General features: G+C 60.7%; 110 protein-coding genes, 1 tRNA gene and 1 pseudogene (2 of these 112 running past the window's edge). 65 read left to right on the top strand and 47 right to left on the bottom strand.

What is annotated here, in order from left to right:
• Positions 1–465, bottom strand: partial view of a methyl-accepting chemotaxis protein gene (locus CXQ82_RS32065; protein WP_371917373.1) — the 5' portion only. Its footprint begins 300 nt before the window's first position; 465 of the gene's 765 nt are visible here — the first part of the coding sequence; the start codon lies at positions 463–465; the stop codon falls past the left edge of the window.
• Positions 466–558: 93 nt separating this feature from the next.
• Positions 559–1,590: pseudogene (locus CXQ82_RS32060) on the bottom strand (cache domain-containing protein); the annotation flags it as partial.
• Between the two features lie 204 nt (positions 1,591–1,794).
• On the opposite strand from CXQ82_RS32060, the gene CXQ82_RS24910 reads away from it, so the two are divergent.
• A complete protein-coding gene (locus tag CXQ82_RS24910) occupies positions 1,795–3,273 on the top strand; it encodes a helicase HerA-like domain-containing protein (protein WP_101273865.1) in 1,479 nt (492 codons plus the stop codon).
• Positions 3,274–3,277: 4 nt separating this feature from the next.
• Here CXQ82_RS24910 and CXQ82_RS24905 read toward each other — a convergent pair whose 3' ends face one another.
• Entirely contained in the window at positions 3,278–3,733 is a 456-nt protein-coding gene (locus tag CXQ82_RS24905) for a DUF721 domain-containing protein (RefSeq protein WP_101272748.1), read from the bottom strand.
• A 305-nt stretch (positions 3,734–4,038) separates the two neighbouring features.
• Here CXQ82_RS24905 and secA point away from each other — a divergent pair, with 305 nt between their 5' ends.
• The 3 genes from secA to CXQ82_RS24890 all read left to right on the top strand — a co-directional run bounded on the left by secA (position 4,039) and on the right by CXQ82_RS24890 (position 9,080).
• Positions 4,039–6,774, top strand: a complete 2,736-nt coding sequence (gene secA, locus CXQ82_RS24900) for a preprotein translocase subunit SecA (RefSeq protein ID WP_101272747.1) — start codon at positions 4,039–4,041, stop codon at positions 6,772–6,774.
• A 124-nt stretch (positions 6,775–6,898) separates the two neighbouring features.
• Positions 6,899–8,116: a bifunctional glutamate N-acetyltransferase/amino-acid acetyltransferase ArgJ gene (gene argJ / locus CXQ82_RS24895; RefSeq protein WP_101272746.1), complete on the top strand. Its 1,218-nt coding sequence runs from the start codon at positions 6,899–6,901 to the stop codon at positions 8,114–8,116.
• 19 nt (positions 8,117–8,135) lie between these two features.
• A complete protein-coding gene (locus CXQ82_RS24890) occupies positions 8,136–9,080 on the top strand; it encodes a Nudix family hydrolase (RefSeq protein ID WP_101273864.1) in 945 nt (314 codons plus the stop codon).
• 143 nt (positions 9,081–9,223) lie between these two features.
• On the opposite strand, the gene CXQ82_RS24885 is transcribed toward CXQ82_RS24890, so the two are convergent.
• From CXQ82_RS24885 to CXQ82_RS24875, 3 genes are read right to left on the bottom strand one after another with little or no spacing between them, the layout of a single operon-like run.
• Positions 9,224–9,802, bottom strand: coding sequence for a cob(I)yrinic acid a,c-diamide adenosyltransferase (locus tag CXQ82_RS24885; protein WP_101272745.1), 579 nt, complete (start codon positions 9,800–9,802; stop codon positions 9,224–9,226).
• A gap of 2 nt (positions 9,803–9,804) precedes the next feature.
• Positions 9,805–11,841, bottom strand: a complete 2,037-nt coding sequence (locus CXQ82_RS24880) for an ATP-binding protein (protein WP_101272744.1) — start codon at positions 11,839–11,841, stop codon at positions 9,805–9,807.
• Between the two features lie 46 nt (positions 11,842–11,887).
• Positions 11,888–12,805 carry a putative 2-dehydropantoate 2-reductase gene (locus CXQ82_RS24875; RefSeq protein ID WP_101272743.1) on the bottom strand — a complete coding sequence of 306 codons (918 nt, stop codon included), beginning with the start codon at positions 12,803–12,805 and terminating at the stop codon, positions 11,888–11,890.
• A 123-nt stretch (positions 12,806–12,928) separates the two neighbouring features.
• Here CXQ82_RS24875 and CXQ82_RS24870 point away from each other — a divergent pair, with 123 nt between their 5' ends.
• Positions 12,929–13,414 carry a YajQ family cyclic di-GMP-binding protein gene (locus CXQ82_RS24870; protein WP_003209785.1) on the top strand — a complete coding sequence of 162 codons (486 nt, stop codon included), beginning with the start codon at positions 12,929–12,931 and terminating at the stop codon, positions 13,412–13,414.
• Positions 13,415–13,549: 135 nt separating this feature from the next.
• Positions 13,550–14,392, top strand: a complete 843-nt coding sequence (locus CXQ82_RS24865) for a mechanosensitive ion channel family protein (RefSeq protein ID WP_101272742.1) — start codon at positions 13,550–13,552, stop codon at positions 14,390–14,392.
• Between the two features lie 186 nt (positions 14,393–14,578).
• Here the strand turns inward: CXQ82_RS24865 and CXQ82_RS24860 are convergent, their stop codons facing one another.
• A complete protein-coding gene (locus CXQ82_RS24860; protein WP_101272741.1) occupies positions 14,579–15,871 on the bottom strand; it encodes an OprD family porin in 1,293 nt (430 codons plus the stop codon).
• Between the two features lie 744 nt (positions 15,872–16,615).
• Here CXQ82_RS24860 and CXQ82_RS24855 point away from each other — a divergent pair.
• Entirely contained in the window at positions 16,616–17,041 is a 426-nt protein-coding gene (locus tag CXQ82_RS24855) for an HIT domain-containing protein (RefSeq protein WP_101272740.1), read from the top strand.
• Positions 17,042–17,044: 3 nt separating this feature from the next.
• Positions 17,045–17,251, top strand: coding sequence for a SlyX family protein (locus CXQ82_RS24850; protein WP_027605535.1), 207 nt, complete (start codon positions 17,045–17,047; stop codon positions 17,249–17,251).
• An 84-nt stretch (positions 17,252–17,335) separates the two neighbouring features.
• On the opposite strand, the gene CXQ82_RS31785 is transcribed toward CXQ82_RS24850, so the two are convergent.
• Positions 17,336–17,938 carry a cold-shock protein gene (locus CXQ82_RS31785; RefSeq protein WP_101272739.1) on the bottom strand — a complete coding sequence of 201 codons (603 nt, stop codon included), beginning with the start codon at positions 17,936–17,938 and terminating at the stop codon, positions 17,336–17,338.
• A 420-nt stretch (positions 17,939–18,358) separates the two neighbouring features.
• Between CXQ82_RS31785 and CXQ82_RS24840 the strand changes: the two genes are divergently transcribed.
• The 20 genes from CXQ82_RS24840 to nadA all read left to right on the top strand — a co-directional run bounded on the left by CXQ82_RS24840 (position 18,359) and on the right by nadA (position 35,240).
• Positions 18,359–18,832, top strand: a complete 474-nt coding sequence (locus tag CXQ82_RS24840) for a Dps family protein (protein ID WP_101272738.1) — start codon at positions 18,359–18,361, stop codon at positions 18,830–18,832.
• A 180-nt stretch (positions 18,833–19,012) separates the two neighbouring features.
• Positions 19,013–19,354: a ribbon-helix-helix domain-containing protein gene (locus CXQ82_RS24835; RefSeq protein WP_101272737.1), complete on the top strand. Its 342-nt coding sequence runs from the start codon at positions 19,013–19,015 to the stop codon at positions 19,352–19,354.
• 145 nt (positions 19,355–19,499) lie between these two features.
• Positions 19,500–19,721 (top strand): FmdB family zinc ribbon protein, encoded by a 222-nt coding sequence (locus tag CXQ82_RS24830; RefSeq protein WP_010208103.1) that lies wholly within the window; start codon positions 19,500–19,502, stop codon positions 19,719–19,721.
• Positions 19,722–19,828: 107 nt separating this feature from the next.
• Complete coding sequence (aspS, locus tag CXQ82_RS24825; RefSeq protein ID WP_101272736.1) at positions 19,829–21,604, top strand: aspartate--tRNA ligase; 1,776 nt, start codon at positions 19,829–19,831, stop codon at positions 21,602–21,604.
• Positions 21,605–21,739: 135 nt separating this feature from the next.
• Entirely contained in the window at positions 21,740–22,486 is a 747-nt protein-coding gene (locus CXQ82_RS24820; RefSeq protein ID WP_101272735.1) for a YebC/PmpR family DNA-binding transcriptional regulator, read from the top strand.
• 142 nt (positions 22,487–22,628) lie between these two features.
• Entirely contained in the window at positions 22,629–23,153 is a 525-nt protein-coding gene (ruvC, locus tag CXQ82_RS24815) for a crossover junction endodeoxyribonuclease RuvC (RefSeq protein ID WP_065908840.1), read from the top strand.
• A gap of 68 nt (positions 23,154–23,221) precedes the next feature.
• Positions 23,222–23,833: a Holliday junction branch migration protein RuvA gene (gene ruvA / locus CXQ82_RS24810; RefSeq protein WP_003175802.1), complete on the top strand. Its 612-nt coding sequence runs from the start codon at positions 23,222–23,224 to the stop codon at positions 23,831–23,833.
• A complete protein-coding gene (ruvB, locus tag CXQ82_RS24805) occupies positions 23,834–24,892 on the top strand; it encodes a Holliday junction branch migration DNA helicase RuvB (protein WP_053257756.1) in 1,059 nt (352 codons plus the stop codon).
• 139 nt (positions 24,893–25,031) lie between these two features.
• Positions 25,032–25,487, top strand: a complete 456-nt coding sequence (ybgC, locus tag CXQ82_RS24800; RefSeq protein ID WP_101272734.1) for a tol-pal system-associated acyl-CoA thioesterase — start codon at positions 25,032–25,034, stop codon at positions 25,485–25,487.
• Position 25,488: 1 nt separating this feature from the next.
• Positions 25,489–26,184 (top strand): protein TolQ, encoded by a 696-nt coding sequence (gene tolQ / locus CXQ82_RS24795; RefSeq protein WP_015885609.1) that lies wholly within the window; start codon positions 25,489–25,491, stop codon positions 26,182–26,184.
• A 23-nt stretch (positions 26,185–26,207) separates the two neighbouring features.
• On the top strand, positions 26,208–26,660 hold the full coding sequence (tolR, locus tag CXQ82_RS24790) for a protein TolR (protein ID WP_162276129.1): 453 nt from the start codon (positions 26,208–26,210) through the stop codon (positions 26,658–26,660).
• On the top strand, positions 26,660–27,733 hold the full coding sequence (gene tolA, locus CXQ82_RS24785; protein WP_101272733.1) for a cell envelope integrity protein TolA: 1,074 nt from the start codon (positions 26,660–26,662) through the stop codon (positions 27,731–27,733). Before tolR ends, tolA begins: the two co-directional genes overlap by 1 nt.
• Positions 27,734–27,750: 17 nt before the next feature.
• Positions 27,751–29,031, top strand: a complete 1,281-nt coding sequence (gene tolB, locus CXQ82_RS24780) for a Tol-Pal system beta propeller repeat protein TolB (RefSeq protein ID WP_043293513.1) — start codon at positions 27,751–27,753, stop codon at positions 29,029–29,031.
• A 55-nt stretch (positions 29,032–29,086) separates the two neighbouring features.
• Positions 29,087–29,587 (top strand): peptidoglycan-associated lipoprotein Pal, encoded by a 501-nt coding sequence (pal, locus tag CXQ82_RS24775; protein WP_101272732.1) that lies wholly within the window; start codon positions 29,087–29,089, stop codon positions 29,585–29,587.
• A 6-nt stretch (positions 29,588–29,593) separates the two neighbouring features.
• A complete protein-coding gene (ybgF, locus tag CXQ82_RS24770; RefSeq protein ID WP_101272731.1) occupies positions 29,594–30,421 on the top strand; it encodes a tol-pal system protein YbgF in 828 nt (275 codons plus the stop codon).
• A 164-nt stretch (positions 30,422–30,585) separates the two neighbouring features.
• Positions 30,586–31,233, top strand: a complete 648-nt coding sequence (gene queE / locus CXQ82_RS24765) for a 7-carboxy-7-deazaguanine synthase QueE (protein WP_101272730.1) — start codon at positions 30,586–30,588, stop codon at positions 31,231–31,233.
• Positions 31,234–31,249: 16 nt separating this feature from the next.
• Positions 31,250–31,924, top strand: coding sequence for a 7-cyano-7-deazaguanine synthase QueC (queC, locus tag CXQ82_RS24760; RefSeq protein ID WP_163034557.1), 675 nt, complete (start codon positions 31,250–31,252; stop codon positions 31,922–31,924).
• Positions 31,925–31,987: 63 nt separating this feature from the next.
• Positions 31,988–32,063, top strand: a tRNA-Lys gene (locus CXQ82_RS24755).
• A gap of 321 nt (positions 32,064–32,384) precedes the next feature.
• The gene (locus tag CXQ82_RS24750) at positions 32,385–33,959 is read left to right on the top strand and encodes a lactate dehydrogenase (protein ID WP_241150919.1); all 1,575 of its coding nucleotides are present in this window, start codon (positions 32,385–32,387) and stop codon (positions 33,957–33,959) included.
• A gap of 222 nt (positions 33,960–34,181) precedes the next feature.
• Complete coding sequence (nadA, locus tag CXQ82_RS24745; RefSeq protein WP_101272728.1) at positions 34,182–35,240, top strand: quinolinate synthase NadA; 1,059 nt, start codon at positions 34,182–34,184, stop codon at positions 35,238–35,240.
• A 135-nt stretch (positions 35,241–35,375) separates the two neighbouring features.
• Here nadA and CXQ82_RS24740 read toward each other — a convergent pair whose 3' ends face one another.
• The 12 genes from CXQ82_RS24740 to arcD (CXQ82_RS24685) form a co-directional block, all read right to left on the bottom strand.
• Positions 35,376–35,864 carry an RDD family protein gene (locus tag CXQ82_RS24740; protein WP_101272727.1) on the bottom strand — a complete coding sequence of 163 codons (489 nt, stop codon included), beginning with the start codon at positions 35,862–35,864 and terminating at the stop codon, positions 35,376–35,378.
• 94 nt (positions 35,865–35,958) lie between these two features.
• Entirely contained in the window at positions 35,959–36,171 is a 213-nt protein-coding gene (locus CXQ82_RS24735) for a cold-shock protein (protein ID WP_014339904.1), read from the bottom strand.
• A gap of 393 nt (positions 36,172–36,564) precedes the next feature.
• Positions 36,565–37,689 (bottom strand): glycine cleavage system aminomethyltransferase GcvT, encoded by a 1,125-nt coding sequence (gene gcvT, locus CXQ82_RS24730; protein WP_101272726.1) that lies wholly within the window; start codon positions 37,687–37,689, stop codon positions 36,565–36,567.
• Between the two features lie 39 nt (positions 37,690–37,728).
• Positions 37,729–39,105: an L-serine ammonia-lyase gene (locus CXQ82_RS24725; RefSeq protein WP_101272725.1), complete on the bottom strand. Its 1,377-nt coding sequence runs from the start codon at positions 39,103–39,105 to the stop codon at positions 37,729–37,731.
• 176 nt (positions 39,106–39,281) lie between these two features.
• Positions 39,282–42,131, bottom strand: coding sequence for an aminomethyl-transferring glycine dehydrogenase (gene gcvP / locus CXQ82_RS24720; protein ID WP_101272724.1), 2,850 nt, complete (start codon positions 42,129–42,131; stop codon positions 39,282–39,284).
• Between the two features lie 10 nt (positions 42,132–42,141).
• Complete coding sequence (gcvH, locus tag CXQ82_RS24715) at positions 42,142–42,525, bottom strand: glycine cleavage system protein GcvH (RefSeq protein WP_010208126.1); 384 nt, start codon at positions 42,523–42,525, stop codon at positions 42,142–42,144.
• Positions 42,526–42,830: 305 nt separating this feature from the next.
• The gene (locus CXQ82_RS24710) at positions 42,831–44,339 is read right to left on the bottom strand and encodes a sigma-54-dependent transcriptional regulator (RefSeq protein WP_101272723.1); all 1,509 of its coding nucleotides are present in this window, start codon (positions 44,337–44,339) and stop codon (positions 42,831–42,833) included.
• Between the two features lie 170 nt (positions 44,340–44,509).
• The gene (locus CXQ82_RS24705) at positions 44,510–44,872 is read right to left on the bottom strand and encodes a DUF5064 family protein (RefSeq protein ID WP_101272722.1); all 363 of its coding nucleotides are present in this window, start codon (positions 44,870–44,872) and stop codon (positions 44,510–44,512) included.
• Positions 44,873–44,890: 18 nt separating this feature from the next.
• Positions 44,891–45,820, bottom strand: a complete 930-nt coding sequence (arcC, locus tag CXQ82_RS24700) for a carbamate kinase (RefSeq protein WP_101272721.1) — start codon at positions 45,818–45,820, stop codon at positions 44,891–44,893.
• A 168-nt stretch (positions 45,821–45,988) separates the two neighbouring features.
• Positions 45,989–46,999 (bottom strand): ornithine carbamoyltransferase, encoded by a 1,011-nt coding sequence (locus CXQ82_RS24695; RefSeq protein ID WP_003220053.1) that lies wholly within the window; start codon positions 46,997–46,999, stop codon positions 45,989–45,991.
• Between the two features lie 11 nt (positions 47,000–47,010).
• Positions 47,011–48,267, bottom strand: coding sequence for an arginine deiminase (gene arcA / locus CXQ82_RS24690; protein ID WP_101272720.1), 1,257 nt, complete (start codon positions 48,265–48,267; stop codon positions 47,011–47,013).
• Positions 48,268–48,291: 24 nt separating this feature from the next.
• Positions 48,292–49,719 carry an arginine-ornithine antiporter gene (arcD, locus tag CXQ82_RS24685; protein WP_101272719.1) on the bottom strand — a complete coding sequence of 476 codons (1,428 nt, stop codon included), beginning with the start codon at positions 49,717–49,719 and terminating at the stop codon, positions 48,292–48,294.
• A 447-nt stretch (positions 49,720–50,166) separates the two neighbouring features.
• On the opposite strand from arcD (CXQ82_RS24685), the gene arcD (CXQ82_RS24680) reads away from it, so the two are divergent.
• Positions 50,167–51,594: an arginine-ornithine antiporter gene (gene arcD, locus CXQ82_RS24680; RefSeq protein WP_101272718.1), complete on the top strand. Its 1,428-nt coding sequence runs from the start codon at positions 50,167–50,169 to the stop codon at positions 51,592–51,594.
• Positions 51,591–52,454 carry a DNA-3-methyladenine glycosylase gene (locus tag CXQ82_RS24675; protein WP_101272717.1) on the top strand — a complete coding sequence of 288 codons (864 nt, stop codon included), beginning with the start codon at positions 51,591–51,593 and terminating at the stop codon, positions 52,452–52,454. The genes arcD (CXQ82_RS24680) and CXQ82_RS24675 overlap by 4 nt, the downstream gene beginning before the upstream one ends.
• A 117-nt stretch (positions 52,455–52,571) precedes the next feature.
• Here the strand turns inward: CXQ82_RS24675 and CXQ82_RS24670 are convergent, their stop codons facing one another.
• The 7 genes from CXQ82_RS24670 to CXQ82_RS24640 form a co-directional block, all read right to left on the bottom strand.
• On the bottom strand, positions 52,572–53,921 hold the full coding sequence (locus CXQ82_RS24670) for a CoA transferase (protein WP_101272716.1): 1,350 nt from the start codon (positions 53,919–53,921) through the stop codon (positions 52,572–52,574).
• Between the two features lie 40 nt (positions 53,922–53,961).
• A complete protein-coding gene (locus tag CXQ82_RS24665; protein ID WP_101272715.1) occupies positions 53,962–55,305 on the bottom strand; it encodes a HAMP domain-containing sensor histidine kinase in 1,344 nt (447 codons plus the stop codon).
• A 68-nt stretch (positions 55,306–55,373) separates the two neighbouring features.
• The gene (locus CXQ82_RS24660) at positions 55,374–55,838 is read right to left on the bottom strand and encodes an LTXXQ domain protein (protein WP_101272714.1); all 465 of its coding nucleotides are present in this window, start codon (positions 55,836–55,838) and stop codon (positions 55,374–55,376) included.
• A gap of 284 nt (positions 55,839–56,122) precedes the next feature.
• A complete protein-coding gene (locus tag CXQ82_RS24655; protein ID WP_101272713.1) occupies positions 56,123–56,800 on the bottom strand; it encodes a response regulator transcription factor in 678 nt (225 codons plus the stop codon).
• Between the two features lie 7 nt (positions 56,801–56,807).
• Positions 56,808–57,215, bottom strand: a complete 408-nt coding sequence (locus CXQ82_RS24650) for a translation initiation factor 2 (RefSeq protein ID WP_101272712.1) — start codon at positions 57,213–57,215, stop codon at positions 56,808–56,810.
• A 107-nt stretch (positions 57,216–57,322) separates the two neighbouring features.
• Complete coding sequence (locus CXQ82_RS24645; RefSeq protein WP_101272711.1) at positions 57,323–57,622, bottom strand: YciI family protein; 300 nt, start codon at positions 57,620–57,622, stop codon at positions 57,323–57,325.
• 1 nt (position 57,623) lies between these two features.
• On the bottom strand, positions 57,624–58,220 hold the full coding sequence (locus CXQ82_RS24640; protein ID WP_101272710.1) for a septation protein A: 597 nt from the start codon (positions 58,218–58,220) through the stop codon (positions 57,624–57,626).
• A gap of 87 nt (positions 58,221–58,307) precedes the next feature.
• Here CXQ82_RS24640 and CXQ82_RS24635 point away from each other — a divergent pair, with 87 nt between their 5' ends.
• From CXQ82_RS24635 to rluB, 6 genes are all read left to right on the top strand, one after another.
• Positions 58,308–59,171, top strand: coding sequence for a PHP domain-containing protein (locus CXQ82_RS24635; protein ID WP_101272709.1), 864 nt, complete (start codon positions 58,308–58,310; stop codon positions 59,169–59,171).
• A gap of 13 nt (positions 59,172–59,184) precedes the next feature.
• Positions 59,185–59,814, top strand: a complete 630-nt coding sequence (locus CXQ82_RS24630) for an L-threonylcarbamoyladenylate synthase (protein WP_101272708.1) — start codon at positions 59,185–59,187, stop codon at positions 59,812–59,814.
• Between the two features lie 120 nt (positions 59,815–59,934).
• On the top strand, positions 59,935–60,633 hold the full coding sequence (locus CXQ82_RS24625; protein WP_177409967.1) for a ScpA family protein: 699 nt from the start codon (positions 59,935–59,937) through the stop codon (positions 60,631–60,633).
• 12 nt (positions 60,634–60,645) lie between these two features.
• Positions 60,646–61,560 (top strand): SMC-Scp complex subunit ScpB, encoded by a 915-nt coding sequence (gene scpB, locus CXQ82_RS24620; RefSeq protein ID WP_101272706.1) that lies wholly within the window; start codon positions 60,646–60,648, stop codon positions 61,558–61,560.
• A 150-nt stretch (positions 61,561–61,710) separates the two neighbouring features.
• On the top strand, positions 61,711–61,902 hold the full coding sequence (locus CXQ82_RS24610) for a DUF1289 domain-containing protein (RefSeq protein ID WP_005790815.1): 192 nt from the start codon (positions 61,711–61,713) through the stop codon (positions 61,900–61,902).
• A 144-nt stretch (positions 61,903–62,046) separates the two neighbouring features.
• Positions 62,047–63,288, top strand: coding sequence for a 23S rRNA pseudouridine(2605) synthase RluB (rluB, locus tag CXQ82_RS24605; RefSeq protein ID WP_101272705.1), 1,242 nt, complete (start codon positions 62,047–62,049; stop codon positions 63,286–63,288).
• Between the two features lie 213 nt (positions 63,289–63,501).
• Here the strand turns inward: rluB and CXQ82_RS24600 are convergent, their stop codons facing one another.
• Positions 63,502–64,461: a leucyl aminopeptidase gene (locus CXQ82_RS24600; protein ID WP_101272704.1), complete on the bottom strand. Its 960-nt coding sequence runs from the start codon at positions 64,459–64,461 to the stop codon at positions 63,502–63,504.
• Positions 64,462–64,533: 72 nt separating this feature from the next.
• Entirely contained in the window at positions 64,534–64,671 is a 138-nt protein-coding gene (locus tag CXQ82_RS31505; protein ID WP_163034543.1) for a hypothetical protein, read from the bottom strand.
• Positions 64,672–65,304: 633 nt separating this feature from the next.
• Between CXQ82_RS31505 and CXQ82_RS24595 the strand changes: the two genes are divergently transcribed.
• Positions 65,305–66,723: an amino acid permease gene (locus tag CXQ82_RS24595; RefSeq protein WP_101272703.1), complete on the top strand. Its 1,419-nt coding sequence runs from the start codon at positions 65,305–65,307 to the stop codon at positions 66,721–66,723.
• Positions 66,724–66,828: 105 nt separating this feature from the next.
• Positions 66,829–67,242, top strand: a complete 414-nt coding sequence (arfB, locus tag CXQ82_RS24590; RefSeq protein ID WP_065908949.1) for an alternative ribosome rescue aminoacyl-tRNA hydrolase ArfB — start codon at positions 66,829–66,831, stop codon at positions 67,240–67,242.
• Here arfB and CXQ82_RS24585 read toward each other — a convergent pair.
• From CXQ82_RS24585 to CXQ82_RS24575, 3 genes are all read right to left on the bottom strand, one after another.
• Positions 67,239–68,435 carry an MFS transporter gene (locus CXQ82_RS24585; protein WP_101272702.1) on the bottom strand — a complete coding sequence of 399 codons (1,197 nt, stop codon included), beginning with the start codon at positions 68,433–68,435 and terminating at the stop codon, positions 67,239–67,241. The two genes, arfB and CXQ82_RS24585, sit on opposite strands and share 4 nt — an antisense overlap.
• 119 nt (positions 68,436–68,554) lie before the next feature.
• Positions 68,555–68,737: a hypothetical protein gene (locus tag CXQ82_RS24580; RefSeq protein ID WP_101272701.1), complete on the bottom strand. Its 183-nt coding sequence runs from the start codon at positions 68,735–68,737 to the stop codon at positions 68,555–68,557.
• A gap of 362 nt (positions 68,738–69,099) precedes the next feature.
• Positions 69,100–69,411, bottom strand: coding sequence for a DUF962 domain-containing protein (locus tag CXQ82_RS24575; protein ID WP_101272700.1), 312 nt, complete (start codon positions 69,409–69,411; stop codon positions 69,100–69,102).
• Positions 69,412–69,571: 160 nt separating this feature from the next.
• On the opposite strand from CXQ82_RS24575, the gene CXQ82_RS24570 reads away from it, so the two are divergent.
• Positions 69,572–70,630, top strand: a complete 1,059-nt coding sequence (locus CXQ82_RS24570; RefSeq protein WP_101272699.1) for an AraC family transcriptional regulator — start codon at positions 69,572–69,574, stop codon at positions 70,628–70,630.
• Here CXQ82_RS24570 and CXQ82_RS24565 read toward each other — a convergent pair.
• The 7 genes from CXQ82_RS24565 to CXQ82_RS24535 all read right to left on the bottom strand — a co-directional run bounded on the left by CXQ82_RS24565 (position 70,587) and on the right by CXQ82_RS24535 (position 78,344).
• Positions 70,587–72,041, bottom strand: a complete 1,455-nt coding sequence (locus tag CXQ82_RS24565) for a TrkH family potassium uptake protein (RefSeq protein ID WP_101272698.1) — start codon at positions 72,039–72,041, stop codon at positions 70,587–70,589. The genes CXQ82_RS24570 and CXQ82_RS24565 overlap by 44 nt on opposite strands.
• A gap of 248 nt (positions 72,042–72,289) precedes the next feature.
• A complete protein-coding gene (locus CXQ82_RS24560) occupies positions 72,290–73,633 on the bottom strand; it encodes an imelysin family protein (RefSeq protein WP_101272697.1) in 1,344 nt (447 codons plus the stop codon).
• A 305-nt stretch (positions 73,634–73,938) separates the two neighbouring features.
• Entirely contained in the window at positions 73,939–75,990 is a 2,052-nt protein-coding gene (locus CXQ82_RS24555) for a bifunctional diguanylate cyclase/phosphodiesterase (RefSeq protein WP_101272696.1), read from the bottom strand.
• Positions 75,991–76,209: 219 nt separating this feature from the next.
• Positions 76,210–76,410 (bottom strand): hypothetical protein, encoded by a 201-nt coding sequence (locus tag CXQ82_RS24550; protein WP_101272695.1) that lies wholly within the window; start codon positions 76,408–76,410, stop codon positions 76,210–76,212.
• A 150-nt stretch (positions 76,411–76,560) separates the two neighbouring features.
• On the bottom strand, positions 76,561–77,157 hold the full coding sequence (locus CXQ82_RS24545; protein WP_016975406.1) for a superoxide dismutase: 597 nt from the start codon (positions 77,155–77,157) through the stop codon (positions 76,561–76,563).
• Between the two features lie 177 nt (positions 77,158–77,334).
• Positions 77,335–77,937 carry a LysE/ArgO family amino acid transporter gene (locus CXQ82_RS24540; RefSeq protein WP_101272694.1) on the bottom strand — a complete coding sequence of 201 codons (603 nt, stop codon included), beginning with the start codon at positions 77,935–77,937 and terminating at the stop codon, positions 77,335–77,337.
• A gap of 5 nt (positions 77,938–77,942) precedes the next feature.
• Positions 77,943–78,344 (bottom strand): ACT domain-containing protein, encoded by a 402-nt coding sequence (locus CXQ82_RS24535; protein WP_101272693.1) that lies wholly within the window; start codon positions 78,342–78,344, stop codon positions 77,943–77,945.
• Between the two features lie 98 nt (positions 78,345–78,442).
• On the opposite strand from CXQ82_RS24535, the gene CXQ82_RS24530 reads away from it, so the two are divergent.
• The 10 genes from CXQ82_RS24530 to CXQ82_RS24485 all read left to right on the top strand — a co-directional run bounded on the left by CXQ82_RS24530 (position 78,443) and on the right by CXQ82_RS24485 (position 89,724).
• A complete protein-coding gene (locus CXQ82_RS24530; protein WP_101272692.1) occupies positions 78,443–79,336 on the top strand; it encodes a LysR family transcriptional regulator ArgP in 894 nt (297 codons plus the stop codon).
• Between the two features lie 52 nt (positions 79,337–79,388).
• On the top strand, positions 79,389–80,387 hold the full coding sequence (locus CXQ82_RS24525; protein WP_101272691.1) for an NAD(P)-dependent oxidoreductase: 999 nt from the start codon (positions 79,389–79,391) through the stop codon (positions 80,385–80,387).
• 128 nt (positions 80,388–80,515) lie between these two features.
• Positions 80,516–81,361 (top strand): ATPase, encoded by an 846-nt coding sequence (locus CXQ82_RS24520; protein ID WP_101272690.1) that lies wholly within the window; start codon positions 80,516–80,518, stop codon positions 81,359–81,361.
• A 267-nt stretch (positions 81,362–81,628) separates the two neighbouring features.
• Positions 81,629–82,888: an AGE family epimerase/isomerase gene (locus CXQ82_RS24515; RefSeq protein WP_101272689.1), complete on the top strand. Its 1,260-nt coding sequence runs from the start codon at positions 81,629–81,631 to the stop codon at positions 82,886–82,888.
• A 104-nt stretch (positions 82,889–82,992) separates the two neighbouring features.
• Positions 82,993–84,279 carry an ABC transporter substrate-binding protein gene (locus CXQ82_RS24510; RefSeq protein ID WP_101272688.1) on the top strand — a complete coding sequence of 429 codons (1,287 nt, stop codon included), beginning with the start codon at positions 82,993–82,995 and terminating at the stop codon, positions 84,277–84,279.
• A gap of 79 nt (positions 84,280–84,358) precedes the next feature.
• Positions 84,359–85,267, top strand: a complete 909-nt coding sequence (locus CXQ82_RS24505; protein WP_017139183.1) for a carbohydrate ABC transporter permease — start codon at positions 84,359–84,361, stop codon at positions 85,265–85,267.
• The gene (locus CXQ82_RS24500; RefSeq protein WP_101272687.1) at positions 85,260–86,105 is read left to right on the top strand and encodes a carbohydrate ABC transporter permease; all 846 of its coding nucleotides are present in this window, start codon (positions 85,260–85,262) and stop codon (positions 86,103–86,105) included. Before CXQ82_RS24505 ends, CXQ82_RS24500 begins: the two co-directional genes overlap by 8 nt.
• Before the next feature lie 2 nt (positions 86,106–86,107).
• Positions 86,108–87,268, top strand: a complete 1,161-nt coding sequence (locus CXQ82_RS24495; RefSeq protein ID WP_101272686.1) for an ABC transporter ATP-binding protein — start codon at positions 86,108–86,110, stop codon at positions 87,266–87,268.
• Between the two features lie 85 nt (positions 87,269–87,353).
• Complete coding sequence (locus CXQ82_RS24490; RefSeq protein WP_101272685.1) at positions 87,354–88,700, top strand: carbohydrate porin; 1,347 nt, start codon at positions 87,354–87,356, stop codon at positions 88,698–88,700.
• Between the two features lie 178 nt (positions 88,701–88,878).
• Positions 88,879–89,724: a D-hexose-6-phosphate mutarotase gene (locus CXQ82_RS24485; protein WP_101272684.1), complete on the top strand. Its 846-nt coding sequence runs from the start codon at positions 88,879–88,881 to the stop codon at positions 89,722–89,724.
• Positions 89,725–89,853: 129 nt separating this feature from the next.
• On the opposite strand, the gene CXQ82_RS24480 is transcribed toward CXQ82_RS24485, so the two are convergent.
• The gene (locus CXQ82_RS24480; RefSeq protein ID WP_169856377.1) at positions 89,854–90,714 is read right to left on the bottom strand and encodes a MurR/RpiR family transcriptional regulator; all 861 of its coding nucleotides are present in this window, start codon (positions 90,712–90,714) and stop codon (positions 89,854–89,856) included.
• A 219-nt stretch (positions 90,715–90,933) separates the two neighbouring features.
• Between CXQ82_RS24480 and zwf the strand changes: the two genes are divergently transcribed.
• The 3 genes from zwf to CXQ82_RS24465 are packed head-to-tail and all read left to right on the top strand — an operon-like array spanning position 90,934 to position 93,783.
• On the top strand, positions 90,934–92,400 hold the full coding sequence (gene zwf / locus CXQ82_RS24475; RefSeq protein WP_101272683.1) for a glucose-6-phosphate dehydrogenase: 1,467 nt from the start codon (positions 90,934–90,936) through the stop codon (positions 92,398–92,400).
• Entirely contained in the window at positions 92,387–93,100 is a 714-nt protein-coding gene (gene pgl, locus CXQ82_RS24470; protein WP_101272682.1) for a 6-phosphogluconolactonase, read from the top strand. The genes zwf and pgl overlap by 14 nt, the downstream gene beginning before the upstream one ends.
• Positions 93,101–93,117: 17 nt before the next feature.
• Entirely contained in the window at positions 93,118–93,783 is a 666-nt protein-coding gene (locus tag CXQ82_RS24465; RefSeq protein ID WP_026067364.1) for a bifunctional 4-hydroxy-2-oxoglutarate aldolase/2-dehydro-3-deoxy-phosphogluconate aldolase, read from the top strand.
• A gap of 201 nt (positions 93,784–93,984) precedes the next feature.
• On the opposite strand, the gene CXQ82_RS24460 is transcribed toward CXQ82_RS24465, so the two are convergent.
• Positions 93,985–95,160, bottom strand: coding sequence for an aminotransferase class V-fold PLP-dependent enzyme (locus CXQ82_RS24460; protein WP_101272681.1), 1,176 nt, complete (start codon positions 95,158–95,160; stop codon positions 93,985–93,987).
• 11 nt (positions 95,161–95,171) lie between these two features.
• Complete coding sequence (locus CXQ82_RS24455) at positions 95,172–95,408, bottom strand: DUF3820 family protein (RefSeq protein ID WP_010208204.1); 237 nt, start codon at positions 95,406–95,408, stop codon at positions 95,172–95,174.
• Positions 95,409–95,615: 207 nt separating this feature from the next.
• On the opposite strand from CXQ82_RS24455, the gene CXQ82_RS24450 reads away from it, so the two are divergent.
• Positions 95,616–96,083, top strand: coding sequence for a PA2169 family four-helix-bundle protein (locus CXQ82_RS24450; RefSeq protein ID WP_101272680.1), 468 nt, complete (start codon positions 95,616–95,618; stop codon positions 96,081–96,083).
• Between the two features lie 136 nt (positions 96,084–96,219).
• On the opposite strand, the gene CXQ82_RS24445 is transcribed toward CXQ82_RS24450, so the two are convergent.
• Positions 96,220–96,690 carry a MaoC family dehydratase gene (locus CXQ82_RS24445; RefSeq protein ID WP_010208208.1) on the bottom strand — a complete coding sequence of 157 codons (471 nt, stop codon included), beginning with the start codon at positions 96,688–96,690 and terminating at the stop codon, positions 96,220–96,222.
• Positions 96,691–96,748: 58 nt separating this feature from the next.
• Positions 96,749–97,693, bottom strand: a complete 945-nt coding sequence (locus CXQ82_RS24440; RefSeq protein ID WP_101272679.1) for an alpha/beta hydrolase — start codon at positions 97,691–97,693, stop codon at positions 96,749–96,751.
• A 210-nt stretch (positions 97,694–97,903) separates the two neighbouring features.
• Between CXQ82_RS24440 and fadD2 the strand changes: the two genes are divergently transcribed.
• Positions 97,904–99,592, top strand: a complete 1,689-nt coding sequence (fadD2, locus tag CXQ82_RS24435; RefSeq protein WP_101272678.1) for a long-chain-fatty-acid--CoA ligase FadD2 — start codon at positions 97,904–97,906, stop codon at positions 99,590–99,592.
• A 389-nt stretch (positions 99,593–99,981) separates the two neighbouring features.
• The gene (gene fadD1, locus CXQ82_RS24430; protein ID WP_101272677.1) at positions 99,982–101,673 is read left to right on the top strand and encodes a long-chain-fatty-acid--CoA ligase FadD1; all 1,692 of its coding nucleotides are present in this window, start codon (positions 99,982–99,984) and stop codon (positions 101,671–101,673) included.
• Between the two features lie 184 nt (positions 101,674–101,857).
• Here the strand turns inward: fadD1 and CXQ82_RS24425 are convergent, their stop codons facing one another.
• Complete coding sequence (locus CXQ82_RS24425) at positions 101,858–102,235, bottom strand: hypothetical protein (protein WP_101272676.1); 378 nt, start codon at positions 102,233–102,235, stop codon at positions 101,858–101,860.
• 200 nt (positions 102,236–102,435) lie between these two features.
• On the opposite strand from CXQ82_RS24425, the gene CXQ82_RS24420 reads away from it, so the two are divergent.
• The 3 genes from CXQ82_RS24420 (at position 102,436) to def (ending at position 104,284) form a co-directional block, all read left to right on the top strand.
• Positions 102,436–102,621, top strand: coding sequence for a CsbD family protein (locus tag CXQ82_RS24420; protein WP_024077074.1), 186 nt, complete (start codon positions 102,436–102,438; stop codon positions 102,619–102,621).
• A 169-nt stretch (positions 102,622–102,790) separates the two neighbouring features.
• Positions 102,791–103,741 carry a YihY/virulence factor BrkB family protein gene (locus CXQ82_RS24415; protein ID WP_101272675.1) on the top strand — a complete coding sequence of 317 codons (951 nt, stop codon included), beginning with the start codon at positions 102,791–102,793 and terminating at the stop codon, positions 103,739–103,741.
• 3 nt (positions 103,742–103,744) lie between these two features.
• The gene (gene def / locus CXQ82_RS24410; protein WP_101272674.1) at positions 103,745–104,284 is read left to right on the top strand and encodes a peptide deformylase; all 540 of its coding nucleotides are present in this window, start codon (positions 103,745–103,747) and stop codon (positions 104,282–104,284) included.
• Between the two features lie 136 nt (positions 104,285–104,420).
• On the opposite strand, the gene CXQ82_RS24405 is transcribed toward def, so the two are convergent.
• Together CXQ82_RS24405 and CXQ82_RS24400 are read right to left on the bottom strand one after the other, a co-directional pair.
• Entirely contained in the window at positions 104,421–105,239 is an 819-nt protein-coding gene (locus CXQ82_RS24405; RefSeq protein ID WP_101272673.1) for a class I SAM-dependent methyltransferase, read from the bottom strand.
• Positions 105,240–105,298: 59 nt separating this feature from the next.
• Entirely contained in the window at positions 105,299–105,736 is a 438-nt protein-coding gene (locus tag CXQ82_RS24400) for a GNAT family N-acetyltransferase (RefSeq protein ID WP_101272672.1), read from the bottom strand.
• A gap of 302 nt (positions 105,737–106,038) precedes the next feature.
• Here CXQ82_RS24400 and CXQ82_RS24395 point away from each other — a divergent pair, with 302 nt between their 5' ends.
• The 7 genes from CXQ82_RS24395 to CXQ82_RS24365 all read left to right on the top strand — a co-directional run.
• Positions 106,039–106,968, top strand: coding sequence for a fatty acid desaturase (locus CXQ82_RS24395; RefSeq protein ID WP_101272671.1), 930 nt, complete (start codon positions 106,039–106,041; stop codon positions 106,966–106,968).
• A gap of 9 nt (positions 106,969–106,977) precedes the next feature.
• Positions 106,978–107,769, top strand: a complete 792-nt coding sequence (locus CXQ82_RS24390) for a phosphate/phosphite/phosphonate ABC transporter substrate-binding protein (protein ID WP_101272670.1) — start codon at positions 106,978–106,980, stop codon at positions 107,767–107,769.
• Between the two features lie 108 nt (positions 107,770–107,877).
• Positions 107,878–108,387: a sigma-70 family RNA polymerase sigma factor gene (locus tag CXQ82_RS24385; RefSeq protein ID WP_101272669.1), complete on the top strand. Its 510-nt coding sequence runs from the start codon at positions 107,878–107,880 to the stop codon at positions 108,385–108,387.
• The gene (locus tag CXQ82_RS24380) at positions 108,384–109,322 is read left to right on the top strand and encodes a FecR domain-containing protein (RefSeq protein WP_101272668.1); all 939 of its coding nucleotides are present in this window, start codon (positions 108,384–108,386) and stop codon (positions 109,320–109,322) included. Before CXQ82_RS24385 ends, CXQ82_RS24380 begins: the two co-directional genes overlap by 4 nt.
• Positions 109,323–109,563: 241 nt before the next feature.
• Positions 109,564–112,206: a TonB-dependent receptor gene (locus CXQ82_RS24375; protein WP_101272667.1), complete on the top strand. Its 2,643-nt coding sequence runs from the start codon at positions 109,564–109,566 to the stop codon at positions 112,204–112,206.
• A 161-nt stretch (positions 112,207–112,367) separates the two neighbouring features.
• The gene (locus tag CXQ82_RS24370) at positions 112,368–113,381 is read left to right on the top strand and encodes an ABC transporter substrate-binding protein (RefSeq protein ID WP_101272666.1); all 1,014 of its coding nucleotides are present in this window, start codon (positions 112,368–112,370) and stop codon (positions 113,379–113,381) included.
• Positions 113,381–113,762, top strand: partial view of an aliphatic sulfonate ABC transporter substrate-binding protein gene (locus CXQ82_RS24365; protein ID WP_101272665.1) — the 5' portion only. It continues 545 nt past the right edge of the window; the window shows 382 of its 927 coding nt (coding positions 1–382); the start codon lies at positions 113,381–113,383; its stop codon lies off the right edge, out of view. The genes CXQ82_RS24370 and CXQ82_RS24365 overlap by 1 nt, the downstream gene beginning before the upstream one ends.

The following is a 113,762-nucleotide window of genomic DNA, read 5'->3' as shown; positions in this document are numbered from 1 at the left end:
GACCGAGTCCCGGGCGCCGACTTGTAGCTCCTCAATCATTGTTTGCACTTGTTGCGCCGATTCCTGGGTGCGGTGGGCAAGGTTGCGCACCTCATCGGCGACTACCGCAAACCCGCGCCCGGCTTCGCCTGCGCGGGCCGCCTCGATGGCCGCGTTCAGTGCCAGCAGGTTGGTCTGCTGGGAAATGCTGGTGATCACTTCAAGAATCTGGCCGATATTCACGGTTTTGCTGTTGAGCGCTTCGATATTGCTGCTGGACGCGCTGATCATCGCGGACAGTTGGGTCATCGCCTTGATATTGCGTTCAACCACCTGTTGACCGTCTTCGGCCAACTGTCTTGCATCGGTGGCCTGGTTGGAAGCTTGCGCCGCGTTACGGGCGATTTCCTGCGCGGCCGCGCCCAGTTCGTTAATGGCGGCAGCGACACTGTTGGTGCGGTTGGCTTGCTCGTCGGAGTTGACCATCGATGAGTTGGACGCGCTGACCACCCGCAATGCCACTTCATTGACCTGCTCGGTGGCCGAGGACACTTCGCGGATCGAGGTGTGAATCCGCTCCACGAACCGGTTGAAAGCGTTACCCAGCGTGCCGAACTCATCGTGGTTCTGGATGGCCAGGCGGCGGGTCAGGTCGCCCTCGCCATCGGCGATGTCCTGCATGGCGCGGGTCATCACATGCAGCGGTTGCAACAGCACGCGGATCAGCATGCCAAGCAGGGCGATGATGATCGCCACGGCAATGAGTGTGGCGATGATGGCCGAGGTGCGGAATTCGCTGAGCATGGCGAAGGATTTGTCTTTGTCCACGGAAATACCGAGGTACCAATTCACTGAAGGCAGGCCCTTGATCGGCGTAAAGGTCACGATAGTATCCTTGCCGTTGGCCTCGACTTCGCTGGAGCCACCACTGATCTTCGGTGTGTTTTTCGGGTACACGTCGGCCAGGGTCTTCATCACCAGGTTTTTGTCCGGATGCACCAGCACCTTACCGTCGGCACTGACCAAAAAGGCATAGCCGCGGCCGCCGAAGTTCAGCGCGCCAATGTTATCCACCAGGGTTTGCAGGCTGAGGTCGCCCCCGACCACGCCGATGCTTTGGCTGCCGTTGCTGCTTGGGGTGGCAATGGAAATGATCAGCTTGCCGGTGGCGGCATCGATATAGGGTTCGGTCAGCGTTGAACCGTTGCTGCTCTGCGCGCCCTTGTACCAGGGCCGCACACGCGGGTCGAAACCGTCCGGCATCTTGGTGTCGGGGCGGATGGTGAACGCGCCTTTACTGTCGCCGACGTAGGTGGCCATGAACGAGGAGGTCAGGGTTTTCTGGTCCAGCAGGCTGGCTACTGCGGACGACTCAGGGTTGACCGCGATGTTTTGCGCAGCGTTTTCCACCAGGGCAATGCGCCCGGTGAGCCAGGTCTGAATGCTGCCGGCGGTGACATCGCCCATTTCCTGCAGGTAATTGTCGAGGTCGCTGCGAATGGCGTTGCGTTGCAGGTAGTCGTTGTAGAGGGTAAAGAGCGCGAAAGCGGCGATGACGATAAGCGAGGCTGCAAGCAGGATTTTGTGGCTGAAACGCAGATTTTTATTCATGGCTTGTAGGGTCCGCTAAGGTCTTAATATCCGAAGCGCGTCCTCGTGGGATGCGCAAAATGGCAGCGTCAAAAAAGGTGTGATATTTCTTGTGGTAGTTCTAAGGGGCCCTGTAGGAATTACCCGACCTATTTTTAGACTTTGTGGGTCTCACACTGGCCTGTATCGACCTGGCGACACTAAAGATTAACCATGGGTGACGAAATGCCTGACTCCACGCAACTCCTTATCGGCGCAGACCTTTCCGGCCAGCCCATCGCCCAGGCTATGCGCCTGGCCAACCGTCACGGGCTGATTGCCGGCGCGACCGGCACGGGCAAGACCGTCACATTGCAGCGCCTGGCCGAAGCCTTCAGTGATGCCGGCGTGGCGGTGTTCGCCGCCGACATCAAGGGAGACCTGTGCGGCCTGGGCGCGGCCGCCAACCCGCAGGGCAAGGTCGCCGAGCGTATCGCCGGCATGCCATTCCTTAATTACACGGCCAAGGCTTATCCGGTCACGCTGTGGGATATCCACGGGCAGTCCGGTCATCCGTTGCGCACCACGATCAGTGAAATGGGCCCGTTGCTGCTCGGCAGCCTGCTGGAACTGACCGACAGCCAACAGTCGGCCCTGTATGCGGCATTCAAGGTGGCAGACCGTGAAGGTCTGTTGCTGCTGGACCTCAAAGACCTCAAGGCGCTGCTCAACCATCTGCGTTATCACCCCGAGTTGCTGGGGGACGATGCCGCGTTGATGACCACCGGTTCCAGCCAGGCCCTGTTGCGACGTCTGGCAGTGCTGGAACAGCAGGGCGCCGAAGCCCTGTTTGGCGAGCCGGCCTTGCAGCTTGAGGATATTTTGCAACCTGCCAGCGACGGGCGCGGACGTATCCATCTGTTGGACGCCAGCCGTCTGGTGCATGAAGCGCCGAAGGTGTACGCGACCTTCCTGTTGTGGTTGCTGGCGGAACTGTTCGAGCAGTTGCCGGAGCGCGGTGATGCCGACAAACCCTTGCTGGCGCTGTTCTTTGATGAGGCCCATTTGTTGTTTGCCGATACGCCCAAGGCGCTGCAAGAGCGCCTGGAGCAAGTGGTGCGGCTGATTCGCTCCAAAGGTGTCGGCGTGTATTTTGTCACGCAATCGCCGGGCGACCTGCCTGATACCGTGCTGGCCCAGCTTGGCCTGCGTATCCAGCACGGCCTGCGCGCATTCACCACTAAAGAGCAGAAATCCCTGCGGGCGGTGGCGGACGGTTTCCGGCCAAACCCGGCGTTTGAGGCCTTGGCGGTATTGACCGAGTTGGGCACCGGTGAGGCATTGGTGGGCACCTTGCAGGAAAAAGGCACGCCAGAAATGGTCCAGCGCGTGCTGGTGGCGCCGCCGCAATCGCGAATCGGGCCGTTGAGCGAAGCCGAGCGCGCCGCGCTGGTGGCCAGTTCGCCGCTGTTGGGGCGCTATGACAAGCCGGTCGACCGCGAGTCCGCCTATGAGGTGCTGATGGCGCGCAAGGAACTGGGGCCCGCCGAGGACGCCAAGCCTGGCGCCGATGAGCCGAGCTTTACCGACAAGGCCGGGGCGTTTCTGGGTACAACGGCAGGTAAAGCGCTGAAATCAGCCATGCAGCAAGCCGCCAATCAGATGGGGCGGCAACTGGTGCGAGGTTTGTTGGGGGCGCTGCTGGGCGGCAGCAAGCGCAAGTAGTGGCTCAGGCCTTGGGCTTGGCGTGGGCGGCCAACCGCTCCAATGCGGCGCGCAAGCCTGGGTCGCTGATCCCGTCGGCCGTCGCCTGAATGGTTTCGGCCGCAATCGCTGACAAATCCATGGTGTGCCCCACCGCGCCCTGCTGGACGGTGGGCGGTTGCACCTTGAACTGGATGCGCGTCAGGCTGGCGAACTCATCAAATACCAACAATTGACGCTGCAGGCGTTTTTGCTGGTAGCGCAAACGGGTCGCCCAGTGGCCGTCGGTGACAATTAATAGCAAATTACCTTCGCGCCACGACGCCACATGGCAGTGTTCGCGTGCGGCGGGTTGCAGCTGGCTTTCGAGCAGGCGTTGCAAATGGCCCAAGCGTTGCGCATGGCCAAAGATGGCTTTCAACGGCTTGGCTTCGCGAAGCAACACGCTGGGAGCGCGGGCTGTAAGAGGGCGAAATGCCATGTTTAGACACCTTAGGTAACAGAGCAGTCATCTTAACAGAAAGCGCCTGTACGCCCCCATCAGATGCATCCACGGGACTTTGCCCGCGAAATCAATAGGTAACTTCTGCGTTCCATGGGTTGAAGTTCCAGCAAAAGCCCTTATTTTAAACAAGCACTCTCACGGGCCCATGCCAGCATCGGGGAACAACGCCACTTTCCTCACCCACGAATCCGGGTAGAATGCGCGTTCGCATGCGGCCGTGAGGGCTGCTCGGGCCACTCACGGTGCGCCCTCCATCCCTATGTGTGGAAGAACCTGCCGATATGTTTGCGCCTTTGTTAAAGAAACTTTTTGGAAGCAAGAATGAGCGCGAAGTCAAACGCATGCTCAAGACGGTGCAGCTGGTCAATGCCTTCGAAGAGCAGATGGTTGCCCTTTCGGACGAGCAATTGCGCGCCAAGACCGAAGAGTTCAAGGCCCGCATAGCCAAAGGTGAAACCCTCGACAAGCTGCTTCCCGAAGCCTTTGCGGTCGCCCGTGAAGCCGGTAAGCGTGTCATGGGCATGCGCCACTTCGACGTCCAGTTGATCGGCGGCATGACCTTGCATGAAGGCATGATTGCCGAAATGCGTACCGGTGAAGGCAAGACTCTGGTGGCTACCCTGGGTGTTTACCTCAACGCATTGTCCGGCAAGGGCGTGCACGTTGTGACGGTGAACGACTACCTGGCCCGCCGGGACGCCAACTGGATGCGCCCGCTGTATGAATACCTCGGCCTGACCGTCGGCGTAGTAACGCCGTTCCAGCCGCCGGAAGAAAAGCGCGCGGCCTACGCCTGCGACATTACCTACGGCACCAACAACGAATTCGGTTTCGACTACCTGCGCGACAACATGGCGTTCAGCATGGATGAAAAATTCCAGCGCGAACTCAACTTTGCCGTGATCGACGAAGTCGACTCCATTCTTATCGACGAAGCCCGTACCCCGCTGATCATCTCCGGCCAGGCCGAAGACAGCTCGCGCCTGTACACCGAGATCAACAAGTTGATCCCGCGTCTGGAGCAGCACATCGAGGAAGTGGAAGGCGTGGTGACCAAAGAAGGTCACTTCAGCATCGACGAGAAGACCCGCCAGGTCGAACTCAACGAAGCCGGTCACCAGTTCGTAGAAGAGATGCTGACCCAGATCGGCGAGCTGGCCGAGGGTGAAAGCCTGTATTCGGCACACAACCTGGGCCTGTTGACCCACGTTTACGCCGGCCTGCGCGCCCACAAGCTGTTCCATCGCAACGTCGAATACATCGTGCAGGACGGCCAGGTCGTGCTGGTTGACGAACACACCGGCCGTACCATGCCGGGTCGTCGTCTGTCCGAAGGCCTGCACCAGGCCATCGAAGCGAAGGAACACCTCAACATCCAGGCCGAAAGCCAGACGTTGGCGTCCACGACCTTCCAGAACTACTTCCGTCTGTACAACAAACTGTCCGGCATGACCGGTACGGCCGACACCGAAGCGTTCGAGTTCCACCAGATCTACAGCCTGGCCGTGATGGTGATCCCACCGAACAAGCCGCTGGCGCGTAAAGACTTCAACGACCTGGTGTTCCTGACTGCCGAAGAGAAATACGCGGCAATCATCAACGACATCAAGGATGGCTTGGCCCAGGGTCGTCCGATCCTGGTCGGTACCGCCACCATCGAGACTTCCGAGCACGTGTCCAACCTGCTCAACAAGGAAGGCATCGAGCACAAGGTCCTCAACGCCAAGTTCCACGAAAAAGAAGCCGAGATCATCGCCCAGGCCGGTCGCCCAGGCGCACTGACCATCGCCACCAACATGGCCGGTCGTGGTACCGACATTCTGTTGGGCGGTAACTGGGAAGTGGAAGTCGCGGCGCTGGAAAACCCAAGCCCCGAGCAAATTGCCCAGATCAAGGCCGACTGGCAGAAACGCCACCAGGCCGTGCTGGAATCCGGTGGCTTGCAGGTGATCGCTTCCGAGCGTCACGAATCGCGCCGTATCGACAACCAGCTGCGTGGCCGTGCCGGTCGCCAGGGTGACGCCGGTTCGAGCCGCTTCTACCTGTCCCTGGAAGATAGCCTGATGCGCATCTTCGCCTCGGATCGGGTGAAGAACTTCATGAAGGCCCTGGGCATGCAGTCCGGTGAGGCGATCGAGCACCGCATGGTGACCAACGCCATCGAGAAGGCCCAGCGCAAGGTCGAAGGCCGCAACTTCGATATTCGTAAGCAACTGCTTGAGTTCGATGACGTCAACAACGAACAGCGTAAAGTGATCTATCACATGCGTAACACGTTGCTGGCCGCCGACAACATTGGCGAAACCATTGCCGATTTCCGTCAGGACGTGCTCAACGCCACCGTCAGCGCACACATCCCGCCACAGTCCCTGCCTGAGCAGTGGGATGTTGCCGGCCTGGAAGCGGCGTTGAAGAGCGACTTCGGTGTCGACTTGCCGGTCCAGCAGTGGCTGGACGAAGACGACCATCTGTACGAAGAGACGCTGCGCGAGAAGCTGATGACCGAGCTGCTGGCCGCGTACAACGAGAAAGAAGAGCAGGCGAGTGCCGAAGCACTGCGCACCTTCGAGAAGCAAATCGTACTGCGCGTGCTGGACGACCTGTGGAAAGACCACCTGTCGACCATGGACCACCTGCGTCACGGCATCCACCTGCGTGGCTATGCCCAGAAGAACCCGAAGCAAGAGTACAAGCGCGAGTCGTTCACGCTGTTCTCCGAGCTGCTGGATTCGATCAAGCGCGATTCGATTCGCGTGCTGTCCCACGTTCAGGTGCGTCGCGAAGACCCGATCGAGGAAGAAGCCCGCCTGCGTCAGGAAGCCGAGGCACTGGCGGCGCGCATGCAGTTCCAGCACGACGAAGCACCGGGCCTGGAAGCCCCTGAAGTATTGGGCGAGGAGGTCGATGTGGCCTTGGCTCAAACCCCGGTTCGCAACGATCAGAAACTGGGCCGCAACGAACTGTGCTGGTGTGGTTCGGGCAAGAAGTTCAAACACTGCCACGGCGAAATCAACTAAGATTTTTGCCTGACGCTGCTACACCCTGCGCCGCGACCGGCCTCTGCCGTCGCGGCGTTTTTGCCATTAATTTCACCGTCGATAATGACGGCACAGACATCATCTATTTTTAAGGAGCGCATTCATGGCTGTTGGTCTTGGTCCTTTGCCCACATTGCACCCGGTTGCCGGTTTTGAACTCGGTATCGCTTCGGCCGGCATCAAGCGCCCGGGGCGCAAGGATGTGGTGGTGATGCGCTGTGCCGAAGGCTCGACCGTCGCGGGTGTGTTCACCCTCAACGCCTTCTGCGCTGCACCGGTAATCCTGGCCAAGCAGCGTGTTGCAGGCTCTATCCGCTACCTGCTGACCAACACCGGCAACGCCAACGCCGGTACCGGCGAACCTGGCCTGGTGGCTGCTGCACGCACCTGCGCCAAGCTGGCTCAGTTGACCGGTGTGGACGCCAGCCAAGTGCTGCCGTACTCCACCGGTGTTATCGGCGAGCCGCTGCCGGTCGAGAAAATCGAAGGCGCGCTGCAAGCCGCGCTGGATGACCTGTCTGTGGATAACTGGGCGGCCGCCGCGACCGGCATCATGACCACCGACACCCTGCCAAAAGGCGCGAGCCGCCAGTTCGTGCACGACGGCGTGACCGTGACCGTGACCGGTATCAGCAAGGGCGCGGGCATGATCCGCCCGAACATGGCGACCATGCTCGGTTACATCGCCACCGACGCCAAAGTTTCCCGCGATGTGCTGCAAAGCCTGATCCTGGACGGTGCCAACAAGTCGTTCAACCGCATCACCATCGATGGCGACACTTCGACCAACGACTGCTGCATGCTGATCGCCACCGGCCAGGCCAACGTGCCGGAAATCACCTATGCCAGCGGGCCGCTGTTCACCGCCTTGAAGCAAGCCGTGTTCGAGGTGTGCATGGAGGTCGCCCAGGCCATCGTGCGTGACGGCGAAGGCGCGACCAAATTCGTTACCGTTGAAGTCAACGGCGGCGGCAACCACCAGGAATGCCTGGATGTGGGTTACACCGTGGCCCACTCGCCACTGATCAAGACCGCATTGTTCGCCTCTGACCCGAACTGGGGCCGTATCCTCGCCGCCGTCGGCCGGGCGGGCGTGCCGGACCTGGACGTGAGCAAGATCGACGTGTTCCTCGGTGACGTGTGCATCGCCAGCCGTGGCGCCCGCGCCGAGAGTTACACCGAAGCCCAGGGCTCGGCGGTGATGCAGCAGGAAGAAATCACCATCCGTATCGAGTTGGGTCGTGGCGAGTGCAGCGAAACCATCTGGACCACTGACCTGTCCCACGAGTACGTGAAGATCAATGCGGAATACCGCACCTGATAGCAAGAGGATGAGCGCGGTGAAACGAGTGCATGTAGCAGCAGCGGTGATCCGCGGCGTCGACGGCAGGATCCTGCTGGCGCGCCGTGCCGATACCCAGCATCAGGGCGGCCTCTGGGAGTTTCCCGGCGGCAAGGTGGAGGCCGATGAGTCGGTCGCCACGGCCTTGTCCCGCGAATTGCAGGAAGAACTGGGTATCCAGGTCACCACGGCGCGGCCGCTGATCAAGGTGCAACACGACTACCCCGACAAACAGGTGTTGCTGGATGTCTGGGAAGTGTCGGCCTTTACCGGCGAGCCCCACGGTGTTGAAGGGCAGCCGCTGGAATGGGTGGCCCCTCGGGACCTGATCAACTATGAGTTCCCGGCGGCGAACGCGCCGATTGTGGCTGCTGCACGCCTGCCTGCGGACTACCTGATCACCCCAGGCGAGCTGGAAGGTCCGGCGCTGTTGCGCGGCATTCAGAAAGCCATTGCTGGCGGTATCAAGCTGGTTCAATTGCGTGCACCCAATGGTTACGACCCCAAATACCGTGACTTGGCGGTGGACGCAGTAGGCCTGTGCGCGGGCAAGGCGCAGTTGATGCTCAAAGGCCCGTTTGAGTGGCTCGGGGATTTCCCGGCGGCCGGCTGGCACATGACCTCGGCGCAATTGCGTAAGTATGCGAGCAAGGGCCGACCACTGCCGAAGGATCGCTGGTTGGCGGCTTCTTGCCACAACGCCGAAGAGCTGGCGCTGGCGGAATTGATGGATGTGGATTTTGTCACGCTGTCGCCGGTGCAACCGACTCAGACTCATCCGGATGCACAGCCGTTGGGTTGGGAGCAGGCGGCAGGGTTGATCAGCGGGTTCAGCAAGCCGGTGTTTCTGTTGGGCGGGGTTGGGCCGGCTGAGCGGGAGCAAGCTTGGGAGGCTGGGGCACAGGGGGTTGCTGGTATCAGAGCGTTCTGGCCGGAAGCTTGATAGGGTTCTGACTGGCCTCATCGGGGGCAAGCCCCCTCCCACATTTGACCGAGTTCCACCCTTGAAATGCAGGCCAGTGTGGGAGGGGCGGTGCGACGATTCGACTTGCCCCCGATGAGGCCCTATCAGTCACCTGAAAAACATCAGTGCGGTTTAGCCGCCGCCTGCCACAACACCTCCGCCACACCCTGGCGCCTGGCAATCACCCGGGCCGCTACAAACAGCAAATCCGACAACCTATTGATATACGCCAACCCCACACCTTCCAGCGGTTCGAGCGCATTCAAGTGCTGACAGCGCCGCTCGGCACTGCGCGCCAGGCTGCGGCATACATGGGCCTGGGCGATCAACGCTGAGCCCCCGGGCAGGATGAAATTTTCCAACGGCCCGACCTCTTCATTCCAGCGATCGATCGCTGCTTCCAGCCGATCCACCTCCGCCGCGTTCAGCGCCTTGTACACCGGCATCGCCAGTTCGCCGCCCAAGTCAAACAGACGATGCTGGCACGGGCTCAGTACCTCGATCACATCCTTCAGTTCCGGGTGCTGGCCACTCTGTTCCTCAAGGCCGGCCAACAGCAACCCCAGTTGACTGTTCAGCGTATCGACTTCGCCAATGGCCTCCACCCGCGGGTGGTCCTTGGGCACGCGGCGGCCGTCGCCAAGGCCGGTTTCGCCCTTGTCACCGGTGCGGGTGTAAATCTTCGACAGGCGAAAGCCCATGGTCAGTGCTCCAATTGGGTAAGTTCGTAAGGTGGCAGCTGGCTACCGGCCAAGGGCAGACGCAGGGTGAAACAGGTGCCCTGGCCGAGGGTGGAATGCACTTCCATCTGGCCCTTGTGGTTGTTGGTGATGATGAAATACGACACCGACAGCCCAAGCCCGGTGCCCTGGCCAATTTCCTTGGTGGTGAAGAACGGCTCGAACGTGCGTTTGCGTACGTTTTCGCTCATGCCGATGCCGTTGTCTTCCACCTGGATTTCCGCCCACGGCGGGTTGAGGCGGGTGCGCAGGATGATACGCCCCGGCTCGCTGTCGTCTTCACGCAAATGAATCGCCTGCGCGGCGTTTTTCAGCAGGTTGAGCAGCACCTGCTCCAGCTCGTTGGCCGTGCCGGGCACCGGACCCAATTGCGGATCGAATTGGCGGATGATCGCCTGGCCCTTGAAGTCGAAGCCGATGGTCAGGTCGAAATCATTGCCGGCGATTTCCACGGCCTGATCGATCAGTGCCGGCAGGTCGCAGGGCGCCATCTGTCGGTTACTGCGACGGCTGAAGCTGAGCATGTGGGTGACGATTTTCGCCGCCCGTGCCCCGGCCTGCTGAATACCATCGAGCAATTGCGGCACTTCGCGGCCCTCCAGGTAGCGGTTGACCGTCTCTAGCGCGATGCCCGCCTGCTCAGCGTGCTCCAGGTTCTTGGGCAAGTCGGGCGACAGCCGGCGGCGAATGTTTTGCACGTTGTGCAGGATCGCCCCCAGCGGGTTATTGATTTCGTGGGCCATGCCGGCGGCGAGGCCGCCGACCGAGAGCATCTTCTCTGACTGCACCATCATTTCTTCCAGGGACAGGCGCTGGGTGATGTCATCGATACGGATCACCACGCCACGCCCGGCCCCGCCCATCAGCGGGTAGAAGGTCAGCGCGTAGTGCTTGGGCTCATCGTCCTTGATCCAGGTGACGCGTTCGATGCGCTCCACCGTGTGTTGCTCCACCGTGGCCTTGATCTGCGGCAGGTACGGCTTGAGCGGTTGGAAGGCGAGGTAAATCGGCTGGTTCAAGGCTTCATCCAGGCGCGTGCCGGAAAGCGCGCTGGCTTCCTGGTTCCACTGGGTGACGTAGAGCTGTTCGTCCAGGGCGATCAGCGCCGAGGGCATCGAGTCGATGATGCTGTTCAGATAATTCTGAAAACCGGTGAGTTTTTTCTCGATTTTGCTGCGAACCTGCACTTCCAGTTCCAGCTTACGGTTGGTATGGCGGGTTTCTTCGGCCAGGCCTTGGGCCTGGTCGTAAGCCGCCTGGGAATCGTCCCGCGCGCGCTTGAGCTGCTGCTCGCGCGCTTCGATGCGCGACAGCATGGTGTTGAAGGCTTCGGCCAGGCTGCCGATTTCGTCATGGTTGCCACGGCCGGCGCGCAGGGCGTAGTTCTCTTCCCGCGTGACCTGGCGCGAAAGTTCTTCCAGTTCGTGGATGGGCCGGGTGATCAGGCGTTTGATCTGGCGGGCGATGATCAGCCAGAGCAGCACACTGAAAATCAGGATGCCCAGGCTGGCCGTCAGGGTGCCGGTATAGAAGGCCACCGGCAGTTCACTGCTGGCCACCAGCAACAGGTGCCCGGACGGCTGGCCAGCGCGGGGTAGGGTGATGACCTGGTTGCTGCGAAATTCGGTCACCCGCCAGGCTTCGATATGCCGATAGTTGTCCGGCAGGTGCAGGCGGTCGCCGTGCTGCATCTGCGCCAGGCGATTGCCCTCGCCGTCGTACAGGGCGGCGGCGCGCAGGGGCGAGTAACTGGTCAGCTCATTGAGCAGGGCATTGGCCTTGGCCGGGGATTCCAGGGCGTCGGCGGCGAGGGCCGGGTTGGACACCAGGCGGCCGATGGCCTGCAAGGCCTGGGGCGCCATGCTTTCCTGGGAGATCCAGTAGGCGGCGCTGATAAACGTCAGGTTGGCCACCAGCAATACGGTGGTCAACAACACCAGCAGGGCGGCCAGCAGCTTCTGCCCTACCGGTAGATTTTCAAGACGCTGGCGCAGTGGCATCAGGGTTTTCCCAGGTGATAGACAGGTAGGCAGGGTAGCGCGTGCCTCAGTCGCTGGCCAATCCGTGTGCGCGTAAGTGCTCGACCAGGCGTGCCTGCAGCTGTTGCAGGTGCGGCAGCACCAATTGATGGCGCGCCGCCGCCAGGCAGGCATAACCCAGCAGGTAGCTGATTTCGGTCCGTCGGGCGTTGGCCATGTCCTGAAACATGGAGGAGTAGTTGGCGGCCGTGGCCTGGATCACGCGTTCGACTTCGCTGTGCAAATCCTCGGCGGCGGCTGGCTGACCGCAACGTTCAAGCAACTCAGTCAGCTCACCGCACAAGGTCGCGACCTCACAACGATGGCTTTGCAGGCCGCCGTTACGGCAGTGGTACAGCACGGTCAGCGGGTTGATCGCGCAATTGAGCGCCAGCTTGCGCCACAGCCGCGTAAGAATGGTGGTGCTCCATTCGTGGGGGATGCCGGCGGCGTGCAGGTCGTCCAACCACAACGGCGGGGTAGGATGGCCCGCATCCCCCAGCCAGGTGTAGCCATGGCCGGCAAACACCACGCGCCAGTCGCCATCGCGGAAAGCGCCTTCGGTGCTGGAGGCAAAGATGCAATGGGCCTGGGGCAGTTGCGCGGCCACTGCGTCCTGGCTGCCGAGGCCGTTCTGCAGCAGGATCAGCTCGGCATTCGCTGCCAGTCGGTGTTGCAGCTGGGCGACGGCACTCTGTGCGTCGTAGGCCTTGCACGCCACCAGCAGGCGCTGAATCGGCTCCGGGCTGTGGGGCGTTTCGCCGATCACCGGGTAAGTGTGTTCGACACCTTGCTCCACCAGGGTCAGGCCGTTGCCCGCCTGATAGCTGGCCAGGCGGGCGTCATCGCGCAGGATCAACCGCACGGGCAGGCCGGCGCGAGCCAGGCGTGTGGCCCAGAGGGTGCCCAGGCTGCCGGCGCCGAGAATATGCCAGGTGGTCGACATCAGTTTTTACTCCGTAGGGTCGCCCGCAGTGAACGCGACGAAAGAACCGCTATAATGCCCCGGCATTTTAGCTCGGGCGCGCTCCATCTCTACTGAGCCCGCCCCTTATATTGGAGAAATCACATGCCTTCGTTCGACGTGGTATCTGAACTGGACAAACACGAAGTCACCAACGCCGTCGAGAACGCCGTCAAGGAACTGGACCGTCGCTATGACTTGAAAGGCAAGGGCAGCTTCGAATTCAAGGAAAAGGAACTGACCGTCAACCTGACCGCTGAAGCCGATTTCCAGCTGGAAGCGATGATCGAGATCCTCAAGCTGTCCCTGGTCAAGCGCAAGATCGACGCCCAGTGCCTTGAAATCAAGGACGCCTACGCTTCCGGCAAGCTGATGAAGCAGGAAGCCGTACTCAAGGAAGGCATCGACAAGGAGCTGGCGAAGAAAATCGTCGCCCATGTCAAGGATGCCAAGCTCAAAGTGCAGGCCGCCATCCAGGGTGAGCAGGTGCGTATCACCGGCAAGAAGCGTGACGACCTGCAAGAGGCCATCGCCGCCCTGCGCGCCAAGACCTTCGACATGCCGCTGCAGTTCAATAACTTCCGCGACTGATGGCACATTGGGGAACCTGCGGGCGTTTTTGACGTCCCACGCCCCAGAACCTGCGCCTACGATTGAGCCCCACGGGGCTCAATTGCATTTATGGGCAGCTAATACGCCGAACATCCGGTAACCAGGAGAAGATAGATGGATTTGAATGCTGAAGTGGATCACCTGATCAAGACCTCGCAATCGTGGGTGCCGATGATCATGGAATACGGCAGCCGGTTTTTGTTGGCAGTGCTTACCCTGGCCATCGGTTGGTGGCTGATCAACGTTTTGACCCACCGAGTGGGGCGTTTGCTGGCACTGCGTAATGCTGACCTGGCGCTGCAACACTTCATTACCAGCCTGGCGAACATTGCGCTCAAAGTCATGCTGGTGGTCAACGTCGCCTCGATGATCGGCGTGGCAACCACCTCGTTCGTTGCGGCGATTGGTGCCGCCACCCTGGCCATCGGCCTGGCATTGCAAGGCAGCCTGGCAAACTTCGCCGGCGGCGTGCTGATCCTGTTGTTCCGCCCGTTCCGCATTGGTGACTGGATCGAAGCCCAGGGCACTTCCGGTACCGTCGACAGCATCCAGATCTTCCACACCGTGTTGCGCACCGGCGACAACAAGACCGTGATCATCCCTAACGGCAGCCTGTCCAACGGCCTTATCACCAACACCAACCGTCAGCCGACCCGCAAGGTGGTGTTTGACGTGGGTGTGGACTATGAGGCCGACCTGCAGAAAGCCCGTGAAGTATTGCTGGAGCTGGCCAAAGACCCGCGCGTGCTGGCTGACCCTGCGGCAGTGGCCGTGGTGTCGACGTTGGGTGACAGTTCGATCACCGTGTCCCTGCGCTGCTGGACCAAGACCGCAGATTATTGGGATGTGGTGTTTATGTTGAACGAACTTGCACGTGACCGCTTGAAAGCGGCAGGAATTGATATTCCGTTTCCGCAGCGGGTTATTCGCGTAATGCAGGAAGCACCGACGAAGTAATAGAGCCGGTTTAACTTGGCCAAGAGGTCAGGTTAAACGTGTCAGCCTAATCTCGTTAGTTAGCTTGCTAGTTATGTGTTAGCTGCAACAAAATTGAAATAAAAAAGCCGCTCCCTTGCAAAACAGGGGAGCGGCTTTTTAGTTTAAGGCCTGGGCCTTAAGTCATCGTTGTAATTAAACCGACAATTACAGGATGTTCAGCGGGTATTGCGCGATCAGACGCAGTTCGTCGAGAGAACCCGAGTAAACCTGATCAGACGAGCGATAGGTCGCTTGACGTACGCGCAGGCTCAGGTCTTTGGCTGGGCCGCTCTGGATCACGTATTTGGCTTCGATATCGCGTTCCCACTCTTTACCGTTGTTAGTGGTAGAGGTGTTGGCGCCGGTACCTTTCACGTAACGAGTCATGAAGCTCAGGCCGGGGATGCCAAAGGTTGCCATGTTCAGGTCATAGCGAGCCTGGTAGGACTTCTCGTCTTCAGCGTTGAAGTCGGAACGGGCGATGGAGTTGGCCAGGAAAATCGTGCCGCCGCCGTCTACGCCATAACCGTATTGGCCGTCGCCGCTGACCTTCTGTGCTGCCAGGGTGAAGGTGTGAGCGCCAATGGTGTACGCACCCTGCAAGCTGAATGCACGGTTGTCGAGTTTGGTCGTGCTGTCTTTATCAGCACGTACCAGGCCAGCGCCGTCGCTCTTGGTGTCGTAGATGTTGAAGTCGACAGCTACGGATTGGTCATCGCTAAGTGCGTGGGTCCAGTTCACGTTGGCGTAGAGCTTCTTCCAGTAGTCTTCGACTTTCGAGTAGTAGAGGCTGGTAGTGATCTCTGGGGTCCAGGAGTAGACGCCGCCCACGAAGTTGGCATCGCGCAGCCCACGGTTTGTGCCAGGCTCGGCGCTAGCGATACTGTCGCGGTAGGTTTGGTCCTGGGCAACGATCGAGGTGAAGTGACCGGCTTCCAGTTTCAGATCTTTGATTTCGTTGCTGGTGATGGAAACGCCTTGTGGCAGTTCCGGCAGCAAACGGCTGTCATCGGAGGCGAACACTGGAGCGGTGGTGTATTGATCACCAACTTTCAGGACCGTGTTGGAAATACGGAACTTGACGGCAGCGCCGGCTTTGGAATAGTCGTCCTGCGAACGGCCGTCGGAACCCTCTGGGAACAGGCCGGTACCGGCGCGACCCTTGCCGCTGTCGAGTTTGACGCCCAGCAGGCCGATGACATCGACACCGACACCGATGGTGCCTTGGGTGTAACCCGAGCTGAAGAGACCGTGGAAGCCCAGACCGGTTTCTTCGATACGGCTTTGCTCCGCATCGTGGTTACGGCGGTCACGACTGAAGTACAGCGTACGAGTCAGAATGCTGGCTGTACTGTCTTCAATAAAGCCCTTGGAATCGTCTTGGGCGGACGCCATTGCGAACTGCGAGGTGCCTGCTGATACAGCCAGGGCGATCATGCTCCACTTCATCACGCGCATCGTGATTTGCTCCTTTGGTTTTAGGAAGAGTACTGCCGTCCCACCTGTATTTTTATCTGGGCGGCTCTTTCTTTTTTGTGTCGGCGCAAAGTTATATCACGCAGACTGTATTGACGATACTTACCCATCTATCCTTTCAGCTTCTTTACGAGGCTGTCGTAAATTGCTAGCTCCATGTCGCAAATTCACAGCCCGAGTGTAACCGGGCTGACAACTTCAATACTGTTTTCAAACCTGTTTAGAAGTTTGAACTCGTCCTTGGTACATATTGAAACGCCACCGTTTTTATCGCGAAACACCTGCATCCCAGCGAGTGTCGTTGCCGACGATATGAGTGTGAATGCAACAAGCGCGCCCAAACCGGTAACCGAATGTCATTTTTTCGTGAAAATCGTTACGCCCGTGTAAAAACCGCATAAGCACGGGCTTTTTACGCCGTTTGGTTTGGGCTTGACGCCCAGGTGTTACACCTGTTCGCACCGGCAAAAAGCCAGTGCTGTAGGAAAACGTTACCGGTCCACCCTGCAGAGTGGGTAGTTGGCGGATCTCTTTGAAGCACAAGTGGGTCATTTTGGTGCATCCCGTTGAGGCCCGATTTAGCCTAGCTCAAATATGCAATTGCCTCTAAACGGTGCGGTTTTTTTCTCGGCTTGCTTCCCGGAGCCCTGCATTGGCCGTGAAGCCGCAGGCATTCGAAGGTATGCTGGGGCCACTGAACTTGACCTGCCGAACGGAGTGCCCGCGGTGTTCGCCTTAGATCAACGCCTGCAACAAGACACACTGGTCATCGGGGACTTCCCGCTGAGCCGCCTACTGCTGTCCAACGACTCGAACTACCCCTGGTTTATCCTGGTGCCACGGATCAACGCTATCAGCGAAGTGTTTCAGCTGGATGTCGCCGATCAACAGGTGCTGTGGCAAGAGACCACTGCCCTGGCGCAGTTGCTGAACGAAGGTTTGGCTGCCGACAAGATGAACATTGGCGCGTTGGGTAACGTAGTCAGCCAATTACATGTGCATGTGATCGTGCGCAAGCGTGACGACGCCGCCTGGCCGGCGCCCGTGTGGGGCAAGCACCCGGCCCAGCCATACACCGAAGAACAAGTAGCGGCTATCCGCGCGCGTATGCGTGAGTTGCTGCCTGCCGACTTTATTTTTGCGCAGGACTGAACCATGGATTTGCAAGACCGCGTGACGGATCTGGAAAGCCGCCTGGCCTTCCAGGACGACACCATCGAAACCCTCAATGACATCCTGGTGGCCCAGCAGCGGGCGGTCGAGCGCCTGCAATTGCAGATGACCGCGTTGCTCAAGCGTCAGGAAGAAATGGGCGGCCAGTTCGAAACCAGCGAAGAAGAAGCGCCGCCGCCTCATTATTAAGGCGTTGCCATAAATAGCCGCGCATAAAAAACCGCGATCCAGTCAGCGCTGGATCGCGGTTTTTTTATGCTGCGAAGGCTGGAATCAGCGACGCGGCAGGGCAGCGATCACGTCTTCGGCCTGCAGGCCTTTGTCGCGATTCATTACGGAGAACTCCACGCGCTGGCCTTCCACCAGGACACGATGGCCTTCGCCGCGAATAGCCCGGAAGTGGACGAAGATATCGTCGCCCGAATCGCGGGAAATAAAGCCGAAGCCTTTGGAGGTGTTGAACCACTTGACGGTACCGGTATCCCGATTGGTCATGTCGTAGTTTTGCGACGCGGCCGATGGAGACGAACGGTAGAAGCTGATGGCCAGGTGAAGAACGATGGCAGCCACAGCAATCACCAGGCTGAGCAGGATGGCCGGGTGGCCGCCGACTTCAGGCATTGGTGCCAGGAGGGTGAGGGTTTGAACGACAACGGTCAGTACCAGCAGCGCGCTGACCAGGTTTTGCAGTTGATGACGTGTGCCTTTGTTCCAGTAAGGGATCACCGGTGCCAGCGTCAGGTTAAGAAGGCCGAACAAGGCCAGGTACAGAGCGTCGTGTTGTTCCAGGTAGGGAGGGCTTCCCTGTTGCAAGCTCGGTATAAAGGACAGCAGCAAAGCTGCAACGCCCGTTAGCAGGTGGACGATTTTCAACATTTTGATTAACTCACGTTAAGACGGATCACAAGGAAGAGCTGACTGGCACGGTTCGCTTCTGAACAATGGGAGGCGTTGGGCACGTGCGCGGGGTATCAGCCTATGCCGCTGGCCGCGGAAATGAACGGCAGTGGCACGCCGCCTATTTAACAGCAAAGGCTGTGCCTACTCAAATCAAGCATTTCCGGGTGTTGCAAGGAGCACGGCATTTCTGCACCAAACACTTGTCCTAGACACGTGCAGGCTTTTTTGTGGCGAGCGGGCTTACCCGCGTTGGGCTGCGCAGCAGTCCCCGAACCGGCGCCACAGGGGCAATTTGCCGCACATCACCTGGGTGTGCCGGGCTGCACCTCACCAGCAGGCTTGCTAGAGTGGACCTGCACCTGATCAATGAATGCATGTCAATTGAAGGGGATAAACATGGCTATCGATATCGGTATCAGTGAAGAAGATCGTAAATCCATCGTTGATGGGCTTTCGCGGCTGCTTTCCGATACCTATGTACTGTATCTGAAGACCCATAACTTCCATTGGAACGTCACGGGCCCGATGTTCCGTACGCTGCACTTGATGTTCGAAGAGCAATACAACGAACTGGCCCTGGCGGTGGACTCCATTGCCGAGCGTATCCGTGCCCTGGGCTTCCCGGCACCGGGTGCCTACTCGATCTATGCCCGGCTTTCGTCCATCAAGGAAGAAGAAGGTGTGCCCGGCGCTGAAGAAATGATCAAGCAACTGGTGGCCGGCCAGGAAGCGGTCACGCGGACTGCGCGGGGTATCTTCCCCTTGCTCGACAAGGTCAGCGATGAGCCGACGGCCGACTTGCTGACCCAGCGCATGCAAGTGCACGAGAAAACCGCGTGGATGCTGCGTTCCCTGCTCGAAGGTCAGTAAATATCCGCCCTGAGTGGCGCCGCCCTGGCGCCCCTCGCTTGTTTCCACGCATTTCCTGGCGTTGTCCTACATCTATCAACGCCCCGTCTTCTGGCGACCCGCTTCTGCCTGCTGTTTTATAGGGCCATTACCCAATGGGAGCTCCCATGGGCGGCTGTTTGGCAATGGAGTGTCAGGTGTATGTCATGTGGCGTCGGTAATGGAGTGATGGAAACCGGTGGTTTTCATAAGATAAAGGTCGACCCCTTTGCAAAAGGGTTCGATATGGGGCTGGCCAAGCCATTGTCCCGGTCGGTCAGGCTCAACGGGTTTTCCACGTGCCTGCGGCTGGAGCAGATCTATTGGAATATTCTCGCTGAAATCGCCAGGATCAATGCCTGCTCGGTCAGTGCGTTGCTGTCGTATGTCGATCGGGAAGTGCACTTGCGCTATGGAGGTGTGAAGAACTTCAGCGGGCTGGTCAGGGTGGTGTGTGTCGTTCACCTGTTGAAAGGTCGGGTTGGCGCGCCGAACCCTGAGTAATCGGCTGGCGCCGGGGCCGGCCCGCCGTCGAGGTGGGCGAGGCCCCGGGCAGAATGCCGGCTGCGCTGCCTCGATTTACCAGATATAATCCCGCGCTTTGCTGCGCATGCGCGTGGCGCAGTAACCTGATCGCCGAGACATCTCCATGCCCATGTACGACTATCAATGTGCTTCCTGTGGTCATCAGTTGGAAGCCATTCAAAAGATCAGCGCCGCGCCGCTGGTCGATTGCCCTGCTTGCCAGGCTCCTGAGCTGAAGAAGATGTTGTCCATGCCGGGCTTCCGTCTGAGCGGTAGCGGCTGGTACGAGACCGATTTCAAGACCGGCTCCAAGAAGAACCTGGCGGGCGGCGACAAAGCAGACTGAGTTGAAACCCATGCGCAGGCTCCTGCATTATCCGTCCCCTGCTTAACTGTACGGTGACGAGGCGGGCCTCCACCGAATTTCGAATTACGAGAAGTGAAACCACTACCATGATGCGCAGCCACTATTGCGGCCAACTGAACGAGACCCTGGATGGTCAGGAAATCACCCTTTGCGGATGGGTTCACCGTCGCCGCGACCACGGCGGGGTAATCTTCCTCGATATCCGTGATCGTGATGGTCTGGCCCAGGTGGTGTTCGACCCGGACCGCGCCGAGAGCTTCGCCGCCGCTGACCGCGTGCGCAGCGAGTACGTCGTGAAGATCACCGGCAAGGTTCGCCTGCGTCCGGCCGGTGCCGTGAACGCGAACATGGCGTCCGGTGCCATCGAAGTGCTGGGCTATGAGCTTGAAGTGCTGAACGAGTCGGAAACCCCGCCGTTCCCACTTAACGAATACTCCGACGTGGGCGAAGAAACCCGCCTGCGCTACCGCTTCCTGGACCTGCGTCGCCCGGAAATGGCCGAGAAGCTGCGTCTGCGTTCGCGCATGACCACCAGCATCCGCCGCTTCCTCGACGAGAACGGCTTCCTCGACGTCGAAACGCCGATCCTCACCCGGGCCACCCCGGAAGGCGCGCGTGACTACCTGGTACCGAGCCGTACCCACGCCGGTTCGTTCTTCGCGCTGCCGCAATCGCCGCAGTTGTTCAAGCAACTGCTGATGGTGGCCGGCTTCGACCGTTACTACCAGATCGCCAAGTGCTTCCGTGACGAAGACCTGCGCGCCGACCGCCAGCCGGAATTCACCCAGATCGACATCGAGACCAGCTTCCTCGATGAAAAAGAGATCATGGGCCTGACCGAGCAGATGATCCGCAACCTGTTCAAGGAAGTGCTGGACCTGGAGTTCGGCGAATTCCCGCACATGACCTTCGAAGAAGCCATGCGCCGCTACGGTTCCGACAAGCCAGACCTGCGTAACCCGCTGGAACTGGTGGACGTGGCCGACCAGCTCAAGGCGGTCGACTTCAAGGTGTTCAGCGGCCCGGCCAACGACCCGAAATGCCGCATCGCCGCCCTGCGTGTACCTGGCGGCGCGAGCATGCCGCGCAAGCAGATCGACGACTACACCAAGTTCGTCGGCATCTACGGTGCCAAGGGCCTGGCGTACATCAAGGTCAACGAGCGCGCCAACGGTGTTGATGGCCTGCAATCGCCAATCGTCAAAAACATTCCGCTGGAAAACCTCAACGCGATCCTGGATCGCGTCGGTGCAGTCGATGGCGATATCGTGTTCTTCGGTGCCGACAAAGCCAAGATCGTCAGCGAGGCCCTGGGCGCGCTGCGCATCAAGCTGGGCCACGACCTGGACCTGCTGACCTGCAAATGGGCACCGATGTGGGTTGTCGACTTCCCGATGTTCGAAGAGAACGACGACGGCAGCTTCAGCGCCTTGCACCACCCGTTCACCGCGCCGAAGTGCTCGCCTGAAGAGTTGGAAGCCAACCCTGCAGGCGCGCTGTCCCGCGCGTACGACATGGTGCTCAACGGCACCGAGCTGGGTGGCGGTTCGATCCGTATCCACCGCAAAGAGATGCAGCAAGCGGTGTTCCGCCTGTTGGGCATCAACGAAGCGGAACAGGAAGAGAAATTCGGCTTCCTGCTCGACGCCCTGAAATACGGCGCACCACCCCACGGTGGCCTGGCTTTCGGCCTCGACCGCCTGGTGATGCTGATGACCGGCGCCCAGTCGATCCGTGAAGTGATTGCCTTCCCGAAAACCCAGAGTGCTGCGGACGTAATGACCCAGGCCCCGGGTGTGGTGGATGCCAAGGCGCTGCGCGAACTGCACATCCGTCTGCGCGAGACGCCAAAGGCTGAGTAAGGCTGCTGCGTGAAAGCGCACTGAGGTTTACGCAGTCTAAAAAGGCGCATCTTCGGATGCGCCTTTGCGTTAAAGGACTACCTCCCGCCTGGGGCGGGGTTGATCAAGGTTTCTAGAGAATTTCGGAGTTGTGTTATGGCTGGCCATTCCAAGTGGGCGAACATCAAGCACCGCAAAGAGCGTCAGGATGCCAAGAAAGGCAAGATTTTCACCAAGTGGATCCGCGAGCTGACCGTCGCTGCCCGTCAGGGCGGTGGTGACCCGGGCTCCAACCCGCGCCTGCGCCTGGCGCTGGACAAGGCCCTTGGCGCGAACATGAGCCGCGACATCATCGACCGCGCCGTGGCCCGTGGTGCCGGGGCAGCCGACACCGACGACATGGTCGAGCTGACCTACGAAGGCTACGGCCCGGGTGGCGTGGCGGTGATGGTCGAGTGCATGACCGACAACCGCAACCGTACCGCAGCTGCCGTGCGCCATGCGTTCAGCAAATGTGGCGGCAACCTCGGCACCGACGGTTCGGTGGCCTACCTGTTCGAGCGCAAGGGGCAGATCACCTTCGCTCCGGGTGTGGACGAAGACGCGCTGATGGAAGCGGCGATGGAGGCGGATGCCGACGACGTGGTAACCAACGAAGACGGCTCCATTGACGTGTTCACCTCGTTCGCCGGGTTCTATGCCGTGCGTAACGCGCTGGAAGCCGCTGGTTTCAAGGGCACCGACGCGGAAATCGTGATGCTGCCGACCACCAGCGCCGAGCTGGACCTGGACGGTGCGCAAAAAGTGCTGAAGATGCTGGATATGCTCGAAGATCTGGATGATGTGCAGAACGTTTATTCCAACGCTGACATCCCGGAATCGGTAGCCGAACAGCTCAGCTGAGAACAATGAGAGTTCCCTGTGGGAGCGGGCTTGCTCGCGAATGCGGTGTGTCAGTCACCTGATGCAGTAACTGAATGACCGCTATCGCGAGCAAGCCCGCTCCCACATTGGGTCTATGTGTATCCAAAAAACCGCAGGCGTTATGACTTTAATCCTAGGTATCGACCCCGGTTCGCGCATCACCGGTTTTGGCGTGGTGCAACAGACCCCGCGCGGCTGCATCTACGTCGCCTCGGGCTGTATCCGCACCGGTGCGGGCGAGTTGGCCGAGCGCCTGCAGATCGTCTATCGCGGCGTACGTGAAGTCATCCAGACCTATGGTCCGGTCACCATGGGCATCGAAAAAGTGTTCATGGCGAAGAATGCCGACTCCGCATTGAAGCTCGGCCAGGCCCGCGGTGCTGCTATTGTGGCCGGCGCGGAGGAGGGCATGGAAATCGCCGAATACACCGCGACCCAGGTCAAACAGGCCGTGGTCGGCACCGGTGCGGCGAATAAAGAGCAGGTGCAGATGATGGTCATGCACATGCTCAAGCTCACCGCAAAACCGCAGATCGACGCCTCCGACGCCCTGGCCATCGCCATTTGCCACGCGCACACCCGTTCCAGCCTGTTGCCCCACGGCCTTGGCACTGCACGCAGTCGTGGCGGGCGCCTGCGTCTCTGATAGCATCAGCGCAATCGTTATTTCCGGTCAGGCCATGATCTGACCCCCAAGCTTTAAGGATCTGAACCGTGATTGGACGCTTGCGCGGCACCCTGGCTGAGAAACAGCCGCCGCACCTGATTCTGGATGTAAACGGGTTGGGGTATGAGCTGGAAGTGCCCATGACCACCCTCTATCGCCTACCGTCGGTCGGCGAGCCGATAACCTTGCACACACACTTGGTGGTGCGCGAAGACGCACAATTGCTCTATGGTTTCATCGGCAAGCGTGACCGGGATTTCTTCCGCGAGCTGATTCGCCTGAACGGTGTGGGCCCCAAGCTGGCCCTGGCGCTGATGTCGAGCCTGGAAGTCGATGAGCTGGTGCGCGCGGTATCCGCCCAAGACACCTCGGCGCTGACCAAGGTGCCTGGCGTGGGCAAGAAAACCGCTGAGCGCCTGCTGGTGGAACTCAAGGACCGTTTCAAGGCCTGGGAAGTGGTACCGAGCATGTTTGCCCTGGTGCCGAACCAGCCGGATATGCCGGCGGGCCAGGTCGCCAGCGCCGAAAGCGATGCTGTCAGCGCGCTGATCTCCCTGGGCTACAAGCCGCAGGAAGCCAGCAAGGCCGTATCGGCCATCAAGGACAAGAATTTGAGCAGCGAAGACATGATCCGCCGAGCCCTGAAGGGAATGATTTAAGTGATTGAAGCTGATCGTCTGATCGCGGCCACCGGCCCGCGCGACCGTGAAGAAGTCCAGGACCGGGCTATCCGCCCCCTGAGCCTGGCCGAGTACATCGGCCAGCCCACCGTGCGCGAGCAGATGGAACTGTTTATCCAGGCTGCGCGCGGGCGCAATGAGTCGCTGGACCACACCCTGATCTTCGGTCCGCCGGGGCTGGGCAAGACCACCCTGGCCAACATCATTGCCCAGGAAATGGGCGTGTCGATCAAGTCCACCTCCGGCCCGGTGCTGGAGCGGCCGGGTGACCTGGCGGCGCTGCTGACCAATCTTGAGCCGCATGACGTGCTGTTTATCGACGAGATCCACCGGCTGTCGCCGATCGTCGAGGAAGTGCTGTACCCGGCGATGGAGGATTTCCAGCTCGACATCATGATCGGCGAGGGCCCGGCGGCCCGCTCGATCAAGCTCGACCTGCCACCGTTCACCCTGGTTGGCGCGACCACGCGCGCGGGTATGTTGACCAACCCGTTGCGAGACCGTTTCGGCATTGTTCAACGTCTAGAGTTCTATAGCACCGCCGACTTGGCGACCATCGTCAGTCGTTCGGCGAGCATTCTTGGCTTGCCCCTGGACCCTGAAGGCGCGTTTGAAATTGCCCGCCGGGCCCGCGGTACGCCACGCATCGCCAACCGTTTGCTGCGCCGCGTGCGCGACTTCGCCGAAGTGCGGGCCAAGGGGCATATCACCAAGGCCGTGGCCGACCTGGCGTTGAACCTGCTGGATGTGGATGAGCATGGCTTCGATCACCAGGATCGGCGGCTACTCTTGACCATGATCGAGAAATTCGACGGTGGCCCGGTGGGCGTCGACAGCCTGGCCGCGGCCATCAGCGAGGAGCGCCACACCATTGAGGATGTGTTGGAGCCGTACCTGATCCAGCAGGGCTACATCATGCGTACGCCAAGGGGGCGGGTGGTGACGCGGCATGCCTACCTGCACTTCGGGTTAAACATTCCGTCACGATTGGGTGAGATGCCCGTGGTAGACGAATTCCTCGATGCAGTGGACGATTAAAAGCAGTTAGTTCGTCGATTTATTCGAGGATTGTGCTGTCCTAGTGGCTGGCGTCGTCATTCAGTCATTAGAAATGTTTCAGCATAAGAAAAAACAGTTGCCCAGCCGGATTGGCAACCTGAGGAGTAAGCACTAGAGTATGCGCGCGCAAAATGGGGATCCGTCGTTCGCACATCGCTGTCGCGTTTATTACGAGGACACCGATGCGGGCGGCATCGTGTATTACGTCAATTACCTCAAGTTCATGGAGCGGGCTCGAACCGAGCGGCTACGGGAGCTGGGCTTTGCCCAATCCTCGCTGGCAGGGGAGGACCTGTTGTTTGTCGTGCATTCCAGCGAGGCTCGGTATCACGCGCCGGCGCGATTGGACGATGAGCTGCTGGTCAGTGCTGAAGTAATCGAATTGAACCGTGCCAGCCTGCGATTCAAGCAGCAGGTCAGGCGGGCAACGGATGCAACGCTGCTCTGTGAGGGGCAGTTCCTGGTGGCGTGTGTGCGCACCAACAGTTTGAAACCTCGGGCCATTCCCGAAACTCTACGTGCGGCCTTTGCCGCCGTGAGCGGCGCGGGTAAACAATCAAAGCAGGAGATTTAGCGTGGAACCTACCGTCGTCGACCATTCCTCCATGTGGAGCCTGGTCAGCAATGCCAGTGTTGTGGTTCAACTGGTCATGCTGACCCTGGTAGCCGCATCGGTTACCTCTTGGGTCATGATTTTTCAGCGCAGCAACCTGCTGCGCGCCGGTCGACGTGCCCTGGAGAGCTTTGAAGAGCGCTTCTGGTCGGGTATCGACCTGTCCAAGCTGTACCGCCAGGCCGGCAGCAACCCAGACCCGGATTCGGGCGTCGAGCAGATCTTCCGCGCCGGCTTCAAGGAATTCTCCCGCCTGCGCCAGCAGCCAGGTGTTGACCCGGAAGCGGTGATGGAAGGCGTGGCCCGTGCCATGCGCGTTGCCATCTCCCGCGAAGAAGAGAAACTGGAGCAGAGCCTGCCGTTCCTCGCCACCGTGGGTTCCGTCAGCCCGTATATCGGCCTGTTCGGTACCGTGTGGGGGATCATGAACTCCTTCCGTGGCCTGGCCCAGGCGCAGCAAGCGACCCTGGCCACCGTGGCCCCGGGTATCGCCGAAGCCCTGATCGCCACCGCGATCGGCCTGTTTGCCGCTATCCCCGCAGTAATCGCCTACAACCGTTTTGCTGCAACCAGCGAAACGCTGATCGGCCGTTACTACACCTTCGCCGATGAATTCCAGGCGATCCTGCACCGTAAAGTGCACACCAGCGAAGAATAAGCAGGTAATTCCCAATGGCTTTAATCGCTCGAGCTCGCAAAAAGCGCAAGCCGGTCGCCGAGATGAACGTAGTGCCTTACATCGACGTGATGCTGGTGCTGCTGGTGATCTTCATGGTGACCGCGCCGATGCTCAACCAGGGTGTGAAGGTTGATCTGCCCAAGGTTTCCAGTGAAGCCTTGCCGCAGGACAACAACACCCAGGTGCTGACCATTTCGATCAAGTCTGACAAGACCTATTACTGGAACCTTGGCAGCGAAGTCGACACCCAGAAACAACAGGACAAGGCCTTGACCCTGCCGGCGATGACCGATGCGGTAACCAAGATCATTCGCTCCGGCAACGAAGGCGGCAAGCACACCCAGGTGTTCATCCGCGGCGACAAATCTGTCGACTATGGCTCTGTCATGGGCGCCATGGGCGGGCTGCAGAAGGCCGGCGTCGGTAACGTTGGCTTGATTACCGAGGCGCCCTGATGCAGCAACAGCGAGAGCCGTCCGCCTCGGAAAGCTTCTTCTGGCCTAGCGTCTGGGCAATTGCCCTGCACGTCCTGGTTTTTGGCATGCTGTTTGTCAGCTTTGCCATGACCCCGGACCTGCCGCCAGCCAAGCCGATCGTGCAGGCGACCCTGTATCAGCTGAAATCGAAAAGCCAGGCCACCACCCAGACCAATCAGAAGATTGCGGGTGAGGCCCAGAAGTCGGCTGCGCGCCAGACTGAAGTCGAGCAGATGGAACAGAAGAAGGTCGAGCAGGAAGCGGTGAAGGCTGCTGCGGAACAAAAGAAAGAAGAGGCGGCTCAAAAGGCCGAGGAATCGAAAAAGGCTGACGAAGCGAAGAAGGCCGACGAGGCGAAAAAGGCTGATGAAGCCAAGAAAGCCGAGAAAGCTGCCGACGCCAAAAAGGCCGAAGAGAAACAATTGGCTGATATAGCCAAGAAGAAAGCCGAAGACGAAGCGAAGAAAGCTGCCGAAGAAGAGGCCAAGAAACAGGCCGCTGAAGACGCCAAGAAAAAGATTGTCGAAGACGCGAAGAAGAAAGCCGCCGAAGACGCCAAGAAAAAAGCTGAAGCAGACGAGGCGAAGAAGAAAATCGCCGACGACGCGAAGAAGAAAGCTGCCGCCGACGCCACCAAGAAAAAGGCCCAGGAAGCAGCGCGTAAATCCGCCGAAGAGAAAAAGGCCCAGGCCTTGGCAGATTTGCTCTCCGACACGCCGCAGCGTCAGCAAGCCTTGGCCGATGAACGTGGTGATGAAGTCGCGGGCAGTTTCGACGACCTGATTCGGGCACGGGCAGCAGAAGGCTGGACACGTCCACCTTCGGCACGCAAAGGCATGACAGTCGTATTGCAGATCGGCATGTTGCCGGACGGCACGGTGACTTCGGTCAGCGTGGCCAAGGGCAGTGGCGATGCTTCGTTTGACAGTTCAGCGGTTGCAGCGGTCAAGAACATTGGCCGGTTGACCGAGATGCAGGGAATGAAACCAAGCGACTTCGCTCCCTATCGTTCATTCAAGATGACATTCACACCTGAGGATCTAGCCTTGTGAGAAACCTTCTTCGAGGAATGCTTGTCGTTATTTGCTGTATGGCAGGGATAGCGGCGGCGGATGAAAAGAACATCCTGGTCACCAGCGGTAGCGATCGGGCCACCCCGATCGCGGTAGTACCGTTCGGCTGGCAGGGCGGCAGCGTGCTGCCGGACGACATGGCCCAGATCGTCAGCGATGACCTGCGCAACTCCGGTTACTACGCGCCGATTCCGAAAGGCAACATGATCAGCCAGCCTACCCAGGCCAGCGAAGTCATTTTCCGTGACTGGAAGGCAGTTGGCGCCCAGTACCTGATGGTCGGCAGCATCACGCCGGCCGGCGGTCGCCTGCAGATCCAGTACACGTTGTTCAACGTGGCCACCGAGCAGCAGGTTCTGACCGGCAGCGTATCGGGCACCGCCGAACAACTGCGCGACATGGCCCACTACATTTCGGACCAGTCGTTTGAAAAACTCACCGGTATCAAGGGTGCGTTCTCGACACGCCTGCTGTATGTAACGGCTGAGCGTTTCTCCGTAGACAACACTCGTTACACTTTGCAGCGCTCGGACTACGACGGTGCTCGCGCCGTGACCCTGCTGCAATCCCGTGAGCCAATCCTGTCGCCGCGCTTTGCGCCGGACGGCAAGCGTATTGCCTACGTGTCTTTCGAACAGAAGCGTCCGCGTATCTTCGTCCAGCACATTGACACTGGTCGTCGTGAGCAGATCACCAACTTTGAAGGCCTCAACGGTGCGCCGGCCTGGTCGCCGGATGGTTCGCGCCTGGCGTTCGTGCTGTCCAAGGACGGTAACCCGGATATCTACGTGATGAACATGGCCTCGCGCCAGATCAGCCGCGTAACCAGCGGCCCGGGCATCAACACCGAACCGTTCTGGGGTAAGGATGGTTCGACCATCTACTTCACCTCCGACCGTGGCGGCAAACCACAAATCTATAAAACGAGCGTAGGGGGTGGCGGTGCAGAACGCGTTACCTTTATTGGTAACTACAATGCCAATCCTAAGCTTTCGGCTGATGAAAAGACGTTGGTGATGATTCACCGTCAGGATGGTTTCACTAATTTCCGGGTTGCGGCCCAGGATTTGCAGCGTGGAACGGTAAAAATCCTCACAGATACCAACCTTGATGAGTCAGCTACTGTTGCGCCCAACGGCACCATGGTAATCTACGCCACCCGCCAGCAGGGCCGGGGAGTCTTGATGCTCGTGTCCATTAATGGACGCGTAAGGCTCCCGCTTCCTACCGCTCAAGGCGAAGTCAGAGAACCGTCCTGGTCCCCTTACCTGAACTGACGCGGCGCTACAAAAAGAAGTACTTAACACACTGGGGTTCATTAGGAGTTTCACGATGGAAATGCTGAAGTTTGGTAAGTTTGCTGCTCTGGCTCTGGCTCTGTCCGTAGCCGTTGGTTGCTCGTCTAAAGGCGGCGACAATGCCGGTGAAGGCGCAGCTGTTGATCCAAACGCTGGTTACGGCGCTAACACTGGTGCAGTTGACGGCTCCCTGAGCGAAGAAGCTGCTCTGCGCGCTATCACCACTTTCTACTTCGAATACGACAGTTCGGACCTGAAACCAGAAGCCATGCGCGCTCTGGACGTTCACGCGAAGGACCTGAAAGCTAACGGCGCTCGCGTTGTTCTGGAAGGTAACACCGACGAACGTGGTACTCGTGAGTACAACATGGCACTGGGCGAGCGTCGTGCGAAAGCCGTTCAGCGCTACCTGGTACTGCAAGGTGTTGCTCCTGCCCAACTGGAACTGGTTTCCTACGGTAAAGAGCGTCCAGTTGCTACTGGCCACGACGAGCAGTCCTGGGCTCAAAACCGTCGCGTCGAACTGCGTAAGTAATTCGTCATGCGAACGTGCCGTCGTGCTCTAACTGTATTGGCTCTCAGCTTCGCACCGCTTGCGGTGTGGGCTGCGGTTCCTGTGGAAGATAGCAATTCTGGCTATAACAATAGCGGGAGCAGCTATCCGCCGGCAGGTTATGGCACGAACGGCGCCTATGCTGGGGGGGCGGCAACTGCCGCTCCCTCGGCACAGGGCGAACTGTTCAACCAGCTGCAACGCATGCAGGATCAATTGTCGCAGCAACAAGGCACCATTGAAGTTCTGCAGAATCAAGTGAACCAGCTGAAGCAAGAAGGCCTGGAGCGATACCAGGATCTTGATCGACGTATAGGAGCCGGTGTTCCACCTGCCGCTACTCCTGATAATTCTTCTGCCGGTGGTGCGCCTAGCGCAGCCGCCGGTGGTGCAGCAGCAGGGGCCGCAGCGGCCCCTGCCGCCAGCAGCGAACCGGGCGATCCGGCCAAGGAGAAGCTGTATTACGATGCAGCCTTCGACCTGATCAAAGCCAAGGATTTCGATAAAGCCAGCCAGGCTTTTACCGCATTCCTGCGCAAATACCCGAACAGCCAGTACGCGGGCAATGCCCAATACTGGTTGGGTGAGGTCAACCTGGCCAAGGGTGACTTGCAGGGGGCCGGCCAGGCATTTGCCAAGGTCAGCCAGCTGTACCCCAAGCACGCCAAGGTGCCGGACTCGCTGTACAAACTTGCTGACGTAGAACGCCGCCTGGGTCATACCGACAAGGTAAAAGGCATTCTGCAGCAGGTTGTGGCCCAATATCCGGGGACTTCCGCAGCCCAGTTGGCTCAACGGGATCTGCAGCGCTTGTAAGCGATGCAGCCCGTTTAGAAGAAACCCGCGCCTGGCGCGGGTTTTTTCGTTAGAATCCACGCCCTTTTATGAAACACGCTTCTTGGGGCCTACGCGTTGGCGGGGTTGCTTGAAGTGCCTGACGGAGGCGGACAGCCTGTTTAGCTGTTACGCCCGTGGCGACTATGCAAGACACATTACGCATCACCGAAGTTTTTTACTCGTTACAGGGTGAAACGCGAACCGCTGGCCTGCCCACAGTCTTTGTGCGCCTGACCGGCTGCCCTTTGCGTTGCCAATACTGTGACAGCGCCTACGCCTTCAGTGGCGGCACGGTGCGCACCCTCGAAGACATTCTTGAACAGGTTGCCGGTTTTCGGCCGCGCTATGTCTGTGTGACGGGCGGCGAGCCCCTGGCGCAACCCAATGCCATCCCCTTGCTCAAGCAGCTGTGCGATGCCGGTTACGAGGTGTCCCTGGAAACCAGCGGCGCCCTGGATATCTCCGCGGTAGACCCGCGTGTGAGCCGAGTGGTCGACCTCAAGACCCCGGGCTCCAAGGAAGCGCATCGCAACCGCTACGAAAACATGGACCTGCTGACGGCCAACGACCAGGTCAAGTTCGTCATCTGTTCCCGTGACGACTACGACTGGGCCAATTCCAAGCTGATCCAATATGGCCTGGACCGTCGCGCGGGCGAGGTGCTGTACTCCCCAAGCCATCACGACTTGAACGCACGCGACCTGGCCGACTGGGTGGTGGCTGATAACCTGCCAGTGCGCCTGCAGTTGCAGCTGCATAAATACCTTTGGAACGACGAGCCAGGACGCTGAAATGACTGAACCAACGATTGACCAGAAACGCGCGGTAATCCTGCTGTCCGGTGGCCTCGACTCCGCCACCGTGGTGGCGATGGCGCAGGCTGAGGGCTACACCTGCTACACCATGAGTTTCGACTACGGCCAGCGCCATCGCGCCGAGCTGAACGCCGCTGCCCGCGTCGCGCGCGACATGGGCGTCGCCGAGCACAAGGTGATCGGCCTGAATCTCAACGGCATCGGCGGCTCGGCCCTGACCGACAGCAGCATTGATGTGCCCGAGGCACCGAGCGAAGGCATCCCGGTCACTTACGTACCGGCGCGCAACACGGTGTTTCTGTCGCTGGCCTTGGGTTGGGCAGAAGTGCTGAATGCCCGCGATATATTTATCGGCGTCAACGCGGTGGACTATTCCGGCTACCCGGACTGCCGGCCAGAGTTCGTCGAGTCGTTCGAACGCATGGCCAACCTGGCCACCAAGGCCGGTGTAGAAGGGCAGGGCTTCCGCATCCTGGCACCGCTGCAGAACCTCAGCAAAGCCGATATCGTGAAGGCTGGCGTAGGACTTGGCGTGGATTATTCGCTGACTGTTTCCTGCTATCAGGCAGACGATGACGGCCGTGCTTGCGGGAAATGCGACAGCTGCAGACTGCGTGCAGAAGGCTTCCAAGCGGCCGGAATTACTGACCCAACGCGTTATTTCTGATTTATTTCAAATAAGGTGTTGAATAATCCTTAGAAATCAGTATTATACGCGCCACCACACAGCGGGTCGTTAGCTCAGTTGGTAGAGCAGTTGGCTTTTAACCAATTGGTCGTAGGTTCGAATCCCACACGACCCACCATTTTTGGCGGTTTAGAAAATCCGGAAGGCCCACGCAAGTGAGGATTTCCGGGTTTTTTTTTGTCCATTGAAAACGTGAAAGGCCCCAGGCTCCTAAAGAGCCCGGGGCTTTTTTGCTTCCCCACCCGGTGGACAACCTGACCTACGACGCCAAGTATGAAAACAGCGTCAACGGGTTTGGCGGTTGAGTGACTTACCGCTTTTAACTTTCGCTGAATGGCAAAGAGTCAGATTAACGCCATGGCTCTTTGCTACTTTTTCCTGTCAATCCAAATGTGCCTTGGCTAAATTAGGCGTTGTTCATTTGAAGACAGGGATTGTCATGACCACGCTTTCGCCTATCAGCACTGCCAATACACTTGGCATCCGGCCTGCTGAAACGTCGCCCGTTACCCCGGTGCAGAACACCGATGTCAGCGTTGCCCGGCCCTCTTCGGTGGTCAGTTTGGGTAATGTGGTCTCCGATACCCTTGCCGATACCTATTCCCGCCGTGGGCAGTTACCCGGCCAGGACATCGTGCGTGCCTGGGAAAGTGATAGCCAAAACGCCCTCAGCCGGGCGATCAACACCAACTTCAATTCGCAGTCCACGGCCAACCGCCTCAATGGCCTGGGCGCCAGCTTGGTAGAACAATTCGCCAAGGGCGGTACGAACATTTCCCAGTCCGTGCTCTACGCGAGCGCCGACCGCGCGGAAAACGCCGGTGAGATCAAGACCGATCAAAGCCTGTTGCACAGCAAGGCCGATAATCTGGTCAGCCTGAGTATCAAGACCGCCAGCGGCAAGACCGTGACGTTCAGCCTGTCCAGCCAGAGCGATGGCCTGGGCGTGCAGGCCACGGTGGACGGCGGCGCGCTGACCGACGACGAACTCAAGGCCGTCGGGCAGTTGGGCAGTGCCTTCCAGGCGGCGGTGGATGGGCTGACGGCAGTACCGCCGAAGCTCGACCTGGGCAACCTGACCCGGTTCGATAGCAAGGTGTTGGCCTCGGTTGACCTCAACGCCAAGCTCAAGACCCTGCAGGGGCCCGACCTGACACTGGCCTACCATGCCGACAGCCAGAGCCGTACCACCCGCATGAGTGGCCCCAGCGGTGAGCTGAACCTGGCTGTCGACCTGAAAAACGCCGCGATACTGGGTAACGCCCAGCAACAGGCCAAGGCGCTGAAAACCTACTTGGCCCAATTTGATCGGGTGCAGGAGCGTGGCAACGCCAAGGCTGACCTGATGGCTATGTTCAAGGACGCCTTCAGCGCCATGAACAGCAACTACCCACAAGGCGCTGGCGTGCCTGAGGCGTTGACCCGCAACCCCACGGACCAGGGCCTGTTGACCGGCCTGGCGGACTTCAAGGCGTCGATCAAACAGGCGAGTGAGTCGTCCAACCCGATGCGTCCGTCTGAAGTCGACGGCTTTGCCTACAACGTGTCGCAAAAGACCCGCGTCGGTGGCAACAGCGCGTTGGATCGCAGTGTGACCCAAGAGCAGCAATCGAGCCTGTCGGCCAGTTTCCACAAGAGCCTCAACGGCGGGAAAAATCCGGCCTTGGGGCGCGACGTGGAATCGCAGAACTACCTCTACGTGCAAGTTGAGGACAAGGCCAGCAGCTCGGCCAACCTGGCGTACAAAGATGGCCTGCTGACCAACGCTGCGGTCTCCCAGGAAGCCAGCCAGAACACCCGTACGCAGAAGTACGTGATGGGCAAACTGGTGGACGAGACCTTCGTGCCCAAGGAAGCCTCGGCCAAGCGTGATTACCTGGTACTGCTGGAGTACGCGGCCAAGGAGAGCAAGAAGTCCAAGGATGCCCTGCAAGAGTCGACGTTGAAGGAGGCCCTGGAAAACCTGCAGGCGTCGGTGATGCTGCAGGAAGACCCTTCCGCGCTGTCACGCTGACAGCGTGCTAAAAACGGGAAACCCCTGGGCTGGGGTTTCCCGTTTTTTTGCCCGATTATCCAGCGGCCAGATTTGGCTTTTGAATCCATTCGATATTCTGTAGCCTTGCGCAGCTTCACCGTGCTTGATGAACACAATCACTTCGTCCGGCGGCGCCCGAAGGGCTCCAGAGCCGGTGGTACACTCGACTTTCGCGCAACTGCGCCTGCAGGTCTTGCGAACATGACGCAAATTTCCGAACGCCTATTGGTTCAAGCCCACCTCGACGCCAAGCAGCCCAAGGCCCTCAGCGCCGAAGAAGAGGCGAGCCTGCGTGCCGCCATCGCTGCCGAGCTCAAAGCCCAGGATGCGGTGCTGGTTGCCCACTTCTACTGCGACCCGGTGATTCAGGCCCTGGCCGAAGAAACCGGTGGCTGTGTCTCCGACTCCCTGGAAATGGCTCGTTTCGGCGCAGCCCATCCGGCCAAGACCGTACTGGTGGCCGGTGTACGTTTCATGGGCGAGACGGCGAAGATTCTCACGCCCGAAAAACGCATCCTGATGCCGACCCTGGAAGCCACGTGCTCCCTGGACCTTGGCTGTCCGGTGGAGGAGTTTTCGGCGTTCTGTGACCAGCATCCCGAGCGCACCGTGGTGGTTTATGCCAACACTTCGGCGGCGGTCAAGGCCCGGGCTGATTGGGTGGTGACTTCCAGCTGCGCGTTGGAGATTGTCGAAAGCCTGATGGATAACGGCGAGACGATTATCTGGGGCCCCGACAAACACCTGGGCACTTACATCCAGCGCCAGACCGGTGCCGACATGCTGTTGTGGGACGGTGCCTGCATCGTCCACGAAGAGTTCAAGTCCAAGCAGCTTGAAGACATGAAGGCGCTGTACCCGGATGCCGCGATCCTGGTGCACCCGGAATCGCCGACCGCCGTGATCGAGCTGGCGGACGCCGTGGGTTCTACCAGCCAACTGATCGCCGCGGCGCAGCGCTTGCCGAACAAGACCTTTATCGTGGCCACTGACCGCGGCATCTTCTACAAGATGCAGCAGCTGTGCCCGGACAAGGTCTTCGTCGAGGCGCCTACCGCCGGTAACGGCGCGGCATGCCGCAGTTGCGCGCACTGCCCGTGGATGGCGATGAATACGCTGGAGCGCACGCTGCAGTGCCTGCGTGAGGGCAGCAACGAGATCTTCGTCGAACCTTCGGTGATCCCCCACGCCGTGCGGCCGCTCAAGCGCATGCTGGATTTCACCCAGGCTGCGCGCCTCAAGTTGGCCGGCAACGCCTGACCTGAGGCGAACACGGTTAAAAATGTGGGAGGGGGCTTGCCCCCGATGGCAGTGTGTCAGCCAGCTTATTTTTAGCTGGCTCACCGCTATCGGGGGCAAGCCCCCTCCCACATTTGGATTTCAAGTGTTCTGGGGTTACTTCTTCTGCTTCGGAATCCGCACCAGTTGGCTGTCCGAATAGATGTCATGCCAGCTGCGTTTCTGTTTATCAAACAACGACCAGATAAACCCCAGCCCCACGCACAACCACGACGCAATCGACACCACAAAGCGCAGCAGCGCCTGCCACAGGCTGATGCGCGACCCATCGGCGTTCTGCACGCGCACGCCCCACACCTGCATACCCAGGGTCTGCCCGGAATGGGTCCAGAACTTGGCGAAAAACCCAAACAGCACAAATAACAGGATCGTCGACAGCAGCGGGTCGCCGTCGAGTGCGCCGGATTCGGTGAGGGTGCGCATCTTGGCCTCGCCCACGCACGCGATCCACACCAGTTTGTAGATAAACGCAGTGACGATCAGCAGCGCGGTGCACAGCAGGAAGTCATAGAACATCGCTGCCAGGCGACGGCCCAGGCCAACGGCGGGAAACTCGCCTTGAGGGCTCAGCAGGGGTTTGGACATGGCAGGTTCTCTGGAGGGAAAAAAGCCATTTTACGGACAAACGCCCATAAAAAAGCCCCTGATGTCATATCAGGGGCTTTTTGTCGCAGGAAAATCAGCCTTCTGCTTGTACTTCGTCAGCCTGCATGCCTTTCTGGCCTTGCACGGCAACGAAGGTCACTTTCTGGCCTTCTTTCAGGCTCTTGAAGCCGTTGCCCTGAATAGCGCGGAAATGCACGAACAGATCCGGACCGCTTTCTGGAGTGATAAAACCAAACCCTTTTTCGTCGTTGAACCACTTGACGGTACCGCTCTGACGATCAGCCATTTTCTTATTTCCTTGACGCTAAAAATTAATGACAGCCCCTTTCAAATGAAAGAGTACTGGGCTGGGTTGCAGGAAAGTAAGAGACGTCGAACGGGTTGTAGCACAACTACTTCAGCTACTGCCCAGGTCCAGGTTCCAAGCGACCCATGCAAACACAGTGGGCAAACTCTACGCCAACTAATGGAGAAAAAACAAGCCCCGAGAAAAGCCCCGCGTTTGCTCGGCTTTATGACACTTTGCTCAACAATGTGGGGCGGGCTTATTCGATAGAATGGGTCACTTGTTATAGGTTAAACGTTTAAACAATGACTATCGTCAATGCACTGTTTTATGGCGGTTGCGTTACAGATTAGTGCACGTTAACGCAACCGCGTTACTTATAGAAACAGTCAATCAGCCACGATAGTAACGCTGTGGAACAAATGGCATTTTGCTTACACGAAGTGGCACTTTTTTCCCACGCACCAACGCGCAGACTTCAGTGTCCAGGGCGGTGAACGCGCTGTCCAGGTAACCCATGGCCAGCGGGCCGCCCAAGGTTGGGCCAAAGCCTCCGCTGCACACGCTGCCGATCACGCTGCCATGTTCGTCGACAATCTCGGCGCCTTCACGTACCGGCGTGCGTTCCTGGGGCAACAGGCCCACGCGCTTGCGGCCCACACCGGTTTGCTGCTGGGTGAAGATGCGGTCGGCACCCGGGAAGCCACCGGCACGCGCGCCGTCGGCACGCCGGGCCTTGGAGATCGCCCACAGCAGGCTGGCTTCAATCGGCGTGGTCTCGGTGTTCATGTCGTGGCCGTACAGGCACAGGCCGGCTTCCAGGCGCAGCGAGTCGCGGGCGCCCAGGCCGATGGCCTGCACTTCGGTTTCGGCCAGCAGGCTGCGCGCGAGGCTTTCGGCGCTGGCTGCGGGTACGGAGATTTCAAAGCCGTCTTCACCGGTGTAGCCCGAACGGCTGACATAGCAGTCCACCCCCAGCAGGCGCAGGGAGGCGAATTGCATAAAAGTCATTTTGGTCACTTCCGGCGCCAGGCGCGCCAGCACTTTCACTGCCGCCGGGCCTTGCAGGGCGAGCAAGGCGCGCTCTTCGAACAGCGGCTCGATGCTGCACTGGTCGCCGATGTGGGCGCGCAGGTGCGCCAGGTCCTGGTCCTTGCAGGCGGCGTTGACCACCAGGAACAGCTCGTCGTTACCCAGGTTGGCCACCATCAGATCGTCGAGGATACCGCCCTGGTCATTGGTGAACATGGCGTAGCGCTGCATGCCCACCGGCAGGTCGATGATGTCGACCGGCACCAGGGTTTCCAGGGCCTTGGCGGCATTGGCGCCGGTGAGGCGGATCTGGCCCATGTGGGACACGTCGAACAGCCCGGCCTGGTCACGGGTGTGCAGGTGCTCTTTCATCACGCCCAGCGGGTATTGCACCGGCATGTCGTAGCCGGCGAAGGGCACCATGCGCGCGCCGAGCTCGATGTGCAGGGCGTGCAGCGGGGTTTTCAACAGGGTTTCGGTGGACATGTTCAGCTCCTGAAAAACGTGCGGACGCGCTGGTGGGCGTCAGCACTCGATAATGTTGACTGCTAAACCGCCACGGGCGGTTTCCTTGTATTTGCTTTTCATATCGGCGCCGGTCTGGCGCATGGTACGGATTACCTTGTCGAGGGACACAAAGTGCTGCCCGTCGCCGCGCAAGGCCATGCGCACCGCATTGATCGCCTTGACCGAGCCCATGGCGTTGCGCTCGATGCAGGGCACCTGCACCAGCCCGCCAATCGGATCGCAGGTGAGGCCGAGGTTGTGTTCCATGCCGATTTCGGCAGCGTTTTCCACTTGCGAAACCGTACCGCCGAGCACCTCGCACAGCGCACCGGCAGCCATCGAACAGGCCACGCCGACCTCGCCCTGGCAGCCGACTTCGGCCCCGGAGATCGACGCGTTTTCCTTGTACAAAATGCCGATGGCGGCGGCGGTGAGCAGAAAGCGCACCACGCCGTCTTCGTTCGCGCCGGGGATAAAGCGCATGTAGTAATGCAGCACCGCCGGCACGATCCCGGCGGCGCCGTTGGTGGGCGCCGTGACCACGCGCCCGCCGTTGGCGTTTTCTTCATTGACCGCCAGCGCGTACAGGTTGACCCAATCGAGCACCGACAACGGGTCGCGCAGGGCCGACTCCGGGTGCTTGCACAGTTGGCGATGCAGGGCGGCGGCACGGCGCTTGACCTTCAAGCCACCGGGCAAAATCCCTTCGTTGCGACAGCCGGCGTCGACGCAGTCCTGCATCACTTGCCAGATCTTCAGTAGGCCGGCACGGGTTTCGGCTTCCGGGCGCCAGGCGCTTTCATTGGTCAGCATCACTTGGCTGATGGACAGCCCGTAAGTGGTGCAATGCCCGAGCAAGTCCTTGGCGTGTTTGAAGGGAAAGGTCAGGGGCGTGGCGTCTTCGACAATCCGGTCGGCGCCGGCAGCGTCTTCGTCGACTACAAAACCGCCGCCGACCGAGTAGTACTCGCGGCTGCGGATCTGAATATTGGCGGCGTCGAAGGCACGAAAAATCATGCCGTTGGGGTGGTAGGCCAATGGTTTGCGAATCATCGCCAGGTGTTCTTTCTCGTTGAACGCAATGCTGTGTTCGCCGAGCAGGTTCAAGCGACCGTCCTTGCGCATCTGCGCCAGGCGCGTGGCCACGGTTTCAGTGTTTACGGTGTCCGGGTGTTCGCCTTCCAGGCCCAGCAATACGGCCTTGTCGCTACCGTGACCTTTGCCGGTGGCGCCCAGCGAACCATAGAGTTCGACCTTGATGCCAGTGGTGGCGCCAAGCAGGTTGTCACGCTTGAGGCCTTCAACAAAACGGGCAGCGGCGCGCATCGGGCCGACGGTGTGGGAGCTGGAAGGGCCGATGCCAATCTTGAACAGGTCGAACACGCTAAGGGACATGGTTGTTCTCCGGTTTCTTATTATTTTTGAAGGTGTACTCGGTTAAATGGTGGAGGAGGACTGTGTGGGAGCCGGGCTTGCCCGCGATGCAGGCACCTCGGTCTATCAGGTAGACAGAGGTGATGCTATCGCAGGCAAGCCAGCTCCCACACAAGCCAGCTCCCACATTCATCGCGTTATGCGTAGCTCTCGATCGACGGGCACGCACACACCAGGTTGCGGTCGCCAAACACGTTGTCGACGCGGCCAACTGGCGGCCAGTACTTGCCTTCGATCAACGAGGCAACCGGGTACACCGCTTGCTCACGGCTGTACGGGTGGCTCCATTCGCCCACCAGTTCGGCGGCGGTGTGCGGGGCGTTTTTCAGCGGGTTGTCGTCCTTGTCCAACGTGCCGTTTTCCACTGCGCGGATCTCTTCGCGGATGGCGATCATCGCGTCGCAGAAGCGGTCCAGTTCCTCTTTGGATTCGCTTTCGGTCGGCTCGATCATCAGCGTGCCCGCGACCGGGAACGACATGGTTGGCGCATGGAAACCGAAGTCGATCAGGCGTTTGGCCACGTCATCCACGCTGATGCCGCTGCTGTCTTTCAACGGGCGCAGATCCAGGATGCATTCGTGCGCCACCAGGCCGTTGCTGCCGGTGTAGAGCACGGGGTAGTGCTCCTCGAGGCGACGGGAAATGTAGTTGGCATTCAGGATCGCCAACTGCGAAGCGCGCTTGAGGCCCGCGCCGCCCATCATGCTGATGTACATCCAGGTGATCGGCAGAATGCTTGCGCTGCCGAACGGCGCCGCGCACACCGCGCCTTCCTTGCGCTCCATGGCCGCGTGGCCCGGCAGGAATGGAGTGAGGTGCGATTTGACGCCAATCGGGCCAACGCCCGGGCCGCCGCCGCCGTGGGGGATGCAGAAGGTCTTGTGCAGGTTCAGGTGGGACACGTCGCCGCCGAACTTGCCCGGTGCGCACAGGCCGACCATGGCGTTCATGTTGGCGCCGTCGATGTACACCTGGCCGCCGTTATCGTGAATGATGCCGCAGATTTCGCGGATACCTTCTTCGAACACGCCGTGGGTGGACGGGTAGGTGATCATCAGCGCGGCGAGGTGCTCGCGGTGCTCGATGGCTTTGGCGCGCAGGTCTTCAATGTCGACGTTGCCACGCGCGTCGCAGGCGGTCACGACCACGCGCATACCGGCCATGTTGGCGGTCGCTGGGTTGGTGCCGTGGGCCGACGAGGGGATCAGGCAGATGTCGCGGCGTTCTTCGCCACGGCTCTGGTGGTAGGCGCGGATGGCCAACAGGCCCGCGTACTCGCCTTGGGAACCGGCGTTCGGCTGCAGGGAGATCGCGTCATAACCGGTGGCCGCGCAGAGCATGGCTTCCAGGTCGGTGGTCAGCTCCAGGTAGCCGGCGCTTTGGGCGGCCGGGGCGAACGGGTGCAGGGCGCCGAATTCGGCCCAGGTCACCGGGATCATTTCGCTGGCGGCGTTGAGCTTCATGGTGCACGAGCCCAGCGGGATCATGGTGCGGTCCAGCGCCAGGTCCTTGTCGGCCAGCTTGCGCAGGTAGCGCATCAGCTCGGTTTCGGAGTGATAACGGTTGAACACCGGGTGGCTGAGGATCGGCGACTGGCGCAGCAGGGCGGCCGGCAGGCTGCTTTCCACGCTTTTGGCAAGGGCAGCGAAAGCCGGCAGCGCCTTGCCGTCGGCGAAGATCGCCCACAGCGCTTCGATATCGGCCTGGGTGGTGGTTTCGTCGACCGACAGGCCAACGCGCTCAGCGTCTACCACACGCAGGTTGATGCGCTGGGCGCGAGCCTTGTCGTGCAGGGCGGCGGTGTTGGCGCCGGTGTTGAGGGTGAGGGTATCGAAGAAGTTCGCTTGTTCGACCTTGACGCCCAGGGTGGTCAGGCCCTTGGCCAGGATCGCGGTCAGCTGGTGAATGCGGTTGGCGATCTGGGTCAGGCCTTTGGGCCCGTGGTACACGGCGTACATGCTGGCGATGTTGGCCAGCAGCACTTGGGCGGTGCAGATGTTGCTGGTGGCTTTCTCGCGGCGGATATGTTGCTCGCGGGTCTGCATGGCCAGGCGCAGGGCCGGCTTGCCGAAACGGTCCACCGACACCCCGACCAGACGGCCGGGCATGTCGCGCTTGAACGCATCCTTGGTGGAGAAGTACGCCGCGTGCGGGCCACCAAAGCCCAGCGGCACGCCGAAGCGTTGCGCGCTGCCGATGGCCACGTCGGCGCCGAACTCACCCGGTGGGGTCAGCAGGGTCAGGGCCAGCAGGTCGGCGGCCACGGCCACCAGGGCGTTGGCGGCGTGGAAGCGCTCGGTCAGTTCGCGGTAGTCGAATACATCACCGTTGCTGGCCGGGTATTGCAGCAGGGCGCCGAAGAAGGCGCTCACGTCGGTCAGCTCGCGCTCGTCGCCGACGACCACGTCGATGCCCAGCGGCTCGGCACGGGTGCGCAGCACGTCGAGGGTCTGCGGGTGGCTGTGCACGGAAGCGAAGAACGCGTTGCTGCCTTTGTTCTTGCTCAGGCGCTTGCAGAAGGTCATGGCTTCGGCGGCGGCGGTGGCTTCATCCAGCAGCGAGGCGTTGGCGATCGGCAGGCCGGTGAGGTCGCTGATCAGGGTCTGGAAGTTCAGCAGCGCTTCCAGGCGGCCCTGGGAAATCTCGGGTTGGTACGGGGTGTAGGCGGTGTACCAGGCCGGGTTTTCCAGCAGGTTGCGCAGGATCGGCGACGGCGTGTGGCAGTTGTAGTAGCCCTGGCCGATGTAGGTCTTGAACAGTTGGTTCTTGCTGGCGATGGCCTTGATCTTGGCCAGGGCCTCGGCTTCGCTCAGGCCGTCTTCCAGGCCGAGCACGCTGGTGCCCTTGATGCTTTCCGGGATCACGCTGGCGCTGAGGGCTTCGAGGGAATCAAACCCCAGCCTGGCGAGCATTTGCTGCTCGTCGTCCGCGCGCGGGCCGATGTGGCGGGCAATGAATTCGTTAGCGGTGCTCAAATTGATAGTCATGGCGCGCTCCTCAAGCTTCAGCGTTGGCTTTGATCAGGCGGTCGTACGCATCCTGATCCAGCAGTTTAGCTACCGCACCGGCATCGGCCGGTTTAAAGCGGAAGAACCAACCTTCGCCCATCGGGTCTTCATTGACCAGTTCCGGGCTGCCATCGAGCTTGTCGTTCACTTCGAGGACTTCACCGTCCAACGGCATGTAAACGCCGCTGGCGGCCTTCACCGACTCCACGGTGGACGCTTCGGCGCCCTTGTCGTAGGCCTGCAACTCCGGCAGTTGCACGAAAACCACATCACCCAGCGCGTTCTGCGCGAAAGCGGTGATACCCACGGTGACGCTGCCATCGGCTTCGGCGCGCAGCCATTCGTGATCTTCAGTGAAACGCAACTCGCTCATGGAAACTCCTCAGGGCCAGATTCGTCTGGAGGACGGGATTGGAATAATGGGGAGTTGCTTAGCAATATCGCGGCCAATCTTATTAATACTTTATAAATCAATAACTTAGAAAAACAGGTTATGAGCATATGGCAATTGTGTGTAGCGATTTCGCTACAGTCGGGCGCGCGAAAAAAAGCCTATGTGGATCAAAGCCTTGCATGGCGCGCGAAAAGCAGGGTTGTAGTGATATCGTTACGCTGTAGCGATTTCAGGACAGCGGATGTCGTTCTCAGACTAAAATTTGGAATACATTTCAAATTGGGTCAGGGTTTTGTGGGAATGCCGTACTTGCGCAGGCGATGGGCGATAGCCGTGTGGGAGGTTTGCAGGCGGCTGGCCAGTTGCCGGGTCGAGGGGTAGTTGGCGTAGAGCTTTTCCAGCAGGCTGCGCTCGAAGTCGTCTACGGCCTGTTCCAGGCTGTCGACTTCGCCGTCGTGCTGGCGCGCCACCGAAGTGCCGGCAATGTCGAGGTCGCCGATGTCCACCAGGTTGCTGTCGCAGATGGCGGCGGCGCGGAAGATCACGTTCTGCAGTTGTCGCACATTGCCCGGCCAGCGGTTGCCCAGCAGGGCCGGGTAGGTGCCGGGCGCGAGGCGGCAGACCGGGCGCTGGATCTGCGCGCAGGCTTGCTGCATGAAGTAGCGCGCCAGCAGTAGGATGTCCTGGCCGCGTTCGCGCAAAGGCGGTACTTCGACATTGAGTACGTTGAGGCGGTAGAACAGGTCTTCACGGAAGGTGCCTTCGCTGACCATCTTTTCCAGGTCGCGGTGGGTAGCGCTGAGGATGCGCACATTGACCTTCACCTCGCGGTCGCCGCCCACCCGGCGAAAGCTGCCGTCGTTGAGAAACCGCAACAGCTTGGCTTGCAGATACGGCGACATTTCACCGATCTCATCGAGGAACACCGTGCCCTGGTTGGCCAGCTCCATCAGCCCCGGTTTGCCGCCGCGCTGCGCACCGGTAAAGGCGCCTGGGGCATAACCGAACAACTCGCTTTCGGCGAGGTTTTCCGGCAAGGCCGCGCAGTTCAACGCCAGGAACGGCGCACTGTGGCGCGCACTGATGGCGTGGCAGGCGCGCGCCACCAGCTCTTTGCCGGTGCCGGTTTCGCCCTGGATCAACAAGGGCGCATCCAACGCCGCCACCCGCTGCGCGCGCGCCTTGAGGGTGCGGATCACCGGGGACTCGCCCAGCAGCGCATCAAACCCTTCGGCATGGTCGTGGTGCAGCGCCGACAGTTGTTCGCCGATGCGGTTGGGCTGGTAGAGGGTGAGCAGGGCGCCGGCGTCGGTGATCGGCGTGGCGTCCAGCAACAGGGTCTGGCCGTTGACGCTGATCTCGCGCAGCGGCAAGCGGAAGCCATGTTCGAGCAAGGTGTCGAGCAGCGCCGGGTCATTGAACAGTTCGGCGATGCTTTCCCCGGCCGGCTCGCGGCCGTACAGGGCAACCAGGGCCGGGTTGGCCAGCAGGATCTTGCCCGCGCTGTCGAGGGCCAGCACCGGGTCGGTCATCGCCGCCAGCAGGGCGTCGAGCTGCAGGTGGCGGCGCTGGCCGGGGAGGATGTCCACCACGGTCACGGCTTGCACGCCGTGCACGCTGAACAGGGCGTCGCGCAGTTCTTCGAGCACCTCGGCGCTCAGCGTCGGTGCATCGATATACACGTTGGGCGGCACCATCTCCACCGCATCCAGGTTGAGATTACGCCCACCGAGCAAGGCCAGGACTTCCTGGGTAATGCCGACGCGGTCGATGAAGCTGACGTGGATACGCATGGGTGTTGGCGATTCTGCAGAGCGAGAGGCGGCAAGTATGCCTTGGAGCGGATGGAGATCAAAATGTGGGAGCGGGCTTGCTCGCGAAAGCGGTCTATCAGCCCTGCGTGTGCTGACTGATCCACCGCTTTCGCGAGCAAGCCCGCTCCCACATTGGATTTGCGCTGTTCTTACTCCAGGTGTTCAGGCTTGATCGGATCCCCTGCCTTCACATCCAGCTGATGCCGCACATCCTCGAACATCAAGTCGTACTGCTTGTGCATCGAGCCATTCAACACGGCAACCTTGGGCATGCCATATTTCTGCGCGATGTTCATCGCATGCCGGGCGAAGTCGAACGCCTGGTCCTTGGGCAGGAAAAACTCTTCCTTGAGGTCCTTGCCTTGCACCGAGCCATGCAGCTTGAACAGCATCCCCTTGCCTTCCTTGGGGTCCTGGCTGACTTCATAGTCGATGCACAGGTTGTAGCTGTAGTCATCCTTGTTCAGCGCGTGACGTTCAACGTGCAAGTGACCGGGTTCAAAGGTGGCCATAGGCGTTTCTCCTCTACTTCACAGGTAGGTGATGCCAGGTTTTGCCGTGCTGATGCGTGTACCGGCGCTGCCCTGGACGATGGCTTCGATGTCCGAGAGTGAACCGATGACGGCGGTTTTGCCAGTCTGGCGGGCGAACTCGCAGGCTGCTTGCACCTTGGGCCCCATGGAACCGGCGGCGAAGCCGAGTTTTTCCATTTCATCGGGGTGGGCCTGGCCGATGGCCTTCTGGGTCGGCTTGCCGAAGTCGATAAACGCCGCGTTGACGTCGGTGGCGATCACCAGCAGGTCGGCGTCCAGTTGCGCGGCCAGCAGCGATGAGCAGAGGTCTTTGTCGATCACCGCTTCGATGCCGCGCAGCTTGCCGTCTTCGCCGTACATCGTCGGGATGCCGCCACCGCCGGCGCAGATGACGATGGCGCTTTTTTCCAGCAGCCACTTGATCGGGCGAATTTCAAAGATGCGTTTGGGCCGTGGGCTGGCCACCACGCGGCGGTATTTATCGCCATCCGGGGCAATCGCCCAGCCTTTTTCGGCGGCGAGTTTCTCCGCTTCGGCCTTGGAATACACCGGGCCGATGGGCTTGGTGGGGTTCTGGAAAGCCGGGTCCTTGGCGTCCACCTCCACCTGGGTGAGCAGGGTGGCAAACGGCACTTCGAAGTCCAGCAGGTTGCCCAGTTCCTGTTCGATGATGTAGCCGATCATGCCTTCGGTCTCGGCGCCCAGCACGTCCAGCGGGTAAGGCAAAACGCTGGTGTAGGCGGCGGCCTGCAGCGACAGCAGGCCGACCTGCGGACCGTTGCCGTGGGCAATCACCAGCTCGTTGCCGGGGTGGATCTTGGCGATTTGTTCGGTGGCGATGCGGATATTGGCGCGTTGGTTGTCCGCGGTCATGGGTTCACCACGGCGGAGCAGGGCGTTGCCGCCCAGGGCTACGACGATGCGCATAATGCGATCCTTATAGAATTCAGCTTTGTGAACACAGGGCTAAATGTGGGAGCGGGCTTGCTCGCGAAGGCGGTGGATCAGCCACCCGATGTATCAACTGACACTCCGCTTTCGCGAGCAAGCCCGCTCCCACATTGACTGCGCTCTAACAGTGGGAGCGGTGTTGAGTTAGATATCCGCGAGCGCCGACACCAAAATCGCCTTGATGGTATGCATGCGGTTTTCCGCCTGCTCAAACGCGATGTTGGCCGGCGACTCGAACACTTCCTCAGTCACTTCCACGCCATTGGCCAGGTTCGGATAGCGCGCGGCGATGTCCTTGCCGACCTTGGTTTCGCTGTTATGGAACGCCGGCAGGCAGTGCATGAACTTCACGCGCGGGTTGCCCGAGGCTTTCATCATCTTGGCGTTGACCTGGTACGGCAGCAGTTGCTCGATACGCTCGTCCCACGCTTCCACCGGCTCGCCCATGGACACCCAGATATCGGTGTGGATGAAGTCCACACCTTTGACCGCTTCTTTCGGGTCTTCGGTGATGGTGATGCGTGCGCCGCTTTCCTCAGCAAACGCCTGGCATTGCTTGATGAAATCTGCATGGGGCCACAGGGCCTTTGGCGCGCCGATGCGCACGTCCATGCCCAGCTTGGCGCCGATCATCAGCAGCGAGTTGCCCATGTTGTAGCGCGCGTCGCCCAGGTAGGCGTAGCTGATGTCATGCAGCGGCTTGTCGCTGTGCTCGCGCATGGTCAGGGTGTCGGCGATCATTTGCGTCGGGTGGAATTCGGCGGTGAGGCCATTGAATACCGGCACGCCGGCGAACTTGGCCAGCTCCTCGACGATTTCCTGTTCAAAGCCACGGTATTCGATGGCGTCGAACATCCGGCCCAATACGCGGGCGGTGTCTTTCATGCTTTCTTTGTGGCCGATCTGCGACGACACCGGGTCGATATAGGTGACGTGCGCGCCCTGGTCGTGGGCCGCCACTTCGAACGCGCAGCGGGTGCGGGTCGAGGTTTTTTCGAAGATCAGCGCGATATTCTTGCCCTTCAGGTGCGGACGCTCGGTGCCGGTGTATTTGGCGCGCTTGAGGTCACGGGACAGGTCCAGCAGGTAGTGCAGCTCGCGGGTGGTGTGGTGCATCAGCGACAGCAGGCTGCGGTTGCGCATGTTGAAAGCCATGATGGATCTCCTTAATAGTCGATAGGGTCGCGGATGATCGGGCAGGTCATGCAGTGGCCGCCGCCACGGCCACGGCCGAGTTCACCGGCGCTGATGGTGATGACTTCCACACCGGCCTTGCGCAGCAGGGTGTTGGTGTAGGTATTGCGGTCGTAGCCGATCACCACGCCAGGCTCCACGGCCACCACGTTGTTGCCGTCGTCCCATTGCTCGCGCTCTGCGGCGAAGCTGTTGCCACCGGTTTCCACCACGCGCAGGGCCTTGAGCTTGAGGGCGGTGGCCACCACGTCGAGGAAGCTCGCGTCTTCACGGCGCACGTCAATGCCGCCGGGCTTGCTTTCGTCAGGGCGCAGGCTGAAGGCGACGATCTGGTTGACCACTTCCGGGAAGATGGTCACCAGGTCGCGGTCGCAGAAGCTGAACACCGTGTCCAGGTGCATGGCCGCGCGGGACTTGGGCAAGCCGGCGACGATCACGCGTTCCACGGCCTTGTGCTTGAACAGGTTCAGCGCGAGTTGGCCGATGGCCTGGCGCGAGGAGCGCTCGCCCATGCCGATCAACACCACGCCGTTACCGATCGGCATCACGTCGCCGCCTTCGAGGGTGGCATTCCCGTGTTCCTGGTCGGGGTCGCCGTACCAGACCTGGAAGTCGGCGTTGACGAACTCGGGGTGGAATTTATAGATGGCGCTGGCCAGCAGGGTTTCCTGGCGTCGCGCCGGCCAGTACATCGGGTTGAGTGTGACGCCGCCGTAGATCCAGCACGTGGTGTCGCGGGTGAACTGGGTGTTGGGCAGCGGCGGCAGGATGAAGCTTGAGTGCCCGAGGAAGTCGCGGAACATCTCGATGGTCTTGCCACCGAAGCTGTCCGGCAGGTCATCGGCCGACACGCCGCCGATCAGGAACTCGGCGACCTTGCGCGGCTCCAGGCTGCGCAGCCACGAACCAACTTCGTTGACCAGGCCGAGGCCGACCTGGTTGGCGGTGATCTTGCGCTCCAGGATCCAGTCCAGCGCTTCAGGGATGGCGACGATATCGGTCAGCAGGTTGTGCATTTCCAGCACATCAATATCCCGCTCGCGCATCTTGGTCACGAAGTCGAAATGGTCGCGCTTGGCCTGGGCCACCCACAGCACGTCATCGAACAGCAGTTCATCGCAGTTGTTGGGCGTCAGCCGCTGGTGGGCCAAGCCTGGGGAGCACACCATGACTTTGCGCAGTTTGCCGGCTTCGGAATGTACGCCGTACTTCACTTTTTCCGTGGTCATTTCAGATCCTCCATTGCATCACAATTACAAGGTCAGGAAGCCGTCGTAGAGCCCATAGGCCGCCACCAGGGCGCCAATGACCACTGCGGCGAAAATCAGCTTCTCGACGTTGGTGAAAATCGGTTTGCCCAGTTCACGCTTGGCCTTGGCGAACAGGATCGCGCCGGGGGCGTAGAGCAGGGCGGAGAGCAGCAGGTATTTGGTGCCGCCGGCATACAGCAGCCACACCGCGTAGATCAGCGCGACGGCGCCGATAAACAGGTCTTTCTTGCGTTCTTTGAGGGCGTTTTCGTAGGTTTCGCCGCGTACTGCCAGCAGCAGCGCGTAGGCCGCCGACCACAGGTAAGGCACCAGGATCATCGAGGTGGCGAGGTAGATCAGCGACAGGTAGGTGCTGGCGGAAAACAGCGTGATCACCAGGAACACCTGCACCATCGCGTTGGTCAGCCACAGGGCGTTGACCGGCACATGGTTGGCGTTTTCCTTGCGCAGGAACTCCGGCATGGTGTGGTCCTTGGCCGCGGCGAACATGATCTCCGCACACAGCAGCACCCACGACAGCAACGCGCCCAGCAGCGAGATGATCAAGCCGACGCTGATCAGCACCGCGCCCCAGTGGCCCACCACATGTTCCAGCACCGCGGCCATGGATGGGTTCTGCAGCTTGGCCAGTTCCGGTTGGGTCATGATCCCCAGGGACAGCACGTTCACCAGCATCAAAAACAGCAGCACAGTGATAAAACCGATCACGGTGGCCTTGCCCACGTCGGAGCGTTTTTCTGCACGGGACGAGAAGATGCTCGCGCCTTCGATGCCGATAAACACCCACACGGTGACCAGCATCATGTTGCGTACCTGGTTCATCACGCTGCCCAGGTCGGGATTTTTCACGCCCCAGATGTCAGCGGTGAAGATCTCCAGCTTGAACGCAAACAGCGCGATCAGCACAAACAGCACCAGCGGCACCACCTTGGCGACGGTGGTCACCAGGTTGATGAACGCCGCTTCCTTGATCCCACGCAGCACCAGGAAGTGCACCGCCCACAGCAACACCGAGGCACCTATCACTGCCGCTGGCGTATTGCCTTCGCCAAAGATCGGGAAGAAATAACCGAGGGTGCTGAACAGCAGCACGAAATAGCCGACGTTGCCCAGCCAGGCACTGATCCAGTAGCCCCAAGCCGACGAGAAACCCATGTAGTCGCCAAAACCGGCCTTGGCGTAGGCGTATACGCCGCCGTCGAGGTTCGGCTTGCGGTTGGCCAGGGTCTGAAACACAAAAGCCAGGGTCAACATACCGATGGCAGTAATGACCCAGCCGATCAGCACCGCCCCCACGTCGGCGCTGGCCGCCATGTTTTGCGGAAGTGAGAAGATCCCGCCGCCAATCATTGAGCCCACGACCAGTGCAACCAGCGCGCCTAATCGAAGTTTTCCGGGAGATTCAGACATTGCATGACTCCAATGCAGGAGAAGAGAGACCACAGAATAATTCTGTGCGCTAATCAAACAGCTGACTCAGATCACTTCATTGGCACATTCCATTGTGAATTAATGACTTAGGGGGAAAACCCTCAGGCAATACTATTCCTCGCAAAGACGCTGCCCAGAGCGGTCTCTGCGTTTTGGTTAATCATTTAGTCGGGTGTATGGACGTTTGAAGCTAGACCTTTTTGCTGAATGTGCAAACTTTTTCAAGGTGTGCCGCCAATTAGCACGGCAAGCGCTAAGTACTGGCGGTATTTAAATTCTAAATAAGCCTTAACTTTATTAATTGTCATGCCGTTGCGTTATGAGCGTGGCATTTTTATCGCGGTCTCTAATAAACGCTACACTCGCTGAATTAATTAGTTGAGTGCACGGTTGTCAGCTCAATCATTTATTTATTCAGGAGTCTGCATGTCTCAACCGGCCCAGAAACTTCGGCTCAGCGCCCTGATCGCCCTGGTAGTGGGTTCGATGATTGGCGGCGGGATTTTCTCCCTGCCGCAGAACATGGCCGCGCGTGCCGAGGTGGGGGCGGTATTGATCGGTTGGGCGATCACCGCCGTCGGCATGCTGACCCTGGCCTTTGTGTTCCAGACTCTGGCCAACCGCAAACCCGAGCTGGATTCCGGGGTGTATGCCTATGCCAAGGCCGGTTTCGGCGACTACATGGGCTTCTCGTCGGCCTGGGGTTACTGGATCAGCGCGTGGATGGGCAATGTCGGTTACTTCGTGTTGCTGTTCAGCACCCTTGGCTACTTCTTTCCGGCGTTTGGCCAGGGCAATACGCCGCTGGCCATCGGCTGCGCGTCGCTGCTGTTGTGGGCTGTGCACTTTCTGGTGTTGCGCGGGATCAAGGAGGCGGCGTTCATCAACCAAATCACCACCGTCGCGAAGATTGTGCCGCTGCTGATGTTTATCGTGATCGCGGCCGTGGCGTTCAAGGCCGATATCTTCACCCGCGATATCTGGGGCCTGGGCAACCCGCAAATGGGCAGTGTGGTGGAGCAGGTGCGCCATATGATGCTGGTCACGGTATTTGTATTTATTGGTATCGAGGGCGCCAGCGTGTACTCGGCCCGGGCCGAAAAACGCTCGGACGTGGGCCGCGCCACGGTGATCGGCTTTCTTGGGGTGTTGGCGCTGCTGGTGCTGGTGAATGTGTTGTCCCTGGGGATCATGAGCCAGCCGGAGTTGGCGCAATTGCAAAACCCATCGCTGGCCGGCGTGCTGGAGCATATCGTCGGCCCCTGGGGCGCGCTGCTGATCAGCATCGGCCTGGCCGTGTCGCTGCTGGGTGCCTTGCTCTCGTGGGCGCTGCTTTGCGCGGAAATCCTCTACGCCACGGCCCATGACAAGACCATGCCGGCCTTTCTCAAAAAGGAAAACGCCAACCAGGTGCCGGTCAACGCGTTGTGGCTGACCAACGTGATGATCCAGGCATTCCTGGTGATCACACTGTTTTCCCAAAGCACCTACACCACCCTGATTTACCTGGCATCGTCGATGATCCTGGTGCCCTACCTGTGGTCGGCGGCGTATGCCGTGCTGTTGAGCGGGCGTGGCGAAACCTATGCCGGCGCCCAGCGCCAGCGCTACAAGGATCTGCTGGTGGGGCTGATCGCGCTCGTCTACGCCCTATGGCTGCTGTACGCCGGCGGCTTGAAGTACCTGCTGTTGTCGGCGCTGCTGTATGCGCCTGGGGTGGTGCTGTTTGCGCTGGCCAAGCGCGAGCAGGGCCAGCCCTTGTTTACCCATTGGGAAAAAGGCATTTTCAGCTGCGTGATTGCTGGCGCAGGGCTGGCGGCATACGGCTTGTACAGTGGGGTGTTGTCGTTGTGAGGTTGGCGTATCAGCCGCCCTATGATTGGCCGGCGATGGTGGGTTTTTTATCGGCGCGCGCGATCTGCGGCTTGGAGACCGTCGAGGCGGGTGTGTATCGGCGCAGCATCAGCGTGGGTGGGCAGTATGGCTGGCTCAGCGTCGCGCCGGGGGCAGGCGACTGGCTGGAGGTGGTGGTTGATTTTCCAGAGCCGGCCGCCTTGCCCGAGATCGAGCGGCGCTTGCGCAGGATGTTTGACCTGGACGCCCAGCCGGCGTTGATCAACCCGCAATTGGCCCAGGACCCGTTGATGGCGCAGTTGGTGGCTGCGCGGCCGGGGCTGCGGCTGCCAGGCACTTGGGATGGCCTGGAATTGGCGATTCGCGCGGTGCTTGGCCAGCAGATCACGGTCGTGGCGGCGATCCGCCTGGCGGGCAAGCTGGTTGCGCAGTATGGCCAGCCGTTGGAGACGCCGCACGTGGGCATCACCCATGTGTTCCCGACGCCCGAGGTATTGGCCGCAGCCGACCTCGCCACCCTTGGCATGCCCAAGGCACGTGGCCGCACCTTGTCCGGCGTGGCCCAGGCGTTGCTGGACGATCCTGAATTGTTCAGCGCCAAAGCCAGCCTCAAGGAAGGCGTGGCGCGGCTGGTGGCCTTGCCGGGGATTGGCGACTGGACCGCGCAGTACATTGCCATGCGCCAGTTGCGCGAGGCGGATGCGTTTGCCTCGGGGGATATCGGGTTGATCAATGCGTTGGTGGCGCTGGAGGGCGGGCCGGTTTCGGCACGGCAGTTGTTGGCACGGGCGGAGGGGTGGCGGCCGTTGCGGGCGTATGCGGCGCAGCATTTGTGGACGTCGTTGCAGAAGGGGGATTGAGGGTGGCTGTACTGGCCTCATCGGGGGCAAGTCGAATCGTCGCACCGCCCCTCCCACACTGACCTGTGAATACGGTCAAAGGTGGGAGGGCGCTTGCCCCCGATGGCGGTCTTCAGTTCACCACTGAGCCCGATGTGAACCCAATTCCCCCGCCGGCAAATCCCACTGCAACGGCGTACCGCTGATGGTCAGCGGCGCCAGCAAGCGATGCGCCTGGCCCCACGCCGTCTGCTCCACCACCAACCCCTGATCCCCTGGTTCTTCAGCCCGCAACGCCGGTTGCTCCGGCACTTGCCCCGCATCCACCAGCAACTTCGCCGTGCGCGCCAATGACAACCGCGCCGACCCGCCACGCCCGGTGTTCAGCCGTTCACGCAACGCCTGAATCGCACCTGCCGCCATCAGGTAACCGGTCGCATGGTCCAGCGCCTGCAAGGGCAGCGGCACCGGTTGCTTAGATTGCTTCCAGGCCATCCCCGCGTCGGCAATCCCGCTGCTCATCTGCACCAGGCTGTCGAACCCGCGACGATTGCGCCACGGGCCGCTCCAGCCGTAGGCGTTGAGGCTCACGTCGATCAGGCCGGGCGCCAGGGTTTGCAGCTGGCTGGCGGTGTAGCCCAGTTGTTCCAGCGCGTCGGCGCGGTAGCCGTGGAACAGGATGTCGGCGTCCTTGAGCAACCGTTCGAATACCTGACGGTCTTCCGGCGTTTTCAGGTCCAGGCGCGCGCAGCGTTTGCCCAGGGTCATTTCCGGCACCACGCCCGGCTCGTTCCAGGTGGGTGAGTCGATACGCAGCACATCGGCGCCCAGCCCGGCGAGAAAACGGCTGGCCACGGGGCCGGCCAATACCCGGGTCAGGTCCAATACCTTGATGCCCGCCAGTGGGCGCGCCACCGAGCCGAGCCAGGGTTTGTCGGTGGTATGTTCAAAGGTCTGGCGCTGCACCAGCGCCTCGGCATTCACCGCCAACCCTTGGGGATGTTGCTGCCAAGCCTGCCACGTGCGCATCTGCGCGGCACAGCCGCCGGCGTCGACAATCGCCTGTTCCAGCTCGGCAGCATTCCAGGCGGCGACCTTGGCCGCCATTTCGGCGCGGTCAGCGACCTTGCCCAGCACCCGCTCGGCGGCGGCACGATGATGCGGCGCGTTGGTGTGCAAGCGGATCCAGCCATCGGCGCTGGCGTAGTCGCCGGCCACCGGGTCCCACAGCGGCGGCACTTGCCAGCCCACCGGGCGAATCGAGGATGAGAACCACAAAGACGCGAGGCGCCGGTCCACGCTCACGCTGGGCTGGCGCCCGGTCTGTTGCTGGATCAGCTGCGCGACCGCCTGGCCGGCAGCGCCGATGCTGGCGCTGGCCAGGTCGGTGACGGCGAAGGTCGAGGGTAGGGCGCCGGCCTCCGTAAAGGTCGGCGGGGTGTGCGGTAAATCGAGTGCGGCTTGGATGGGAGTCAGCAGGTCAGTCATCTAAGGCCCTCCGTAAGAGAAGGGCCACTATAGAAGATCATCAGGCCGGTGTGGCAACCCCGGGCTCCAATGGCAAGTCGATACTGGCGATAAAACCGCCTTCGGGGTGATTGGCCAGGTGCAGGCTGCCGCCGTGGCGTTCTGCCGCGCGCCGCGCAATCGCCAGGCCCAGGCCATGGCCCTGGGCTGTCTGGCCGGGGGCGCGGTAGAACGGCTCACCCAATTGGCTGAGGTGCTCGGCCTCGACGCCGGGGCCGTGGTCGCGCACGCTGATGACAATATGTTCACCGTGCAGGTGGGCTTGCAGCTCGATCGGCTGGCCCGGCGGGTTGAAGCGCTGGGCATTGCGCAGCAGGTTATCCACCGCCCGTTCGATCATGGTCGGCCAGCCCTTGAGGTGCAGGCCGCTATCGGCGGTGAGTTGCACCACCTGCTCCGGCGCGCTGAGCTGGGCGTCTTTTTGCAAGGTCTTGAGCAATGGGTTGAGGTCGACCTCTTCGGCGCTGGCATTGTCGGCATCGACGCGGGCCAGCACCAGGATTTCGCTGATCAGTGCTTCGAGGCGGTCGCATTCGCGGGTCAGGCGTGGCCAGAGTCGCTCGCGTTCTTCGGGGCTGGCCCGTTCGGCCAGGGCCAGGGCGATGCGCAGGCGGGCCAGGGGCGAGCGCAGTTCGTGGGACACATCGCGCAGCAACTGGCGCTGGCTGCCGATCAGGCTTTGCAGGCGGGCGCCCATGCGGTTGAAGTCGGTGGCGAGCACGCCGAATTCATCGCGCCGGTTGGCCAGGCGCGCCAGGCTGTTTTGCTGGTAGGTGGCCTGGCCGAGGTCATGCACCGCGCCACGCAAACGGCTGAGCGGGCGGGTGATGGACAGCGTCACCAGCAGGCTGAACAAGGTCAGCACCACCAGGGCAATCGCCAACGCACTCAACGGCCACAGCAGGCTGTTGCGGTGCCAGGCATCGAGTTCCGGGTGGGGAATGCGGTAGATCAGCAGGTAGGTGTCGCCGGTTTTTTCACTGGTGTACTCGGCGGTCAGGCGCCGCCAGGGCAGGTGGCCGTCCTTGCTGTCATTCTGCCGGGCTTCAAACGCTGCGGCACGTTTGGGGAAGGTACCGCGCACCACCGGCTCGCCGCTTTCGTTGAGCACTTGCACGTCGATGTGGTACTGGCGCTTGCGCTGTTGCAGCAAGTCCTGGGCCGCGTCCTCGCCCTGGGCTTCGTAGAGTTGGGTCCACTCTTCGGCCAGGTTGTTGAGGCCGGGGTGACGGCTGAGAATCCAGGCATCTTGATTGAGCATATGCCCAAGCAGGATCGACAACCCGGCAACCAAGGCGATGGCTAGCCAGAAGCTGGCCAGGATGCGCCAGAACAATGAACGCACAGGAAACCCTCAAACAGGAAAAGCCCAGCGGCGGCGGCCACTGGGCTGGGAGCGTTAACGCTGGGGCATTATTGCGCTTTTTGCGGCTGTTGCGCTTTCCAGGCCTGGAATTCCTTCCACTCGGCACGACGCTCGGCTTGCTTCTTGACGATCTCGTCGAATTTCTTCTGCTGATCAGGCTTGAGCACGGCGCGGATATCCGCCTGGGTTTTCTGCTTGCCGGCGGCGATTTCGTCCTGCATGGCCTTCTGGTCGGCGGCTGGCAGTTTGTCCAGGTACTTTTTGGTCAGGTCTTTGCGAGCGTGCCATTGGTCGCCCATCAGCTTGCCGATCTGCTGACGCTGTTCGCGGCTCAAGTCCAGCTGGCTGAAGGGGCCGCCTTTGCCACGCGGACCGTGTTCACCGCCGTGACCCGGGCCACCCATCATGTGACCTTCAGGGCCACCCATCGGGCCCGGGCCCTCGGGCATGGCGGCCATGGCAACGGTGGGCAGGGCAGCGGCGAACATCAAAGCGATAAGGGTCTTGCGCATGGTGATTCTCCTGTCTCTATTCCGGTGAGTCCGGATGTGAGTAGATTACGGAGATCAAGGTCAGCGGCGGTCAGGTGAGCGTAAAGCTTGGGTAAAGAGGGTTTTGATGCGGGCTGACAAAACTTTCAAGGTTCAGGTCTTCAAATGTGGGTGCTGGCTTGTTTGGGAGCAGGCTTGCTCGCGAATGGGGTGTATCAGCTAGCACATGCATCGACTGACCCACCGTATTCGCGAGCAAGCCCGCTCCCACAAAAGCTCGCTCCCACAAGGAATAGTGTTGAAGCTCAGGGGGCGTAGTAGTACCCGCGGCTGCGCAGCGCCACGATCCGTGGCCGGCCGTCCGGGTGTGGGCCGATTTTTTTGCGCAGGTTGCTCACGTGCATGTCGAGGCTGCGATCGTAAAGGGTCAGCTTGCGGCCCAGGGCTATCTGCGCCAGTTCCTGCTTGTCGAGGGGCTCTCCGGGCTGGCGCAGCAAGGCTTCGAGCAGGCGGCTTTCGGAGACGGTGAGGGCGAATTCCTGTTCATCGATGCTGACCACGCCGCGCACCGGGCTGAAGCACAGGTCACCGAGTTCCAGCTGGCTGGACACGGCCGCCGGGTGGCTGCGGCGTAACACGGCGCGCAGGCGGGCGGTCAGCTCGCGCGGGTCACAGGGCTTGGCCAGGTAATCGTCGGCGCCCAGTTCCAGGCCGAGGATGCGGTCCAGCGGTTCGCCGCGGGCCGAGAGCATCAGCACCGGCAGTTCCGGGTGGTCGTTGCGCAATTGCTTGAGCAGCTCCAGGCCACTGCCGTCGGGCAGCATTACGTCGAGCACCACGGCTGCCGGGGCGCTGTCGGCCAAGGCTTTGCGGGCGCTCAAGCCATCGTGGCAGGCGCGCACCTGGAACCCTTCCTGGCTCAACCAACTGGTCAGCAGCTCGCAGAGCTCCTGGTCATCATCTATCAGTAACAGCTCGCTCATGACTCACTCAATTTAGCCATTGTCGACGGCGACGGTGCCCACCGCTGGCGAAGATCCCGCACAGCAAGGCGATCAGTGCGACGGCCCCGCCGGTGACAAACCACTGCTGTTGCTCGGTCAGCCATCGGGTCAAGGCGCCGCCCTGTGTATCTTTGAGTTGCTGGGCCAGGCGTTGGTTCTCTTGGCGAAGGCGGCTCAGTTGCGCGCTTTCGCGGGCAGCATCCGCGCTTTGCAGTTGCTTGCTCAGTTCTTCACGCTGGCGTTCGCTTTCTTTCAAACGTTGCTGCAACTCGGTGATCTGGCTGCCGGCACTCAAGGACAGGGGCGTGGAACTGCCGGTGTTCGAGGTTTCTTCAGCGTGGGCCGTAGCCCCGATCATTAACACTGCCAACAGACACAACTGACGTAAGCGCATCGGAACTCCTGATTCCACACGAATATTCAGAACGTTGTCGGCAGGTTACCGAGAATAATGAGAGATTAGGAGTGTGCCGAACGTATTAGGTTCGACACAGGGCTCGGTCAAGGCAGGACTTGTTTGAATGGCTTGATCACAACGTCGGCGTAGACACCCGCCGCTACATAGGGATCAACCTTGGCCCAGGCTTGGGCATCGGCCAGGGAGGCGAACTCGGCGACCACCAGGCTCCCGGTGAAGCCGGCTGCGCCCGGATCGTTGCTGTCCACGGCCGGGTGCGGGCCGGCCAGTACCAGGCGGCCTTCGGCTTGCAGCGCGTGCAGGCGCTCAAGGTGGGCCGGGCGCACGGAGAGGCGTTTTTCCAGCGAGTTGGCAACGTCGGTGGCAATGATGGCGTAGAGCATGTCAGTCCTCGGTTTTCGGCGTAGTAGGAGTGGTGTCATGCAGATGGCGCGACAGGTAGATACCTTGGCCGATCAGGAACAATACGGTCATGCCCAGGCTGCCGAAGACCTTGAAGTCGACCCAATAGTCCTGGAACGTAAAGGCCACGAACAGGTTGGCGGCGCCGCAGAACAGGAAAAATACGATCCAGGCCACGTTCAGGCGCGTCCACACCGGGTCCGGCAGGGTCAGTGCATGGCCCATGATTCGCTTGATCAGCAGGCGATCGCCGACAAAGTGGCTGCCGATAAACACCAGCGCGAACAGCCAGTTGACCACCGGGGCTTTCCATTTAAGGAAGGTTTCACTGTGGAAGGCCAGGGTCAGGCCGCCGAACACCAGGCAGGCGACCAGGGTCAGCCACTGGCTTTTTTCCAGCTTGCGCTGGGAGATGAAAATGGCGCCGTAGACCACGATAGAGCTGATGATCAGTACCGCGGTGGCACTGTAGATGCCCCCGAATGACAGCTCATGACCGGCGATATCGATGACCCGGGGGTCGAGTTTGGTAACGATGAAAAACAGCAACAGCGGGATGAAGTCGATGAATTGTTTCACAGTAAGAGCCAGAAGCTGGATGTGGCGGCATAATAACAAACATCCTTGGTAGCGAAAGCGCCAGCTGACTTGAGGTTACACACTCCCGTGAATGTTGATTTGCACTGCCACAGCACGGCCTCCGACGGCGCCCTGGCGCCCGCGGTACTGGTTGCGCGTGCGTTTGAAAAAGGCGTGCGAGTCCTGGCGTTGACCGACCACGACACCCTCGAAGGCCTCGATGAGGCCCGCGAAGCCGCGCATGCGCTGGGCATGCAACTGGTCAACGGTGTGGAATTGTCCTGCACCTGGGGTGGCGCCACCATTCATGTGCTCGGCTATGGTTTCGATCAAAATGCCGCGCCGCTGGTGGCGGCGATTGCGCAATTGCACGATGGCCGCTGGCTGCGGTCCGAAGAAATAAGCCGAAAACTCAGCCTCAAGGGCATGCCGAATGCCCTCGACGGCGCCCGCGCCATCCAGCAGGAGCTGGGTGACAGCGGCAACGCACCGGCGCGGCCGCATTTTGCCGACTGGATGGTGCGCGAAGGTTTCGTCAAGGACCGTGCTGAAGCCTTTCGCAAATGGCTGGGTGCCGGTAAGTTGGGCGATGTGAAGCAACACTGGCCGACCCTGGAAGACACCGTCGAGACCCTGCGGGCCTCCGGGGCCTGGGTCAGCCTGGCGCATCCCTGGCATTACGATTTCACCCGCAGCAAGCGCCGCAAGCTGATCAGCGACTATATTGGAGCGGGCGGCCACGCAATCGAAGTGGTCAACGGGCATCAACCCGCCGATCAGGTCGGCAGCCTGGCGATTCTTGCTCGCGAATTTGGTCTGCTGGTCAGCGCCGGCAGTGACTTTCATGGCCCAGGCGGCTGGTCCGAGATCGGCGAGTACCGCCAGGTCCCGGAAGATTTGCCGCTCTTGTGGGGGCGATTCAAGCATGACCCCATTATTGCCACCGTCTGAACAGGTAGAACACGTGAGTCAATTCTTCCAGATTCATCCGGAAAACCCCCAGGCGCGCCTGATCAAACAGGCCGTGGAGATCATTCGCGCCGGTGGCGTGGTGATCTACCCCACCGATTCGTCCTACGCCATTGGTTGCCAGATCGGTGACAAGGGCGCGGTGGAGCGTGTAAGGCGCCTGCGTCAGTTGGATGACAAGCACAACTTTGCGCTGATCTGCAGCGACTTGTCCCAGCTGGGGCTGTTCGCCAAGGTCGACACCGGCACCTTCCGCCTGCTCAAGGCCCACACACCCGGGCCCTACACCTTTATTCTCAACGCCACCCGCGAAGTGCCGCGCCTGTTGCTGCACCCCAAGAAGCGCACCATCGGCCTGCGCGTGCCCGAGCATCCGATTGCGCTGGCGCTGCTCGAAGAGTTGGGTGAGCCCTTGATGAGCGTGTCGCTGATCATGCCGGGTGAAACCGAGCCGTTGTACGATCCTTACGAAATGCGCCGCCTGCTGGAAAAGCATGTCGACCTGATCATCGACGGCGGCTACGGCGGCAACAAGGCCTCCACCGTGATCAACCTGGCCGATGGCGAGCCGGAAGTAGTGCGTGTGGGCTGCGGCGACCCGACCCCGTTTATGGTCGAGGCCTGAATGTCGGCCGTGGAAACCGTCGACCCCCAGGCGGGCGCCCAGCAGGAATTGCCGTTTGCCATGGTGTATGGCCAGGCGGTCATGGAAATGCCGCTGGACCTGTACATCCCGCCGGACGCCCTGGAAGTCTTCCTCGAAGCCTTCGAAGGCCCGCTGGACTTGCTGCTGTACCTGATCCGCAAACAGAACATCAATATCCTCGACATCCCGGTGGCGGAAATCACCCGCCAGTACATGGGTTATGTCGAGTTGATGCAGTCGGTGCGCCTGGAGCTGGCCGCCGAGTACCTGGTGATGGCCGCCATGCTCGCCGAGATCAAGTCGCGCATGCTGTTGCCGCGCTCGGAGACCATCGAGGCCGAAGAGGACGACCCGCGCGCCGAACTGATCCGCCGCCTGCAGGAGTACGAACGCTTCAAGGCCGCCGCCGAAGGTATCGACGGCTTGAGCCGTGTGGGCCGCGACTTGGTGGTGCCCAAGCTGGATGCCCCCGAAGCCCGGGCGCGCAAGCTGTTGCCGGATGTGAGCCTGGAAGAACTGCTGATGTCCATGGCCGAGGTGCTGCGCCGTGGCGATATGTTTGAACACCACCAGGTCAGCCGCGAGGCGCTGTCGACCCGCGAGCGCATGAGCGACGTGCTCGAGCGCCTCAAGGGTGGCGGGTTCGTGCCGTTTGTCGAGCTGTTCACGGCAGAAGAAGGGCGCCTGGGGGTGGTGGTGACCTTTATGGCGATCCTTGAGCTGGTCAAGGAATCCTTGGTCGAGCTGGTCCAGAATGAGCCTTTTGCGGCTATCCACGTGCGGGCGCGAGCCGAATAAAGAGCTGAGTCGATGAATCTGACTGAACCCCGCGAACTGGCGCCCTTGCTGGAGGCCTTTCTCCTGGCCTCGGGTAAACCGCAATCCCTGGAACGCCTGTTCGAACTCTTTGAAGAAGCCGAGCGCCCCGAGCCGCCGGTGTTCAAGAAGGCGCTGGAGATTTTGCGCAAATCCTGCGACGGCCGCGCTTTTGAGCTGCGCGAAGTGGCGTCGGGTTATCGCCTGCAGATTCGTGAGAAGTTTTCCCCATGGGTTGGCCGGTTGTGGGAAGAACGCCCGCAGCGTTATTCACGGGCGATGCTGGAAACCATGGCGCTGATCGCCTATCGCCAGCCGATCACCCGGGGTGAAATCGAAGACGTGCGTGGCGTGGCGGTTAACAGCCATATCGTCAAGACGTTGCTGGAGCGTGAGTGGATCCGCATCGTTGGCTACCGTGACGTGCCAGGCAAACCGGCGATGTTCGCCACGACCAAGGTGTTCCTCGACCACTTCAACCTGAAAAACCTCGACGACCTGCCGCCGCTGGCCGAGCTGCGCGAGATGGAAGCCGAGCCGGTGCTCGATTTCGACGACGCACCGGTGCCGGCCAGCCTGCAGGAACTGGCCGACGCCAGTGCCGAGCAGGAAGAGCCGAAGGACGAAACCAGCTTTCATACGTTGTTGCTGGAATTGGACGACATGGAGCAGGGCATCAAGACCGACTTTGATGATTTGTTGCGTGATGGTGTGGCTGAGCCTGAAGCCGAAGTGGTGCCTGAGCCTGAACCCGAGCCCGAGGAAGACATCCTCGGCGTCGCCGAAGCCCGGGAAAAACTCCTGGCCGCCGTCGCTGCCCTCGAACAGCCGCCGTTGAGCGACGAAGAAGACGAAGCTCGCGCGTTGGCCGAAGCCATTGAGGCCGAACGCCGCGAATTCGAAGACTGACGCGATATTTCCAAACACTGCAATACCCCCCCCTGTGGGAGCGGGCTTGCTCGCGAATGCGGTGTATCAGTTGATACATCTGCTGACTGAATCACCGCATTCGCGAGCAAGCCCGCTCCCACATTTGACTTTCTTTGTCTGGGAGAATGTATGAGCTCCACCAAAGACCCCTGCATCAGCATCTGCAAATTCAGCGATGACATCTGCGTCGGCTGTGGCCGCAGCAAGCGCGAAATCCGCGCCTGGAAGAAACTCGACAAAGTCGACAAACGCACTGTCTTGGCCGAAGCCGAGCTGCGGTTGCTGGCCCTGGGCGCCACCGGTCGGCGGAAAAGCAAATGATTGCGGCCGGATCGACTACTCTCTGATGCGCAACGCGCGCCATGCGCGTATGATTCGCGACCCTTTGCCGATCTATGCGGCCAAAGCCCCGCTTTCAACACTCTTCAGGCCACGCCTGAATCGACCCACCGGGAGGTGCTTAAGATGAACGACCAAGACCAGAACGACAGCCAGGAAATCGGCCCAGCAGGCGAAAAACTGCAAAAGGTGCTGGCGCGTATCGGCGTGGGCTCACGCCGCGACGTCGAAGCCTGGATCACCCAGAAGCGCATCAAGGTCAATGGCGTCGAGGCTACCCTCGGCCAGCGCGTCGACCTGCACGATGCAATCACCATTGATGGCAAGGTCATCAAGCGTGAAGAGGCCGCCGAATCGGTGCGCCGCGTGATCATGTACAACAAGCCCGATGGCGAGATCTGCACCCGTGACGACCCGGAAGGCCGTCCGACCGTGTTCGACAAGATGCCCAAGCCTAAAGAAGGCCGCTGGATCAATATCGGTCGTCTCGACATCAACACCACCGGCTTGCTGATGTTCACCACCGACGGTGAACTGGCCAACCGCCTGATGCACCCGTCCTACGAGATGGACCGTGAATACGCCGTGCGCGTGCGCGGTGAAGTTGATGACGAGATGATCGAACGCCTCAAGGCGGGCGTGGTGCTGGAAGACGGCCCGGCCAAGTTCACCGACATCAAGCAGGCTCCCGGCGGCGAAGGTTTCAACCACTGGTACCACTGCGTGGTGATGGAAGGCCGTAACCGTGAAGTACGTCGCCTGTGGGAATCCCAGGGCCTGGTGGTGAGCCGCCTGAAGCGCGTGCGTTTCGGCCCGGTGTTCTTGAACTCCGACCTGCCGATGGGTCGCTGGCGCGAAATGAGCCAGTACGAAGTCGACATCCTCAGCGCCGAAGTTGGCCTGACGCCGGTGGCCATGCCGCAAATGAACGCCAAGAGCAAAGACAAGCTTGAGCGTATGCAGCGTAAGTCGTCGCGCCCTGTGGCTCGTACCGAGCGTGTTGCACGCACTTTGCGCCCGGCGCTGAATGCACCAGCGACCGGTGGTCGTATCTCCCGCGAGCCGCACATCGAAGGCGAGCGCCGCCCAACCGCGCCATCGCGTCAGGAAGGCGAGCGTGCACCACGCACTCCGCGTCCTGCCCGTGGTGAAGCGCCAACGGGTGGTCGCGGTAATCGTGGCGAAGGCCGTGGTGCCCCGGCATCTGACCGCCCAGCCGACAATGCCAGCACCAAGCGTCCAGCCAAGCCGGCGGCGAACAAGCGCCCTGGCCCGAAACTGGTCGCGGACGAGCCGTCGGGCAAGCGCCGTGGCGCCCCGGCCGGTTCGGGTCAGCGTCCTGGTTTTGGTCGCAAGAAGCCGCAGTGATTTAGTCGCTGTATAAAAGAACGCCAACCCTCGGGTTGGCGTTTTTTTGCCTCGGATTTGGTAACCCATTCAAATGTGGGAGCGGGCTTGCTCGCGAATGCGGTGTGTCAGTTGATATATGTGCAAGCTGACCCACCGCATTCGCGAGCAAGTCGAATCGTCGCACCGCCCCTCCCACATTATTTAGATCTCCATTGATTTCGAGAACGGCGTTCAGAACACAAAAGTCCCATCAAACACCGGCTTGTCATCCAGCGCCAACACCCCGCTGGCGAAAATCAGATCCAGGTGATGGCTGCCTTTCTGCCCGCCACCCAATCCCAGGTGCAGTCCGCAATGGCGCTCCTCAAACCCGGCATTACGCGCATACAGATCCTTGACCCCTTCATTGGTGCCAATCCCCAACTCCTCCACCCGCCGGTTGGACGGGTTGGCATTCAGGTACTTATTGAAATCATCCGCCAGCCCTGGCACATCGCTGGCCACGCCGCAGACGGTCGAGTTCTCGATCCACAGCTCCAGCGGCGATTGCAGCACGCCGTATTTGCGCGCGAACGGGATGGTGCTGAGGAAGGTCCCGACAAACCGCACCTGACCATTGATGGCTTCGCTGTGGGTGGCGATCTCGCCCGGGGCCAAGTCGTGGTTGCCGACCCCGTTGATATTGGTCCACTTCTTGATGCTGCTCAGGGGCGCTTGCAGGCGTGAGCCGTGCTTGTCGGTAAAGCTCAGCACACTGGCCTGGCTCATGCGCCGTATCAGCGTGGCGTTGAGGTCGGCGATGCGCTGCGGCTCGACGCTGAAGGTATCGTAGAAGTACTCGCCGTAATCCTTGAACAGCAGGGATTTCTTCCAGTGCTCGGCCATCACCCCTTGCAGGGCACGGATAAAATCCGGGCCTTCGGCGCGTGGGTTGGGCAGCGTGGAGGAGTCATAGAGAAACAGGTACAGGTCGCAGGCCTCGATGGCCTCGGCCAGGCTATCGCTGGCGGCCAGGTCCAGGCGCTGCACCTGGAAGTTGAAACGGGCGGCGCTGCCGTGGGTGATCGCCCCGGCGATGGCGGCGTAGCGCTCGGTATGGCCCAGCAGCACGGTAGGGCAGCTCAGGCCCTGAAGAGCCGGGTGATGCGCGAGGTAGTAGAGAAAGTGTTCGACGGCGCGGGCCTTGTCCATGACGCGTTTCCTTGTGTGCCTTGGGTAAGGGGGCAGGTGCCGTGCACAGCACCCGCCGAATGCCTGCCGGGGTTAGAAAGGCCACATCGCGGTGCCAAACGGCACTACGGCATCGGCTTGCATCATTTCAACGGCGGCGTCGTGGGTCGGCGCTTCAAACCAATCATCGAGTTGCAGTTCGGTTTCCAGGTCGTTTTCCAGTGCTTGCATGGTGTATCTCCTAGAGTTTGAGAGCGGCTTGCTCCACGGGCTTCGCAGGGCAAGTGGGATGAACCTAGGAGAGAGTGTTTCGGAATGCAAAAAATTTATTGACACGGTTTCATTTGGATTTTTTCTTCTGAATTTTCCATGGGATTTTTTATCGAGGAAAAACAACGCACTGGCAGCGGTGATTTGTAGGATTTTTCGCGATGACATTTTTCCGTTTGTGGATGTCTGTAACGCCTATTTTCCATGCTGTAACGATTAATTTACGCGAAAGTCGCCACATTGCTCGGCATCGTCAGGCTGTAAGGAATAGCTGACAGATCGTCGCAGGCCCTCTGCGGGCTCGGCCCCAAGCTGTCCGGCGGTGTACAATGCGCCGCGTTTTACTGTGACCCCCTTGCGTAACCACGCAAAAGGCCAAGACCTCAGGGTTTACCCACCCTGATCACTCCGCCCGGCCACGAGCCAGGCGGGTTCGATTTCGTCACAGATAAAAACAAACAGGTGACGCATGACCGTTAGAAAGACGCTGTACTCCTGGTGCCTGCGCTGGGGTTTGAGCGGCGCTGCTTGAGTCGGTAATTCAAGGCAGCTACCTGCAATCAATATCTTCAAACCTTGCGTGAGACCCTTTTCATGAGTGAACCCCATTCCTCTTCAGGCGAGCTGAAACGCGGCCTGAAAAACCGCCATATCCAGTTGATCGCCCTCGGTGGCGCCATCGGCACCGGCCTGTTCCTCGGCTCGGCCGGCGTGCTCAAATCCGCCGGCCCGTCGATGATCCTGGGCTATGCCATCTGCGGCTTTATCGCCTTCATGATCATGCGCCAGCTCGGCGAAATGATCGTCGAAGAGCCGGTCGCCGGCTCCTTCAGCCATTTTGCCCACAAGTACTGGGGCGGTTTCGCCGGCTTCCTGTCGGGCTGGAACTGTTGGATCCTGTACATCCTGGTGGGTATGTCGGAGCTGACGGCCGTTGGCAAATACGTGCACTACTGGTGGCCGGAGATCCCGACCTGGGTGTCGGCGGCGGCGTTCTTCGTGCTGATCAACCTGATTAACCTGGCCAACGTCAAAGTCTTCGGTGAGGCCGAGTTCTGGTTTGCCATCATCAAGGTGGTCGCGATTGTCGGCATGATCGCCCTGGGCAGCTACCTGCTGGTCAGCGGCAGCGGCGGCCCGCAGGCCTCGGTGAGCAACCTGTGGGAACACGGCGGCTTCTTCCCCCATGGCGTGGGCGGCCTGGTGATGGCCATGGCGATCATCATGTTCTCCTTCGGCGGCCTGGAAATGCTCGGTTTTACCGCCGCCGAAGCCGACCAGCCACGCACCGTGATCCCCAAGGCGATCAATCAGGTGATCTACCGCATCCTGATTTTCTACATCGGCGCGCTGGTGGTGCTGTTGTCGCTCACGCCGTGGGACAGCCTGCTGGCTACCCTCAACGCGTCCGGCGATGCCTACAGCGGCAGCCCGTTCGTGCAGGTGTTCTCGATGCTGGGCAGCAACACGGCCGCGCACATCCTCAACTTCGTGGTGCTGACGGCCGCGCTGTCGGTGTACAACAGCGGCACCTACTGCAACAGCCGGATGCTGTTGGGCATGGCCGAGCAGGGTGATGCGCCCAAGGCGTTGGCGAAGATCGACAAGCGCGGTGTGCCGGTGCGTTCGATCCTCGCCTCGGCGGCGGTGACCCTGGTGGCGGTGTTGATGAACTACTTCATCCCGCAACACGCGCTGGAGCTGCTGATGTCGCTGGTGGTGGCCACGTTGGTGATCAACTGGGCGATGATCAGCTTTTCCCACTTCAAGTTCCGCCAGCACATGAACCGCACCGGCCAGGTGCCGCTGTTCAAGGCGTTGTGGTACCCGTACGGCAACTACATCTGCCTGGCGTTCGTGGTGTTTATCCTGGTGATCATGCTGATGATCCCGGGGATCCAAGTGTCGGTGTATGCGATCCCGGTGTGGGTGGCGTTTATGGCGGTGTGTTATTGGATCAAGAACAAGCGCCGTGCAGAAGCGGCGCTGACGGTGGCAAGTGCGGTGAAGTAACCGGGCTGGCATAAACAGGAAACCCGGCGCCCTGCCGGGTTTCTTGTGGGCGCCGACGGGTTAGACTCGTGCCTCGTTATGTCCGTTGCCTAAGGTTTTTGATTGATGCTGGTTATTTCCAACAACGTGCACTTGCCCGATGCCGAGATCGAGCTGACCGCCATTCGCGCCCAGGGCGCCGGTGGGCAGAACGTCAACAAGGTGTCGAGCGCGGTGCACCTGCGGTTTGATATTCCGGCGTCGTCGCTGCCGGAGTTCTACAAGGAGCGGCTGCTGGCCCTGCGCGACAGCCGCATCACCAGCGAAGGCGTGTTGATTCTCAAGGCCCAGCAATACCGGACCCAGGAGCAGAACCGCGCCGATGCGCTGGAGCGCCTGGTGGAGTTGATTCTCAGCGCCACCAAGGTCGAAAAGAAGCGCCGCCCGACCAAACCCACCCTGGGCTCGAAAAAGCGCCGCCTGGAATCCAAGACCAAGCGCGGCAGCATCAAGGCCGGGCGCGGCAAGGTCGACTTCTAGGCGTCGCGTGCTTCGCGGGCCTTGGGCGCTTGCCGGTACAGGTAAACACTCAGCAATAAACCACCGAGGGCGGCGAGGGCGGCGAACAGGAAGATCGAGGCAAAGCCAAAACCTGCCGCGACCGCCCCGGCCAACGGCCCGGTGATGCCCAGCGACAGGTCGATAAACAGGGAGTAGGCGCCCACTGCAGAACCACGGCTGGAGGCCGGCACCAGGTTGACCGCCTCGACTCCCAATGCCGGAAACACCAAGGAAAAACCAAACCCGCTCAACGCCGCGCCGGCCAGCGCCAGGTTGGCGTCCGGTGCCAGCCACAGCAGCAACAGGCCGAGGATCTCCACCGACAGGCAGGCAATCGCCACGCGAAAGCCGCCGATGCGGTTGATCAAGTTGCCGAACAACAGGCGCGCGCCGATAAAGCTGGCGCCAAACAGGCTCAGGGCCCACACCGCGTTGTCCCAGTGTTGGGTGGTGTAATACAGGGTGATGAAGGTGGCGATGGTGCCAAAGCCAATCGAGCCCAGGGCCAGCGCGCAACCGTGGGGCAATACCCGGCCCAGCACATTCATGAATGGCAGGCGTACACCGGCCACAATCGGCGCGGCGACCTTGTTCCAGGCCAGCAGCACACCCACGACGGCCAGCAGGATAATGCTGACGCCCATGCTCCACAGCCCGAAATGCTTCACCAGTACGACGCCCAACGGTGCACCGACCGCCAGCGCGCCATAGCTGGCAATGCCGTTCCAGGAGATGACCTTGGCCGTGTTCGCCGCGCCTACCCGGCCGATACCCCAACCGATGGCGCCCGAACCGACCAGGCTTTCCGCGCTGCCCAGCACCAGTCGGCCGATCAGCAGGCTGCCCAGGCTCACGGCTGGCAGGCTGGAAAACCACGCCGCGAGCAGCATGAACACGCCGCTGAGGCCGCAGCCGACCAGGCCGATCAGCACGGCGCGCTTGCTGCCCAGGTTATCGATGATTTTGCCGGCATACGGGCGGCTCAGCAGGGTGGCCAGATACTGCACGCTGATCACCAGCCCGGCGATTACCGCGCCGTAGCCCAGCTCACTGTGGACATAGCCCGGCAACACGGCCAGCGGAATGCCGATATTCAGGTAGCCGATAAAGGTAAACAACACGATGGAAACAACTTGCAGCGTGACCGCCATGGGGCGCTGGGTATCTGGCATGGGAGAGGTCCACTGTCGCAGCAGGTAAAGATAGGCTGCTAATGATACCGGTGCTTTGCCCGGCGCAGGGTGCTAAAACGCAAAAAACCTGCTCAGAAAACCCTAGGGTCAAAAAGACCTCAGGCTTGGGGAGGGGCGAGCAATTGCGTAGTGACCAGGGCGGCCAGCGCGTTTTCCTGGGTGCCGAAGCGCTTGAGCAGCAGGGCTTGCTTGTCTGCGCTGAGGCGGTTCCAGACCTCGACCATCTGCAAGGCAGCATCGAGTACGGCAGTGTCCGGGTTGTCGGGGAGGGTGTCGGTCATGGCAGGTACCTCGGGTGATTCAGGCAGTGTGGAAAGCGCTCTAAAGCTGCGCTTTCCACACGGTCTGGTACGGCGTCAGTCCTGGCTTTTGCTGTCGACTGGTTTTGCTTCTTTGGCCTCAGGCTGTTTGTCGCTGGCCTGCTGCGGTGTTGGCTGCTCTGTAGGGTGCAGGCTTGGGAAGGGGAGATTAGGTATCTCGTGCATCGTCGTCGCTCCTCGCAAGGTCTGTTTTTTCAATCGCAGGTGATTCCGCGCTCTCAAAAAGCCTTGGCAGGATACAGCACTGAAAATGACAAAAAGAGTTTTATGTCGACGGATGTCCGAATTTTCATGCTTTACACAAGTGACAAGAGGTCACACCGCTAGAACGGCACCTTGCCCAAGACCATGTCGCGGTACATCACAAAATCACCCAACAAGCTGTAGAACGGGTGCTGAAAGGTTGCCGGGCGGTTCTTTTCGAAGAAGAAGTGCCCGATCCAGGCAAAGCTGTAGCCGGCAACTGGCACGGCCAGCAACAAGCCCAAGGACCCTCTGCCGATGGCGTACGCCAGAATGCCGATCACCAGCGTGGTGCCGATAAAGTGCAGGCGCCGGCAGGTGCTGTTGGCATGTTCCGCCAGGTAGTACGGGTAGAACTCGGCGAAGCTATTGAATCGCTTGATATTTTCCACGGCGACCGGCCCTTTGATTGTTGTACCGCCCAACAGATGTTCGGCGGGGAGCTTATTTGAGTCTAGAGTGATCAGTGGTAACAGCCAGTGACAATAGATGCCACTTTAGTATCCTTGGCTTCCTGGCTGCCGTTTGAGCCTGCTTTATTAAGAAGACGCCATGAGCGAACGAACAACTTCTGCAAGCTGGGCAATGGGCATCGTCAAGGCATTGGAGATGGACGGCCTGGATTGCCGCGCCTTGTTCAAGCAACTGGGCCTGGACTACGCCGCGCTGAATGACCCCGATGCACGCTTCCCGCAGGACTCCATGACTCGGCTGTGGCAGCGTGCGGTGGAGCTGTCGGGCAACCCGGCGATTGGCCTGAACATGGGCAAGGTGGTGCGCCCGGCGTCGTTTCATGTGGCCGGTTACGCGCTGATGTCCAGCAACACCCTGGCCGAAGGTTTTATGCGCCTGGTGCGCTACCAGCGCATCATTGCCGAAAGCGCCGACTTGAGTTTCCGACTGTTACCCGAAGGCTATGCGCTGATTCTGACGGTGCATGGCGATCACCTCCCACCGACCCGGCAAAGCGCCGAAGCCTCGCTGGCCAGTGCACTGGCGCTGTGTGGCTGGCTGACCGGGCGCACCCTGCAACCGCGCAAAGTGTTGTTGCAGGGTGAGCAGCCGTTGGATCTGGCGCCCTACAAACAAGCCTTCCATGCGCCCCTGGAATTCAATGCGCCGTATGACGCGCTGATCTTCGAGCGGGCCGATATGGACGCGCCGTTGCCCACCGCCAACGAAGCCATGGCGCTGCTGCATGATCGGTTTGCCGGCGAATACCTGGCGCGGTTTTCTGAAAGCCGCGTGACCCACAAGGCACGCCAGGTGTTGTGCCGCTTGCTGCCCCAGGGCGAACCCAAGCGCGAGGTGGTGGCCCAGACCCTGCACCTTTCGCAGCGCACCTTGCAGCGGCGTTTGCAGGAGGAGGGCACCAGTTTCCAGACCCTGCTCGACGACACCCGCCGCGAATTGGCCGAACAGTACCTGGCCCAGCCGAGCATGACCCTGCTGGAAATTGCCTACCTGTTGGGCTTTGCCGACCCGAGCAATTTCTTCCGTGCGTTTCGCCGCTGGTTCGATGCCACGCCCGGCGAGTACCGAGCGCGGTTGCTGGAAGCGTCGACGGTCAGTGACGCCAAAACGCCGGGATACACAGAACAAAGACTGTAATGATCTCCAGCCGGCCCAGCAGCATGCCCAGGGACAGGATCCACTTGGCGGCGTCTGGCAACGTGGAGAAATTGCCGGCCGGGCCGATGGTTTCCCCCAGGCCCGGGCCGACGCCGGACACGGTACTGGCGGCGCCGGTCAGCGCGGTCATCCAGTCCAGGCCCAGCAGCGACAACGCCAGGGCGATGGCGCAGATGGTGATCGCAAAGAAAAACGAGAAGGTCAGGATCGACCGCACGATTTCTTCGTCGAGGCGGTGGCCGTTGTACTTCTGCTTGATCACCGCGCGTGGGTGAATCAACTGGTTCAAGTTGGCCTTGAGCAGGATATAGGCGACCTGGAAGCGGAAGATCTTGATCCCGCCCGCCGTCGACCCCGAGCAGCCGCCGATAAAACCCAGGTAGAAGAACAGCATCAGTGAGAAGTTGCCCCACAGGCTGTAGTCCCCCAGTGCAAAACCGGTAGTGGTCACCACCGACGTCACGTTCAACGCCACATGGCGCAAAGCGTCCAGCCAATGCAGGTTGGTGGTCCACCAGTACCAGGTGCCGAGCACCAGCCAAGTCACCACCAGCAAACCGAGCAGGCCCTGTACCTGCTGGTCCTTGAGCAAGGCCCTGCGGTTGCCGCGCAACGTGGCCACATACAGGGTGAACGGCAGGCTGCCGAGGATCATCACCACCACCGCCACCCAGTGCACCGCCGGTTGTTTCCAGTGGGCCAGGGATTCATCGGAGGTGGAGAACCCACCGGTGGAAATCGCCGACATCGCATGGTTGATCGCATCGAACAGGCCCATGCCGGCCCACCAGAACGCCAGGCTGCCAAGGATGGTGATGCCCACGTAGGCGGCCACGATCAGCCGCGCCACCATGTGCGAGCGCGGCATGACCTTTTCCGAGCGGTCCGAGGACTCGGTCTGGAACAGGCGCATGCCACCAATGCGCAGCAGCGGCAGGATCGCCACCGCCATGCCGATAAAGCCGATGCCACCGAGCCAGTGCAGCAGCGAGCGCCACATCAGAATGCCCGGCGACATGGTGTCCAGGCCGCTCAACACCGTGGAACCGGTGGCGGTGATGCCGGACATGCTTTCAAAAAACGAGTCGGTGTAGCTGATGTGCTGGGTCAGCAGAAATGGCAGCGCGGCGAACACACACACCACCACCCAGCTGGTCACGGTGAGCAGGTACATGTCGCGCGGGCGCAGGTGCACATGCTCGGGACGGCCGGGAATTACCAGCGCCAACCCGGCGATAAAGGTGATCAGGCTGGCCCACAGGAACGACGGCAGGTCGCTGGTGCGTTCGAAGATCACCAGGGTGGCCATGGGCACGACCATGGCGATCGCGAGCGTGATCAGGAAGATGCCGATAATGAAACCGATGATGCGTAGGGTCGGCAACGCCATGAAGTTCGCTCGAAATAGGGCAGAGGCGCCATTCTACCTGGGGTGCAAGGCATGTAAACCGGGAGACTTGGGAACGCCATGGCTCAAATGTGGGAGGGGGCTTGCCCCCGATCGCGGTGGGTCAGCAGATACGTCCTTGACTGGCACACCGCTATCGGGGGCAAGCCCCCTCCCACATGGGTTTAGTTGTGGTGGGATAGCGCATAAAAAAAGCGACCCGAAGGTCGCCTTTTTCAACTCGGCACGGATCAGAACTCGTGATCGGCGTTATCCGGGTTCAGGTCGCTGATACCCAGCTTGCCGGCAGCGGCTTCGATCGAACCGGTCTGCTTGACCAGCGAGGCGATGGCGTCACGCACGATCTGGTTGCCCGCATCGTTACCCGCGGCGATCAGTTGGTCGTAGTGCTCACCCTTGTTGGCGTGGTCAACCATGACCTGGATCTTCGCTTCGGTCGCAGCCAGGTCGGCTTTCAACGCGGTGTCAGCGGCCGGGTCGGCCTTGGCCACCAGGGACGACAGGCTGGCGCCGGTCATTTTGCTGCCGTCGACACGGGTGTACTCGCCCAGGTAGACGTTGCGGATGCCCTTGGCGTCGTAGAAGTGCGAGTTGTGGGTGTTATCGCTGAAGCAGTCCTGCTCGTCTTCCGGCGAGTTGGCCTCCAGGGACACCTTCATACGCTCACCGGCCAGCTCGCCCAAGGACAGGCTGCCCATGCCGAACAACATTTTGCGCAGGCCGTCGGTGGCAGGTTCTGCCTCGAGGGTGGCGCGGTAGTTGTCTTCGACGTTAGGTTTCCAGTTGCCGACCATTTCCTGCAGGTCGCTGACCAGCAGCTGGGTCACGGCGCTCAGGTAGGCGCGGCGACGCTCGTTGTGGCCGCCAGTGGCGCCGTCGCCGGTCAGGTAGTCCGACGCAGGGCGGTTGCCGGCGCCTGGGCCGGTGCCGTTGAGGTCCTGGCCCCAGAGCAGGAATTCGATGGCGTGGTAGCCGGTGGCGACGTTGGCCTCGGAACCGCCCAGCTCATTGAGGCTGGCGAGTTTTTCCGGGGTGATGTCTTTTACGTCGACCTTGTCTTCGCCGACCTGCACTTCGGTGTTGGCGATGATGTTGGCGGTGGCGCCGGGGTTACCCAGGGCGTGTTCGTAGGACTTGTCGACGTAGTCGATCAGGCCTTCGTCCAGTGGCCATGCGTTCACCTGGCCTTCCCAGTCGTCGATGATGGTGTTGCCGAAGCGGAACACTTCACTCTGCAGATACGGCACACGTGCGGCGATCCAGGCGGTGCGGGCGGCTTTCAGGGTGTCGTCGTTCGGCTTGGCGAGGAAGGCGTCGATGGCGGTTTGCAGGGTTTTTGCAGTGGTCTCGGCATCGCTGTACACCGCGAACACCATGTCTGCGTAATGCGCGACCACGGCCTTGGCGGCCGCTTCGTCGACCTGGCCGGCAGGGGCGGCAGCCGCTGGTGCGGTAGTGCTGGCGGCCGGGGTCGGCGCCTGGGGCGCTGCGGCCTTGTCTTTACCTTCGCCGCAACCGGCGAGAGAAATAGCAATGGCCAGCAGACTGGCGGTGGCCAGGGGCATACGAATCATGGCGAACATCCTGCTTCGGTTGTTGATAGGGCGCGCGGGGGAGCGCAAAAACTGCGACATAATGCGAAAGATTTGCATTTTGTGTAAAGGGTTATACGCGGGAAATATTTAGTATTGTTCTGTGGCGAGCGAGCGTGCTGTGGCTAGCGAGCTTACTGTGGCGAGCGGGCTTGCCCGCGTTAGGCTGCGAAGCAGCCTTAAAACTATTCCTCGGGGCCTGGACAGGGGCCGCTTCGCAGCCCGACGCGGGCAAGCCCGCTCGCCACTTTGAGCCCGTCTGGCATAAGAACCTTGGGTTCACCACGTCACAGAATCGCCGCGTTATTGCGCTCGGCCTGCTTCAAAAAGACCGCCAACTCCCGCGCCGGCAAGGGTTTGCTGTAGTGGTAGCCCTGACCTTCATGGCAGCCTTCGGAAATGATGTAGGCCTCTTGTTCAGGGGTTTCCACCCCTTCGGCAATCACCTGCATGCCCAGGCTTTTACCCAATTGGATGATGGCGCGCACGATGGTTGCATCGTCGTCGTCGTCGAGCAGGTCCTGGACGAAGCTCTTGTCGATCTTGATTTTGTCCAGGGGCAGGCTTTTCAGGTAGCTCAAGGATGAGTAGCCGGTGCCAAAGTCATCAATGGCGATCAATGCACCGGAACGGCGCAGGCTCAGCAGGTGCTGGGCGGCCGTGCTGATGTCTTCCATCAGGCCGGTTTCGGTCACTTCCAGCTCCAGGCTGCGCGGCGGCAGGCGGTAGATCTGCATCAGGTTGTTGACCACCCGCGGCAACTCGGTGTGGTGCAACTGCACGGTGGACAGGTTGACCGCCATGCGCAGGTCGCTGAAGCCCAGGTCGTGCCATTCGCGCAATTGTCGGCAGGCCTGGTCCAGCACCCACTCGCCAATCGGAATAATGGTGCCATTCTGTTCCGCCAGCGGGATGAACAGGTCGGGCGGCACCAGCCCGTGTTCCGGGTGCTGCCAGCGGATCAACGCTTCCACGCCGACCACGCGGTGGTCGCGGTAGCTGATCTGTGGCTGGTACACCAAGTGGAACTGGTTGCGGCTGAGGGCCTCGCGCAGGTCTTTTTCCAGCTCGCGGCGGCGACGCATCTCGCTGTCGACGCTGGCGATATAAAACTGATAGCGGTTGCGCGAACGGCTCTTGGCCAGGGTCATGGTCTGTTCGGCTTTTTGCAGCAGCTTCTCGGTGCTGTCGCCATCTTCCGGGAACAGGGTGATGCCGATGGTGGCGCGCAGGCGGATTTCCTCGTGGTCGAGGGCGAACTCCGCTTCGAGGTCATCGAGGATACTTTGCGCCAACTCGGCCGCTTCGTAGGGTTGGTCGATATCGGCTTGCACCAGCGCGAACTGGTCGCCACCCAGGCGGGCCAGGGCACCAAGGCGGCCACTGTGGGCGCGCAGGCGGTCGGCCAGGGCCAGCAGCAATTTGTCGCCGGCCTGGTAGGTGAACTGCTCGTTGACGCTTTTGAAATCATCCAGCCCCACGCACAACACCGCCACGCGCCGTTGCCGGCGGCCGGCGTCGATCAGGATCTTGTCCAGTTGCTCCTGCAGTTTCTGGCGGTTGGGCAGGCCGGTCAGGAAGTCGTACTGGGCCATGCGCAGCAGGCTGCTTTCAGCCTCATGGCGCAGATGGGTATTGCGCTCGATGGATTCGAGCAACTGGTTGGCGGTATTGATCCACAGCCCCAGTTCGTTGCGTTCGTGACCCTTGAGCTGCGGGATCTTGTGTTCGCTGGGCCGGTCGGGGTTGATCGACGACAGGTGCTCGATGATCCGCGACAGCGGTTTGGTCAGCAGCCAGTGATAGACCAGGTACAGCACCAGGCCCATGGCCAGGGCACGCAGCACCCCGGAAATAAAGATGATCACCGAGTTGACGATAAACCCCTGCCCATAGGTGGCCGTGTCGAGGGTGATGCTCAGGTCACCGTAATACTCGCTGTAGGGGCCTTTACCGACCAGGGCCGTGGTAAAGGTGCGTTCCTGTCCAAGAATCAGGTCGGTCAGCCAACGGCTGGGGGCTTTTTGCAAGGCGCGGCTTTTTTCCGCCAGCATGGTTTCGTTGGGATGGCCGATGGACGCCATGCGCACGGCGTCGTCCTGGAACAGGCCCTCAATGACTTGCATACCCATCTCGCGGTCCAGGCTGTAGACGGCCTGGGTCGAGGGGTCGCGAAACATGTCGAGGATGCGCTGGGCATCTCCGGCCACGGCCTGGCGCGTCTTGTAGGCATCGAAGACGATTTGCGCCACGCTCAGCGCAACACCCACGATCAATGCCGAGAGCAGCACAACCCGGAGCAACTTCACCGACAAGCTGTTCTTGAGTTCCAGCTTCAAAGGGTCATTCCTTGTTCCATGCGGGTAGCCTCAATATGCCATGAGTATTGGCAATCTGGTGATGGCAGTCAAAGGAACATTAGGGCTGGAGAGATCGCAGGGCAGTGGAGGAAAGGTCGGGCAGGAAGAGGGCGGGTGAAATTCGCCGCCCTCGTGTACTGCGCGCGGAAGTGAAGGCGAATGCCTTTTTGGCGTCCCGCGCGTGGAACATCAACGGTTTTATCCGTTGAAAGTAATCTGCATCGGATTTTTTTGATGCGTGTCTTCACAGACTTTGCCCTGCTCCTTATCTTCGCCGCCATTTTTTGCATCCATGGCTTTTCCCGCCAAATCCAGAAATTTTCCCGCCAAATCCATGCCCTGGCCTACTACAGGCATCGCTGCGGACATAACAGACATACCCACCGATATCGGATCCATTGAGGACGCTCCTACATGAAATGAGAGAGTTATTTCTCTCGCTGCCTGGGTGGCAAATTCATATCGGTGAGTTCCACACGTCCTGCATTACTTTTCTGTACTCATAAAAAAGCCCGGCAATCGCCGGGCTCTTTCTACTGCAAGCGGTGCTTAGGCAGTGAAGGTCTTGCCTTCGAACTGCTCAGCCACGAACTTCCAGTTGACCAGGTTCCAGAACGCTTCCACATACTTTGGACGCACGTTGCGGTAGTCGATGTAGTAAGCGTGTTCCCAGACGTCGCAGGTCAACAGCGGGGTGTCGCCGTTGGTCAGCGGGTTGCCGGCGCCGATGGTGCTGGCCAGGGCCAGGGAACCGTCAGCCTTTTTCACCAGCCAGCCCCAACCGGAACCGAAGGTGCCGACGGAAGTCTTGGTGAACTCTTCTTTGAACTTGTCGAACGAACCGAAGGCTGCGTTGATCGCCTCAGCCAGTGCGCCGGTAGGTTGACCGCCGGCGTTTGGCGCCAGGCAGTTCCAGTAGAACGTGTGGTTCCAGACCTGAGCGGCGTTGTTGAAGATGCCGCCCGAAGAGGACTTGACGATCTCTTCCAGGGTCTTGCCTTCGAACTCGGTGCCAGGCACCAGGTTGTTCAGGTTCACGACATAGGTGTTGTGGTGCTTGTCGTGGTGGAATTCCAAGGTTTCCTTGGAAATGTGCGGCTGCAGGGCATCGTGTGCGTAGGGCAGCGGCGGCAATTCGAAAGCCATGATGATTCTCCTAATCAGGTCAGTTGCGGTGAGCGCAAGGCCGATCACGGGCGGCCAAACAAGCGCCGGGGAGTTTGTACTCTTTGCGGCGCAGGGGCAGGATCATAGCACCGGGGGTGCGGCAAAACCACGCAACAACTGTGTGGGATAGAGGTTCCAGAGCCTTTTGGAATAAGTTCAAGGCGCGCTTATTAATTGATAGGCCACGCTGAACATCATCACCGCCACCAGCAGGTCCAGCAGGCGCCACGTCGCCGGGCGTGCCAGCCACGGCGCCAGCCATGCCGCCCCCAGCGCCAGGGTCGAAAACCACAGCAGCGAAGCGCTGGCCGCGCCGGCCACATAGGCACCGGGTTCGGTTTGTTGCGCGCCCAGTGAGCCAATCAGCAGCACGGTGTCCAGGTACACGTGGGGGTTTAGCAGCGTTACTGCCAGGGCGCTCAGCAACACCGCGCGCAAGGAACGCACCTTGAGGTTACCGCCTTGCTCCAGGCTCTGTTTCGAACACGCCCGACGCAACGCCAGGGTGCCGTACCACAACAGAAACGCCGCGCCACCCCAGCGGGCAATCGCCAGCAGCAGCGGGTTTTGCGCCAGCACTGTGGCCAGGCCGAACACCCCGGCCGCCACCAGCAGGGCATCGCACACCACGCACAGTGCCGCCACCGGGAGGTGATGTTCACGGCGCAGGCTTTGCGCCAGCACAAAGGCGTTTTGCGTACCGATCGCCATGATCAGGCCGAGGGCCACCAGCAGGCCATTGAGATAGCTTTGCCACATAAGGTTTACTCCGCGTCTGCCGCCAACTGGCGCAGCACATCCATGGCGTGCTCGGCATCTGCGCGGCCGACAAACAGGTGATCGTGGTAATAACCGGCAATCACATTGCAACTGATGCCGGCCTGGCCCAGCGCGCTGGCGAAGGCGGCGGTCAGGCCCACGGCTTCCAGGGCCGAATGCACATTCAGGGTGATCCACGCGGCGACGTAGTCGAAGGCCAGGCCGGCGCGCTCCGCCTGTTGGCGCTCGAGGATCAGCGTCAAGCCTTCCTGTTCCCGAAAGCTGCCGATGATTTCGCAGCCAGCCGGGATGTGGTGGTCGGGCAGGGTGCAGAACACGTAGTCACCGTCATTGAGGTGTGGGCTCATGCTGCGCAGCAGGGTTGCCAGGGCGGTTTCGCCAGCCATGTGAAGTTCCTTATAGAGAGAGACGCGATGCTGGCTATTCTCATGGGGCAAGCTGTATAAGAAAAACCAATATTGCTGATCGCTCATTAGAGAAACTGATGTTCGACTATAAATTGCTCTCTGCCCTGGCGGCAGTGGTGGAACAGGCTGGCTTCGAACGCGGCGCCCAGGTGTTGGGAGTGTCGCAATCGGCGATTTCCCAGCGGATCAAATTGCTCGAAGCGCGCATCGGCCAGCCGGTGCTGGTGCGGGCCACGCCGCCGACGCCCACGGATATCGGCCGGCGCCTGCTGAACCATGTGCAACAGGTGCGGTTGCTCGAGCGCGACCTGCAAAGCCAGGTGCCGGCGCTGGACGCCGAGGGCATGCCCGAACGGCTGCGCATCGCGCTGAATGCCGACAGCCTGGCCACCTGGTGGGCCGAGGCGGTCAGTGGCTTTTGTGCCGAGCAGCATTTGCTGCTGGACCTGGTGGTGGAAGACCAGACCGTAGGCCTCAAGCGCATGCGTGCCGGTGAAGTCGCCGCCTGCATCTGCGCCAGCGAACGCCCGGTGGCCGGTGCGCGCAGCCTGTTGCTCGGCGCCATGCGCTATCGGGCGCTGGCCAGCCCGGCGTTTATTGCGCGGCACTTTCCCACAGGCGTGCGCGCCGACCAATTGGCACGCACACCTGCGCTGGTGTTCGGCCCGGATGATTTCCTGCAGCACCGCTACCTGGCATCGCTCGGTGTGGACGGTGGTTTCGAACATCATTTATGCCCGTCTTCCGAAGGCTTTATCCGCCTCACCGAAGCCGGGCTCGGCTGGGGCCTGGTGCCGGAATTGCAGGTGCGCGACCAGCTGGAACGCGGTGTGCTGGTGGAGTTATTGCCAGATAAGCCCATCGATGTGCCGTTGTACTGGCATCATTGGCGCAGTGGCGGGCAACTGTTGGGCCTGTTGACCGATCACCTGGCCCAGGCGTGCGGCCAATGGTTGGTGCCGTTGGAGTGATGGTGGGCGTCAACGCAATAGCGATGAAAAACGAAAGTACACGGGGTAATACATGAAAATTCTGGTCACCGGCGCAAGCGGCTTCATCGGCGGGCGCTTTGCGCGTTTCGCCTTGGAGCAGGGCCTGGACGTGCGGGTCAACGGGCGACGCGCCGAAGGTGTGGAACACCTGGTAAGGCGCGGCGCCGAGTTTATCCAGGGTGATTTGAATGATGCCGACCTGGTGCGCGACCTGTGCCGTGACGTCGAAGCCGTGGTGCATTGCGCCGGCGCCGTGGGGCTGTGGGGCAAGTACCAGGACTTTCATCAAGGCAATGTGCTGGTCACCGAAAACGTCGTCGAAGCCTGCCTCAAGCAGCGGGTCGGGCGCCTGGTGCATTTGTCGTCGCCGTCGATCTACTTCGACGGGCGCGACCACCTGGGGCTGACCGAAGAGCAGGTCCCCAAGCGTTTCAAGCACCCCTACGCCGCCACCAAATACCTGGCGGAACAGAAGGTGTTCGGCGCCCAGGAGTTCGGCCTTGAAGTGCTGGCCCTGCGCCCGCGGTTTGTCACCGGCGCCGGTGACATGAGTATTTTCCCGCGCCTGTTGAAAATGCAGCGCAAGAACCGCCTGGCCATCGTCGGCGATGGCCTCAACAAAGTTGACTTCACCAGCGTGCACAACCTCAACGAAGCCCTGTTGAGCAGTTTGCTCGCCACCGGCTCGGCGTTGGGCAAGGCCTACAACATCAGCAATGGCACCCCTGTGCCGGTGTGGGATGTAGTGAACTACGTGATGCGCCAGATGGAGCTGCCCCAGGTCACGCGTTATCGCTCCTACGGCTTGTCCTACAGCGTGGCCGCGTTGAACGAGGCATTTTGCGCGCTGTGGCCCGGGCGTCCGGAGCCGGCCTTGTCGCGCTTGGGCATGCAGGTGATGAACAAAGATTTCACCCTCGACATCAGCCGGGCCAGGCATTATCTGGACTACGAGCCCAAAGTCAGCCTGTGGACCGCCCTCGACGAATTCTGCAGTTGGTGGAAGGCGCAGGATCCGGGGCTGAAATAAGCTCACAACAGGTAACACATCGGGAACCGAATTCAGGCTTCCCGGTCGATCAGTGCGCCGGGACTGCGGTTTATACTCCCGTCGCTCGACCTTACAGGTAGCCATCTCACCGATTCAGGGTTTGATTCATGCGTAACGATGCCAACGACGACTTCGACAATGTTCCCAGCCTGCGGGCCGACCAAGGGGACGACGATGACTTCGAACCGAGCCCCGCCACGTCCGTGCGCTCACGCACCGCCCCAGTGGTCAAGGTCAAGAGCGCCAGTACCGGGCCGCTCTGGGCCTTGGTCGGCGCGCTGCTGATCGCCTTCGCCGGCCTTGCCTGGTGGAGCTTTCAGCAGATTTCCCTGATGGGCCAGCAACTGGTCGCGACCCAGGAAAGCTTTGCGCGCATCAGCGAAGAAGCGGCGGGGCGCCTGCAGGATATTTCCGGCAAAGTGGTGGCCAGCGAGGCGACTGTGAACAACGGCAGCGAAGCGCTGAAACTGCAGATCAAGCAGCTGGAAACCCAGTTGTTGGAGCAGGGCAAGCAGCAAGTCGGCGTGGCCGGCCAGGCCACCGAGCTGGACAAGCGCCTCGCGCAGATGACCGCCAGCACTACCGACCTGTCGAACGCCAATGCCAAGCTGCAAGGCCAGGTGCAAGCGCTGACTGACGCCGTGGCGACCCTCAAGGCGGCGCAAGGCGATGCCGGCAAGCGCGATACCGAGATCAAGGAACTGGTCGCCGACGTTGCGGCGCTGAAGAAACAGCCCAACCCGAGCGCGGCCATCGCCCGTATCGAGCAGGACCTGGTGGTGCTCAAGAGCGCGCAGGATAACCAGCCGGCCAACAGCGATGCGCCGACCAATAAAGAGTTCGACGTATTCCGCATCCAGACCACACGCAATATCACCACCTTGCAGAGCCAGGTGCAGAGCTTGAGCCAGCAAATGAACGCGCCGGCACGGATCACGCCGCTCACCCAATAAGCGACACTGCATTACTAAATGTGGGAGGGGGCTTGCCCCCGATGGCAGTGGTTCAGTAGATACTTCCTTCACTGACCCACCGCCATCAGGGGCAAGTCAAATCGTCGCACCGCCCCTCCCACATTTCAAACTGTGACCAAGAGTCGAATTGGCCGGGCTGCAAAGATTGTCACCACCTGGTGACATTTCCCATCCCCTTCGTTACTTGCCCCTCCCGTGCCCTTGTTTAGACTCCGGTCATCCCACAAAAAATAATAAGGGCCACCCATGACCACGCAACCACTGCCTGCCAGCAGTTGGCTGAATGCACCTGCCCACCACGCCTGGCTTGCTGCCGAAGGCCAACGCCTGCTCACGTTCGCCAAGGCCTCCCGCCTGCCCGATGGTTTTGGCAATCTGGACGATAAAGGCCAACTGCCGGCCGATGCCCACGCCGAAACCATGAACACCGCCCGCATGACCCACAGCTTCGCCATGGCCCACGCCCTTGGCCTGCCGGGGTATGCCGACTTGGTGGCGCATGGCGTCGCGGCCCTGGCTGGCGCGCTGCGCGACAGCCAACACGGTGGCTGGTTCGCCGCGCCCCATGCCGTCGACGGCAACCGTGGCAAGGCTGCCTACCTGCATGCGTTTGTCGCCCTGGCCGCCAGCTCGGCGGTGGTGGCTGGCGCACCGGGCGCACACAACCTGTTGAATGACGCTATTCATATCATCGACCAGTTTTTCTGGAGTGAGGAGGAAGGCGTGATGCTCGAATCCTTTGCCCAGGACTGGAGCGGCGTCGAAGCCTATCGCGGCGCCAACAGCAACATGCACGCCACCGAAGCGTTCCTCGCGCTGGCGGACGTCACGGGCGATACGCGCTGGTTGGACCGCGCGTTGCGCATTGTCGAACGTGTTATCCACAGCCACGCCGCCGCTAACAGGTTCATGGTGATCGAGCATTTCGACGCCCAGTGGCAACCCGTGCTGGGCTACAACGAAGACAACCCCGCTGACGGCTTCCGCCCCTATGGCATCACCCCCGGCCACGGTTTCGAGTGGGCGCGGCTGGTGCTGCACCTGGAGGCGGCGCGCCTGCAGGCTGGGCTGGCGACGCCGGATTGGTTGCTCAGCGACGCCAAGGGCCTGTTCGCCAGCGCCTGCGAATACGCCTGGGCGGTAGACGGTGCCCCCGGCATCGTCTACACCCTGGACTGGAATCAACGCCCGGTGGTGCGCGAGCGCCTGCACTGGACCCATTGCGAAGCCAGCGCCGCTGCACAGGCCCTGCTCAAACGTACCGGGGAGTTGCACTACGAAACCTGGTACCGACGTTTCTGGGAGTTCTGCGACAGCTACTTTATCGACCGTACCGACGGCAGCTGGCACCACGAACTCAACCCGCACAACCAACCCAGCAGCAACATCTGGGGGGGTAAACCGGACCTGTACCATGCCTGGCAAGCGGTATTGCTGCCTGCGCTGCCGTTAGCGCCAAGCATGGCCAGTGCCACGGGGGCTGGGTGCTATGTCACCAAGTGGTGACATTTGTGCATCCCTTTGTTACCTGCGTTTAAAAAATCCATGTTTAAACTCCGTGCAGCGCAAGCTCTAGACTTGCATGCATAACAACAAGAAAAGGTACTCAGATGAACGCGATTAATCGCCTCGCCGTCGCTATTTCCATTGCCTCGTTGTTTCCCCTCAGTGCATTTGCCGCCGACTCCAAAGGTTCGGTTGAAGTTGTGCATTGGTGGACCTCGGGCGGTGAGAAAGCGGCTGTAGATGTACTGAAGGCCCAAGTTGAGAAAGACGGTTTCACCTGGAAAGACGGGGCCGTCGCCGGTGGCGGTGGCGCCACCGCCATGACCGTGCTGAAAAGCCGCGCGGTAGCCGGCAACCCGCCAGGCGTTGCCCAGATCAAAGGCCCGGACATCCAGGAATGGGCCTCCACTGGCCTGCTCGACACCGACGTCCTGAAAGACGTTGCCAAGCAAGAAAAGTGGGACTCCCTGCTCGACAAGAAAGTCTCCGATACCGTGAAGTACGACGGTGATTACGTCGCCGTACCGGTCAACATCCACCGCGTTAACTGGCTGTGGATCAACCCGGAAGTCTTCAAGAAAGCCGGCATCACCAAGAACCCGACCACCCTCGAAGAATTCTACGCCGCCGGCGACAAGCTCAAGGCCGCTGGCTTCATCCCGCTCGCCCACGGTGGCCAGCCATGGCAGGACAGCACCGTATTCGAAGCGGTTGTGTTGTCGGTGATGGGTGCCGATGGCTACAAGAAAGCCCTGGTCGACCTGGATGAAAAAGCCCTGACCGGCCCGGAAATGGTCAAGTCCCTGACTGAGCTGAAGAAAGTCGCGACCTACATGGACGTCGACGGCAAGGGCCAGGACTGGAACCTGGAAGCGGGCAAGGTCATCAACGGCAAGGCCGGCATGCAGATCATGGGTGACTGGGCCAAGTCCGAATGGACCGCCGCCAAGAAAGTCGCCGGCAAGGACTACGAGTGCGTAGCCTTCCCAGGCACCGACAAAGCCTTCACCTACAACATCGACTCCCTGGCGGTGTTCAAGCAGAAAGACAAAGGCACGGCGGCGGGTCAGCAGGACATCGCCAAAATCGTGCTGGGTGAAAACTTCCAGAAAGTCTTCAGCATCAACAAGGGTTCGATCCCTGTGCGTAACGACATGCTGAACAAAATGGAATCGTACGGCTTCGACTCCTGCGCCCAGACCGCTGCCAAGGACTTCCTGGCAGACGCCAAGACCGGCGGCCTGCAACCAAGCATGGCGCACAACATGGCCACCACCCTGGCTGTGCAAGGTGCGTTCTTCGATGTCGTGACCAACTACATCAACGACCCGAAAGCCGACCCGGCCGACACCGCCAAGAAACTTGGCGCTGCGATCAAGTCTGCCAAGTAATGGTTGACCTTGTGAGGGGGACCCCTGACCCCTCACAAGGCTTGTTCCTGTAGTCCTTTTCCTTGTATTGGATTTCCCCATGAGTTCTGTTGCTGTGTTCAGCAAAGCCTCGCCGTTCGATGCACTGCAGCGCTGGCTACCCAAACTGGTGCTGGCGCCCAGCATGTTCATCGTGTTGGTGGGCTTCTACGGCTACATCCTGTGGACGTTTGTACTCTCGTTCACGACCTCTACGTTCCTGCCGAGCTACAAATGGGCGGGCCTTGCGCAATACGCGCGGTTGTTTGACAACGACCGCTGGTGGGTAGCGAGCAAGAACCTGGCACTTTTCGGCGGGATGTTTATCGGCATCACCCTGGTTATCGGCGTGACCCTGGCGATCTTCCTCGACCAGAAAATCCGCCGCGAAGGTTTTATCCGCACCATTTACCTGTACCCGATGGCGCTCTCGATGATCGTCACCGGTACCGCCTGGAAATGGCTGCTCAACCCGGGCATGGGCCTGGACAAACTCCTGCGTGACTGGGGCTGGGAAGGCTTCCGCCTGGACTGGCTGATCGACCCGGACCGCGTGGTGTACTGCCTGGTGATTGCCGCCGTGTGGCAAGCCTCGGGTTTCATCATGGCGATGTTCCTTGCCGGCCTGCGTGGGGTTGATCAATCGATCGTGCGTGCGGCGCAGATCGACGGCGCGAGCCTGCCGCGCATCTACTGGAGCGTGGTGCTGCCAAGCCTGCGCCCGGTGTTCTTCAGTGCGGTGATGATCCTGGCGCACATTGCGATCAAGAGCTTCGACCTGGTCGCGGCGATGACCGCCGGCGGCCCGGGCTACTCGTCCGACCTGCCAGCGATGTTCATGTACTCGTTCACCTTCAGTCGTGGCCAGATGGGCATGGGCTCGGCCAGTGCAATCCTGATGCTCGGTGCGATCCTCGCGATCATCGTGCCTTACCTCTACTCCGAGCTGAGGACCAAGCGTAATGACTAGTCTCGCTAACAAACCGGCCATCAGCCTGAGCCGCATCGCGATCTACGCGGTGCTGATCCTCGCCGTGCTGCTGTACCTGGTGCCGCTGGTGGTGATGTTGCTCACCAGCTTCAAGACCCCAGAAGACATCGGCACCGGCAACCTGCTGAGCTGGCCGACCGTGGTTACCGGCATCGGCTGGGTCAAGGCCTGGGCCACCGTGGACGGCTACTTCTGGAACTCGATCAAGATCACCGTTCCTGCTGTGCTGATCTCCACCGCCATTGGTGCATTGAACGGCTATGTGCTGTCGTTCTGGCGCTTCAAAGGCTCGCAACTGTTCTTCGGCTTGCTGCTGTTCGGCTGCTTCCTGCCGTTCCAGACCGTGTTGCTGCCGGCGTCGTTCACCCTCGGCAAAATGGGCCTGGCCAGTACCACCACCGGCCTGGTGTTTGTGCACGTGGTCTACGGGCTGGCCTTTACCACGCTGTTTTTCCGTAACTACTACGTGAGCATTCCGGATGCGCTGATCAAGGCGGCACGCCTGGATGGTGCGGGTTTCTTCACCATCTTCCGTCAGATCATTCTGCCGATGTCGACGCCGATCATCATGGTCTGCCTGATCTGGCAGTTCACCCAGATCTGGAACGACTTCCTGTTCGGTGTGGTGTTCTCCAGTGGCGACTCGCAGCCCATCACGGTGGCGCTGAACAACCTGGTCAACACCAGCACCGGGGCCAAGGAATATAACGTGGATATGGCGGCGGCGATGATCGCCGGGCTGCCGACCCTGCTGGTCTATGTGATCGCAGGCAAGTATTTCGTGCGCGGCCTCACGGCCGGCGCGGTCAAGGGGTAATCATGGCTACGCTTGAACTTCGCAATGTAAACAAGACTTATGGTGCCGGCCTGCCCGACACCTTGAAGAACATCGAGCTGTCGATCAAGGAAGGCGAATTCCTGATCCTGGTAGGGCCTTCGGGTTGCGGTAAATCGACGTTGATGAACTGCATCGCCGGCCTGGAAACCATCACCGGCGGCGCGATCATGATCGGCGACCAGGACGTGAGCGGCATGAGCCCCAAGGATCGCGACATCGCCATGGTGTTCCAGTCCTACGCGCTGTACCCGACCATGAGCGTGCGCGAGAACATCGAGTTCGGCCTGAAAATCCGCAAGATGCCCCAAGCCGACATCGACGCCGAAGTGGCGCGCGTAGCCAAGCTGCTGCAGATCGAGCACCTGCTTAACCGCAAGCCGGGCCAACTGTCCGGCGGCCAGCAGCAGCGTGTGGCCATGGGCCGTGCCTTGGCGCGTCGGCCGAAGATCTACCTGTTCGACGAACCGCTGTCCAACCTCGACGCCAAGCTGCGCGTCGAGATGCGCACCGAAATGAAACTGATGCACCAGCGCCTCAAGACCACCACGGTTTATGTAACCCACGACCAGATCGAAGCAATGACCCTGGGCGACAAAGTGGCGGTGATGAAGGACGGCATCATCCAGCAATTCGGTACGCCGAAGGAAATTTATAACAACCCGGCCAACCAGTTTGTGGCAAGCTTTATCGGTTCACCTCCAATGAACTTCGTGCCTTTGCGCCTGCAGCGCAAGGACGGCCGCCTGGTCGCCTTGCTCGACAGCGGCCAGGCCCGTTGTGAGCTGGCGCTGAACGTGAGCGACGCAGGCCTCGAAGACCGCGACGTGATCCTGGGCCTGCGCCCGGAGCAGATCATGTTGGCGACGGGCGAGGGCGACAGTGCATCGAGCATTCGTGCCGAGGTGCAAGTCACCGAGCCGACCGGCCCGGACACCCTGGTGTTTGTGCAGCTCAATGACACCAAGGTTTGCTGCCGCTTGGCGCCCGACGTTGCGCCGCAAGTGGGCGAGACCCTGACCCTGCAATTTGATCCAGCCAAGGTATTGCTGTTCGACGCCAAAACCGGCGAGCGCTTGGGCACTGCTGCTTCACTGCCATCACAAGGGCATGCCGATAACGTGGCCCAATTCAAAGGCCGCTGAAGCAGATAAGTTGTTGTTTTAGATAAAAAAAGTAAACCGCGTTAAATAAAAACAGTTTAATAACAATAAAGACGAGGATGTAGGGATGAAAAAGCAACACAACAACACTCGGCTGATCTGCCAACTGTCAGCAGCAGCAGCCCTGGTATTGTCCGCCAATGCGATGGCAGACGATGCATTCAGCTCCAGCTCCAAGTGGATGACTGGCGATTGGGGTGGCGAGCGTACCAAGCTGATCGAGCAAGGTATCGACATCAAGGCTGACTACGTCGGGGAAATGGGCGCCAACCTGCATGGCGGCTATAACGACGACAAAACCGGCCGTTACTCCGACCAGTTTGGGTTGGGCGTAGCACTCGACCTGCAAAAGCTGTGGGGCTGGGATAACACCCAGGCCAAGATCCAACTGACCAACCGTAATGGCCAGAACATCTCCAACGACCGTATCGGTGACCCGCGTGCCGGCACCCTGAGTTCGTCCATGGAAGTCTACGGCCGTGGCCACATGGTGCGTCTGACCCAGTTCTGGATCCAGCACCAGATGTTCGACAACAAGTTGGACGTGAAGCTCGGTTACTTCGGCGAAGGCGAAGACTTCAACACCTTCCCATGCGACTTCCAGAACCTGTCGTTCTGCGGCTCGCAAGTGGGTAACTATGTAAACACCTGGTACAACTGGCCCGTCAGCCAGGCCGCTATCCGCGTGAAGTACAACATCACGCCTGAGTTGTACGCGCAGATCGGTGCCTACAACCAGAACCCATCGCAGCTTGAGCACGGTAATGGCTTCAAGCTCAGCGGCAGCGGCACCAAGGGCACCGTGATTCCGGTGGAGTTGGTCTGGTCGCCGAAGGTCAATAGCCTGCCAGGCGAATACCGTGTGGGTTACTACAAAAGCGCCGCCGATGCGGCCGACGTACGTGAAGACGTGAACGGCAACGACGCTGCCACCACCCGCGCTGACTACCGTACCCGCAGCAGCAAGAAAGGCTACTGGTTCGTTGCGCAACAGCAACTCACCAGCCACAACGGCGACTCGTCGCGCGGCCTGAACATCGCCGCCAACGCTACCTTCCACGATAAGGAAACCAACCTGGTCGACAACTATCAGTCGCTCATGCTGGTTTACAAAGGCCCATTCGACGCGCGTCCAAAAGACGACATCGGGATTGGTGTGGCGCGTCTGCACGTCAACGATGACGTGAAGAAAAACGCCGAGTTGCTCAACGCCTCCAATGGCGTGAACGACTACGACAACCCGCTGTACACGCCGATTCGCGAGACCGAGTACAACGTCGAACTCAACTACGGCATCAAGGTGACCAACTGGCTGACCGTGCGTCCGAACCTGCAGTACGTTGTCCAGCCGGGTGGCGTGGATAAAGTCGACAACGCATTCGTAGCCGGTTTGAAAATCCAGTCTACGTTCTAACGCTGTTGCGATAAGCTCCTTCTCTCTGTGCGCATTTTGCGGGTAGCCATGGCTATCCGCTTTTTTTTGTGTGGGAGTCGGCTTGCCTGCGATGGCATCACCTTGGTTTATCTGAAGCACCGAGTTGCCTGCATCGCAGGCAAGCCAGCGCCTACAAAGACCTTCAGGACCGTGGCACATGCATGAGCATCCGCTGCAACGCTTTTTCAAATCCCTGCGCGAGCAACCGGTGTTCGCCTGGGAACGCTTTCAGATGCGCGATGTGTTGGTGATCGACCATCCGCTGTGCCAGGCGGTGTTCAGCCGCCAGGGCGCGCAACTGCTGCATTTTCAGCCGCGTGGCCAGAAACCCTGGTTGTGGTGCGCGGCCAAGTGGCCGCAAGTCGGCGCCATCCGTGGCGGCGTGCCGGTGTGCTGGCCTTGGTATGGCCGCCATCCGAGCGAGAATGCGTGGCCGTCCCATGGCTGGGCGCGGTTGATCGATTGGAAGCTGATCGACAGCAGCACCGACGACGACGGCGTGCGCCTGCATTGGCAATTGCAATTGTGCGACTGGCAGGTCGACCTGCACGCGCACTTGGGTGAAACCCTGGAACTGCGCCTGAGCACCGAGCATCAGGACGAGCTGCCGTGCCAGTTGAGCCATGCTTTGCACGCCTACTGGCGTATTGGTCACGTCGACGAGATAGCGCTGTCTGGGCTCGAAGGTGCGCAGGGTTATGACCAGCTCAGTCGCCAAGCCTGCCAGCAGGAAGGTGAGCTACGGGTGGATGGTGGGTGCCAGCGGGTGTTCCAGCATGAGGGCGAGTTGCACCTCAAGGATCACGCCTGGCAGCGCGAACTGTGCATCGACACCGGCGACAGCGCCGACACCGTGGTGTGGCACCCGGGCAGCCGGCCGCTGCTGGGGGTGAGCTTCAACGAGGCGTCGGGGTTTGTGTGCGTGGAGTCGGCGATGGCGGGGGCGAGTTTGGCGCCGGGGGAGAGGGCGCATTTGAGTTTGCAGGCGCGGGCTGGGGTTTAGTGGTGGGGCTGAGGGCCCTATCGGGGGCAAGCCCCCTCCCACATTTGAAATACGGTCGAATGTGGGAGGGGCGGTGCGACGATTCGACTTGCCCCCGATAGGGCCAGTAAAGCCAACACACAACCTGGCTTAGTTAAACTCATCCCCCACCGGATACCGGCTGTCATTCAAGCTCTCTTTGATCTTGCGCAAATGCGGCTGGAAATCCACCCCACGGCGCAAGGTCATGCCAGTAGCCAGCACATCCAACACCGTCAACTGAATGATCCGCGACGTCATCGGCATATAGATGTCGGTGTCTTCCGGCAGCGGAATATTCAGGCTCACCGTACTGGCCTTGGCCAGCGGTGAGTTCTCGGCCGTTACGCCCAGCACCGATGCACCGTTTTCCCGGGCAATACGCGCCACTTCCACCAGTTCGCGGGTACGCCCGGTGTAGGAAATGATCACAAACAGCTCGCCCGTATGCGCCACCGACGCGATCATGCGTTGCATCAGCACGTCGGCGTGGGCGGTGACCGCCAGGTTGAAGCGGAAAAACTTGTGCAGCGCATCCATGGCCACCGGCGCCGAAGCACCCAGGCCGAAGAAGTGGATCTGCCGTGCCTGGATCAACAGGTCCACGGCTTTGCTGATCAGGGCCGGGTCCAGGGCCTGGCAGGCGCTGTCCAGGGAGGCAATGGCGCTGCCAAAGATCTTCTGCGTGTACGCCTCGGGGTTATCATCGGCTTCCACCGCCCGGCTGACGTACGCGGCGCCACTGGCCAAACTTTGCGCCAGCTGCAATTTAAGTTCAGGGTAACCACTGACGCCGAACGAGCGGCAGAAGCGGTTGACCGTCGGTTCGCTGACCGAGGCGGCCTGGGCGAGGGCGGCGATCGAGAAGCGTGTGGCCTGCTGCGGGTTGAGCAGGATGACTTCAGCGACTTTACGCTCGGCCTTGTTCAATTCTTCGAGGCGGTTCCGGATCTGTTCCAGAAGATTTCGCACGCGGTCCATTCAGTCTTTCCTTCGGGCGACGATGCAAATAAAGGGCGGTAACCAATCGACGAGTGGCTTTTCGCGGTGGCCTATCCTACTGAGGGTAGCTGAACACCACCACTCGGAATGCGTATTTCGGGAAAATGTTGTGGTTATTACTACATTTTTCCTTGAGTGATGCCTTGAAAAAAGGTATTTGTAGCTTAACTTGATAAAAGAACAAACATCATGCCTTCGATAACCGTAGAACCCTGCACCTTTGCCCTGTTTGGCGCCGTGGGTGATCTGGCGCTGCGCAAGTTATTTCCTGCCCTCTATCAACTCGATGGTGCCGGCCTGCTGCACGACGATACGCGCATCCTGGCCCTGGCCCGTGAAGCCGGTTCCGAGCAGCAGCACCTGGCCCATATCGAAAAAGAATTGCGTAAATACGTCGGCAAGGAACTGGACGAAGCTATCGCCCAGCGTTTCCTGGCGCGCCTGACCTATGTGCACGTCGACTTCATGAAGGCCGACGACTACGTGGCCCTGGCGGAAATCGCCGGCACCGAACAACGCCTGATCGCCTACTTCGCCACGCCGGCGGCGGTGTATGGCGCCATCTGCGAGAACCTGTCCAAGGTCGGCCTGGCGGAAAATACCCGCGTGGTCCTGGAAAAACCCATTGGCTCGGACCTGGAATCCTCGCGCAAGGTCAACGACGCCGTGGCGCAGTTTTTCCCGGAAAACCGCACCTACCGTATCGACCACTACCTGGGCAAAGAAACGGTCCAGAACCTGATCGCGCTGCGTTTCGCCAACAGCCTGTTCGAAACCCAGTGGAACCAGAACTACATCTCCCACGTGGAAATCACCGTGGCCGAGCAAGTCGGTATCGAAGGCCGCTGGGGTTACTTCGACAAGGCCGGCCAACTGCGGGACATGATCCAGAACCACCTGCTGCAACTGCTTTGCCTGATCGCCATGGACCCGCCCGCCGACCTGTCGGCCGACAGCATCCGCGATGAGAAGGTAAAAGTGCTCAAGGCCCTGGCGCCCATCAGCCCGGACGGCCTGACCACCCAAGTGGTGCGCGGCCAGTACATCGCCGGCTACAGCGCGGGCAAAGCGGTGCCGGGTTACCTCGAAGAAGAGAATTCCAACACCCAGAGCGACACCGAGACCTTCGTCGCCCTGCGTGCCGATATCCGTAACTGGCGTTGGGCCGGCGTGCCGTTCTACCTGCGTACCGGCAAGCGCATGCCGCAAAAGCTGTCGCAGATTGTTATCCACTTCAAGGAACCGTCCCACTACATCTTCGCCCCTGAGCAGCGCCTGCAGATCAGTAACAAACTGATCATCCGCCTGCAGCCGGACGAAGGTATTTCCTTGCGCGTGATGACCAAGGAGCAGGGCCTGGACAAGGGCATGCAACTGCGCAGCGGGCCACTGCAACTGAATTTTTCCGACACCTACCGCAGCGCACGCATCCCGGATGCCTACGAGCGGTTGTTGCTGGAAGTGATGCGCGGCAATCAGAACCTGTTTGTTCGCAAAGATGAAATCGAAGCCGCGTGGAAATGGTGTGACCAGTTGATCGCCGGGTGGAAAAAATCCGGTGATGCGCCCAAGCCGTATGCGGCGGGGTCCTGGGGGCCGATGAGCTCGATTGCACTGATCACGCGAGATGGGAGGTCGTGGTATGGCGATATCTGAATTGAAACTGCCTCAGGGCGTCACCGCCCATGAGTACCGCACGCCGGTGCTGCTGGCCGAAGGCCTGGCGCTGGACGTGGCGGAACAACTGCGCGCGGCCATCAGTGCGCGTGGCGAGGCGACCCTGGTAGTGTCCGGTGGCCGCAGCCCCGTGGCGTTTTTCCAGCACCTGGCCAAGCAGGGGTTGGACTGGTCCAAGGTCACCATCACCCTGGCCGACGAGCGCTGGGTGCCGGTGGAACACGCCGACAGCAATGCCGGCCTGCTCAAGCAGCACCTGTTGCAGGGGCCGGCGGCCAAGGCGAAGTTCCTGAGCCTGTACAGCGCCGCCGCCAACCTTGAAGACGCTGCCGAGCAGGCTGATCGCCTGCTGGCCGAACTGCCAGGCATTGATGTGCTGGTACTCGGCATGGGCGACGACGGCCACACCGCGTCGCTGTTTCCCAACAGCCCGAACCTGAACGAAGCCCTGCAGGCCGACGGTACCCGCCGTTGCTGGCCAATGCTGGCGCCGACCGTGCCACACCAGCGCCTGACCATGAGTCGCGCGTTGCTGGCCACGGCCACCTACACCGTGCTGTCGATATCCGGCAGCTCGAAATTGACCACCTTGAGCGCCGCGCTGGCCAATGACGACGTCGCTGCCATGCCGATTCGCGCGTTTTTGCAACCTACATTAGAGATTTACTGGTGCCCATGAGCCAAGGATCAGCCGCTATGAAAAGCCCTCAACCGACCGTGTCCATGGCGGATAAAGTTGCCCTGATCGACAGCCTCTGCGCCAAGGCGCGGATCCTGCCGGTGATCACCATCGCCCGCGAACAGGACATCCTGCCGCTGGCCGATGCCCTGGCAGCCGGTGGTTTGACCGCATTGGAAGTGACCCTGCGTTCCGAGTTCGGCCTCAAGGCTATTCAGGTACTGCGCGAGCAACGCCCTGAACTGTGCACGGGTGCTGGCACTGTGCTCGATCGCCATATGCTCGAAGCTGCTGAAGTGGCGGGCTCGCAGTTTATCGTCACCCCCGGCATTACCCGCGACCTGCTCGAAGCCTCGGTGCACAGCCCGATCCCGCTGCTGCCGGGTATCAGCAATGCCTCGGGCATCATGGAAGGCTATGGCCTGGGTTATCGCCGCTTCAAGCTGTTCCCGGCGGAAGTCAGCGGCGGCGTGGCGGCCATCAAGGCCCTGGGCGGCCCGTTCGGCGAAGTGAAATTCTGCCCGACCGGTGGCGTTGGCCCGGCCAACATCAAGAGCTACATGGCGTTGAAAAACGTAATGTGCGTGGGCGGTAGCTGGATGCTCGACCCGGAATGGGTCAAGAACGGCGACTGGGCCCGCATCCAGGAAGTCACTGCGCAGGCGCTGGCGCTGCTGGATTGATCTGATTTACCGAATCGTTGTTGCTGTGCTTAACGGCATTTTTGCGGTGCACTTGGTCGGTGTACCGCTTTTTTTTGCCTGCAGAAAACCTTGAAGCCAATGCAAATCCATAGGTGGGAGGGCTTGCCCCTGATAGCGGTGTATCAGGGCCAGATGTGTGGCTGACACGCCGCTATCGCAGGCAAGCCAGCTCCCACATTTTTAGTCCGCGCTCAATTCGGTAATGGCGTTGACCAGTACATTGATGTCTTCGGCCGATGTCACCAACCCCGGCGTCACCCGAATGCACGTGCCAAACGCCGCCCCTGTGCGCGTGGTGGTAAACAGGTGGTAGTCCTTGAGCAGCCGATCCACCATCACCTGCTGATCCCGCCCGACAAACTTGAATGCCGTAATCCCGCAATACAGGCGTGGATCATCCGGCGTCAGCACCTCGATTGCCGCCAACGGCCGTACCTGGCTTACCCACAGGTCCCGCAGGTAATTGACCCGCGCGCCCTTGGCCGCCGCGCCACCCAATGCCTGATGTTCCTGCAGTACCAGTGGCAGGGTCATCAGTGCCGGAAAATTCGGTGTGCTGTAGGGCGTACGCGCCCGCACGTCGGTGGCGGGGTAGTGAAACTCGCCCATGTCCGGGTCGATGTCGGCCAGGCGTTCCGGGGCGATATACAGGAAGCCCAGGGTCAGCGGCGCGCCGATCCATTTGTGCAAGTTGAAGCCGGCGAACTGGATACCCAGCGCAGCCAGGTTGAATTCAATCTGGCCCAGGGCATGGGCGCCGTCGAGGATCACGTCCACGCCATGTTCACGTGCGGCCTTGGCGATGGCCTCGACCGGCATCACCAGGCCGGTGCGGTGGGTCACGTGGGTCAACGCCATCAACTTCAGGCGCGGGTACTGGGTGAAGGCATCGCGATAAGTCTGCAGCAGGCTGTCGAAACTGGCCGGGTGGGTGTGGGAAATTTCAATAACCTCAACGCCACGATAGCCCGCCAGCCAACGCATCGCGCCTTTGACCGTGTCGTACTCCAGGTCGCTGATCAGTACCTGATCGCCCGCTTGCAGGCAGTTGTAGTTACGAATCAGCGACTGCAAGGCTTCGGTGGCGTTGCGGGTGAAGGCCACGGCCTCGGCAGGTGCATCGACCAGCCCGGCCAGCTGTTGGCGGATCTGGTCATTCTCACCGCGCTCGAAACGCTGGCGCACATGCAGCGCATTGCTGCGGTTGATAAACGCCACGTGCTCCAGGTACTGGGCCTGCACGGCGTGACTCATACGCCCAAAATAGCCGTTTTCCAGATTGATCGGGCCCGGTTCCACGTCATAGCGTTGGGCGATGGCGTGCCAGTGATGTTCGTTGTTTGCATTCCGTGGCATGGCGAGGCTCTTTAATGGCGAGGGGCAGGTTTGCCGTGTTTGGCGCGCAGCGGTTCAAGCAGTTCGGACAAACCGTTGCTGTCGATTTCCTGCATCAGAGCCAGCAAACCGCCCAGTTCGCCGTGGGGGAAACCTTCACGGGCGAACCAATTGAGATAGGGGCCGGGCAGGTCGGCGATGATCCGTCCCTTGTATTTGCCGAAGGGCATTTCGCGGGTGATCAGCAGTTCGAGTTTTTCGGGGTTCATGGGGTTTGCGCGGTGTGAGTCGAGGTCTTGGAAAATACAGGCATTCTGCATGAAGGCCAAATGACAGATCATGCAAATAACGTACATACAGATGGTTCAATACTTTTCAAGTTATTGAAATATAAAGAAAAAGTAATTTTCGAAAACCTGGCACGGGTGCTGCAATCATTAAGACAACCTTCTTAAACCCGCACAAGGAATCAGAAAATGACTGACATCAATAAAGAATCGATCTCCGTACTCAACGACCTGATCGAGACCAGCAAAGACGGCCAGAAAGGTTTTGCGACTTGTGCTGAAGACATCAAGCACCCAGAACTGAAAGCGCTGTTCGTCAAGCGCTCCGCAGATTGCGCTGCTGCCGCTGCTGAACTGCAGACCGCCGTGCGTGCCCTGGGTGGCGATCCTGAAGAATCCGGCAGCGTTGCCGGCGCACTGCACCGTGGCTGGGTCGACGTGAAGTCGCTGGTCACCGGCAAAGACGAAGAAGCGGTGCTGAATGAAGCCGAGCGCGGTGAAGACCACGCCCTCAAGGCTTACAAAGAAGCGATCGAGAAGATCAACAAGCACAACCTGCTGGGCATTCGTGACCTGGTTGAGCGTCAGTACCACGGCGCACAACGCAACCACGACCAAGTGAAAGCCCTGCGTAACCAGGCTCGCGCTCAGTCGTAAGACCTGCTGAGCAACACATGTGGGAGGGGGCTTGCCCCCGATAACGGCAGATCAGTCGATAGTTAAACGACTGATCCACCGCTATCGGGAGCAAGCCCCCTCCCACATTTTTATGGTGTTGGCCTTGGGCTTGCTATCAGCCGATGCTGATCGGCGGCAATTCGGTCAAGGTCACCACCTGCTGCTTACGCGGCGCAAGAATTTCCGCCTCGCCGTCCACCACCAACTCATCGCGCTGGTTGAACACACGGGTGGCAATGCGCACACGGAATTTCGGCAATTTCTCCAGGATCTCCAAACGCACGGTCAGGGTGTCGCCGATTTTTACCGGCTTCTGGAAGCTCATCTGCTGGCCGATATAGATGGTGCCCGGCCCAGGCAGCTCGCAGGCCACGGCGGCACTGATCAGCGCGCCGCTGAACATGCCATGGGCGATACGCTCCTTGAACATGGTTGCTTTGGCGTACTCGGCGTCCAGGTGCACGGGGTTGTGGTCGCCGGACATGGCGGCGAACAGCTGAATATCGCGCTCTTCCACCAATTTGCTGTAGCTGGCGGTCTGGCCGACTTCAAGGGCTTCGTACGGAGTGTTGGTTACCTGGGTCATCTAAAGGTGCATCCTGTGGCTAATCGGTAAATTTAAACGGCTGATTTTAATAGAAAAGTTATTCGCAGCGGGCCGGCCTTCGCAATGCCAGGGCCTGGTCGAGCCACGTCAGCACATCCGCTGTGACGTCATCACGGTTGGTTTCATTGAACACTTCATGCCGCGCCTGCGGGTAGATGTTCAGTTGCAGATGTTGGCAGCCGGCGTCACGCAGGGCTTGGGCCAGGCTTTTGAGACGCTTGCCCGCACTCACCGGATCACATTCGCCGCCCGTCACCAGGATCGGCAGGCCGGGGTCGATCTGCGCGAGGTTGGACGCTTTGCTGATTTGCTGCAAGCCGCCGAGCAGGTCGATCCACAGCTGGTTGGTGCAGCGAAAGCCGCAAAGCGGGTCGTTGATGTACTTGTCGACCTCAACCGGGTCGCGGCTGAGCCAATCAAACCCCGTGCGGTTGGGCTTGAACGCCTTGTTGAACGAGCCGAACGACAGGAACTCGATCAATGCACTGCGCCCGCGCACGCCCTGGCGCAGGCGTTCGGCCCGGGCAATCACGCGCGCAGCGCGGTACAGCGCCACCGGTTGGAAATTCGAACCGCTGAGAATCGCCCCATTCAGGCTGGCGCTGTGGTGCAGCAGGTAGGCCTGTGCGATATAGCTGCCCATGCTGTGGCCCAGCAGGATGATCGGCACCCCCGGCTGCTGCTGGCCGATGTGCTGGTTGAGGCTGGCCAGGTCGCCGACCACTTTGTTCCAGCCGTCCTGCTCGGCATACAGCCCCAGGGTGCCTTCGTCGGCGGTGCGGCCATGACCCCGCTGGTCCAGTGCATATAAAGCGTAGCCGGCGGCACACAGCGCTGCGGCGAGGCGCGCATAGCGGCCGCTGTGTTCGGCCATGCCGTGGGACAGCATCACCACGGCCTTGGGCGGGGCGTCGGGCATCCATTGGTTCACGTACAGGCGGCAGCGGTCATTCGCGGTCAGCCAGAAGGTGCTGTGGTTCATGGCGCTTCCTTTTCTCAACGTCTGCACAAGCTCGTTGCAGTGTATAGCTCATCCGACGGCGGGCGGGGTATCTGCCTGCGCGTTAGCAGCAAGATTCATACAATCAATGACACGATTTAGCGTATTTGCCTGTTTGGCCATAGCTGCTAACGTCCGCAAAGCTCCGCTTTTTGAAGCGGCCAGACACACTCAGGTAAGAGGACAAGAATAATGCAACCTGATTTCTGGAATGACAAACGCGCGGCGGGCGTTCCCAGTGACATCGACCTCACGGCCTACAAGTCGGTGATCGAAGTCTTCGAGCGGTCCTGCAAGGCTTTTGCCGACCGTCCGGCATTCAGCAACATGGGCATCACCCTGACTTACGCCGAGCTGGAGCGCCAAAGCGCGGCGTTCGCCGGCTACCTGCAACAGCACACCGACCTCAAGCCCGGCGAGCGTATCGCGGTGCAAATGCCCAACGTGCTGCATTACCCCATCGCCGTGTTCGGGGCACTGCGCGCCGGGCTGATCGTGGTCAACACCAACCCGCTGTACACCCCGCGCGAGATGCGCCACCAGTTCAAGGATGCCGGCGTGCGTGCGCTGGTCTACCTCAACCTGTTCGGTTCGCGGGTGCAGGAAGTGTGCACCGACACCGAGATCGACTACCTGATCGAAGCCAAGATGGGCGACTTCATGCCCGCCGCCAAGGGCTGGCTGGTCAACACCCTGGTCGACAAGGTGAAGAAGATGGTCCCGGCCTATAACCTGCCACGGGCCGTGTCGTTCAAACGCGCCCTGCGCATGGGCGCGGGCCTGGGCGTGACCCGCCACCCGGTGAGCCTGGACGACATCGCCGTGCTGCAATACACCGGCGGCACCACCGGCCTGGCCAAGGGCGCGATGCTCACCCACGGCAACCTGGTGGCGAACATGCAACAGGTGCGTGCCTGCATGTCCCAGACCGGCGAGGACGGCCACCCGCTGATCAAGGAAGGGCAGGAGGTGATGATCGCGCCGCTGCCGCTGTACCACATCTATGCGTTCACCGCGAATTGCATGTGCATGATGGTGTCCGGTAACCACAACGTGCTCATCACTAACCCACGGGACATTGGCGGGTTTATCAAGGAGCTGAAAAAGTGGCGCTTTACCGGGCTGCTGGGGCTGAACACGCTGTTTGTGGCGTTGATGGACCACCCCGACTTCAAGAGCCTGGATTTTTCCCACCTCAAGCTCACCAACTCCGGCGGTACGGCGTTGATCAAGGCCACGGCCGAGCGTTGGGAACAGCTCACCGGCTGCGCGATTGGCGAGGGTTACGGCCTGACGGAAACGTCGCCGGTGGCCAGCACCAACCCGTATGGCAATAAATCCCGGTTGGGCACCGTGGGCATCCCGGTGCCGGCCACGGCGATGAAGGTGATTGACGACGAGGGCGGCGAACTGCCCTTGGGCGAGCGCGGCGAACTGTGCATCAAGGGCCCGCAGGTGATGAAAGGCTACTGGCAGCAACCGGCGGCTACCGCCGAGGCGCTCGACGCCGAGGGGTGGCTCAAGACCGGTGACATCGCGGTGATCGACGACGATGGCTTTGTGCGCATCGTGGACCGCAAGAAGGACCTGATCATCGTCTCGGGTTTCAACGTGTACCCCAACGAGATCGAAGACGTGGTGATGGCGCACCCGGCGGTGGCCAACTGCGCCGTGATCGGCGTGCCGGACGAACGCACGGGGGAGGCGGTGAAGCTGTTTGTGGTGGCGCGTGCTGAAGGGGTGAGCCTTGAAGAGTTGAAGGCGTACTGCAAGGCCAACTTCACCGGTTACAAGGTGCCCAAGCAGATCGTGTTGCGCGATTCGTTGCCGATGACGCCGGTGGGCAAGATCTTGCGCCGGGAGCTGCGCGACATCGCCTGACCATGAATTAAAATGTAATCCAAATGTGGGAGGGGGCTTGCCCCCGATTGCAGAGTGTCAGGCACTGAATTTGGTGACTGATCCACTGCAATCGGGGGCAAGCCCCCTCCCACATTTGTTGTGTATTGTTCTGTAGGACGCATTCCAGAGCGTTTTGCTGGGGAAAATCAGCGGCGATTAAAGTGTGACTAAATATTGTAGGACAGTCGTGTTTATGACTGTGGAGCCCTCCTTTGGCTCTAGGCGACCCTTGGCAAAGCTGCTACTCTCGGCGCGCTTTGTGACGTCTAGGCCTGCTTGAAAGCGCCAGATTCACCGAAAAAAACATACACCAATAATAATCGCATCAAATGCGATGATGAATTCGCGTCGCTGAGGAGTGGGCTTCCATGAACGAAGACTTTTGGAAGGATAAGTACCCCGCCGGGATTGCTGCAGAAATCAATCCAGACGAGTATCCGAATATTCAGGCGGTACTGAAACAGTCCTGCCAGCGCTTCGCTAACAAACCGGCTTTCAGCAACCTGGGCAAGACAATCACCTACGGTGAATTGTACGAATTGTCTGGCGCCTTCGCCGCGTACCTGCAACAGCACACCGATTTGAAGCCTGGCGACCGCATCGCCGTGCAACTGCCCAACGTCCTGCAATACCCGGTTGCGGTGTTTGGCGCCATCCGCGCCGGCCTGATCGTGGTCAACACCAACCCGCTGTACACCGCGCGGGAAATGGAACACCAGTTCAACGACTCCGGTGCCAAGGCCCTGGTCTGCCTGGCCAACATGGCCCATCTGGCGGAAAAGGTCGTGCCCAAGACCGCCGTCAAGCATGTGATCGTCACCGAAGTCGCCGACCTGTTGCCGCCGCTCAAGCGCCTGTTGATCAACAGTGTCATCAAGTACGTGAAGAAAATGGTCCCGGCCTATCACTTGCCGCACGCGATCAAATTCAACGACGTGCTTGCCAAGGGCCACGGCCAACCGGTCAGCGACGCCAGCCCCGACAGCGGCGATGTGGCCGTGCTGCAATACACTGGCGGCACCACCGGCGTGGCCAAGGGTGCGATGCTCACCCATCGCAACCTGGTCGCCAACATGTTGCAGTGCAAGGCGCTGATGGGCTCCAACCTCAACGAAGGCTGCGAGATCCTGATCACGCCGCTGCCGCTGTACCACATCTATGCGTTTACCTTTCATTGCATGGCGATGATGCTGATCGGCAACCACAACATCCTGATCAGCAACCCGCGCGACCTGCCGGCCATGGTCAAGGAACTGTCGAAGTGGAAGTTCAGCGGCTTTGTCGGGTTGAACACGTTGTTTGTGGCGCTGTGCAATAACGAAGCGTTCCGCAAGCTGGACTTCTCCGCGCTCAAAGTCACCCTGTCGGGCGGCATGGCCCTGCAACTGGCGGCTGCCGAGCGTTGGAAGGCGGTGACCGGTTGCGGCATCTGCGAAGGTTACGGCATGACCGAAACCAGCCCGGTGGCCACGGTGAACCCGATCCAGCATATCCAGATCGGCACCATCGGCATCCCGGTGCCGTCCACGGTGTGCAAAGTCATTGCCGACGATGGCACCGAGCTGGCGCTGGGTGAAACCGGCGAACTGTGCGTCAAGGGCCCGCAAGTGATGAAGGGGTACTGGCAGCGCCAGGACGCCACCGACGAGATGCTCGACAGCGAAGGCTGGCTCAAGACCGGTGACATCGCGATCATCCAGCCGGACGGCTACATGCGTATTGTCGACCGCAAGAAGGACATGATCCTGGTCTCCGGTTTCAACGTCTACCCTAACGAGCTGGAAGACGTGCTGGCGGGCCTGCCGGGCGTGCTGCAATGCGCGGCTATCGGTGTGCCGGACGAAAAATCCGGCGAGATCATCAAGTTGTTCATCGTGGTCAAGCCGGGCGCGACCCTCACCAAGGAACAGGTGATGGAGCATATGCGCGCCAACGTCACCGCCTACAAGGTGCCCAAGGCCGTGGAATTCCGCGATGCATTGCCGACCACCAACGTGGGCAAGATCCTGCGGCGTGAGTTGCGCGACGAAGAACTGAAAAAGCTCGGCCTCAAAAAATAACCGAATAAAAAACCCCGCCAATGCGGGGTTTTTTGTGGCGAGCGGGCTTGCCCGCGTTGGGCTGCGAAGCAGCCCTGAAAACTGCAACCGAGATTTCAATGCCCCTGCGCGGCGATCTTATTGGGGCTGCTGCGCAGCCCAACGCGGGCAAGCCCGCTCGCCACAAACAGCTATCACCCCACGATTACAAGGCGAACTGCGCGAAGCTGACGCCCGCACCCGCCGGGCGTACATCCTTCAAGAACGAATCCTTGTCCGCGCTCAGCTCCAGGGTAATCTCCGGCTTGCGCTTGCCCGCATTGCGCACCACCAGGCCTTCGAGCTTTTCACGCAGGTACACCGTCGGCACTTTCAGGTGCAGCAGTTGGTCGGTGTCGGCGTTGTGCATCAACAGGTGCAGCCACTCGTACTGGCCCACGGCAATACGGCCCAGCGGCAGGTCGAACCACCAGATGTTGCGTTTGCTGTCCAGGTCGGTGAAGTGGCAGTTGTTGACGCCGAGTACGGCACCGCCCAGTTCCTGGTTTCTGCGGGCGATGGCCTGTGCTTTATTGAGTTTCATAACCTTCCTACGGATCTGTTATTCAGCGTTATAGCCTGAATGTGCCGGGCATTCTCGTGGGTTGGCTGCAAAACATAAAGCCCAACCTGCGCTTGGCGATGAAATGCCACCTGAAAAATAATTGAAACTCTGCCGAACGGCCCCGGGTCAATCTCTAGGTAATGACCAAAAACCTTTGATTGTTCTTTCGGAGAAATACCATGAGCAGCACATCTGACAAGGTAAAAGGCGTCGCTAACGAAGCTGTCGGTAACATCAAGCAAGGCGTCGGCAAAGTGACCGGCAACGACAAGCTGCGCGCCGAAGGTGTGATCCAGGAAAAGAAAGGCGAAGTGCAGAAAGCGGTCGGCGACACCAAGGATGCGGTAAAGAAAGCCACCAAGTAACACGGCTCTCGCGCAACCCAGCGGCCATCCACGGATGGCCGTTTTTGTACCCTCTGTTGCAACTAAACTTTCGTAATTGTTTCAAAGTCGCCAAATGGGCTACTTTGATGTAGAAAACGGCCCCTGAGTCGCCCGCGAACTCAACCTTTTTGCGGCGAAAGGAGACGCTATGATTTTTCCGGTACTAGACGGCCTCAAGCTACACAAAGTGCTGGTGCGCACCGTCAAGGAATTCGTCGACGACGAGATGTCCACCTACGCCTCGGCACTGGCCTACCAGATGCTGTTTTCGTTGTTTCCCTTCCTGCTGTTCCTCATTGCCCTGATCGGTTTTTTGCATCTGCCGGACTTTTTCACCTGGCTGCGCCTGCAATCCGAACTGGTGCTGCCGCCCCAGGCGCTGGAGCAGGTCAACCCGGTGATCGACCAGTTGCAGCAGTCCAAGGGCGGCTTGCTCTCGGTGGGTATCGTGATCGCGTTGTGGACCGCCTCTGCCGGCGTGCGCCTGATGATGAGCGCGATGAACGCCGCCTATGACGTGGTGGAAGGCCGGCCGATCTGGAAGCGTTTCCCGCTGTCGATCCTCTACACCATCGGCATCGCCGGCATGCTGCTGGCCGCTGCCGCGCTGATGGTGCTAGGCCCGCAGGTGATGGAATGGCTGGCCGGGCAGATCGGCATGCAGGAGTTCGTGGTGACCCTGTGGACCATCCTGCGCTGGCCGTTGATCGTGATTTTGCTGATGTTCGCCGTGGCCCTGATGTACTACGTGATGCCGGACGTGGAGCAGAAATTCCGCTTTATCACCCCGGGCTCGGTGCTGGCGGTGGTGGTGTGGATCATCGCTTCCCTCGGGTTTGGCTACTACGTCAAAACCTTCGCTGATTACAACGCCATGTATGGCAGTATCGGTGCGATCATCGTGTTGCTGCTGTACTTCTATATTTCCGCCGCAGTGCTGTTGCTGGGCGCGGAGATGAATGCAGTGATCGAACACATGTCCGCCGAGGGCAAAGACCCTGGTGAGAAAGAGTTCGACGAACCCGGCCACACCGGTGAAAAACAGCACGTCTCAGGCTTAGGCCGAGACCATTCCAAGCCCACTACCGACGAAGTCTGATCGATGATCCGTGAAATCCTGAAAATGGGCGACGAACGCCTGCTGCGTATCGCGCCTCCGGTTCCGCCGGAAATGTTCGACAGCCCCGAGCTGTGGCAATTGATCGATGACATGTTCCAGACCATGGAGCACGTGGGTGGCGTCGGCCTGGCCGCGCCGCAGATCGGTGTGGACCTGCAACTGGTGATCTTCGGTTTTGAGGCCAGCGAACGCTACCCGGACGCGCCCCCGGTGCCGCAGACCATCCTGATCAACCCGTTGATCACCCCGCTGAGCCCGGTGTTGGAAGAGGGCTACGAAGGCTGCCTCTCCGTGCCCGGCCTGCGCGGCGCGGTGGACCGTTACCAGCAGATCCGCTACGAGGGTTTCGACCCCAAGGGCGAGCCGATCGTACGGTTTGCCGACGGTTTCCATGCGCGGGTGGTGCAGCATGAGTGCGACCATTTGATTGGCCGGTTGTACCCGTCGCGGATTACCGACTTCACTAAGTTCGGGTTTATCGAGGTGATGTTCCCGGATATGGACCCCACGGCTGACGAGTAACTGTCAGGAACACGAAGATCAAAAATGTGGGAGGGGGCTTGCCCCCGATAGCAGTAGTTCAGTCAATGGATGTAGTGACTGACACTAAGCAATCGGGGGCAAGCCCCCTCCCACATTTGATTGCATTACACTTTGACTATTTGGCGGGTTTGACGAACCGCAACGTCATCCGGTCCGACTCGCCAATCGCGACATACTTCGCCTTGTCCTGCTCCCCCAATTTCAACGCCGGCGGTAACGTCCACACGCCACCCGGGTAATCCTTGGTGTCCTTCGGGTTGGCATTCACCTCACTCTGCGCCGCCAGCTTGAACCCGGCATCGGTCGCCAGTTTCACCACCTGGGCGGTGGTCAGGTAGCCGCTGTCCTTGATCGCTTCCAGATCCGCGCCATCCTTGGCCCGGTGATCTTCCACGCCCAGCACGCCGCCCGGTTTGAGTACCTGGTAGAACGCACTGAACGTGGCGCTGGCGGTATCGGCCGCGACCCAGTTATGCACATTGCGGAAGGTCAGCACGGCATCCGCCGAGGCCGGTTTGCCGAATACCGGTGCCTTGGGGTCGAACTCGACCACCTGGGCCTTGGCATAACGCGCGGGGTCGGCGGCGAATTTGTTTTTCAGGGTTTCTTCGGAGGTGCGCGCGTACGCGCTGCTGCTCGCGGCCTGCACGGCGGCGATGTAATGCCCGTGGTCCTTGAGCAACGGTGCCAGCACTTCGCTGTACCAGCCGCCGCCCGGGGTGATTTCGATCACCGTTTGCTTGGCGCCCAGGCCAAAGAATTCCAGGGTCTGCTGCGGGTGCCGATAGCCGTCGCGCGCGCTGTTGGCGGGGTCGCGCCAACTGCCGGCGAGGACGCTGGCGTACTGCTTGGCGCTGATCGGCGCGTCGGCGGCCTGGCTGAAAGCGGGGGCGAGGAGGGCGGTGAGGGACAGAGCTGCAAGCGTCGTTTTCATGATCATCCTGTAAGGGGCCACTGTGCTGCCGAGGCTAGCATGGGCCCTGTACCCGCCGATCACACATTATCCGAGGTCGACCTCACCAAAGGTTCTAAGCCCATCGCGATCATCGGTTTGTTGCGTTTGTAGCGCACCAGGCGTTCGCTGAGGGATTGCGGCAACAGTGTGTCCTGGCTGAACCCCATGCGCTGATACAACCCTTCGAGGTCCGGGTGGCACAACAACCACAGCGTGCCCTGAACATCCGCCAACGCCGCACCAATCAGCCGCGCCGCCAGCCCCTGGCTGCGATAGGCCGGGTCGACAAACACCCCGGTCAACCATTGCCCGCCCACCACCGGCGTAAGGCACAACCCGGCAACGATCTCGCCGTCGCGTGCTACCCAGAGGCGTCCGCCCTTGAGCGCCTTCATCGGCGAATTATGGTTGCGGTAAAACTTGTTCAGCAGCGGCCAGAGGGGCTCTGCCAGCAGTTCTATCTGAAGGTTGGGCATGGTGGTCAGGCAACATAATCAAGGGCCGGGGATTATAAGCGCCTTCTGCGTGGCAATAGGTGGTATACCCAGTGCTACATCCCCTGTTCAGTGGAGCATGCATCATGGCCAAAGGTATGGATTCAAAGAAAGCCGCGAAGAAGAAACCGGCAAAGACCGCCGATGAAAAACGCGCCGAAAAGAAAACCAAGAAGTCTGAGGCAGGCCTGTTCGGTCACTGAGTTACAAGCTTAGAACCAAACGATCTGCAAGATTTTTGCGCCTCAGTGCACAGAGCAGGAAACACCTGCTCTGAGCTGCCGATGGCCAACTACCTTGATGACACCCAACGCCGGGAAATCGAAGCCCTGGCACAGCGTTTTACCACCCGCACCGAATGGCCGACCTGGTTGCTGTTGATCGGTGTATACGCCGCCTGGTTCGGCGTGATCCTCGGCAGCCATTGGTTGGGCGTATGGCTGAGCACCCTGTTGCTGATCCCCATCGTGACGCTGTGGCTGTCGGTGCAACACGAATTGCTGCATGGCCATCCCACCCGTTCGCAGCTGCTGAATAAACTGCTCGGCTACGCGCCGTTTGCCGTGTGGTACCCCTACACGCTGTACCGCGACAGCCACTTGCTGCACCACAACGACAAACACCTGACCCTGCCGGGCATCGACCCGGAAAGCCGTTACCTCAACCAACACCAGTGGGACAGCAGCTCGCTGTTCGAACGCGGCGTGCATTGGCTGACCAAGACCGTGCTCGGTCGCCTGCTGCTGTCCGCGCCGTTGGCGATCACCCGGTTGGTGCGCCATGAACTGCAACGCCTGCCCCAGGTATGGCCGATGTGGCTGGCCCACGGCGCCGTCACGCTGCTGATGCTGGGCTTTATCGCCCACTACAGCGCACTCTCGGTGGGGCATTACCTGCTGCTGGTGAGTGTGCCGGCCTTGTCGCTGGCGTCGATCCGTTCCTACTATGAACACCGCCCGCACCCGCAGCCGGAACAGCGCACAGTGCTCAACGAAGCGTCGTGGCCGTGGACCTGGCTGTTCCTCAACAACAACCTGCATCTGGTGCACCACGACCTGCCACAACTGCCCTGGTTTTTGCTGCCCACGGTCTACCGCGCCCGTCGCGAGCAATGGGTGGCGCGCAGCGGTGGGTTCCTGGTGCAGGGCTACGGCCAGTTGATCACCCGCCATGGCCTCAAGGCCATCGACAGCCCCCGACACCCTTTTGCGTGAGAGACGAGCATGACTGACCACTACGCCGACCTGCGCATGTACGTCGCCCCCGACGCGGTGCAACACGCCAATCAACAGTGGCTGGCACGCATCCTTGAGCGCTTGGGCCTGAACCGCCGCAACGCCGACCACCTGGACTTGCCCGGCCTGTGGCTGGCCCCCGAATTACTGGTCAGCCAAACCTGCGGTTATCCGCTGATGACCCAACTGCGCGGCCAGGTGCGTGTTATCGGCCGCCCGCGCTACGAGCTGCCCCACAGCAGTAACGGCAGCCATTGCAGCCTGCTGCTGACCCGCGACGACAACCCACGCGCGAGCCTGGCCGACTTCTACAACAGCCGTGGCGTGATCAACGGCTACGACTCCAACAGCGGCATGAACCTGCTGCGCGAACGCCTGGCGCCCTTGCAGCAGGGCGGGCGTTTCTTCGCCAGCGTCGGCGTCAGCGGCGCCCATCGCGAGAGCCTGCGCTGGCTGCGTGAAGGCCGCGCCGACCTCGCCGCCATCGACAACGTCACCTACGCCTACCTGGCCCGTTTCGCCCCGTTGGAAGTGGCGGGGCTGCGCCTCGTCAGCGCAAGCGCGCCCAGCCCGACCTTGCCCTATATCGGCCCGCTGGGCTTGAGCGATGAACACGTGGTACGGATTCGTGAGGCAATGAACCTGGCGTTGCAGGATTTGCCGCAGGTGGTGCAAACCCTGGGTTTACAAGCCGTGCTCCCGGCCAGCGAAGACGATTACCAGGTGCTGCTGGACTACCAGCAGCAAGCCGCCAGCGCCGGGTATTCAGTGCTTCAATAAGGTTATATAAAAATACCTTTTAAATATTATTAAAGAATAAGCCGCCTTGTTAGGATCGCCTCACCGGAACACCGGACATAACGCGCAACCTTCTCAGATGGAGCCACTATGTCCGGCGCCGACACTACTCACAGCGACTACGTGGGCGGATTGTTCCGCAGTCATTACGACTGGCTGTGCAGCCGTTTGCATCGCCACCTCGATTCCCGCGCGCACGCCGAAGACATCGCCGCCGACACCTTCGTCCAGCTCTTGAGTTCGCCCGGCGTACTGCCGATCCGCCAGCCCCGCGCCTTGCTCACCACCATCGCCCAGCGCCTGATGTACCAGCTGTGGCGCCGCCGTGACCTGGAGCGCGCCTACCTCGATGCGCTGGACAACGACGAAACCTGCACCGCGCCGTCTCCCGAAGACCTGGCGCAAATGCTCGAAGCCTTGCAAGCCATCGATCAGTTGCTCGACGGCTTGCCGGCCAAGGTCAAGGCGACCTTTTTGCTCTCGCAACTCAATGGCCTGACTTACCCCGAGATCGCGGCCGAACTGGGGATCTCCCAGCGTTCGGTCAGCGACTACATGACCCGCGCCTTCAACCGTTGCCTGCGGCTGTGCCTGGAATGAACGACGAACTGATCGACAGCGCCACCCAGTGGTACGTGTTGCTGCGTTCCGGCCAGGCGACGGCGGCGGATTGGCAGCGCTATCACCAGTGGCGCGCGGCCGACCCGCGCCACGACGCTTTGTGCCAGCAGTTGGAAAATCGCCTCGGCGTGTTCCAGGTGCCCCAGGCCCAGGGCGTCAGCGGCAAAGTCTTGCAGCAGGCGTTGGACGCGCCTTCCAGCCGCCGCCAGGTATTGCAGGTCGCACTGGCCGGCGCCGGTGTGGCAGTGGGCGCCGCGCTGCTGGCCAAACCCGCTGGCTTGGCGGACCTCACGGCGGATATCCGCACCGGCACCGGCGAGCGCCGCACCGTCATGCTCGACGATGGCAGCGAACTGTTGCTCAACGCCCAGAGCGCGGCGGATATCCAGTTCGACCCGCAACGGCGCCTGGTTCGCCTGCGCGAGGGTGAGTTACTGGCCAAGGTGGCCAGTGACCGCATCCGACCGTTCTTGATCCAGACCGACCAGGCCCGCCTGCGCGCCCACGGCGAGCGTTTCCTGGTGCGCGAGCGTGCCGGGCAAGGCCAGGTCGTGGCCCTCAATGGTGCGGTGGAAATCGACGGCCAGAACGGTGAGCGCCTGCAACTGGCCGCGGGCCATGAAGTGCATTACGACCGCGCGGGCTTTGGCCTGGTGCAAGCCAGCTCATCTGGTGCTACCGCCTGGGTCGACGGCTTCCTGCAAGTGCGCGACCGCCCGCTGGCCGAAGTCATCGACGCGCTGCGCCCCTACCACAACGGCGTGCTGCGCCTGGACCCGGCCGTGGCCGGGTTGCGCGTAAGCGGCCTGTATCGGCTGGACAACCCCCAGCAAATCCTCGACACCCTGGCGCGCACGTTGCCGATCCATATCACCCGCCGTACCGGGTTGTGGGTGACGGTCAGTGCTACCTAAAGGCTTTACCCAATCAATGTGGGAGCTGGCTTGCCTGCGATGGCATCAACGCGGTTTAACTGAAGAACCGCGCTGCCCGCATCGCAGGCAAGCCAGCTCCCACAGGGGTTGGGTGCTCACTCCAAAAGTGAGTTCTAAGGACATAACCAAACGATCTGCAAGTTTTGCCCCCGCCATCTCACATCACTCCCGTAAGCGCTGCGGGGAGCAGCGTTCTCGAGTTTCCTTGGGGGGAGCCAAAGTGAGTCAGTTCAACCGTGTGCCGCTTCGAACCTTTGCCCTGGTGCCGTTGGCCAGTCTGTTTTTCACGTTTGCCGCCAGTGCCGAAGACGCGCGCCAGGTCTACCACATCGCCCCCGGCCCGCTGGATGAAGTGCTGCTGAACATCAGCCGCCAGAGCGGCCAGGTGATCTCCTTTACGCCGCAATTGGCTAACTATTCCTCGGCCAGCGTGGACGGTTCGCTGTCAGCGCAACAGGCAGTAGACGCCGCGCTCAAAGGCACTGGCCTACAGGTGCAGGTCAGCCCGGACGGCGCGTTCATCATCAAGGAAGGCGCAGCCAAAAGCGTCCAGGCCACCGGTAATGTAAAAGCCCAGACCAGCGCCGCCCAGGCCCCGACCCTGGACCGCGTAGTTGCCATCGGCACCCGGCGCAGCGACGCCACGGCCCTTACCAGCGCCGCCCCGGTGGATGTGATCAACGCCGAAGAACTCAAGCAGACCGGCGCCACCAGCCTCAACCAGGCGTTGTTTCAACTGCTGCCGTCGTTCAACTTTCCGCAGAACCAGAGCGCCACCCGTGGCCAGAACCCCAAGGGCGCGTCCCTGCGTGGCCTGGCGCCGGACCAGACGCTGGTGCTGATCAACGGCAAACGCCGGCATGCTTCGGCGGTGGTGAATATCTCCGGCGGCGTGCCGTTCATTGGCGCGCAGCCGGTGGACTTGGACATGATCCCCATCAGCAGCATCGACCATGTCGAAGTGCTGCGCGATGGCGCCTCGGCGCAATACGGCTCGGATGCGGTCGCCGGGGTGGTTAACATCGTGCTCAAGGAGCGCGACAGCGGCGGCCAGCTCAACACCCAACTGGGCAAATACGCCCAGGGCGACGGCTTCAGCAAAACCACCGATGGCTGGTACGGCCTGGGTTTGCCGGGAGACGGTTTCCTCACCCTGAGCTTCAACACCCTCAACAACAAACCCACCGATATTGGCGATAAGTACGTGGCCGGCGGCCAGTTGCAAGACCCGCGCTGGGGCGGTGCCGGGCGCGATAAATTCAACCTGGCGGCCAACGCCGAGGTCGGCCTCAGCGACCAGTGGCGCCTCTACAGTTTTGCCACCTTCGGCCAGGACAAGTCGGTGAACAACACGCCGCCGCTGTTGGCCAACAACCCGAACAACGTGCCGGGCATCTACCCCAACGGCACCATTCCCAAATACCGCTACCGCTATGAAGACGGCGCGCTGACGGTTGGCACACGCTATGAGGACGACACCCTCGGCCGTTTCGACCTCAGCGCCACCTATGGTCGCGACAAGCACGATGAGCTGGCCTTCAACACGGTCAACCCGAGCTACGGCCTGAACAGCCCGACCAAATTCGACGTGGCCACCCTGGTCAACGAGCAGACCAACATCGGCCTGGACTATGCCAAGGACCTGGACGTCAATTGGTCGAGCCATCCGCTGACCGTCTCGGCGGGCGTTGCCTACCGCCATGAGCAGTACCGGCTAGAGGAGGGCGACTATGAGTCCTACTCGTTTGGTGGCATCAATGGGGTGCAGGTAGGCGCGGTGCAGGCCTCCGGTCTTACGCCTGACGACGCCGGCACCTACAAGCGGGATGTCGGCGGCGTGTACTTCGGCCTGGAGCACCAGCTCACCGACAAATTCCAGGTCGGCCTGGCGGGGCGCACCGAGCATTACTCGGACTTCGGTTCGGCCACCACCGGCAAGCTGTCGGCACGCTATGACTTCACCCCGCAAGTGGGGCTGCGAGCCACGGTAAACAACTCGTTCCGTGCGCCGACCCTGGGCCAGATCGGCACCTCGTGGACCACCACCACCAACGTCGATATCAATGGCAACCCGGTGCTGACCCGCATGCTGCCCGCCGACAACCCGGCAGCCCGCGCCTTGGGTGCCGAGCCGCTCAAGCCGGAGAAGTCCACCAACTATTCCCTGGGCCTGGTGCTGCGCCCCATCGAACAGGCCTCGCTGACCATCGACGCCTACCAGATTTCGATTCGCGACCGGTTGCTCTACAGCGGTGGTATTTCCGGGCCGCGCGCCGAGCAGATCCTGCAGCAGGCTGGCTTTGGCCAGTACACCTGGGCGCAGTTCATGACCAACGCCGCCAACACCCGCACCCGTGGGGTCGACATCGTCGGCAAGTACAACCTGGACCTGGCGCAGTACGGCGCATTGAGCCTGTCAGCCGGCTATACCAAGGCGCGCACCACGATTGAGAAGGTCCACGAAAACCCCAACGGCTTCGACATCCTCACCCGTGAAGCCCGTGGCTTTCTGGAACACGGTTACCCCGAGGACAAGCTGGTGCTCGGCGCCACCCACCGCATCGGCGCCTGGACCATCGCCCTCAGCGAAACCCGCTACGGCGAATACCGCAAATACGCCGCCAGCGAAGCCAACGCCCAATACGACCAGACCTTCGCCGCGCAATGGAACACCGACCTGGACGTGAACTACGCCTTCACCAAGCAACTGCGCTTGTCGGTGGGCGCCAACAACCTGTTCGACAGCAAGCCCGACGACTTCAACACCCGCCTGCGCCAGACCCCGGGCCAGCAGTACAGCTACCTGTCGCCGTCGGCGCCGGAAGGGGCGTTCTACTACACGCGGCTCAGTTATGACTTTTAACCAATCTTGAATACCGCGCAGATCAAATGTGGGAGGGGGCTTGCCCCCGATGACGGTGGGTCAGTTGAAAAATAAGTGACTGACACACTGCTATCGGGGGCAAGCCCCCTCCCACCCTGGATTTTCTGTGTTTTTGAAATTGATTCACCACGAGGCTCTGCATGAAAACAATCAAAAACCTACTAGGTGGTTCACTGTTGGCATTAGCTGTATTGACCCAGCCCACACAAGCCGCCGAAACCGTCAAACCCATCCACTTCGGCGACATCACCTGGGAAAGCGGCAGCCTGATTACCGAGGTGCTGCGCCTGATCGTCGAGAAGGGCTACGGCCTGCCCACCGACACCTTGCCCGGTAGCACCGTGAGCCTGGAGGCCGCGCTGGCCAAGGACGATATCCAAGTGATCGGCGAAGAATGGGCCGGGCGCAGTCCGGCGTGGGTCAAGGCTGAAAGCGAAGGCAAAGTGTCGGGCCTGGGCGACACGGTCAAGGGCGCCACTGAAGGCTGGTGGGTGCCCGAATACGTGATCAAGGGCGACGCCGCACGCGGCATCAAGCCCCTGGCGCCGGACCTCAAGTCGGTGGCCGACCTGGCCCGCTACAAAGACGTGTTCCGCGACCCCGAAGACCCGACTCGCGGGCGCTTCCTCAACAGCCCTACCGGCTGGACCTCGGAGATCGTCAACAGCCAGAAACTCAAGGCCTACAAGCTCACCGACAGTTTCGTCAACTTCCGCACCGGCTCCGGCGCGGCACTCGATGCCGAGGTGGCGTCGTCGATCCGTCGTGGCAAACCGGTGCTGTTCTACTACTGGTCGCCGACCCCGCTGCTGGGGCGTTTCAAGCTGATCAAACTGGAAGAGCCGCCGTTCAACGCCGAGGCCTGGAAAACCCTCTCCGACGCGAAAAACCCCAACCCGATCGGCACCCGCTCGATGCCCGCGCGCCTGGCGATTGGGGTGTCCGCGCCGTTCAAGGCGCAGTACCCGCAACTGGTCAGCGTGTTTGAAAAAGTCGACCTGCCGATTGACCTGCTCAACGCCATCCTCGGCGACATGAGCGAGAAACGCACGCCGCCACGCCAAGTGGCCGAGGCCTTCCTCAAGCAGCACCCGCAAGTCTGGCAGCAGTGGGTGCCGGCGGATGTGGCGAGCAAGATCCAGGGGGCGCTGTGATGTTGAGGATACTTGCGGCTGCTGTGCTTTCACTGGTCGCCGGGCAAACCCTGGCGGCCGAACCTGCCACCTTGCGCATCGGCTACCAGAAAAGCTCGGTGAGCATGGTGCTGGCCCGTGAGCACAAATTGTTCGAGGACGCGTTGCCCGGCACCCAGGTGCAGTGGGTCGAGTTCCTCGGCGGCCCGCCGCTGATCGAAGCGCTCAACGCCGGCAGCCTGGACATCGGCAATATCGGCGACATCCCGCCGATCTTTGCCCAGGCGGCGGGCATCGAGTTGCAGTACTTCGCCGTCGAGCCCAACGAGGGCAAGTCCGAAGCGGTGCTGGTGCCCAAAGCCAGCAGCGTGCAGAGCGTGGCTGAACTCAAGGGCAAGCGCG

The sequence above is a fragment of the Pseudomonas sp. S09G 359 genome (genome assembly GCF_002843605.1).
Taxonomy (GTDB): domain Bacteria; phylum Pseudomonadota; class Gammaproteobacteria; order Pseudomonadales; family Pseudomonadaceae; genus Aquipseudomonas.
This window is presented reverse-complemented; position numbering and strand designations above follow the sequence as displayed.

Excerpts from the sequence above, each read along its gene's own strand:
- CXQ82_RS24550 (WP_101272695.1), bottom strand. The coding sequence starts at position 76,410 with ATGGATCCGATATCGGTGGGTATGTCTGTTATGTCCGCAGCGATGCCT.
- gcvH (WP_010208126.1), bottom strand. The coding sequence starts at position 42,525 with ATGAGCGAGTTGCGTTTCACTGAAGATCACGAATGGCTGCGCGCCGAA.
- nadA (WP_101272728.1), top strand. The coding sequence starts at position 34,182 with ATGACGCAAATTTCCGAACGCCTATTGGTTCAAGCCCACCTCGACGCC.
- fadD1 (WP_101272677.1), top strand. The coding sequence starts at position 99,982 with ATGAACGAAGACTTTTGGAAGGATAAGTACCCCGCCGGGATTGCTGCA.
- CXQ82_RS24530 (WP_101272692.1), top strand. The coding sequence starts at position 78,443 with ATGTTCGACTATAAATTGCTCTCTGCCCTGGCGGCAGTGGTGGAACAG.
- CXQ82_RS24725 (WP_101272725.1), bottom strand. The coding sequence starts at position 39,105 with ATGTCCCTTAGCGTGTTCGACCTGTTCAAGATTGGCATCGGCCCTTCC.
- queE (WP_101272730.1), top strand. The coding sequence starts at position 30,586 with ATGCAAGACACATTACGCATCACCGAAGTTTTTTACTCGTTACAGGGT.
- CXQ82_RS31785 (WP_101272739.1), bottom strand. The coding sequence starts at position 17,938 with ATGTTGAAAATCGTCCACCTGCTAACGGGCGTTGCAGCTTTGCTGCTG.
- argJ (WP_101272746.1), top strand. The coding sequence starts at position 6,899 with ATGGCTGTTGGTCTTGGTCCTTTGCCCACATTGCACCCGGTTGCCGGT.
- CXQ82_RS24885 (WP_101272745.1), bottom strand. The coding sequence starts at position 9,802 with ATGGGCTTTCGCCTGTCGAAGATTTACACCCGCACCGGTGACAAGGGC.
- CXQ82_RS24610 (WP_005790815.1), top strand. The coding sequence starts at position 61,711 with ATGAGCTCCACCAAAGACCCCTGCATCAGCATCTGCAAATTCAGCGAT.
- CXQ82_RS24710 (WP_101272723.1), bottom strand. The coding sequence starts at position 44,339 with ATGCGTATCCACGTCAGCTTCATCGACCGCGTCGGCATTACCCAGGAA.
- gcvT (WP_101272726.1), bottom strand. The coding sequence starts at position 37,689 with ATGTCCACCGAAACCCTGTTGAAAACCCCGCTGCACGCCCTGCACATC.
- CXQ82_RS24505 (WP_017139183.1), top strand. The coding sequence starts at position 84,359 with ATGAGTTCTGTTGCTGTGTTCAGCAAAGCCTCGCCGTTCGATGCACTG.
- CXQ82_RS24460 (WP_101272681.1), bottom strand. The coding sequence starts at position 95,160 with ATGCCACGGAATGCAAACAACGAACATCACTGGCACGCCATCGCCCAA.
- CXQ82_RS24660 (WP_101272714.1), bottom strand. The coding sequence starts at position 55,838 with ATGCGCAAGACCCTTATCGCTTTGATGTTCGCCGCTGCCCTGCCCACC.
- CXQ82_RS24525 (WP_101272691.1), top strand. The coding sequence starts at position 79,389 with ATGAAAATTCTGGTCACCGGCGCAAGCGGCTTCATCGGCGGGCGCTTT.
- CXQ82_RS24865 (WP_101272742.1), top strand. The coding sequence starts at position 13,550 with ATGGATTTGAATGCTGAAGTGGATCACCTGATCAAGACCTCGCAATCG.
- CXQ82_RS24400 (WP_101272672.1), bottom strand. The coding sequence starts at position 105,736 with ATGCCCAACCTTCAGATAGAACTGCTGGCAGAGCCCCTCTGGCCGCTG.
- CXQ82_RS24670 (WP_101272716.1), bottom strand. The coding sequence starts at position 53,921 with ATGACTGACCTGCTGACTCCCATCCAAGCCGCACTCGATTTACCGCAC.
- CXQ82_RS24695 (WP_003220053.1), bottom strand. The coding sequence starts at position 46,999 with ATGGCTTTCAACATGCGCAACCGCAGCCTGCTGTCGCTGATGCACCAC.
- CXQ82_RS24540 (WP_101272694.1), bottom strand. The coding sequence starts at position 77,937 with ATGTGGCAAAGCTATCTCAATGGCCTGCTGGTGGCCCTCGGCCTGATC.
- CXQ82_RS24515 (WP_101272689.1), top strand. The coding sequence starts at position 81,629 with ATGACCACGCAACCACTGCCTGCCAGCAGTTGGCTGAATGCACCTGCC.
- CXQ82_RS24560 (WP_101272697.1), bottom strand. The coding sequence starts at position 73,633 with ATGATTCGTATGCCCCTGGCCACCGCCAGTCTGCTGGCCATTGCTATT.
- CXQ82_RS24425 (WP_101272676.1), bottom strand. The coding sequence starts at position 102,235 with ATGAAACTCAATAAAGCACAGGCCATCGCCCGCAGAAACCAGGAACTG.
- CXQ82_RS24905 (WP_101272748.1), bottom strand. The coding sequence starts at position 3,733 with ATGGCATTTCGCCCTCTTACAGCCCGCGCTCCCAGCGTGTTGCTTCGC.
- pgl (WP_101272682.1), top strand. The coding sequence starts at position 92,387 with ATGGCGATATCTGAATTGAAACTGCCTCAGGGCGTCACCGCCCATGAG.
- tolB (WP_043293513.1), top strand. The coding sequence starts at position 27,751 with ATGCTTGTCGTTATTTGCTGTATGGCAGGGATAGCGGCGGCGGATGAA.
- CXQ82_RS24455 (WP_010208204.1), bottom strand. The coding sequence starts at position 95,408 with ATGAACCCCGAAAAACTCGAACTGCTGATCACCCGCGAAATGCCCTTC.
- CXQ82_RS24840 (WP_101272738.1), top strand. The coding sequence starts at position 18,359 with ATGGCTATCGATATCGGTATCAGTGAAGAAGATCGTAAATCCATCGTT.
- aspS (WP_101272736.1), top strand. The coding sequence starts at position 19,829 with ATGATGCGCAGCCACTATTGCGGCCAACTGAACGAGACCCTGGATGGT.
- CXQ82_RS24535 (WP_101272693.1), bottom strand. The coding sequence starts at position 78,344 with ATGGCTGGCGAAACCGCCCTGGCAACCCTGCTGCGCAGCATGAGCCCA.
- CXQ82_RS24580 (WP_101272701.1), bottom strand. The coding sequence starts at position 68,737 with ATGACCGACACCCTCCCCGACAACCCGGACACTGCCGTACTCGATGCT.
- CXQ82_RS24380 (WP_101272668.1), top strand. The coding sequence starts at position 108,384 with ATGAACGACGAACTGATCGACAGCGCCACCCAGTGGTACGTGTTGCTG.
- arcD (WP_101272719.1), bottom strand. The coding sequence starts at position 49,719 with ATGTCTGAATCTCCCGGAAAACTTCGATTAGGCGCGCTGGTTGCACTG.
- CXQ82_RS24450 (WP_101272680.1), top strand. The coding sequence starts at position 95,616 with ATGACTGACATCAATAAAGAATCGATCTCCGTACTCAACGACCTGATC.
- CXQ82_RS24830 (WP_010208103.1), top strand. The coding sequence starts at position 19,500 with ATGCCCATGTACGACTATCAATGTGCTTCCTGTGGTCATCAGTTGGAA.
- CXQ82_RS24490 (WP_101272685.1), top strand. The coding sequence starts at position 87,354 with ATGAAAAAGCAACACAACAACACTCGGCTGATCTGCCAACTGTCAGCA.
- CXQ82_RS24595 (WP_101272703.1), top strand. The coding sequence starts at position 65,305 with ATGAGTGAACCCCATTCCTCTTCAGGCGAGCTGAAACGCGGCCTGAAA.
- CXQ82_RS24545 (WP_016975406.1), bottom strand. The coding sequence starts at position 77,157 with ATGGCTTTCGAATTGCCGCCGCTGCCCTACGCACACGATGCCCTGCAG.
- arcD (WP_101272718.1), top strand. The coding sequence starts at position 50,167 with ATGTCTCAACCGGCCCAGAAACTTCGGCTCAGCGCCCTGATCGCCCTG.
- pal (WP_101272732.1), top strand. The coding sequence starts at position 29,087 with ATGGAAATGCTGAAGTTTGGTAAGTTTGCTGCTCTGGCTCTGGCTCTG.
- CXQ82_RS31505 (WP_163034543.1), bottom strand. The coding sequence starts at position 64,671 with ATGCAAGCACTGGAAAACGACCTGGAAACCGAACTGCAACTCGATGAT.
- CXQ82_RS24440 (WP_101272679.1), bottom strand. The coding sequence starts at position 97,693 with ATGAACCACAGCACCTTCTGGCTGACCGCGAATGACCGCTGCCGCCTG.
- ybgF (WP_101272731.1), top strand. The coding sequence starts at position 29,594 with ATGCGAACGTGCCGTCGTGCTCTAACTGTATTGGCTCTCAGCTTCGCA.
- CXQ82_RS24500 (WP_101272687.1), top strand. The coding sequence starts at position 85,260 with ATGACTAGTCTCGCTAACAAACCGGCCATCAGCCTGAGCCGCATCGCG.
- CXQ82_RS24520 (WP_101272690.1), top strand. The coding sequence starts at position 80,516 with ATGCGTAACGATGCCAACGACGACTTCGACAATGTTCCCAGCCTGCGG.
- fadD2 (WP_101272678.1), top strand. The coding sequence starts at position 97,904 with ATGCAACCTGATTTCTGGAATGACAAACGCGCGGCGGGCGTTCCCAGT.
- CXQ82_RS24875 (WP_101272743.1), bottom strand. The coding sequence starts at position 12,805 with ATGTCGACCACCTGGCATATTCTCGGCGCCGGCAGCCTGGGCACCCTC.
- rluB (WP_101272705.1), top strand. The coding sequence starts at position 62,047 with ATGAACGACCAAGACCAGAACGACAGCCAGGAAATCGGCCCAGCAGGC.
- tolA (WP_101272733.1), top strand. The coding sequence starts at position 26,660 with ATGCAGCAACAGCGAGAGCCGTCCGCCTCGGAAAGCTTCTTCTGGCCT.
- ybgC (WP_101272734.1), top strand. The coding sequence starts at position 25,032 with ATGCGCGCGCAAAATGGGGATCCGTCGTTCGCACATCGCTGTCGCGTT.
- zwf (WP_101272683.1), top strand. The coding sequence starts at position 90,934 with ATGCCTTCGATAACCGTAGAACCCTGCACCTTTGCCCTGTTTGGCGCC.
- CXQ82_RS24445 (WP_010208208.1), bottom strand. The coding sequence starts at position 96,690 with ATGACCCAGGTAACCAACACTCCGTACGAAGCCCTTGAAGTCGGCCAG.
- CXQ82_RS24485 (WP_101272684.1), top strand. The coding sequence starts at position 88,879 with ATGCATGAGCATCCGCTGCAACGCTTTTTCAAATCCCTGCGCGAGCAA.
- CXQ82_RS24650 (WP_101272712.1), bottom strand. The coding sequence starts at position 57,215 with ATGCGCTTACGTCAGTTGTGTCTGTTGGCAGTGTTAATGATCGGGGCT.
- CXQ82_RS24495 (WP_101272686.1), top strand. The coding sequence starts at position 86,108 with ATGGCTACGCTTGAACTTCGCAATGTAAACAAGACTTATGGTGCCGGC.
- CXQ82_RS24735 (WP_014339904.1), bottom strand. The coding sequence starts at position 36,171 with ATGGCTGATCGTCAGAGCGGTACCGTCAAGTGGTTCAACGACGAAAAA.
- def (WP_101272674.1), top strand. The coding sequence starts at position 103,745 with ATGATCCGTGAAATCCTGAAAATGGGCGACGAACGCCTGCTGCGTATC.
- CXQ82_RS24390 (WP_101272670.1), top strand. The coding sequence starts at position 106,978 with ATGACTGACCACTACGCCGACCTGCGCATGTACGTCGCCCCCGACGCG.
- CXQ82_RS24465 (WP_026067364.1), top strand. The coding sequence starts at position 93,118 with ATGAAAAGCCCTCAACCGACCGTGTCCATGGCGGATAAAGTTGCCCTG.
- CXQ82_RS24880 (WP_101272744.1), bottom strand. The coding sequence starts at position 11,841 with ATGCCACTGCGCCAGCGTCTTGAAAATCTACCGGTAGGGCAGAAGCTG.
- CXQ82_RS24860 (WP_101272741.1), bottom strand. The coding sequence starts at position 15,871 with ATGCGCGTGATGAAGTGGAGCATGATCGCCCTGGCTGTATCAGCAGGC.
- gcvP (WP_101272724.1), bottom strand. The coding sequence starts at position 42,131 with ATGACTATCAATTTGAGCACCGCTAACGAATTCATTGCCCGCCACATC.
- CXQ82_RS24870 (WP_003209785.1), top strand. The coding sequence starts at position 12,929 with ATGCCTTCGTTCGACGTGGTATCTGAACTGGACAAACACGAAGTCACC.
- CXQ82_RS24655 (WP_101272713.1), bottom strand. The coding sequence starts at position 56,800 with ATGAGCGAGCTGTTACTGATAGATGATGACCAGGAGCTCTGCGAGCTG.
- CXQ82_RS24750 (WP_241150919.1), top strand. The coding sequence starts at position 32,385 with ATGACCACGCTTTCGCCTATCAGCACTGCCAATACACTTGGCATCCGG.
- CXQ82_RS24385 (WP_101272669.1), top strand. The coding sequence starts at position 107,878 with ATGTCCGGCGCCGACACTACTCACAGCGACTACGTGGGCGGATTGTTC.
- scpB (WP_101272706.1), top strand. The coding sequence starts at position 60,646 with ATGAATCTGACTGAACCCCGCGAACTGGCGCCCTTGCTGGAGGCCTTT.
- CXQ82_RS24415 (WP_101272675.1), top strand. The coding sequence starts at position 102,791 with ATGATTTTTCCGGTACTAGACGGCCTCAAGCTACACAAAGTGCTGGTG.
- CXQ82_RS24510 (WP_101272688.1), top strand. The coding sequence starts at position 82,993 with ATGAACGCGATTAATCGCCTCGCCGTCGCTATTTCCATTGCCTCGTTG.
- CXQ82_RS24570 (WP_101272699.1), top strand. The coding sequence starts at position 69,572 with ATGAGCGAACGAACAACTTCTGCAAGCTGGGCAATGGGCATCGTCAAG.
- CXQ82_RS24565 (WP_101272698.1), bottom strand. The coding sequence starts at position 72,041 with ATGGCGTTGCCGACCCTACGCATCATCGGTTTCATTATCGGCATCTTC.
- CXQ82_RS24600 (WP_101272704.1), bottom strand. The coding sequence starts at position 64,461 with ATGGACAAGGCCCGCGCCGTCGAACACTTTCTCTACTACCTCGCGCAT.
- secA (WP_101272747.1), top strand. The coding sequence starts at position 4,039 with ATGTTTGCGCCTTTGTTAAAGAAACTTTTTGGAAGCAAGAATGAGCGC.
- CXQ82_RS24420 (WP_024077074.1), top strand. The coding sequence starts at position 102,436 with ATGAGCAGCACATCTGACAAGGTAAAAGGCGTCGCTAACGAAGCTGTC.
- CXQ82_RS24910 (WP_101273865.1), top strand. The coding sequence starts at position 1,795 with ATGCCTGACTCCACGCAACTCCTTATCGGCGCAGACCTTTCCGGCCAG.
- CXQ82_RS24820 (WP_101272735.1), top strand. The coding sequence starts at position 21,740 with ATGGCTGGCCATTCCAAGTGGGCGAACATCAAGCACCGCAAAGAGCGT.
- CXQ82_RS24850 (WP_027605535.1), top strand. The coding sequence starts at position 17,045 with ATGGATTTGCAAGACCGCGTGACGGATCTGGAAAGCCGCCTGGCCTTC.
- arfB (WP_065908949.1), top strand. The coding sequence starts at position 66,829 with ATGCTGGTTATTTCCAACAACGTGCACTTGCCCGATGCCGAGATCGAG.
- ruvC (WP_065908840.1), top strand. The coding sequence starts at position 22,629 with ATGACTTTAATCCTAGGTATCGACCCCGGTTCGCGCATCACCGGTTTT.
- CXQ82_RS24645 (WP_101272711.1), bottom strand. The coding sequence starts at position 57,622 with ATGCTCTACGCCATCATTGCCACCGACGTTGCCAACTCGCTGGAAAAA.
- CXQ82_RS24705 (WP_101272722.1), bottom strand. The coding sequence starts at position 44,872 with ATGGCCACCTTTGAACCCGGTCACTTGCACGTTGAACGTCACGCGCTG.
- CXQ82_RS24740 (WP_101272727.1), bottom strand. The coding sequence starts at position 35,864 with ATGTCCAAACCCCTGCTGAGCCCTCAAGGCGAGTTTCCCGCCGTTGGC.
- arcA (WP_101272720.1), bottom strand. The coding sequence starts at position 48,267 with ATGACCACGGAAAAAGTGAAGTACGGCGTACATTCCGAAGCCGGCAAA.
- CXQ82_RS24835 (WP_101272737.1), top strand. The coding sequence starts at position 19,013 with ATGTCATGTGGCGTCGGTAATGGAGTGATGGAAACCGGTGGTTTTCAT.
- CXQ82_RS24405 (WP_101272673.1), bottom strand. The coding sequence starts at position 105,239 with ATGAAAACGACGCTTGCAGCTCTGTCCCTCACCGCCCTCCTCGCCCCC.
- CXQ82_RS24370 (WP_101272666.1), top strand. The coding sequence starts at position 112,368 with ATGAAAACAATCAAAAACCTACTAGGTGGTTCACTGTTGGCATTAGCT.
- arcC (WP_101272721.1), bottom strand. The coding sequence starts at position 45,820 with ATGCGCATCGTCGTAGCCCTGGGCGGCAACGCCCTGCTCCGCCGTGGT.
- CXQ82_RS24395 (WP_101272671.1), top strand. The coding sequence starts at position 106,039 with ATGGCCAACTACCTTGATGACACCCAACGCCGGGAAATCGAAGCCCTG.
- CXQ82_RS24585 (WP_101272702.1), bottom strand. The coding sequence starts at position 68,435 with ATGCCAGATACCCAGCGCCCCATGGCGGTCACGCTGCAAGTTGTTTCC.